At 59.6% G+C, this 115,343-nt stretch carries 97 protein-coding genes, 3 tRNA genes, 1 other RNA gene and 1 pseudogene (1 of these 102 running past the window's edge); 42 read left to right on the top strand and 60 right to left on the bottom strand.

Annotated elements, in window-relative coordinates:
• The 5 genes from rng to mreB form a co-directional block, all read right to left on the bottom strand.
• On the bottom strand, positions 1-823 hold the 5' portion of the coding sequence (gene rng / locus ACP7D9_RS19055; protein WP_016771696.1) for a ribonuclease G. Its footprint begins 635 nt before the window's first position; only the first 823 of its 1,458 coding nucleotides appear in the window; its start codon is at positions 821-823; its stop codon lies beyond the left edge, outside the window.
• 58 nt (positions 824-881) lie between these two features.
• A complete protein-coding gene (locus tag ACP7D9_RS19050; RefSeq protein ID WP_426159117.1) occupies positions 882-1,478 on the bottom strand; it encodes a Maf family protein in 597 nt (198 codons plus the stop codon).
• A 37-nt stretch (positions 1,479-1,515) separates the two neighbouring features.
• Positions 1,516-2,007, bottom strand: coding sequence for a rod shape-determining protein MreD (gene mreD, locus ACP7D9_RS19045; RefSeq protein WP_024011608.1), 492 nt, complete (start codon positions 2,005-2,007; stop codon positions 1,516-1,518).
• Complete coding sequence (gene mreC, locus ACP7D9_RS19040) at positions 2,007-3,110, bottom strand: rod shape-determining protein MreC (RefSeq protein ID WP_101159231.1); 1,104 nt, start codon at positions 3,108-3,110, stop codon at positions 2,007-2,009. Before mreC ends, mreD begins: the two co-directional genes overlap by 1 nt.
• 141 nt (positions 3,111-3,251) lie before the next feature.
• Positions 3,252-4,289 (bottom strand): rod shape-determining protein MreB, encoded by a 1,038-nt coding sequence (gene mreB, locus ACP7D9_RS19035; protein ID WP_426159115.1) that lies wholly within the window; start codon positions 4,287-4,289, stop codon positions 3,252-3,254.
• A gap of 211 nt (positions 4,290-4,500) precedes the next feature.
• On the opposite strand from mreB, the gene gatC reads away from it, so the two are divergent.
• From gatC to ACP7D9_RS19005, 6 genes are all read left to right on the top strand, one after another.
• Positions 4,501-4,788 carry an Asp-tRNA(Asn)/Glu-tRNA(Gln) amidotransferase subunit GatC gene (gatC, locus tag ACP7D9_RS19030; RefSeq protein ID WP_024011606.1) on the top strand — a complete coding sequence of 96 codons (288 nt, stop codon included), beginning with the start codon at positions 4,501-4,503 and terminating at the stop codon, positions 4,786-4,788.
• Positions 4,789-4,804: 16 nt separating this feature from the next.
• On the top strand, positions 4,805-6,256 hold the full coding sequence (gene gatA / locus ACP7D9_RS19025) for an Asp-tRNA(Asn)/Glu-tRNA(Gln) amidotransferase subunit GatA (protein ID WP_101159230.1): 1,452 nt from the start codon (positions 4,805-4,807) through the stop codon (positions 6,254-6,256).
• Positions 6,257-6,266: 10 nt separating this feature from the next.
• On the top strand, positions 6,267-7,712 hold the full coding sequence (gene gatB / locus ACP7D9_RS19020) for an Asp-tRNA(Asn)/Glu-tRNA(Gln) amidotransferase subunit GatB (RefSeq protein ID WP_101159229.1): 1,446 nt from the start codon (positions 6,267-6,269) through the stop codon (positions 7,710-7,712).
• Between the two features lie 144 nt (positions 7,713-7,856).
• Positions 7,857-8,228, top strand: a complete 372-nt coding sequence (locus tag ACP7D9_RS19015; protein ID WP_101159228.1) for a septal ring lytic transglycosylase RlpA family protein — start codon at positions 7,857-7,859, stop codon at positions 8,226-8,228.
• Between the two features lie 31 nt (positions 8,229-8,259).
• Positions 8,260-9,336: a calcium/sodium antiporter gene (locus ACP7D9_RS19010; RefSeq protein ID WP_397480110.1), complete on the top strand. Its 1,077-nt coding sequence runs from the start codon at positions 8,260-8,262 to the stop codon at positions 9,334-9,336.
• On the top strand, positions 9,333-9,710 hold the full coding sequence (locus tag ACP7D9_RS19005; protein ID WP_101159227.1) for a carboxymuconolactone decarboxylase family protein: 378 nt from the start codon (positions 9,333-9,335) through the stop codon (positions 9,708-9,710). The genes ACP7D9_RS19010 and ACP7D9_RS19005 overlap by 4 nt, the downstream gene beginning before the upstream one ends.
• 84 nt (positions 9,711-9,794) lie before the next feature.
• Here ACP7D9_RS19005 and ACP7D9_RS19000 read toward each other — a convergent pair whose 3' ends face one another.
• The 5 genes from ACP7D9_RS19000 to kdgD all read right to left on the bottom strand — a co-directional run bounded on the left by ACP7D9_RS19000 (position 9,795) and on the right by kdgD (position 16,360).
• Positions 9,795-10,736, bottom strand: a complete 942-nt coding sequence (locus tag ACP7D9_RS19000) for an AEC family transporter (protein ID WP_101159226.1) — start codon at positions 10,734-10,736, stop codon at positions 9,795-9,797.
• A 159-nt stretch (positions 10,737-10,895) separates the two neighbouring features.
• Positions 10,896-12,449: a galactarate dehydratase gene (gene garD / locus ACP7D9_RS18995; RefSeq protein WP_312995153.1), complete on the bottom strand. Its 1,554-nt coding sequence runs from the start codon at positions 12,447-12,449 to the stop codon at positions 10,896-10,898.
• 11 nt (positions 12,450-12,460) lie between these two features.
• Positions 12,461-13,822, bottom strand: a complete 1,362-nt coding sequence (locus ACP7D9_RS18990; RefSeq protein ID WP_426159111.1) for an MFS transporter — start codon at positions 13,820-13,822, stop codon at positions 12,461-12,463.
• Between the two features lie 109 nt (positions 13,823-13,931).
• Complete coding sequence (locus ACP7D9_RS18985) at positions 13,932-15,377, bottom strand: aldehyde dehydrogenase family protein (RefSeq protein WP_312995149.1); 1,446 nt, start codon at positions 15,375-15,377, stop codon at positions 13,932-13,934.
• A gap of 71 nt (positions 15,378-15,448) precedes the next feature.
• Positions 15,449-16,360, bottom strand: a complete 912-nt coding sequence (gene kdgD / locus ACP7D9_RS18980) for a 5-dehydro-4-deoxyglucarate dehydratase (protein ID WP_042557640.1) — start codon at positions 16,358-16,360, stop codon at positions 15,449-15,451.
• 124 nt (positions 16,361-16,484) lie between these two features.
• Here kdgD and ACP7D9_RS18975 point away from each other — a divergent pair, with 124 nt between their 5' ends.
• Complete coding sequence (locus ACP7D9_RS18975; protein ID WP_256589837.1) at positions 16,485-17,039, top strand: hypothetical protein; 555 nt, start codon at positions 16,485-16,487, stop codon at positions 17,037-17,039.
• A gap of 3 nt (positions 17,040-17,042) precedes the next feature.
• Here the strand turns inward: ACP7D9_RS18975 and ACP7D9_RS18970 are convergent, their stop codons facing one another.
• The 4 genes from ACP7D9_RS18970 to ACP7D9_RS18955 form a co-directional block, all read right to left on the bottom strand.
• Complete coding sequence (locus ACP7D9_RS18970) at positions 17,043-17,792, bottom strand: FadR/GntR family transcriptional regulator (protein ID WP_178081198.1); 750 nt, start codon at positions 17,790-17,792, stop codon at positions 17,043-17,045.
• 122 nt (positions 17,793-17,914) lie between these two features.
• Positions 17,915-19,642, bottom strand: a complete 1,728-nt coding sequence (locus ACP7D9_RS18965; protein WP_426159104.1) for an ABC transporter ATP-binding protein/permease — start codon at positions 19,640-19,642, stop codon at positions 17,915-17,917.
• A 96-nt stretch (positions 19,643-19,738) separates the two neighbouring features.
• Positions 19,739-20,299 (bottom strand): response regulator transcription factor, encoded by a 561-nt coding sequence (locus ACP7D9_RS18960; RefSeq protein WP_003221630.1) that lies wholly within the window; start codon positions 20,297-20,299, stop codon positions 19,739-19,741.
• Entirely contained in the window at positions 20,296-21,555 is a 1,260-nt protein-coding gene (locus ACP7D9_RS18955; RefSeq protein ID WP_101159220.1) for an ATP-binding protein, read from the bottom strand. Before ACP7D9_RS18955 ends, ACP7D9_RS18960 begins: the two co-directional genes overlap by 4 nt.
• Positions 21,556-21,827: 272 nt before the next feature.
• On the opposite strand from ACP7D9_RS18955, the gene ACP7D9_RS18950 reads away from it, so the two are divergent.
• On the top strand, positions 21,828-22,544 hold the full coding sequence (locus tag ACP7D9_RS18950; RefSeq protein ID WP_101159219.1) for an SIMPL domain-containing protein: 717 nt from the start codon (positions 21,828-21,830) through the stop codon (positions 22,542-22,544).
• An 86-nt stretch (positions 22,545-22,630) separates the two neighbouring features.
• On the opposite strand, the pseudogene ACP7D9_RS18945 reads toward ACP7D9_RS18950, so the two are convergent.
• A pseudogene (locus ACP7D9_RS18945) lies at positions 22,631-22,948 on the bottom strand (DUF6124 family protein); the annotation flags it as partial.
• A 1,177-nt stretch (positions 22,949-24,125) separates the two neighbouring features.
• Here ACP7D9_RS18945 and ACP7D9_RS18940 point away from each other — a divergent pair.
• The 8 genes from ACP7D9_RS18940 (at position 24,126) to ACP7D9_RS18905 (ending at position 34,900) form a co-directional block, all read left to right on the top strand.
• The gene (locus ACP7D9_RS18940) at positions 24,126-25,751 is read left to right on the top strand and encodes an ABC transporter substrate-binding protein (protein ID WP_101157994.1); all 1,626 of its coding nucleotides are present in this window, start codon (positions 24,126-24,128) and stop codon (positions 25,749-25,751) included.
• A 298-nt stretch (positions 25,752-26,049) separates the two neighbouring features.
• A complete protein-coding gene (locus ACP7D9_RS18935) occupies positions 26,050-27,648 on the top strand; it encodes an ABC transporter substrate-binding protein (RefSeq protein WP_426159100.1) in 1,599 nt (532 codons plus the stop codon).
• A 176-nt stretch (positions 27,649-27,824) separates the two neighbouring features.
• Entirely contained in the window at positions 27,825-29,246 is a 1,422-nt protein-coding gene (locus tag ACP7D9_RS18930; RefSeq protein WP_101157998.1) for an OprD family porin, read from the top strand.
• A 77-nt stretch (positions 29,247-29,323) separates the two neighbouring features.
• The gene (locus tag ACP7D9_RS18925) at positions 29,324-30,919 is read left to right on the top strand and encodes an ABC transporter substrate-binding protein (RefSeq protein ID WP_426159098.1); all 1,596 of its coding nucleotides are present in this window, start codon (positions 29,324-29,326) and stop codon (positions 30,917-30,919) included.
• 73 nt (positions 30,920-30,992) lie between these two features.
• Positions 30,993-32,003, top strand: a complete 1,011-nt coding sequence (locus tag ACP7D9_RS18920; protein ID WP_016771720.1) for an ABC transporter permease subunit — start codon at positions 30,993-30,995, stop codon at positions 32,001-32,003.
• A gap of 11 nt (positions 32,004-32,014) precedes the next feature.
• Positions 32,015-32,941, top strand: a complete 927-nt coding sequence (locus ACP7D9_RS18915; protein ID WP_101158002.1) for an ABC transporter permease subunit — start codon at positions 32,015-32,017, stop codon at positions 32,939-32,941.
• Positions 32,942-32,951: 10 nt separating this feature from the next.
• Positions 32,952-33,920, top strand: coding sequence for an ABC transporter ATP-binding protein (locus ACP7D9_RS18910; RefSeq protein ID WP_101158004.1), 969 nt, complete (start codon positions 32,952-32,954; stop codon positions 33,918-33,920).
• Positions 33,920-34,900 carry a peptide ABC transporter ATP-binding protein gene (locus ACP7D9_RS18905; protein ID WP_426159096.1) on the top strand — a complete coding sequence of 327 codons (981 nt, stop codon included), beginning with the start codon at positions 33,920-33,922 and terminating at the stop codon, positions 34,898-34,900. The genes ACP7D9_RS18910 and ACP7D9_RS18905 overlap by 1 nt, the downstream gene beginning before the upstream one ends.
• Before the next feature lie 204 nt (positions 34,901-35,104).
• Here the strand turns inward: ACP7D9_RS18905 and ACP7D9_RS18900 are convergent, their stop codons facing one another.
• The 3 genes from ACP7D9_RS18900 to ACP7D9_RS18890 all read right to left on the bottom strand — a co-directional run bounded on the left by ACP7D9_RS18900 (position 35,105) and on the right by ACP7D9_RS18890 (position 38,908).
• Positions 35,105-35,368 (bottom strand): hypothetical protein, encoded by a 264-nt coding sequence (locus ACP7D9_RS18900; protein WP_426159094.1) that lies wholly within the window; start codon positions 35,366-35,368, stop codon positions 35,105-35,107.
• A gap of 159 nt (positions 35,369-35,527) precedes the next feature.
• A complete protein-coding gene (locus ACP7D9_RS18895; RefSeq protein ID WP_101158010.1) occupies positions 35,528-36,709 on the bottom strand; it encodes an MFS transporter in 1,182 nt (393 codons plus the stop codon).
• A gap of 615 nt (positions 36,710-37,324) precedes the next feature.
• Complete coding sequence (locus ACP7D9_RS18890; RefSeq protein WP_016771727.1) at positions 37,325-38,908, bottom strand: peptide chain release factor 3; 1,584 nt, start codon at positions 38,906-38,908, stop codon at positions 37,325-37,327.
• 449 nt (positions 38,909-39,357) lie between these two features.
• Between ACP7D9_RS18890 and ACP7D9_RS18885 the strand changes: the two genes are divergently transcribed.
• From ACP7D9_RS18885 to ACP7D9_RS18850, 8 genes are all read left to right on the top strand, one after another.
• A complete protein-coding gene (locus ACP7D9_RS18885; protein ID WP_172833351.1) occupies positions 39,358-40,047 on the top strand; it encodes an ABC transporter permease in 690 nt (229 codons plus the stop codon).
• Positions 40,048-40,066: 19 nt separating this feature from the next.
• On the top strand, positions 40,067-40,960 hold the full coding sequence (locus ACP7D9_RS18880; RefSeq protein ID WP_206415507.1) for a glycine betaine ABC transporter substrate-binding protein: 894 nt from the start codon (positions 40,067-40,069) through the stop codon (positions 40,958-40,960).
• Between the two features lie 13 nt (positions 40,961-40,973).
• Positions 40,974-41,627 carry an ABC transporter permease gene (locus ACP7D9_RS18875; protein ID WP_426159091.1) on the top strand — a complete coding sequence of 218 codons (654 nt, stop codon included), beginning with the start codon at positions 40,974-40,976 and terminating at the stop codon, positions 41,625-41,627.
• Positions 41,624-42,781, top strand: coding sequence for a betaine/proline/choline family ABC transporter ATP-binding protein (locus ACP7D9_RS18870; protein WP_426159090.1), 1,158 nt, complete (start codon positions 41,624-41,626; stop codon positions 42,779-42,781). Before ACP7D9_RS18875 ends, ACP7D9_RS18870 begins: the two co-directional genes overlap by 4 nt.
• Before the next feature lie 248 nt (positions 42,782-43,029).
• A complete protein-coding gene (locus tag ACP7D9_RS18865; RefSeq protein WP_426159088.1) occupies positions 43,030-43,386 on the top strand; it encodes a hypothetical protein in 357 nt (118 codons plus the stop codon).
• A gap of 671 nt (positions 43,387-44,057) precedes the next feature.
• The gene (locus tag ACP7D9_RS18860) at positions 44,058-45,221 is read left to right on the top strand and encodes a type III PLP-dependent enzyme (RefSeq protein WP_426159086.1); all 1,164 of its coding nucleotides are present in this window, start codon (positions 44,058-44,060) and stop codon (positions 45,219-45,221) included.
• A gap of 161 nt (positions 45,222-45,382) precedes the next feature.
• Complete coding sequence (locus tag ACP7D9_RS18855; RefSeq protein ID WP_426159084.1) at positions 45,383-46,438, top strand: alpha-xenorhabdolysin family binary toxin subunit A; 1,056 nt, start codon at positions 45,383-45,385, stop codon at positions 46,436-46,438.
• 138 nt (positions 46,439-46,576) lie between these two features.
• A complete protein-coding gene (locus tag ACP7D9_RS18850; RefSeq protein WP_426159082.1) occupies positions 46,577-47,470 on the top strand; it encodes an alpha-xenorhabdolysin family binary toxin subunit B in 894 nt (297 codons plus the stop codon).
• A gap of 17 nt (positions 47,471-47,487) precedes the next feature.
• Here the strand turns inward: ACP7D9_RS18850 and ACP7D9_RS18845 are convergent, their stop codons facing one another.
• Both ACP7D9_RS18845 and ACP7D9_RS18840 read right to left on the bottom strand, forming a co-directional pair.
• A complete protein-coding gene (locus ACP7D9_RS18845) occupies positions 47,488-48,264 on the bottom strand; it encodes a tetratricopeptide repeat protein (protein ID WP_426159080.1) in 777 nt (258 codons plus the stop codon).
• Complete coding sequence (locus ACP7D9_RS18840) at positions 48,261-48,941, bottom strand: Fe2+-dependent dioxygenase (RefSeq protein ID WP_101158023.1); 681 nt, start codon at positions 48,939-48,941, stop codon at positions 48,261-48,263. Before ACP7D9_RS18840 ends, ACP7D9_RS18845 begins: the two co-directional genes overlap by 4 nt.
• Positions 48,942-49,148: 207 nt before the next feature.
• Here ACP7D9_RS18840 and ACP7D9_RS18835 point away from each other — a divergent pair, with 207 nt between their 5' ends.
• Both ACP7D9_RS18835 and ACP7D9_RS18830 read left to right on the top strand, forming a co-directional pair.
• Positions 49,149-51,458: a TonB-dependent receptor gene (locus ACP7D9_RS18835; RefSeq protein WP_426159078.1), complete on the top strand. Its 2,310-nt coding sequence runs from the start codon at positions 49,149-49,151 to the stop codon at positions 51,456-51,458.
• Positions 51,459-51,673: 215 nt separating this feature from the next.
• Positions 51,674-54,202, top strand: coding sequence for a PepSY domain-containing protein (locus tag ACP7D9_RS18830; RefSeq protein ID WP_426159076.1), 2,529 nt, complete (start codon positions 51,674-51,676; stop codon positions 54,200-54,202).
• A gap of 127 nt (positions 54,203-54,329) precedes the next feature.
• Here the strand turns inward: ACP7D9_RS18830 and ACP7D9_RS18825 are convergent, their stop codons facing one another.
• From ACP7D9_RS18825 to ptsP, 4 genes are all read right to left on the bottom strand, one after another.
• Complete coding sequence (locus ACP7D9_RS18825) at positions 54,330-55,871, bottom strand: alkaline phosphatase D family protein (protein ID WP_426159074.1); 1,542 nt, start codon at positions 55,869-55,871, stop codon at positions 54,330-54,332.
• 249 nt (positions 55,872-56,120) lie between these two features.
• Positions 56,121-57,854: a PTS fructose-like transporter subunit IIB gene (locus ACP7D9_RS18820; RefSeq protein ID WP_426159072.1), complete on the bottom strand. Its 1,734-nt coding sequence runs from the start codon at positions 57,852-57,854 to the stop codon at positions 56,121-56,123.
• Positions 57,855-57,865: 11 nt separating this feature from the next.
• The gene (pfkB, locus tag ACP7D9_RS18815) at positions 57,866-58,807 is read right to left on the bottom strand and encodes a 1-phosphofructokinase (RefSeq protein ID WP_426159070.1); all 942 of its coding nucleotides are present in this window, start codon (positions 58,805-58,807) and stop codon (positions 57,866-57,868) included.
• Positions 58,807-61,668, bottom strand: a complete 2,862-nt coding sequence (gene ptsP / locus ACP7D9_RS18810; RefSeq protein WP_426159068.1) for a phosphoenolpyruvate--protein phosphotransferase — start codon at positions 61,666-61,668, stop codon at positions 58,807-58,809. The genes pfkB and ptsP overlap by 1 nt, the downstream gene beginning before the upstream one ends.
• 304 nt (positions 61,669-61,972) lie before the next feature.
• Between ptsP and cra the strand changes: the two genes are divergently transcribed.
• Both cra and ACP7D9_RS18800 read left to right on the top strand, forming a co-directional pair.
• The gene (gene cra, locus ACP7D9_RS18805) at positions 61,973-62,968 is read left to right on the top strand and encodes a catabolite repressor/activator (protein ID WP_101158039.1); all 996 of its coding nucleotides are present in this window, start codon (positions 61,973-61,975) and stop codon (positions 62,966-62,968) included.
• 3 nt (positions 62,969-62,971) lie between these two features.
• Entirely contained in the window at positions 62,972-63,748 is a 777-nt protein-coding gene (locus ACP7D9_RS18800) for a TatD family hydrolase (protein WP_426159065.1), read from the top strand.
• 33 nt (positions 63,749-63,781) lie between these two features.
• Here ACP7D9_RS18800 and ACP7D9_RS18795 read toward each other — a convergent pair whose 3' ends face one another.
• The 4 genes from ACP7D9_RS18795 to ACP7D9_RS18780 all read right to left on the bottom strand — a co-directional run bounded on the left by ACP7D9_RS18795 (position 63,782) and on the right by ACP7D9_RS18780 (position 69,639).
• Complete coding sequence (locus tag ACP7D9_RS18795) at positions 63,782-65,812, bottom strand: methyl-accepting chemotaxis protein (RefSeq protein WP_426159062.1); 2,031 nt, start codon at positions 65,810-65,812, stop codon at positions 63,782-63,784.
• A gap of 185 nt (positions 65,813-65,997) precedes the next feature.
• Entirely contained in the window at positions 65,998-66,837 is an 840-nt protein-coding gene (gene ampE, locus ACP7D9_RS18790; RefSeq protein WP_426159060.1) for a regulatory signaling modulator protein AmpE, read from the bottom strand.
• Positions 66,834-67,394 carry a 1,6-anhydro-N-acetylmuramyl-L-alanine amidase AmpD gene (gene ampD, locus ACP7D9_RS18785; protein WP_426159058.1) on the bottom strand — a complete coding sequence of 187 codons (561 nt, stop codon included), beginning with the start codon at positions 67,392-67,394 and terminating at the stop codon, positions 66,834-66,836. Before ampD ends, ampE begins: the two co-directional genes overlap by 4 nt.
• Positions 67,395-67,458: 64 nt before the next feature.
• Positions 67,459-69,639 (bottom strand): DUF1631 domain-containing protein, encoded by a 2,181-nt coding sequence (locus ACP7D9_RS18780; protein WP_426159056.1) that lies wholly within the window; start codon positions 69,637-69,639, stop codon positions 67,459-67,461.
• Positions 69,640-69,904: 265 nt separating this feature from the next.
• Here ACP7D9_RS18780 and nadC point away from each other — a divergent pair, with 265 nt between their 5' ends.
• Positions 69,905-70,753 carry a carboxylating nicotinate-nucleotide diphosphorylase gene (gene nadC, locus ACP7D9_RS18775; protein WP_397479998.1) on the top strand — a complete coding sequence of 283 codons (849 nt, stop codon included), beginning with the start codon at positions 69,905-69,907 and terminating at the stop codon, positions 70,751-70,753.
• A 48-nt stretch (positions 70,754-70,801) separates the two neighbouring features.
• Here the strand turns inward: nadC and ACP7D9_RS18770 are convergent, their stop codons facing one another.
• The 17 genes from ACP7D9_RS18770 to rlmE all read right to left on the bottom strand — a co-directional run bounded on the left by ACP7D9_RS18770 (position 70,802) and on the right by rlmE (position 86,931).
• Positions 70,802-71,101 (bottom strand): DUF6388 family protein, encoded by a 300-nt coding sequence (locus tag ACP7D9_RS18770; protein ID WP_042608866.1) that lies wholly within the window; start codon positions 71,099-71,101, stop codon positions 70,802-70,804.
• Positions 71,102-71,330: 229 nt separating this feature from the next.
• A tRNA-Thr gene (locus ACP7D9_RS18765) sits at positions 71,331-71,406 on the bottom strand.
• Positions 71,407-71,601: 195 nt separating this feature from the next.
• Entirely contained in the window at positions 71,602-73,707 is a 2,106-nt protein-coding gene (pnp, locus tag ACP7D9_RS18760; protein WP_101158062.1) for a polyribonucleotide nucleotidyltransferase, read from the bottom strand.
• Positions 73,708-73,911: 204 nt separating this feature from the next.
• The gene (gene rpsO / locus ACP7D9_RS18755; RefSeq protein ID WP_016771751.1) at positions 73,912-74,181 is read right to left on the bottom strand and encodes a 30S ribosomal protein S15; all 270 of its coding nucleotides are present in this window, start codon (positions 74,179-74,181) and stop codon (positions 73,912-73,914) included.
• Positions 74,182-74,323: 142 nt separating this feature from the next.
• A complete protein-coding gene (gene truB, locus ACP7D9_RS18750) occupies positions 74,324-75,241 on the bottom strand; it encodes a tRNA pseudouridine(55) synthase TruB (RefSeq protein WP_101158066.1) in 918 nt (305 codons plus the stop codon).
• 4 nt (positions 75,242-75,245) lie between these two features.
• A complete protein-coding gene (gene rbfA / locus ACP7D9_RS18745; protein WP_101158068.1) occupies positions 75,246-75,647 on the bottom strand; it encodes a 30S ribosome-binding factor RbfA in 402 nt (133 codons plus the stop codon).
• A gap of 159 nt (positions 75,648-75,806) precedes the next feature.
• The gene (gene infB / locus ACP7D9_RS18740) at positions 75,807-78,332 is read right to left on the bottom strand and encodes a translation initiation factor IF-2 (protein WP_101158070.1); all 2,526 of its coding nucleotides are present in this window, start codon (positions 78,330-78,332) and stop codon (positions 75,807-75,809) included.
• Between the two features lie 27 nt (positions 78,333-78,359).
• Positions 78,360-79,841 carry a transcription termination factor NusA gene (nusA, locus tag ACP7D9_RS18735; protein WP_101158072.1) on the bottom strand — a complete coding sequence of 494 codons (1,482 nt, stop codon included), beginning with the start codon at positions 79,839-79,841 and terminating at the stop codon, positions 78,360-78,362.
• A gap of 47 nt (positions 79,842-79,888) precedes the next feature.
• On the bottom strand, positions 79,889-80,347 hold the full coding sequence (gene rimP / locus ACP7D9_RS18730; RefSeq protein WP_007973115.1) for a ribosome maturation factor RimP: 459 nt from the start codon (positions 80,345-80,347) through the stop codon (positions 79,889-79,891).
• A gap of 139 nt (positions 80,348-80,486) precedes the next feature.
• Positions 80,487-80,563: transfer RNA gene (locus tag ACP7D9_RS18725), tRNA-Met, on the bottom strand.
• Between the two features lie 97 nt (positions 80,564-80,660).
• Positions 80,661-80,746 (bottom strand) — tRNA-Leu (locus tag ACP7D9_RS18720).
• Positions 80,747-80,768: 22 nt separating this feature from the next.
• Positions 80,769-81,152: a preprotein translocase subunit SecG gene (gene secG, locus ACP7D9_RS18715; RefSeq protein ID WP_016771756.1), complete on the bottom strand. Its 384-nt coding sequence runs from the start codon at positions 81,150-81,152 to the stop codon at positions 80,769-80,771.
• 4 nt (positions 81,153-81,156) lie between these two features.
• Positions 81,157-81,912: a triose-phosphate isomerase gene (gene tpiA / locus ACP7D9_RS18710; protein ID WP_101158074.1), complete on the bottom strand. Its 756-nt coding sequence runs from the start codon at positions 81,910-81,912 to the stop codon at positions 81,157-81,159.
• 65 nt (positions 81,913-81,977) lie between these two features.
• On the bottom strand, positions 81,978-83,315 hold the full coding sequence (gene glmM, locus ACP7D9_RS18705) for a phosphoglucosamine mutase (protein WP_426159050.1): 1,338 nt from the start codon (positions 83,313-83,315) through the stop codon (positions 81,978-81,980).
• A gap of 16 nt (positions 83,316-83,331) precedes the next feature.
• Positions 83,332-84,183 carry a dihydropteroate synthase gene (folP, locus tag ACP7D9_RS18700; RefSeq protein ID WP_397480218.1) on the bottom strand — a complete coding sequence of 284 codons (852 nt, stop codon included), beginning with the start codon at positions 84,181-84,183 and terminating at the stop codon, positions 83,332-83,334.
• 8 nt (positions 84,184-84,191) lie between these two features.
• Positions 84,192-86,099, bottom strand: a complete 1,908-nt coding sequence (gene ftsH / locus ACP7D9_RS18695) for an ATP-dependent zinc metalloprotease FtsH (protein ID WP_101158080.1) — start codon at positions 86,097-86,099, stop codon at positions 84,192-84,194.
• A gap of 202 nt (positions 86,100-86,301) precedes the next feature.
• Positions 86,302-86,931 (bottom strand): 23S rRNA (uridine(2552)-2'-O)-methyltransferase RlmE, encoded by a 630-nt coding sequence (gene rlmE, locus ACP7D9_RS18690; protein ID WP_426159047.1) that lies wholly within the window; start codon positions 86,929-86,931, stop codon positions 86,302-86,304.
• A gap of 101 nt (positions 86,932-87,032) precedes the next feature.
• Here rlmE and ACP7D9_RS18685 point away from each other — a divergent pair, with 101 nt between their 5' ends.
• Positions 87,033-87,341, top strand: coding sequence for a YhbY family RNA-binding protein (locus tag ACP7D9_RS18685; protein ID WP_003221534.1), 309 nt, complete (start codon positions 87,033-87,035; stop codon positions 87,339-87,341).
• Between the two features lie 9 nt (positions 87,342-87,350).
• Here the strand turns inward: ACP7D9_RS18685 and ACP7D9_RS18680 are convergent, their stop codons facing one another.
• The 8 genes from ACP7D9_RS18680 to grpE form a co-directional block, all read right to left on the bottom strand.
• Complete coding sequence (locus tag ACP7D9_RS18680) at positions 87,351-87,755, bottom strand: MFS transporter (RefSeq protein WP_101158084.1); 405 nt, start codon at positions 87,753-87,755, stop codon at positions 87,351-87,353.
• 28 nt (positions 87,756-87,783) lie between these two features.
• Complete coding sequence (gene greA, locus ACP7D9_RS18675) at positions 87,784-88,260, bottom strand: transcription elongation factor GreA (protein ID WP_101158199.1); 477 nt, start codon at positions 88,258-88,260, stop codon at positions 87,784-87,786.
• Between the two features lie 2 nt (positions 88,261-88,262).
• On the bottom strand, positions 88,263-91,484 hold the full coding sequence (gene carB / locus ACP7D9_RS18670; protein ID WP_039759558.1) for a carbamoyl-phosphate synthase large subunit: 3,222 nt from the start codon (positions 91,482-91,484) through the stop codon (positions 88,263-88,265).
• A 124-nt stretch (positions 91,485-91,608) separates the two neighbouring features.
• Positions 91,609-92,745, bottom strand: coding sequence for a glutamine-hydrolyzing carbamoyl-phosphate synthase small subunit (gene carA, locus ACP7D9_RS18665; RefSeq protein ID WP_426159044.1), 1,137 nt, complete (start codon positions 92,743-92,745; stop codon positions 91,609-91,611).
• Between the two features lie 258 nt (positions 92,746-93,003).
• Entirely contained in the window at positions 93,004-93,807 is an 804-nt protein-coding gene (gene dapB, locus ACP7D9_RS18660; protein ID WP_016771766.1) for a 4-hydroxy-tetrahydrodipicolinate reductase, read from the bottom strand.
• Positions 93,808-93,816: 9 nt separating this feature from the next.
• Positions 93,817-94,941, bottom strand: coding sequence for a molecular chaperone DnaJ (gene dnaJ / locus ACP7D9_RS18655; protein ID WP_312995081.1), 1,125 nt, complete (start codon positions 94,939-94,941; stop codon positions 93,817-93,819).
• Positions 94,942-95,238: 297 nt separating this feature from the next.
• Positions 95,239-97,155 (bottom strand): molecular chaperone DnaK, encoded by a 1,917-nt coding sequence (gene dnaK / locus ACP7D9_RS18650; protein ID WP_101158088.1) that lies wholly within the window; start codon positions 97,153-97,155, stop codon positions 95,239-95,241.
• A 102-nt stretch (positions 97,156-97,257) separates the two neighbouring features.
• Complete coding sequence (gene grpE, locus ACP7D9_RS18645) at positions 97,258-97,824, bottom strand: nucleotide exchange factor GrpE (RefSeq protein WP_039759570.1); 567 nt, start codon at positions 97,822-97,824, stop codon at positions 97,258-97,260.
• Between the two features lie 240 nt (positions 97,825-98,064).
• On the opposite strand from grpE, the gene recN reads away from it, so the two are divergent.
• Complete coding sequence (recN, locus tag ACP7D9_RS18640; RefSeq protein WP_101158090.1) at positions 98,065-99,738, top strand: DNA repair protein RecN; 1,674 nt, start codon at positions 98,065-98,067, stop codon at positions 99,736-99,738.
• Positions 99,739-99,814: 76 nt separating this feature from the next.
• Here recN and fur read toward each other — a convergent pair whose 3' ends face one another.
• Positions 99,815-100,219 (bottom strand): ferric iron uptake transcriptional regulator, encoded by a 405-nt coding sequence (fur, locus tag ACP7D9_RS18635; RefSeq protein WP_016771770.1) that lies wholly within the window; start codon positions 100,217-100,219, stop codon positions 99,815-99,817.
• Between the two features lie 97 nt (positions 100,220-100,316).
• Here fur and ACP7D9_RS18630 point away from each other — a divergent pair, with 97 nt between their 5' ends.
• Positions 100,317-100,844, top strand: coding sequence for an outer membrane protein assembly factor BamE (locus ACP7D9_RS18630; protein ID WP_090281698.1), 528 nt, complete (start codon positions 100,317-100,319; stop codon positions 100,842-100,844).
• Between the two features lie 61 nt (positions 100,845-100,905).
• Here the strand turns inward: ACP7D9_RS18630 and ACP7D9_RS18625 are convergent, their stop codons facing one another.
• Genes ACP7D9_RS18625 through ACP7D9_RS18615 form a run of 3 tightly spaced genes read right to left on the bottom strand, consistent with a single transcriptional unit; the run spans position 100,906 to position 103,058 of the window.
• Positions 100,906-101,208, bottom strand: coding sequence for an RnfH family protein (locus ACP7D9_RS18625; RefSeq protein WP_426159040.1), 303 nt, complete (start codon positions 101,206-101,208; stop codon positions 100,906-100,908).
• A 4-nt stretch (positions 101,209-101,212) separates the two neighbouring features.
• A complete protein-coding gene (locus ACP7D9_RS18620; RefSeq protein WP_042608855.1) occupies positions 101,213-101,647 on the bottom strand; it encodes a type II toxin-antitoxin system RatA family toxin in 435 nt (144 codons plus the stop codon).
• A gap of 7 nt (positions 101,648-101,654) precedes the next feature.
• Positions 101,655-103,058 carry a sodium-dependent transporter gene (locus tag ACP7D9_RS18615; RefSeq protein ID WP_426159038.1) on the bottom strand — a complete coding sequence of 468 codons (1,404 nt, stop codon included), beginning with the start codon at positions 103,056-103,058 and terminating at the stop codon, positions 101,655-101,657.
• Between the two features lie 119 nt (positions 103,059-103,177).
• On the opposite strand from ACP7D9_RS18615, the gene smpB reads away from it, so the two are divergent.
• Positions 103,178-103,660 (top strand): SsrA-binding protein SmpB, encoded by a 483-nt coding sequence (gene smpB / locus ACP7D9_RS18610; protein WP_007953781.1) that lies wholly within the window; start codon positions 103,178-103,180, stop codon positions 103,658-103,660.
• Positions 103,661-103,763: 103 nt separating this feature from the next.
• Here smpB and ACP7D9_RS18605 read toward each other — a convergent pair whose 3' ends face one another.
• Positions 103,764-104,531 carry an FCD domain-containing protein gene (locus ACP7D9_RS18605; protein WP_101158096.1) on the bottom strand — a complete coding sequence of 256 codons (768 nt, stop codon included), beginning with the start codon at positions 104,529-104,531 and terminating at the stop codon, positions 103,764-103,766.
• A 263-nt stretch (positions 104,532-104,794) separates the two neighbouring features.
• On the opposite strand from ACP7D9_RS18605, the gene ACP7D9_RS18600 reads away from it, so the two are divergent.
• The 9 genes from ACP7D9_RS18600 (at position 104,795) to ACP7D9_RS18560 (ending at position 114,633) form a co-directional block, all read left to right on the top strand.
• Entirely contained in the window at positions 104,795-106,489 is a 1,695-nt protein-coding gene (locus ACP7D9_RS18600; RefSeq protein ID WP_341639054.1) for a lactate permease LctP family transporter, read from the top strand.
• A gap of 149 nt (positions 106,490-106,638) precedes the next feature.
• Positions 106,639-107,463 carry a (Fe-S)-binding protein gene (locus ACP7D9_RS18595; RefSeq protein WP_426159035.1) on the top strand — a complete coding sequence of 275 codons (825 nt, stop codon included), beginning with the start codon at positions 106,639-106,641 and terminating at the stop codon, positions 107,461-107,463.
• Positions 107,460-108,917 carry a LutB/LldF family L-lactate oxidation iron-sulfur protein gene (locus ACP7D9_RS18590; protein WP_426159033.1) on the top strand — a complete coding sequence of 486 codons (1,458 nt, stop codon included), beginning with the start codon at positions 107,460-107,462 and terminating at the stop codon, positions 108,915-108,917. The genes ACP7D9_RS18595 and ACP7D9_RS18590 overlap by 4 nt, the downstream gene beginning before the upstream one ends.
• Positions 108,914-109,585, top strand: coding sequence for a LutC/YkgG family protein (locus tag ACP7D9_RS18585; protein ID WP_101158104.1), 672 nt, complete (start codon positions 108,914-108,916; stop codon positions 109,583-109,585). The genes ACP7D9_RS18590 and ACP7D9_RS18585 overlap by 4 nt, the downstream gene beginning before the upstream one ends.
• Entirely contained in the window at positions 109,582-112,392 is a 2,811-nt protein-coding gene (locus ACP7D9_RS18580) for an FAD-binding and (Fe-S)-binding domain-containing protein (RefSeq protein WP_426159031.1), read from the top strand. The genes ACP7D9_RS18585 and ACP7D9_RS18580 overlap by 4 nt, the downstream gene beginning before the upstream one ends.
• Positions 112,393-112,504: 112 nt before the next feature.
• Positions 112,505-112,786 carry a hypothetical protein gene (locus ACP7D9_RS18575; RefSeq protein WP_312995067.1) on the top strand — a complete coding sequence of 94 codons (282 nt, stop codon included), beginning with the start codon at positions 112,505-112,507 and terminating at the stop codon, positions 112,784-112,786.
• 206 nt (positions 112,787-112,992) lie between these two features.
• Positions 112,993-113,268 carry a hypothetical protein gene (locus ACP7D9_RS18570; protein WP_426159028.1) on the top strand — a complete coding sequence of 92 codons (276 nt, stop codon included), beginning with the start codon at positions 112,993-112,995 and terminating at the stop codon, positions 113,266-113,268.
• A gap of 95 nt (positions 113,269-113,363) precedes the next feature.
• Positions 113,364-113,752: a transfer-messenger RNA gene (ssrA, locus tag ACP7D9_RS18565) on the top strand.
• Between the two features lie 140 nt (positions 113,753-113,892).
• On the top strand, positions 113,893-114,633 hold the full coding sequence (locus ACP7D9_RS18560; RefSeq protein WP_426159027.1) for a hypothetical protein: 741 nt from the start codon (positions 113,893-113,895) through the stop codon (positions 114,631-114,633).
• Positions 114,634-114,681: 48 nt separating this feature from the next.
• Here the strand turns inward: ACP7D9_RS18560 and ACP7D9_RS18555 are convergent, their stop codons facing one another.
• Together ACP7D9_RS18555 and ACP7D9_RS18550 are read right to left on the bottom strand one after the other, a co-directional pair.
• Complete coding sequence (locus ACP7D9_RS18555) at positions 114,682-115,185, bottom strand: lysis system i-spanin subunit Rz (RefSeq protein WP_426159300.1); 504 nt, start codon at positions 115,183-115,185, stop codon at positions 114,682-114,684.
• The coding region (locus ACP7D9_RS18550) for a cell wall hydrolase (RefSeq protein ID WP_426159298.1) at positions 115,185-115,343 on the bottom strand (159 nt) is incomplete at its 5' end. The genes ACP7D9_RS18550 and ACP7D9_RS18555, both read right to left, overlap by 1 nt.

Raw genomic sequence — 115,343 nt, 5'->3', positions numbered from 1 at the left:
CGCGCTGAATTTCGTCTTCGACGCCGTACAGATCGAAAATCGGCCGTTCGCCTGGGTAGTGCTCCAGACGATCAGCGATTTCCGGCATCAGTTCGGCGACGAACTGTGTGGTTTTCTGGAAAGTCTCCCGGGAGTCGATGCGGATCTTCTCGATCTTCGGATTGACCAGATCACGCAGCGTACGCAGGGCCAGGCCGAGGTCTTCGTAAATCACGCTCGGCGCGGCGATGGTCTTGATTTGTTCGTTGATCTGATCCCAGAGTCGCCGCAGGTAGCGGATGTCCATGAGGATTTCATCAGCGCCCGCCCCTTCAGCGGCTGTGCGCAGAATGAAACCGCCGGCTTCCTTGATGCCTTCTTTGGCCACGCAATCGCTGACCACCTGCTTGAGGCGCTCGCGCTCGGCTTCGTCTTCGATCTTCAGGGAAATGCCAACGTGGGCAGTGCGCGGCATGTACACCAGATACCGCGAAGGGATTGACAGTTGTGTGGTCAGGCGTGCGCCCTTGGAGCCGATCGGGTCTTTGGTGACCTGCACCACCAGGCTCTGGCCTTCGTGCACCAGCGAACTGATGCTTTCCACCGCCGGGCCTTCGCGCAAGGAAATCTCGGCGGCGTGAATGAACGCCGCGCGATCAAGGCCAATGTCGACAAATGCTGCCTGCATGCCAGGCAGGACGCGGACGATCTTGCCTTTATAGATGTTGCCGACGATCCCGCGTTTTTGCGTGCGCTCGACGTGGACTTCTTGCAGCACACCGTTTTCGACCACCGCCACGCGCGACTCCATCGGCGTGATGTTGATCAGAATCTCTTCACTCATGGCAGGATCTCGTTCAGGCATGTTCACGATAGTGGCCGCATCTGGATTCGCACGACGCTCAGGGCGTGTTCGGGTTTTGCCAACAGGGTATGCCGAAATGGCCCAACACCTCGCAGGTTTCGCACAATGGCAAGCCGACCACCGCTGAATAGCTGCCTTCAAGCCCGGCGACAAACACCGCACCCAGGCCCTGAATGCCATAGCCGCCGGCCTTGTCGCGCGGTTCGCCACTGGCCCAGTAGACGGCCGCCTCTTCGAGGCTGATCGGGCGAAAACGCACTAGACTGCGCACCACCCGCGACTCGCAGCGCTCGTCTTCAAGCACGGCGATGGCGGTCAGCACTTCGTGTTCGTTGCCGGACAACATCATCAGCATGGCGCATGCATCGGCTTCGTCCACCGGTTTGCCAAGAATTTTGCCGTCGAGCACCACGGCGGTGTCGGCGCCGAGCACGCAGAACGGCTGCTCAGAGACGACCGAGCGGCGACCGGCCTCAGCCTTGCCACGCGCCAGGCGTTCGACATAGGCCGAAGGGGATTCTTCAGGAAGCGGGGTTTCGTCGATATCCGCGCTGATTGCGGAAAACTGCACGCCGATCTGCGTGAGCAATTCACGGCGACGCGGTGAGCCGGAGGCGAGGTAAAGCAGTTTCATCAAAACATCTCCCTGTTCAGTGCCCTGCTTCACCGGCTCAATAGATTCTGTAGCGTCGGCACATCCCGCGAAGGGCGAAGCTGACCCACGGCCAGAGCAAGGCACTGACCAGCGCCGGCAAGACCAGCGCCAAAGTTGGCTGGCGGTTGCCGGTCAAGGCGCTGAGCCACAGTTGCGCCAGTTGCGCGAGGCCAAAGATCACCAGAATCACCAGGCACTGTTGCCACATCGGGAACATGCGCAGACGCTGCTGCAACGACAATACCAGGAAGGTAATCAGGGTCAGGATCAGCGCGTTCTGCCCAAGCAGGTCGCCCTGCAGAACATCTTCGGCCAACCCCAGACAGAACGCCGTGACCATGCCGACCGTGTGCGGCATGTACAGCGCCCAGAAGGTCACGAGCAAGGCCAGCCACAGCGGGCGAAGGATTTCCATGAAGATTGGCAATGGTGAAACGCTGAGCAGGATGCCGACGAAGAACGTCAGCCAGATCATCCAGCCGTTTCCGGATTTTTTCGCGCCGACCATTATTCTCGTCCCCCGGTAGTCGCTGGCGGTTTCGCCGGTGGTTTGCTGGCGGCCGGTGGTTTGGCAGCGGCCGGAGCGGCAGCGGGCGGCTTGCTCGCGGCGGGCCTGGCGGGTGTGGCGGCAGGCGCTGCAGCTTCGGCGGCCGGCGTTGCGGTAGCGGTCGAAGGCGTGGCGGGCATGATCAACGGTTTCGGCACGCTGGCCGGCAACATCGGGCCGCCGCCGTGGGCATCGAGCAGTTCCTGAGCCTGGGCCGCGTCATTGGCGCGCTCCTCGGCAGTGCGGCTGTCGCTGAACACCAGCAACAGGTAACGGCTGCGGTTCAGGGCGGCGGTCGGCACGGCGCGAACAATGGCAAACGGTTGGCCGGAGTCGTGGATGACTTCTTTTACCGTCGCCACCGGATAACCGGCCGGGAAACGCTGGCCGAGGCCGGAACTGACCAGCAGATCGCCTTCCTTGATGTCCGCCGTGTCGGCGACATGACGCAATTCCAGGCGTTCCGGGTTGCCGGTGCCACTGGCAATCGCGCGCAAACCGTTACGGTTCACCTGCACGGGAATGCTGTGGGTGGTGTCGGTCAGCAGCAGGACGCGCGAGGTGTAGGGCATCAACTCAACCACCTGCCCCATCAACCCGCGTGCATCGAGCACCGGTTGGCCGAGCACCACGCCGTCGCGCTCACCTTTATTGATGATGATGCGATGGGTGAAGGGGTTGGGATCCATGCCGATCAACTCGGCGACTTCGACCTTTTCGTTGACCAGGGCAGAGGAATTGAGCAACTCGCGCAGCCGAACGTTCTGCTCGGTCAAGGCCGCGAGCTTTTGCATGCGCCCCTGCAACAGCAGGTTTTCGGTCTTGAGTTTTTCGTTTTCGGCGACGAGCTCGGTGCGGCTGCCGAACTGACTGGCGACCCCTTCCCACAAGCGTCCGGGCAGGTCAGTGATCCAGTAGGCGTCCATGAGCACCAGCGACGCTTGCTTGCGCGCGGGCTTGAGCAGGTCGAAACGCGCATCGACCACCATCAGCGCGACCGCGAGCACGGCCAGCACCAACAGGCGCACGCCCAACGAAGGGCCCTTGGTGAAAAGCGGTTTAATAAGCCGCTCCTCCCAGGCAAATGTTCTGTTTATTCATACGGCATCAAACCGGCCTGGATGAAGACTGACAGAAGATAAACGCCAACAGGCAGCACTGCAAAGTGCTGCCTGTGCGCTCACCCACGTATTGCAATCGGCGACTTACTCGCTCGAGAGCAGATCCATGGTGTGCTTATCCATCATTTCCAGCGCACGGCCACCGCCGCGAGCCACACAGGTCAACGGATCTTCGGCAACGATCACCGGCAGACCCGTCTCTTGCGCCAGCAGCTTGTCGAGGTCACGCAGCAGCGCGCCACCACCGGTCAGCACCAGACCACGCTCGGCGATGTCGGAAGCCAGTTCCGGCGGCGATTGCTCCAGCGCGCTTTTCACGGCCTGAACGATGGTTGCCAGCGACTCTTGCAGAGCTTCGAGCACTTCGATGGAGTTCAGGGTGAATGCGCGTGGAACGCCTTCGGCCAGGTTGCGGCCGCGAACATCGACTTCGCGAACTTCGCCGCCCGGGTAGGCCGTACCGATTTCCTGTTTGATGCGCTCTGCGGTGGATTCACCGATCAGGCTGCCGTAGTTGCGGCGTACGTAAGTGATGATCGCTTCGTCGAAACGGTCGCCGCCGACACGTACGGATTCGGCATAAACCACACCGTTCAGGGAGATCAGGGCAATTTCAGTGGTACCACCACCGATGTCCACGACCATCGAACCGCGCGCTTCCTCAACCGGCAGACCGGCACCGATCGCAGCAGCCATCGGCTCTTCGATCAGGAACACTTCACGGGCACCGGCGCCAAGGGCCGATTCACGGATGGCACGACGCTCAACCTGGGTGGACTTGCAGGGAACGCAGATCAGCACGCGTGGGCTGGGCTGCAGGAAACTGTTTTCGTGAACCTTGTTGATAAAGTACTGCAGCATCTTTTCGCAGACGCTGAAATCGGCGATCACGCCATCCTTCATCGGACGAATGGCAGCAATGTTGCCCGGCGTACGGCCGAGCATGCGCTTGGCCTCGGTGCCGACAGCGACGACACTTTTCTGGTTACCGTGTGTCCGAATGGCCACAACCGATGGCTCATTCAGGACGATACCGCGCTCGCGCACGTAAATAAGGGTGTTGGCAGTGCCCAGGTCAATGGAAAGATCGCTGGAAAACATGCCACGCAGTTTCTTGAACATGGGAAAGGGACCCTAGGCAACGCGTGGGTAAAAAAGTGCGGCAAACTCTAACAACGACAGGGATTTTGGGCAAGGCGCCAATATGTTAAATTGGCCGCTTTTCTGTGCACCAAGCCCCACAATCGCGGCCTTATGACCGTAGAAGTGCGGTAGTGTTCCGACAATCTAACACACGGACGCCGTCCGTTCTGTTTTCCACTGGAGAATCCCGATGGCGCTAGAACGCTCCGACGTGGAAAAAATCGCGCACCTGGCCTGCCTTGGCCTCAACGATGCCGATCTTCCACACATTACTTCCGCCCTCAACAGCATTCTCGGGCTGGTCGACGAAATGCAGGCCGTTGATACCGACGGTATCGAGCCGCTGGCCCACCCCCTGGAAGCCAGTCAGCGCCTGCGCGCCGACGTGGTGACCGAGACGAATAATCGCGAGGCTTACCAGTCCATCGCACCAGCGGTCGAAAACGGCCTGTATCTGGTTCCGAAAGTCATCGACTAAAGGGAAAGAGCCTGCAATGCATCAAATGACTCTGGCCGAGATCGCCCGCGGTCTCGCCGATAAAAAGTTTTCCTCCGAAGAGCTGACCAAAGTCCTGCTGGCGCGTATCACCCAGCTCGACCCCCAGCTCAACAGTTTCATCAGCCTCACCGAGGATCTGGCCATCGAGCAGGCGAAAGCCGCCGATGCACGCCGGGCCAATGGTGAGAGCGGCGCCCTGCTCGGCGCGCCGATCGCCCACAAAGACCTGTTCTGCACCCAGGGCATCCGCACCAGCTGCGGCTCGAAGATGCTCGACAACTTCAAAGCACCGTATGACGCCACCGTGGTCGCGAAACTGGCCGCTGCCGGTGCAGTGACACTGGGCAAGACCAACATGGACGAATTCGCCATGGGTTCTGCCAACGAGTCGAGCTGGTACGGCGCGGTGAAAAACCCGTGGAATCTGGAACACGTGCCGGGCGGATCGTCCGGTGGTTCGGCCGCCGCTGTCGCTGCTCGCCTGTTGCCTGCCGCGACCGCCACCGACACTGGCGGCTCGATCCGTCAGCCGGCGGCATTCACCAACCTCACCGGCCTGAAACCGACCTACGGTCGCGTGTCGCGCTGGGGCATGATCGCCTACGCTTCCAGCCTCGATCAGGGTGGCCCGCTCGCGCGCACCGCTGAAGACTGCGCAATCCTGCTGCAAGGCATGGCCGGTTTCGATCAGAACGATTCGACCAGCATCGATGAGCCAGTACCGGATTACTCCGCCAGCCTCGGCGATTCCCTGCAAGGCCTGCGCATCGGCGTGCCGAAGGAATACTTCAGCGCCGGTCTCGACCCGCGCATCGCCGAACTGATCCAGAACAGCATCCAGCAGTTGCAGAAGCTCGGTGCGGTCATCAAGGAAATCAGCCTGCCGAACATGCAGCACGCGATTCCCGCGTACTACGTGATCGCCCCGGCAGAGGCTTCTTCGAACCTGTCGCGTTTCGACGGCGTGCGTTTCGGCCACCGCTGCGAGAACCCGGAAAACCTCATCGACCTGTACAAGCGCTCCCGTGGCGAAGGTTTCGGCCCTGAAGTGCAGCGCCGGATCATGGTCGGTGCCTATGCGCTGTCCGCCGGTTACTACGATGCCTACTACCTGAAAGCGCAGAAGATCCGTCGTCTGGTGAAGAACGATTTCATGGCGGCGTTCAATGAAGTCGACATCATCCTCGGCCCGACCACGCCGAACCCGGCCTGGAAACTCGGCGCGAAGAACAGCGACCCGGTCGCTGCCTATCTGGAAGACGTCTACACCATCACCGCCAACCTCGCCGGCCTGCCGGGCCTGTCGATGCCGGCCGGTTTTGTCGACGGTCTGCCGGTGGGCGTGCAGTTGCTCGCGCCGTATTTCCAGGAAGGCCGCCTGTTGAACGTTGCCCACCAGTATCAGCTCAACACTGACTGGCACACCCGCACCCCAACCGGCTTCTGAGGAGACACACATGCAATGGGAAGTCGTGATCGGGCTGGAGATTCACACTCAGCTCACCACCCGGTCGAAAATCTTTTCCGGTAGTTCCACCACGTTCGGCTCCGAGCCTAACACTCAGGCCAGCCTGATCGATCTGGGCATGCCCGGCGTGTTGCCGGTGCTGAACCAGGAAGCGGTGCGCATGGCAGTGATGTTCGGTCTGGCGATTGACGCCGAGATCGGTCAGCACAACGTGTTCGCGCGCAAGAACTACTTCTACCCGGACTTGCCGAAGGGCTACCAGATCAGCCAGATGGAATTGCCGATCGTCGGTAAAGGCCACCTGGACATCGCCCTGGAAGATGGCACGGTCAAACGTGTCGGCATCACCCGTGCGCACCTGGAAGAAGACGCCGGCAAGAGCCTGCACGAAGAATTCAACGGCGCCACCGGCATCGACCTGAACCGTGCCGGCACGCCGCTGCTGGAAATCGTTTCCGAGCCGGACATGCGCAGCGCCAAGGAGGCCGTGGCTTACGTCAAGGCGATCCACGCGCTCGTACGTTACCTCGGCATTTGTGACGGCAACATGGCTGAAGGTTCGCTGCGTTGCGATTGCAACGTGTCGATCCGTCCGAAAGGTCAGGTTGAATTCGGCACGCGCTGCGAGATCAAGAACGTCAACTCGTTCCGCTTCATCGAGAAGGCGATCAACTCCGAGATCCAGCGCCAGATCGAGCTGATCGAAGACGGCGGCAAAGTGATCCAGCAGACCCGTCTGTACGATCCGAACAAGGACGAGACCCGTCCGATGCGTTCGAAAGAGGAAGCCAACGACTACCGTTACTTCCCCGATCCGGACCTGCTGCCGGTGGTCATCGAAGAATCGTTCCTCGGCGAAGTCCGCGCCACCCTGCCGGAACTGCCACCGCAAAAGCGCGAGCGCTTCCAGAGCCAGTTCGGTCTGTCGGCCTATGACGCCAACGTGCTGGCCACCAGCCGTGAGCAAGCGGATTACTTCGAGAAAGTCGCGGCCATCGGTGGCGACGCGAAACTGGCGGCGAACTGGGTGATGGTCGAGTTGGGCAGCCTGCTCAACAAGCAGGGCCTGGACATCGACGAGTCGCCGGTTTCCGCGCAACAGCTGGGCGGCATGCTGCAGCGCATCAAGGACAACACCATCTCCGGCAAGATCGCCAAAGTGGTGTTCGAAGCGATGGCCAACGGAGAAGGCAACGCTGACGAAATCATTGAAAAGCGTGGCCTGAAGCAGGTGACCGATACCGGCGCGATCTCCGCCGTGCTCGACGAAATGCTCGCGGCCAACGCCGAACAGGTCGAACAGTACCGCGCGGCAGACGAAGCCAAACGCGGCAAAATGTTCGGCTTCTTCGTCGGCCAGGCCATGAAAGCCTCCAAAGGCAAGGCCAACCCGCAGCAGGTGAACGAATTGCTGAAAAGCAAGCTCGAAGGCTGATTCCGGCCCCGCGCTCGGGGATCGTTCCCACGCTCTGTGTGGGAATGCCGCCCCGGACGCTCGGCGTCCATGCGGTATGACGCAGAGCGTCACGGGATGCATTCCCACGCCGGAGCGTGGGAACGATCACTTTGGAGTATTTCAATGAAACGTTTGCTCGGCGCCTGCGCCCTGCTCTCCCTGCTGGCCGGTTGCGCCAGTACCGACACCATCGACCCGCACGGTTACGACCAGACCGGCGTCGCCTCCTATTACGGAGCCAGACATCACGGTAAACGCACCGCCAGCGGCGAAGCGTTCAACCAGCATTCTCTGACTGCCGCCCACCGCCAGTTGCCGTTCGGCACGCGGGTGAAGGTCACCAACCTGAAAAACGATGAATCAGTCGTGGTCCGCATCAATGACCGTGGCCCGCACACCCGGGGCCGGCTGATCGATCTGTCGCGCGAGGCCGCCGATGAAATCGGCATGCTGCGCAGCGGCACCGCACGGGTTCGCGTGCAGGCCCTCGACTGATGGAGCACCGACCATTTTCGGACTAGCCGATCTGCCGCTGATCAACGTCATCGAACTGCTCAGCGGCCTGTGTCTTCTGATCATCGGCGCCGAGCTGATGGTGCGCGCCGCCGTACGTCTGGCCGAGCGTCTGCATGTGCGCCCGCTGATCATCGGTCTGACGATCGTCGCCCTCGGCAGCAGCGCGCCGCAAATGACCGTCAGCCTGCAAGCGGCGCTGACAGACAACCCCGACATCGCCGTCGGCAGCGTGGTCGGCAGCGGCATCTTCAACATTCTGGTGACCCTCGGCCTGTCGGCGCTGATCATCCCGCTGCGCGTGTCGCGACAATTGGTGCGCCTGGATATCCCGCTGATGATCGGCGCCAGCCTGCTGGTATTCATCCTGGCCTGGAACAAGGACCTGGGGCGTTTCGACGGCATCCTGCTGCTCGGCGCCTTGGCGCTGTACCTCGGCTTGCTGCTGCGCCAGTCGCGACATTCGACCCGCCCGCATGGCACACGACCGCAGGAGACTCGGCAATCCTGGCTGATCAGTGTGCTGATGATTCTCGCTGGCCTGGCCATGCTGGTTTTCGCCGGTCGTTTGCTGCTCGGCGCCGCTGTGGCCGTGGCCACCGACCTGGGCCTGTCGGAACGGGTCATCGGTCTGACCGTGGTCGCGGTCGGCACCTCGCTGCCGGAACTGGCGACCTCGCTGATCGCCGCGTTGCGCGGGCAGCGCGACATTGCCGTGGGCAACGTGATCGGCGCCAATCTGTTCAACCTGCTCGGGGTGCTCGGGCTGACCGCGTTGCTCGCACCGGCGCCGTTGTCCGTATCGCCCAATGCGCTGGATTTCGACCTGCCGGTGATGCTCGCCGTGGCTGCGCTGTGTCTGCCGGTGTTCTATTCCGGCTATCGCGTGACGCGGGCTGAAGGCTTGCTGCTGCTCGGTTTGTATCTGGTCTACGGGCTGCATGTGGTCTCGTTCACCACCGGCATGCCGCTGGCCGGCAAGCTCGAGCGCTTGATGCTGTTTTATGTCTTGCCGGCGCTGCTGACGTTTCTGCTGTTCACGTCGATCCGCGCCTGGCGTCGCCAACACCACAAGAGAGATGTGCCATGAGCGAATCGAAGCAGTCCGGGATTGAAATCCGTCGTCAGGTCATGGGCGATGCCTTTGTTGATCGCGCGCTGGGCAACGCCACTGAGTTCACCCAGCCGTTGCAGGATTTCGTCAATGAACACGCGTGGGGCGGAGTCTGGAATCGCGAAGGTTTGCCGCTGAAAACCCGCAGCCTGATTACCCTCGCCGCCCTGACCGCATTGAAGTGCCCCCAGGAGTTGAAGGGCCACGTGCGCGGCGCGCTGAACAATGGCTGCAGCGTGGAGGAGATTCGCGAGGCGCTGCTGCATTGCGCGGTGTATGCCGGGGTGCCGGCGGCGATCGATGCGTTTCGCGCGGCGCAGGAAGTGATCGACACTTACCAGAAAAGCTAAAAGATCGCAGCCTTCGGCAGCGCCTACAGGAGACCGCATTTCCATGTAGGAGCTGCCGAAGGCTGCGATCTTTTGATCTTGCCTTTAGATCCATCCACCCCACTGCAACACAAAGATCCCGACATTGGTGGTAATCGCCGCCATCAATGTGGTCAGCACGATGATCGCCGCCGCCAGCTCATGATTGCCCTGCGCTGCCCGGGCCATGACGAAACTTGCCGCCGCCGTCGGGCTGCCAAAGTACAGAAACAGAATCCCCAGCTCTGCCCCACGAAAGCCCCACAACCATGCCCCCAGTGTCGCCAGCACGGGTAAACCGACCATTTTCACCAGACTGGAACTGAGCGCCATCTTGCCGCTCTTGCGCAACGCCGCGAGTGACAGCGTGCCGCCGATACAAATCAGCGCCAACGGCAACGTGGTCTGGGCCAGATACTGGCCGGAGGTTTCCAGCCAGCCCGGCAGTCCGATCTTGAAGTAAGCAAACGGCGCAGCGGAAATCACGCTGATGATCAGCGGGTTGCTGAACACGCTTTTGCAGATGCTCCACGGATCGGACTTGATCACCGGGCTATACACCGCCAGGACGATGGTCGACAGGGTGTTGTAGAACAGGATCACCAGCGCCGCGAGAATCGCTCCGAGGGAAATGCCGTAATCGCCATACATGCTGGCGGCGAGCGCCAGACCGATCACGCCGTTGTTGCCACGAAACGCGCCTTGGGTGTAGATGCCGCGATCTTCACGCGGACACCTGAAAATCGCCCAGCCCCAGGCGACGGCGAAACTCACCAGGGTAGCGAGGGAAAAGTAGATCAGTAGCGACGGTTGCAGCGCGGCGTGCAGGTCCGCGTGGAGGATGCCGAGAAACAGCAGCGCCGGCATGGTGACGTTGAAGACCAGCGACGAGGCGGTGTGGATGAAGTTGTCGTTGATCCAGTCGATGCGCTTGAGCAGCACACCGAGAAACAGCATGGCAAACACCGGCGCGGTGATGTTCAGGGTTTCAAGAAAGATTGCCAGCATGCCGGAGAGCCTTGGGTGAGCGTCGATAGGGGGCTAATGATAAGCCACTGAACTCTATTGAAGATCAAAAGATCGCAGCCTGCGGCAGCTCCTACAGGAAAAAACGCATTCCAAGGTAGGAGCTGCCGCAGGCTGCGATCTTTTCAAGGCAACTCGGTCTCAGGTAATCGGCGCCGGGTTGAACAAGGTGATGTCGTTATGCAGCTTGTGCTTCTCCGCCCAGGTCTGTTGCTTGCCGCTCGCCACGTCAAGATAGTAGTGAAACAGTTCCCAACCCAACTCCTCGATGGTCGCGCGCCCGGTAGCAATGCGCCCGGCATCGATGTCGATCAGATCCGGCCAACGCTGCGCCAGTTCGGTCCGCGTCGACACCTTGACCACCGGCGCCATCGCCAAGCCGTAAGGCGTGCCGCGCCCGGTGGTGAACACATGCAGGTTCATCCCCGCCGCCAGTTGCAAGGTGCCGCAGACAAAATCGCTCGCCGGCGTCGCACAGAAAATCAAACCCTTTTGCTTGAAGCGCTCGCCCGGGCCAAGCACGCCATTGATCGCACTGCTGCCCGACTTGACGATCGAGCCCAGCGATTTTTCGACAATGTTCGACAACCCGCCCTTCTTGTTGCCCGGCGTGGTGTTGGCGCTGCGATCCGCTTCGCCCTTGGCCAGGTAACGGTCGTACCAGTCCATTTCGCGCACCAGCTCTTGCGCGACGGTTTGCGTCTGCGCCCGTGAGGTCAGCAGGTAGATCGCATCGCGCACTTCGGTGACTTCGGAAAACATCACCGTCGCCCCCGCGCGCAACAGCAAATCCGAGGCGTAACCCAGCGCCGGGTTGGCGGTGATGCCGGAAAATGCATCGCTGCCGCCGCATTGCATCCCGAGAATCAGCTCGGACGCCGGCACGGTTTCGCGGCGACGCTGGTCGAGTTTCTTCAGGCGCACTTCGGCCAGCTCCATGATCTGCTCGATCATTTCGGTGAAGCCGTGACTGGAGTCCTGCAGGCGATACAGCCACGGATCGCTGAGATCGACCGACGCATCGTCCTCGTGCATCACCTGCCCGGCCTGCAGTTTCTCGCAACCCAGACTGATCACCAGCGCCTCGCCACCCAGGTTCGGGTTGCGCGCCAGGTTGCGCACGGTCCGAATCGGGATGTAGGCGTCGGTGGCGGTGATCGCCACGCCGCAGCCATAACTGTGGGTCAGCGCCACTACGTCATCGACGTTCGGGTACTTGGGCAGCAGCTCTTCCTTGATGCGCTTGACCGCATGATCGAGCACTCCGGTGACACACTGTACGGTCGTCGTTATGCCGAGAATGTTGCGCGTGCCGACGGTACCGTCGGCGTTGCGATAACCCTCGAAGGTGAACCCTTCCAGCGGTGCCTGCGCGTCCGGCACGTCGGTGGACAGCGGCAGGCTGTCCAGCGGCGGCGCGGTCGGCATGCGCAATTGATCTTCCTTGACCCAACTGCCGCGACGGATCGGCTGCAAGGCGTAACCGATGATCTGCCCGTAACGAATCACCGCGCCGCCTTGGGGAATATCCTCCAAGGTGACCTTGTGGCTCTGCGGTACGAAATCCACGGTGACCAGGCCATCGGCAAACTCGGTACCGGCCGGTACGCCCTGATCGTTGACCACCACTACAACGTTATCCCGCTCGTGCAGGCGGATGTAGCGCGGCGAGTCGGAATGTTCAATCAACTGCATGACGCCGCTCCTCAGGAATGCGCTTGAGACAAATTGCCGGTGACTTCATTGCCACCCTTCGCTGGCGGCTCTTTCAAGACCACACGCTTGATCGGGCCGACGATTACCAGATAGCTGAACACCGCGACCAGTGCGTTGGCGCCGACAAACACCAGCGCCCACTTGAACGAGCCGGTGGAGCTGATGATGTAGCCGATCACGATCGGCGTGGTAATCGAAGCGATGTTGCCGAAGGTGTTGAACAGGCCACCGCTCAGACCTGCGATCTGTTTTGGCGAGGTGTCGGAGACCACCGCCCAGCCCAGTGCGCCAACCCCTTTGCCGAAGAATGCCAGAGCCATGAAGCCCACGACCATCCATTCCACGTCAACATAGTTGCACGCCACGATGCTGCTCGACACCAGCAGACCGGCGATGATCGGCGCCTTGCGGGCGAAGGTCAGCGAGTGGCCTTTGCGCAGCAGGTAATCGGAAATCACCCCGCCGAGCACGCCGCCGATGAAGCCGCAGAGCGCCGGCAACGAAGCGATGAAACCGGCCTTGAGAATGGTCATGCCACGCTCTTGCACCAGATACACCGGGAACCAGGTCAGGAAGAAATAGGTGATGCCGTTGATGCAGTACTGGCCCAGATACACGCCAAGCATCATGCGGTTGGTCAGCAGCTGACGGATGTAATCCCACTTCGGACCGTCGGACTTCTTGCCCTTCTGATCCATGTCGACCATGCCGCCGTTGTCAGCGATGTGTTTGAACTCGGCCTCGTTGACGCGTGGGTGTTCGCGCGGGCTGTAGATGACTTTCAGCCACACCAGCGAGAACACGATACCGAGGATACCCATGACGATGAACACGTGCTCCCAGCCGAAGCTGTAGACGATCCAGCCCATCAGCGGCGCGAACAACACGGTGGCAAAGTATTGCGCCGAGTTAAAGATCGCCGAAGCGGTGCCGCGTTCAGCGGTCGGGAACCACGCCGCAACGATGCGCGCGTTGCCGGGGAACGATGGCGCTTCTGCCAGGCCCACCAGGAAGCGCAGCATGAACAGCGCAACCACTGCTGTGGACATGCCGAACTCACCGACAAAGCCTTGCAGCACGGTGAACAGCGACCAGGTGAAAATGCTCAGGGCATAGACTTTTTTCGAGCCGAAGCGATCGAGCAGCCAGCCACCGGGAATTTGCCCGGCCACGTAGGCCCAACCGAATGCGGAAAAGATATAGCCGAGGGTGACGGCGTCAATGCCCAGATCCTTCTGCAGGCTGGAGCCAGCAATGGCGATCGTGGCACGGTCGGCGTAGTTGATCGTGGTCACCAGAAACAGCATGAGCAGGATCAAATAGCGGACGTGAGTCGGCTTGGAGGATTGCATGCAGATGTACTCCCACTGATTATTTTTATGCGGGGTGAAGCTTCTTTGGTCTTGCATTTATTCCCTGCAGGAGCTGCCGAAGGCTGCTCCTGCAGGGGTATTGCGTGTATCAGGAGCCTACGTAGGCGGTTTTCACCACGGTGTAGAACTCTTGCGCATAGCGGCCCTGCTCACGGGAGCCGTAGGACGAGCCTTTGCGCCCGCCGAACGGTACGTGGTAATCCACACCGGCGGTCGGCAGGTTGACCATCACCATCCCGGCCTGGGAGTGGCGCTTGAAGTGGTTGGCGTACTTCAACGAAGTGGTGGCGATGCCGGCCGACAGACCGAATTCGGTGTCGTTGGCCATCGCCAATGCTGCGTCGTAGTCCGCCACGCGCACGACGTTGGCGACCGGGCCGAAGATCTCTTCGCGGCTGATGCGCATCGACGCTTCGCTGTCGGCAAACAGGGTTGGCGCGAGGAAGTAACCCTCGGTATCGCACGTCACCACACCACCGCCACTGACCAGACGTGCACCTTCGGACTGGCCGATGTCGATGTACTTCATGTCCTGTTCAAGCTGCGCCTGGGAGACCACCGGACCGATGTCGGTGCCGGCTTTCAGCGCGTGGCCGACCTTGATCGACTTCATGCGTTCGGCCATGGCCTCAACGAACTTGTCATGAATGCCGGCAGTCACGATCAGACGGCTCGACGCGGTGCAACGCTGGCCGGTGGAGTAGAACGCGCTCTGCACCGACAGCTCGACCGCTTGCTTGAGGTCGGCGTCGTCGAGAATGATCTGCGGGTTCTTGCCGCCCATTTCCAACTGAACCTTGGCCTGACGCGAAACGCAGTTGACCGCGATCTGGCGACCCACGCCCACCGAACCGGTAAAGCTGATGCCGTCGACTTTCGGGCTCTGCACCAGCGCATCGCCAACCACACGCCCGCTGCCCATTACCAGGTTGAACACACCGGCCGGGAAGCCCGCGCGGGAGATGATTTCCGCCAGCGCCCAGGCGCAGCCCGGCACCAGATCGGCAGGTTTGAGCACGACGCAGTTGCCGTAGGCCAGGGCCGGAGCGATTTTCCACGCCGGGATGGCGATCGGGAAGTTCCACGGGGTGATCAGACCGACCACGCCGAGCGCTTCGCGGGTGACTTCGACGTTGACGCCCGGGCGTACCGACGGCACGTAGTCACCGGACAGGCGCAGGCATTCGCCGGCGAAGAACTTGAAAATGTTGCCGGCGCGGGTCACTTCACCGATCGCCTCCGGCAGGGTCTTGCCTTCTTCACGGGCCAGCAGCGTGCCGAGCTCTTCGCGACGGGCGAGGATCTCGGTGCCGACTTTATCCAGCGAATCGTGACGGGCCTGAATGCCCGAAGTGGAATAGGCCGGGAACGCAGCGCGAGCAGCGTCGATGGCGGCGTTGACCTGGGTGAGGTCAGCCTTGGCGTAGTCGCCGATGGTGTCGCTGAGTTCGGACGGGTTGATGTTGGCCGAGTAATCGGCACCGGCGACCCATTCGCCATTGATGTAGTTGTCGTAGCGTTTTGCAGTTGTCACAGGGCAGCCCTCAACTCTAAAAGCCTTTACGCAAAAAGCCGCTGATTGCTCAGCGGCCTCGCTTTTCTCGTTTACTGCGCGCCTTGCTTGTCGATCAGCGCAGCGAGCATTTCGTACTCTTCGCCGGTCAGGTCGGTCAGCGGCGCACGCACCGGACCTGCGTCATAGCCGGCGATTTTTGCACCTGCCTTGACGATGCTCACCGCGTAACCGGCCTTGCGGTTACGAATGTCCAAGTACGGCAGGAAGAAGTCGTCGATGATCTTGCCAACGGTGGCGTGATCTTCGCGAGCGATCGCGTGGTAGAAGTCCATCGCGGTTTTCGGGATGAAGTTGAACACCGCCGAGGAGTAGACCGGCACGCCCAACGCCTTGTAGGCAGCGGCGTAAACTTCGGCGGTCGGCAGACCACCCAGGTAGCTGAAGCGATCACCGAGGCGGCGACGGATCGACACCATCAACTCGATATCGCCCAGGCCGTCCTTGTAGCCGATCAGGTTCGGGCAGCGCTCGGCCAGACGTTCCAGCAGCGGCGCAGTGAGGCGGCAAACGTTGCGGTTGTAGACGACCACGCCGATCTTCACCGATTTGCACACGGCTTCAACGTGCGCGGCAACACCGTCCTGGCTTGCTTCGGTCAGGTAGTGCGGCAGCAGCAGCAGGCCTTTGGCGCCCAGACGCTCGGCTTCCTGAGCGTATTCGATGGCCTGACGGGTCGAACCACCGACACCGGCCAGAATCGGCACGCTGGTTTCGCAGGTGTCGACGGCAGTCTTGATGATTTCCGAGTATTCGCTGGCCGCCAGGGAGAAGAACTCACCGGTGCCGCCCGCTGCGAACAGAGCCGAAGCGCCATACGGAGCCAGCCATTCCAGGCGCTTGATGTAGCCCGCGCGGTTGAAATCGCCTTGCGCGTTGAAATCGGTTACCGGGAAAGACAGCAGGCCGGCAGAGAGGATGGACTTCAGTTCTTGTGGATTCATTATTCGAACACCCTGGTAGCAACGTTTTATTGTGAGTGGATCGTTCAGCCTTCGCCGAAGTTGTAGGTCATCGTACAACTTAAAAGATAACCGTCAACTGCATTTCATCGTTGGCAGTACTTTTTTGTCGGACAAAGTCGACTTCTGCACGTTGGAAAATCGCTGGAAGGCCCGTCCCGGCAGCATTTGCCGGCGGAAATATCTGGTCTGGATTCGTTTAATCGCCAAGGGACGAGCGGCTCGTAAAGTACGCCCGCTGCCACGAAGGATCGTGGCGGACCACTCAAAGGAAGCCGATATGTTCATGCATTTTGCCGCCCCCAGCCTCACAACCACCGCCACAGCGCAGGACGACTGCGTCACCGTTCAGCTCTCGCAATTGCCCGACATCCTCACCGTACAAATTCCGGATTCCAGCGATTTCGCGGCGAACTGGAGCGTCTACGCGATTCTCGGCAGCGACGCCGAGGAGCCCGAGTGGGAAGGAGATGAAGTGGACACGGGCGCCTGGGACGACGCCGAAGACGAGATGGAAAAACTGTTCGACATCGAGGTTCATCTGCCGAAAGAAGCGCTGCAACCGTACCTGAACCGCGAGGTGGAGCTGCGCTACAAGTTTCGGGACGAGTCGAGTATGGAGCCGTATTCGCTGCCGCTGAGGATGCGCATAGAGGCGTAAGAATCAGCCTCGCTGCGCCTGCGCCTCTTCATGGGCCTGGCGCAGTCTTTCGCGGCTGTTGGTCAGATGCAGGCGCATAGCCGCACGGGCGGCATCGGAATCCTGGCGGGCAATCGCGTCGTAGATTTCTTCATGCTCGCGGCTCAACCGGCCCATGTAGTGCTGCTGATCATCATGGGCCAGGCGCGCCGAGTTCAGCCGCGTACGCGGAATGATGCTGGTGCCAAGGTGGGTCATGATGTCAGTGAAATAGCGGTTGCCGGTGGACAGGGCGATTTCGAGGTGGAAAGCGAAGTCCGACGACACCGCGTCACTGGCATGCGAGGCGCTTTCGTTCAACGCGTCGAGGGCGGCGCGCATGGTTGCCAATTGTTCGGGGCTGCGACGTTGCGCGGCGAGGCCGGCGGATTCGACTTCGAGGCTGATGCGCAATTCGAGAATCGCCAGCACGTCACGCAGGGTGACGACGGTGGCCGGATCGATGCGGAAACCGCTCGGGCTCGGCGTATCGAGAACAAAGGTGCCAATGCCGTGGCGGGTTTCCACCTGGCCGGCGGCCTGCAGACGGGAAATTGCCTCGCGAACCACAGTGCGGCTGACGCCATGGGCTTCCATGATCGCCGATTCGGTGGGCAACTTGTCGCCACGCTTGAGCAGGCCATCGCGGATCTGCTCGCTCAACACCGTCACCAGTTCCTGGGCGAGGCTGCGGCGCTTGCGGGGGAGGCGCGGGGTGTCGATCAGCTTTTCCATGGTTTGTATCTTGTCTCGAAAGTTCGGCTTGGCGCCATCATAGCTCAAGCGGGTTGTACGATCACCGTCAACACGACCTCCATGTATGAGCAGCCGAAGGCTCCTGCAAGGGATGCGTGGGGTCAGGCAGTCACGGGTTGCTCTAGCAAGTGTCCGCTGTCGATCCGCACATGCCTCGGATGGAATCGTTTCAAACTGCTTCGATGACCGACACTGACAATGCTCAACCCGGGAATCTCATCAATCAGCGCCTGATACAACGTCGCCTCATCCTCTTCGTCCATCGCCGAAGTCGCCTCGTCCATGTACAGCCATTGCGGCGCATAGAGAAGCGCACGGGCGAAGGCCAGGCGTTGCTGCTCACCCGGCGAGAGCATGCGCTGCCAGTGATTGGCTTCATCCAGCCGCCCGACCAGGTGTGGCAAACGACAGGTTTCCAGCACTTGTGCATAACGTTGCGGGGCGTAAGTGTCGCCGGGCTGTGGATAACTCAGCGCTTCACGCAACGTGCCGATCGGCAGATAAGGTTTCTGCGGCAGGAACAGATAGCGCGCTGCTGGCAAACGAATATTGCCGTGCCCCGCTGGCCATAAATGCCCCATCGCCCGCAGCAATGTGGATTTGCCGCTCCCGGAACGGCCGCTGAGCATCACCCGCTCACCCGGTTCAACGGTCATGTCGGCGCTGGTCAGCAGGTGACGACCGTCAGCCAGGTCAAGGCCGAGGCCCTTCACTTGCAATTCGCTGCCCTGATTCTGCACATCAATGGCCGGAGTGCGCTGTTCGTTGTCGGACATCGCCTGACGGAAACTCAGCAGACGATCACAGGTGGCGCGCCATGCAGCCAGATCCGAGTAGGCGGTGATGAACCAGCTGAAGTTCTCCTGCACGTTACCGAACGCCGAGTTGATTTGCATCAGCTCGCCCAGCTCGATCTTGCCGGACAGGTAGCGCGGCGCCGCGACAATGAACGGGAAAATAATCGCGATCTGACCATAACCGGACGTGAAGAACGTCAGGCGCTTGGACACGCGCATGATGTCCCAGAAGTTGTGCCAGACCAGCCCGAAACGGCTGCTCAAGCGGCGGTTTTCATTCGGCTCGCCGTTGTACAGCGCAATACTCTCGGCATTCTCACGCACCCGCACCATGGAGAAACGCAGGTCGGCCTCGAAGCGTTGCTGCTGATTGTTCAGGCCGATCAAGCGGCGGCCGATGAGGTGCGTCAGCCAACTGCCGACGGCTGCATAGAGCAGCGCACACCAGAACATGTAGCCGGGAATCTCGATGCCAAACACTTCGATGCTGCCTGACACGCCCCACAAAATGATCGAGAACGAGACCAGGCTGACAATTGTGCGCAGCAGCCCGAGGCCCAGGCTCAGGGTGTTGGCGGTGTAGGTATTGAGGTCTTCGGAAATCCGCTGGTCGGGGTTATCGGTGTAACCGCCCTGCTCCAGCTGGTAATAGTTCTTGTGGTCGAGCCAGCGCTTGAAGTGCTTTTCGGTCAGCCACGCCCGCCAGCGGATGGTCAGCATCTGCGTCAGGTACAGGCGATACACCGCGCCAAGAATCGCTACCGCAGCGATACCGCAGAAATACAGGATCAACTGCCAGAACGCCGCCTCGTCCTTCTTCTGCAAGGCGTTGTAGAAATCCTTGTACCAACTGTTGATCCACACCGAGATCGCCACGCTGAACAACGTCAGCGCAATCACGGCAATCAGCAACGTCCAGGCCTTGCCCTTCTCTTCACTGCGCCAGTAAGGCGTGGTCATCGCCCACACCTTGCGAAAAAACTGCCCGCGCACCGCATCGTTGACCGCGCAATATTCAGCGTTCTGATTCATGGATAAGGCTCGATAAAGATAAGAACAGACACGCACCGATCATAGATGATCGGTGCGTTTTTTCGCGACGGCTAGAGATAGTCGTTCAGCGCAGGTTCAGCGACGAACCGGACGCTTCTGCAGTTTGCGCTGCAGGGTGCGGCGATGCATGCCCAAGGCGCGGGCAGTGGCGGAGATATTGCCTTCGTGTTCGGTGAGCACGCGCTGAATGTGCTCCCACTGCAGGCGATCGACCGACATCGGGTTTTCCGGCACCAGACTGTCCAGGTCGGCATGCTCGGAGAGCAACGCAGCCAGCACGTCGTCAGCGTCGGCCGGCTTGCACAGGTAGTTGCAGGCACCGCGCTTGATCGCCTCGACCGCAGTGGCGATGCTCGAATAACCGGTGAGGATCACCACGCGCATCTCCGGATCCAGTTCCAGCAGCTTGGGCAACAGCACCAGACCGGAGTCGCCGTCCATTTTCAGGTCCAGCGCGGCGTAATCCGGCAGATCGGCCTGGGCGATGGTCAGGCCTTCTTCGGCGGAACCGGCGGTGCTGACGCGAAAGCCACGGCGGGCCATGGCGCGGGCCATGACGCGGGTGAAGGTCGCGTCGTCGTCGACCAGCAGCAGATGCGGCAGTTCTTCGCCTTCGACTTGGATTTCGTCACTCATGTTAGGTCTCCTCGGGCGCCGTGGGGCAGGCGCAGCTCGGTGAGCGTGCCGCCTTCCTCATGACTATAGAGTTTCACTGAGCCGCCGGCGCGTGTCACGCTGGCCTTGCTCAAAAACAGGCCCAGGCCGAAACCTTTGCCCTTGGTGGTAAAAAACGGTTTGCCGATCTGCTCGGCAATGGCCAGCGGCACACCGGCGCCGTGGTCGCGGATGCTGATGGTCAGCGTCTCGGCGTCCCAATCGAGGGTGACCTGAAGGTTTTCCGGGCAGGCGTCGGCGGCATTGTTCAGCAGATTGAGCAGCGCCTGGGTCAGATCCGGGGGCGGCGCCATGCGTGGCACACTGCCTTGGCCAAGACGCTGGAAGCGATAACTGGCCTCCGGGCGCATCAAGTGCCAGCGGTTCAGCGCTTCATCGAGCCAGTCGGTGACGTCCTGCATTTCGACTGCCAGACGCCGGTTGGCCTCGGCGGCACGCACCAGTTGCTGCAAGGTTTCCTTGCACAACTTGACCTGATCCTGCAGCACCTTGAGATCGTCCTGCAACATCGGGTCGGGATGGTCCTGCTGCATTTCCTTGAGCAGCACGCTCATGGTCGCCAGCGGCGTGCCCAACTCATGCGCGGCACCGGCGGCCTGGGTTGCAACGGCGAGTAACTGCTGATCGCGCAGACCCTCTTCACGGCGAATTGCGCGCAATTCTTCTTGCCGGCGCAGCTCTTCAGCCATGCGCGCGGCGAAGAAGGTAATCACCGCAGCAGCCAGCGCAAAGCTCAGCCACATGCCGTAGATCTGCAGATTCTCGCGGGCGACCGGCAAGGTTTCCAGCGGATAGAAACGCGTCAGCATCACGGTGTACAGCGCCAGCGCAATGCCCGAGAGGATCACCGAATAGCGCCACGGCAGCGTCACCGCCGCGATGGTCAGCGGCACCAGATAATAGGAAACGAACGGGTTGGTCGAACCGCCGGAGAAGTACAGCAGCGCACTGTGGATCACCAGATCGCAGGCCAGTTGCAGCGCATATTCAAGCTCGGTCACCGGCCACGACGTGCGCAGGCGCACGGCGGTGAACACGCAGAGCAGAATCGAGCAGCCCAGGGTCATCGCCAGCTGCACCCACGGCAACGGCAACAATTGCAGCCAATACGCCAGGCCCACGGACCCGGCCTGCGCGGCGAGCACCAGGGTGCGGATAAAAGTCAGCCGCCAGAGGTTCTGGCGAGTGGCGGAAGTCAGTTGTACGGGGGCGAGCATGAGCTCTCCTGATGAGCGCTCCAGGCGGATCGCACGGAGTATAACCAAGGCGCGGGCGTGAGAGGCGAAAGTGCGGCAAACGACCACATGGCAAATTCTTCTCCAGCGGCTGATACAACGCATCGTGGGAGCGAGCCTGATCGCGAAGGGCTGCGCAGCTGCCCCGGCAACTGTATAGAAGTTGTAACTGGGCGAACCGGATCGTAGAAGTTAGAGTCTGATGGTTCACGCAGGCCGCGACCCATCACCTGCGCCTCATTCAAGGAGCCTTCATGCACACATTTCGCCGCAGCGCCGCCCTCCTCGCTCTGACCGTCGGCAGCGTCGCCAGCCTTCCGGCGCTGGCCGCCGATGAGCTGCATTACAACCAGATTTCCCTGCGCGCCGAAGTCAGCCAGGAAGTGGCCCGCGACCAGATGATCGTGACCCTCTACACCGAAGAGCAGAACACCGACCCGGCCAAACTCGCCGCCGCCATCAGCACCACCATGAACAAGGCCACCGCCCAGGCCAAACAAGTCAAAGACATCACCCTGCGCACCGGCAGCCGCAACAGCTATCCGATCTACGACACCAAAGGCCAGAAGATCACCGGCTGGCGTGAACGCGCCGAACTGCGCCTGGAAAGCACCGACTTCGCCGCCCTGTCCAAACTCACCGGCGAGTTGCTGACCGACCTGAAAATGGGCGGCATGGACTTCGCCATCGCCGACCCGACCCGCAAGGCCAGCGAAGACCAACTGCTCAAAGAAGCCGTCACCGCCTTCAAGACCCGCGCCCAACTGGCCACCGATGCCCTGGGCGGCAAGGGCTACAAAATCGTCAACCTGAACCTCAACAGCAACGGTTACCCACAACCGTACCTGCGCGCGCCGATGATGATGAAAGCCGCGGCCATGGATTCGGCGCCGGTCACGCCGGAAGTCGAAGCCGGCACCAGTCAGGTCGGCATGACCGCTGATGGCTCGATTGAAGTGTTGATGCAGTGATTTGATTTGGGCTGGATGAAAGCCGCCGATCGGTGAATGATCGGCGGTTTTTTTGTGTCCGGGATTTGTGGTGAATGTTCCACCGCTTTCGCCAGCATGAAGATCTGCTGAATCGCCAGCGCCGTATTGCGCTGCGGACGCCCCAACTGATCGGCGAAATCACTGGCCAGGGTGTTGGCTGAAGCGAGTGATTCACAGGCGTGAGCCAGCAGGCTTTCGGTGTCGATGTCGGGCCGGATCAGAAACATCGTGCTGGGTGAATGCGGTTTGCCGGGTGGCGGGCAGAGGTAGAAATCGAGGGCACGCTTGATGGCTTCGCGGTTCTTCGCGAGATCGTCGGCGCGTAGCGCGGCTTCGAGGGGGGTTGAGGTTTCTTCGGGTGGGTCGGGGACTGGTTTGGTCATGCGCTTCACCTATGAGGTTGAGCCATCTCGATGCCGTTTCTCACACGGCGAAGAGGTGGCAGCTTTGTGCGGGGTGAGAAAACCGGTCATAGGCACCCGGCCGGACATAAGCCCGCCCGCACAGAGCCGCCATAACGCACTTTGCAGGCAGCAGACTTGCTGGCGGCAATTATGCGGATCTGGGCACTGAATGACTATGAATGTCGGGTTCTCACGCCCGATCGCTGAACAACCAGCGACGACCCAAGCCTAGAGAGCGGACGTCCGACGGACAACCTGAAAACCTTGTGGGAAGGTTCGGGTTATTTGGCATCGGAATTAAACAAACTCAAGCCCTCGGGTGCATGGACATGCCTCGTCGCGAGTAGGCTCACTCCCACAGAAAAGCAAAAGCAAAAGCAAAAGATCGCAGCCTTCGGCAGCTCCTACACAATGAGCGCAAGCTCGAGTGCTCTTGATCTTGATCCACCGGCGACGTCGGAAGGCTGAGTGGAGGGATTGATCAGGGCGTGGGAGCGCAGCGACCGTCTGGCGCAGCCAGACACAGCGCAAGGAGGTGCAGCGAAGCAAACCGGAGCCGCTGCGCCCGGATCAGTCCCGGAGCGAAGGAACCCGAGCCTGCGAGGGCCGAACGCAGGAGCAAGCGTTTTGGGTTACCTTTTTGCTGGGCCGGCACTCCGGCGTTTGAAAAAGGTGACTCGCCGTAAGGGCGAAACCGTAATCAGCAACACCCGCAGAAACGGATATACACCCAAACCCCCAAGAGCCTGGTCGGCCCAAAGGCCGCCAAGGTGCCACCAATCGAAACACCCAGTTGCACCAAGTAAAACTCCCCAATCCCTGCCCCAATCCACCCCACCCAAGCCCACCCCAAAAACCCCTCAACCCCGCCCATCCCCGAGGGTATAAATAAGTAACACCAAGCCCCACCCAAGCGCACCCGATACCTCCAACGCACCATTTCAGTGCCCCGTATGCACCGCAAAAACCACTCGCAAACGGTCAAATGCGTCAAAAGTTACACGGATGCGACATTAAGGTACGTTCGTGCCACGGTTTAACGCCGCCGACCGCTCTGGATCTTGCATTGGGTATGGCCCCTGCATAAGTATCCGCAGGCACGACTCACGAGGTCGTACCTCACTACTAAAAAATGACAACAAATCATGAGGCCAACATGCTTAAACACGCGGTCATTCCGTTTTTAGTCGGCGCAGGCTTGTTAGCCTCCGCACCGTTCGCATCCGCTGCGACTAACCTGGTGTTCTGCTCCGAAGGCAGCCCGGCCGGTTTCGACCCAGGCCAGTACACCACCGGAACCGACTTCGACGCCTCAGCCGAAACCATGTTCAATCGCCTGACCCAGTTCGAGCGCGGCGGCACCGCCGTGATTCCTGGCCTGGCGACCAAGTGGGACATTTCCGACGATGGCCTGACTTACACCTTCCACCTGCGCGAAGGCGTCAAGTTCCACACCACCCCGTATTTCAAGCCGACTCGTGAATTCAACGCCGACGACGTGCTGTTTACGTTCAACCGCATGATCAACAAGGACGACCCGTTCCGTAAGGCGTACCCGACCGAATTCCCGTACTTCACCGACATGGGGATGGACACCAACATCACCAAGATCGATAAAGTCGACGACCACACCGTCAAGTTCACCCTGAAAGAAGTCGACGCCGCGTTCATCCAGAACATGGCGATGAGCTTCGCCTCCGTGCAGTCCGCCGAGTACGCGGCCCAACTGCTCAAGGATGGCAAAGCCGCCGATATCAACCAGAAGCCGATCGGCACTGGCCCGTTCGTGTTCAAGAGCTACCAGAAAGACTCGAACATCCGTTACACCGGCAACAAGGATTACTGGAAGCCTGAAGATGTGAAGATCGACAACCTGATCTTCGCCATCACCACTGACCCGTCGGTGCGTATCCAGAAACTGAAAAAGAATGAGTGCCAGGTCACCCTGTTCCCGCGTCCGGCGGATCTGAAAGCGCTCAAAGAAGACAAGTCGCTGAAGATGCCGGATCAGGCCGGCTTCAACCTTGGCTACATCGCCTACAACGTGATGGACAAGGTCAAGGGCAGCAACGAGGCCAACCCGCTGGCTGACCTGCGCGTGCGTCAGGCGCTGGACATGGCCGTGAACAAGCCGCAGATCATCGATTCGGTTTACCAGGGCGCGGGCCAGCTGGCCGTCAACGCCATGCCGCCGACCCAGTGGTCTTACGACACCACGATCAAAGACGCCAAGTACGATCCTGAGAAAGCCAAACAGCTGCTCAAGGAAGCCGGCGTCAAGGAAGGTACCGAGATCGTCCTGTGGGCGATGCCTGTACAGCGTCCATACAACCCGAACGCCAAACTGATGGCTGAAATGCTCCAGTCCGACTGGGCCAAGATCGGCTTGAAAGTGAAGATCACCAGCTACGAGTGGGGCGAGTACATCAAGCGCTCCAAAGGTGGCGAGAACCAGGCCATGATCATTGGCTGGAGCGGTGACAATGGTGATCCGGACAACTGGCTGAACGTGCTGTTCGGCTGCGACTCCCTCAGCGGCAACAACTTCTCCAAGTGGTGCGACAAGAAGTTCGACGGTCTGGTGAAAGAAGCCAAACGCACGACCGATCAGGGCAAGCGCACCGAACTGTACAAACAGGCGCAACACGTCCTCAAAGATGCAGTCCCGATGACACCTATCGCTCACTCGACGGTGTACCAACCCATGCGCGCCAACGTGCAGGATTTCAAGATCAGCCCATTCGGCTTGAATTCTTTCTACGGCGTCAGCGTCAGCAAGTAAGGCATTGCAACGGCGGCGTTTCTGACGTCGCCGTTGTTTTATCTACCGGGTAAACAGGAAAAGGCCTACACCAAAATCCGTAGTAGATGATTGCTTCGGTATTGGCGCGTCGACTTTTCCTACGAGCATTAAGGCAATTACGTATTTACTGCCAGAAGCACGGTGCCTACCGTCGCGTACTGACCAGTTTCTGCGTGGGCCACCGGTTTGCCGTACGTCATGGTTTGAGCTCAATGTTGCCTGAACGTCTGTGGATGAGACGACGGCGCATTGCACAACACTAAAAAGAGGGAGCGTCATGCGCCATACCTTGAAGTTTTCCGCATTGCTGGGGGCCGGCCTGTTGGCCGCGTCGTCCGCCAGTTTCGCCGCACCAAAAAGCCTGGTGTTCTGCTCGGAAGGCAGCCCGGCGGGTTTCGATACCGCGCAATACACGACGGCCACCGATAACGACGCCGCCGAACCGCTGTACAACCGACTGGTCGAGTTCGAAAAAGGCGCGACCAATGTCGTACCTGGCCTGGCAACCACATGGGATATTTCCGAGGATGGGCTGAAATACACCTTTCATCTGCGTGAAGGTGTGAAATTTCATACGACTCCTTATTTCAAGCCAACCCGCGACTTCAACGCCGACGACGTGCTGTTCACGTTCAATCGCATGCTTGATGCGCAACAGCCGTTTCGTAAGGCTTACCCGACCGAATTCCCGTATTTCAACGGGATGAGCCTGAACAAGAACATCGCCAAGGTCGAGAAGACCGGGCCGCTGACCGTGGAGTTCACGCTCAACAGCGTCGACGCCGCGTTCATTCAGAACATCGCCATGAGCTTCGCCGCGATCCTGTCTGCCGAGTACGCCGACAAGCTGCTGGCCGAAGGCAAGCCGAGCGACATCAACCAGAAACCGATCGGCACCGGGCCGTTCGTGTTCAAGAGTTATCAGAAAGATTCGAACATCCGTTACACAGGCAATAAACAGTACTGGGACCCGAGCCGGGTCAAACTCGACAACCTGATCTTCGCGATCAACACCGATGCCTCGGTACGCGTGCAGAAGCTCAAGGCCAACGAGTGCCAGATCACCCTGCACCCACGCCCTGCCGACGTTGAAGCGTTGAAAACCGATCCGAAGCTGCAACTGATTTCCAAGCCGGGCTTCAACCTCGGCTACATCGCCTACAACGTCCGCCACAAGCCTTTCGACCAGCTCGAAGTGCGCCAGGCGCTGGACATGGCGGTTAATAAACAGGGAATTCTCAACGCTGTTTATCAGGGCGCCGGCCAACTGGCCGTCAACGCCATGCCACCGACCCAGTGGTCCTACGATGACACCATCAAAGACGCCGCCTACAACCCGGAAAAAGCCAAAGAGCTGCTCAAGGCTGCCGGCGTGAAAGAAGGCACCGAGATCACCCTGTGGGCGATGCCGGTGCAGCGTCCGTACAACCCGAACGCCAAACTGATGGCCGAAATGCTCCAGTCCGACTGGGCCAAGATCGGTCTGAAAGTGAAGATCGTCAGCTACGAATGGGGCGAGTACATCAAGCGCACCAAGAACGGCGAGCATGATGTCAGCCTGATCGGTTGGACCGGTGACAATGGGGATCCTGACAACTGGCTGGGCACGCTGTACAGCTGTGACGCCATCGGCGGCAACAACTACTCCATGTGGTGCGACCCGGCGTACGACAAGCTGATCAAGCAGGCCAAGGTCGTTACCGACCGCGAACAGCGCACCGTGCTTTATAAACAGGCCCAGCAATTGCTTAAACAGCAAGTGCCGATCACGCCAGTCGCCCACTCGACGGTCAACCAGCCGTTAAGCACCCGGGTCGAAGGGTTCAAAGTCAGCCCGTTCGGCCGCAACGTATTTTCGGGCGTCAGTATCGATTAAACCCACCGATTAGCCGCAATGCTGAGGGGAGCCGTCTACTCCCCTCACGCAAGCGCTTTGCCGAAATTCGCCAATCCGGCTTTTTGCAAACGTTTGCGATGTGTGAACGAGTTCTAAACCAATAACCGGACTACCAAAAAAAGCCGGGATAAAAAGAAAGTAAAGGAGCTTCACCCATGAAACTGAGCAGCACCGCGATACTGGCCCTGGCCATCAGCAGCATCACCGCGACGGCGTATGCCGAACCTGCAAGTCAGGAATTCGTCCCTACCACACTGGCCGGCAGCAGCGCCCAAAGCGAGGCCAAAGGCTTTATCGATGGACAAAGCCTGGGCGGCACAACCCGCAACTGGTATGCCAACGAACTGAAGCGTCGTGATGACCGTTTCAGCTACGTGAAAAACAGCGACAAGAACACGTCGCCATTGGTCAAGACGCCGACTGCGCGTCGCATCAACTGGGTACAGGGCACCATCGTCAACTACACCTCGGGCTTCACCCAAGGCACCGTTGGCGTGAGCACCGAAGTCGCCGCTTACAACGCCATTGTGCTTGACGGTGACCGCAAGAATATCGCCGGCGGCTCCAACCGTACTCTGGCCGATTCCGACGGCGACGCCGTTGACCAGTGGAGCAAACTGGGCCTGGCCAACGTCAAGTTCCGCGTGTCCAACACCACCCTGACTGCCGGTCGCCAGAACTTCAGCACGCCGATCGTGGATGTCATCGGCAACCGTCCGCTGCCTTCGAGCTTTGAAGGTATCAGCCTGCACAGCGAGGAATTCAACAACCTGTCGTTCGACCTGGGCGGGTTTGACCGCGTCTCGCCGCGTACTGAGCAGAGCCTGTCGAAATTCCGCACCGAATATTCGCAAACGGGCGTGGAGACCGACAAGGTCTACACCGCAGGCGTGAACTACCAGCCGCTGAAGAGCCTGAAAACCAGCCTCTATGTCGCCAATGTCGAAGATTTCTGGAACCAGTACTACTTCGGCGGCACCCACGAACTGGGTGATAGCCAGGTGCTGAGCCTGACCACCGGTCTGAACTACTACAAGACCGTCGATGAAGGCAAAAAACTGATGGGCAACATCGACAACGATACCTACTCGCTGTCGCTGGGTCTGACTCACCAGGCTCACAGCCTGACGTTCTCGTACCAGGAAGTTAACGGTAACGAGTACTTCGACTACCTGCACGAAACCAACGGCATCTACCTGGCCAACTCCCTGCTGTCGGACTTCAACGGCCCGAACGAGAAGTCATTCCAGATCGCTTACGGCATCAACATGGCCGAGTACGGTGTACCTGGCCTGAAGTTCAACATCTACCAGGCACGCGGCTGGGGCATCGACGGTACTCACTACCGTGGCACCGCCTACACCGACCCGGGCGCCAAGCGCGGCGACCTGAGCCTGATGGATGGCGAGTCCCACTACGAATACGGTGTCGGGGCTTCCTACGCTGTGCAAAGTGGCCCGCTCAAAGCCACTGCAATTCGCGCGACGTACACCACTCACCGCGCCAGCGAGCATCAGGCTGACGGCAACATCAACGAGTTCCGTCTCGTGACCACCATCCCGTTCAACATTCTGTAAAAACGCCAACCGACGGCTGACTCATGATGAGTCGGCCGTTCGGTTTTCTGTCTTCAACCGATTGCAGAGGGTTATCGATGAAAATGCTTCCCCTACGTGCGGCCATGGCGGCTGCGTTGCTGAGCGTTGCCATTGGCGCCTCGGCCAAACCCTTGGTGGTCTGCACCGAAGCCAGCCCGGAAGGCTTCGATATGGTCCAGTACACGACTGCAGTCACGGCGGATGCTGTGGCCGAAACCATCTTCAACCGCTTGGCCGACTTCAAACCCGGCACCACCGAAGTGATCCCGGCACTCGCCGAGTCCTGGGACATCAGCGAGGACGGCCTGACCTACACGTTCCATCTGCGTAAAGGCGTCAAGTTTCACACCACCGAATACTTCAAGCCGACTCGCGACATGAACGCCGACGACGTGGTCTGGAGCTTCCAGCGTCAGCTGGACCCGAATCACCCGTGGCACAAACTGTCGAGCGTGGGCTTTCCGTACTTTGAAAGCATGGGCTTCAAGGAACTGCTCAAAAGCGTCGAGAAAGTTGACGACAACACGGTCAAGTTCACCCTGACCCGCCGTGAAGCGCCGTTCCTGGCCGACATCGCCATGGCGTTCTCGTCGATCTACCCGGCCGAATACGCCGACCAGTTGCTCAAGGCCAACAAGACCGGCGACTTGAACAACAAGCCAATCGGCACCGGTCCCTTCATCTTCCAGCGTTACGCCAAGGATGCGCAGGTGCGCTTCAAGGCCAACCCGGACTACTTCCGCGGCAAGCCACCGGCCGACGCGCTGATCCTGGCGATCGCTACCGACAACAACGTGCGCCTGCAGAAACTCAAGGCCAACGAGTGCCAGATCGCCCTGTATCCGAAACCGGACGACATCCCGAGCATCAAGAAAGACAGCAACCTGAAAGTCGACGAGCTGGACGCGATGACCGTTTCGTACATCGCCATGAATACCAAGCACAAATACATGAGCGACGTGCGGGTGCGTAAAGCCATCGATATTGCTTTCGACAAGGAAGCCTATGTCAACGCGCTGTTCGGCAAAGGCAACGCGTCGGTTGCAGTCAACCCGTACCCGCCGACCTTGCTGGGCTACAACCATGATCTGAAGAACCCGCCACGCGACCTCGACGCCGCGCGCAAGCTGCTCAAGGAAGCCGGGGTTCCGGAAGGCACCACGTTTACCCTGTTCACCCGCAACGGTGGCGGTCCGACCAACCCCAACCCGATGCTCGGCGCGCAAATGATGCAGGCTGACCTGGCGAAAGTCGGGATCAAGATCGACATCCGCGTGATGGAATGGGGCGAAATGCTCAAGCGCGCCAAGGCCGGCGAGCACGATATGGTGTCGGCCGGATGGGCGGGCGACAACGGCGACCCGGATAACTTCCTGACGCCTATGCTCAGTTGCGAGGCCGCCAGGAACGGCGAAAACTACGCACGCTGGTGCAACGAGAAATTCCAGGCGCTGCTGGATGAAGCGCGGGCTAAAGTAGATCCGGCCGAACGCGCCGCGCTCTACGAACAGGCACAAGTGCTGTTTAATCAGGATCAGCCATGGATCAGCATGGCCCATACTCGGATGTTCACTGCAATGCGCAAAAATGTAGAGGGCTACCACATCAGCCCTCTCACAACCAATAACTTCGCCACCACCCAGGTGAAGTAGATAAGAAACGCCCGGCAGACCTGACCCCAGGCTCGCCGGGCACGCCTAACCGGCTGATGAGGTACCACACAAGATGTTTAGTTTTATTGCCCGCCGACTGGGGCTGTTGATCCCCACGTTTTTCGGCATCACCTTGCTGACTTTCGCGTTGATTCGCATGATTCCGGGCGACCCCGTGGAAGTGATGATGGGCGAACGTCGGGTCGACCCCGAAATGCACGCTCAGGCAATGGAACGCCTGGGGCTGAACAAGCCGCTGTATGCCCAGTATCTGGACTACATCGGCAAACTGGCCCAGGGCGATCTCGGTGAGTCGTTGCGTACCCGTGAAAGCGTGTGGACCGAGTTCACCTCTCTTTTCCCGGCGACCCTGGAACTGTCCATGGCCGCCCTGCTGTTCGCCGGCATCCTCGGGCTTCTGGCCGGGGTGATTGCGGCACTCAAACGAGGATCGCTGTTCGACCATGGGGTGATGGGCATCTCCCTCGCGGGTTATTCGATGCCGATCTTCTGGTGGGGTCTGATCCTGATCATGTTCTTCTCGGTGAGCCTGGGCTGGACGCCGGTATCCGGGCGCATCGACCTGCTGTATGACATCGAGCCGAAAACCGGCTTCATGCTGATCGACACGCTGCTGGCCGATGACGTCGGCGCGTTCTTCGACGCCCTGCATCACTTGATCCTGCCGGCTATCGTCCTCGGCACCATTCCGCTGGCGGTGATCGCGCGGATGACCCGTTCGTCGATGCTCGAAGTGCTGCGTGAAGACTACATCCGCACCGCCAAGGCCAAAGGCCTGTCGCCGTCGCGCGTGGTGTTCGTGCACGGTCTGCGCAACGCACTGATTCCGGTGCTGACCGTGGTCGGCCTGCAGGTCGGCACGCTGCTGGCCGGTGCAGTCCTGACCGAAACCATCTTCTCCTGGCCCGGCATCGGCAAATGGCTGATCGAAGCCATCGGCGCCCGGGACTATCCGGTGGTGCAAAACGGCATCCTGTTAATCGCCTGCCTGGTGATTCTGGTCAACTTCGTGGTGGACATCCTCTACGGCTTTGCCAACCCACGCATCCGTCATCAGCGCTGAGGTCAATACCCATGAGCACTCCAACATCCTCAGTAGCCACCGCCACGTCCGCCGTGGATCAAAGCCTGCTGTACCCGTCGCCGTACAAAGAATTCTGGCAAGCGTTCTCCAAGAACAAGGGCGCCGTTGCCGGCCTGCTGTTCATGCTGCTGATCATCTTCTGCGCGATCTTCGCTCCGTGGGTGGCGCCGCATAACCCGAGCGAGCAATACCGTGACTTCCTGCTGACGCCACCGGCGTGGCTCGAAGGCGGGCAGCTGCAGTTCCTGCTCGGCACCGATGAACTCGGTCGTGACCTGCTCTCGCGTCTGATCCAGGGCTCGCGCCTGTCGCTGTTGATCGGCTTGTCGTCGGTGGTGATGTCGTTGATTCCGGGGATCCTGCTGGGTCTGTTCGCCGGTTTCTTCCCGAAGATGATCGGCCCGACCATCATGCGTCTGATGGACATCATGCTGGCCCTGCCGTCGCTGTTGCTGGCCGTGGCGATCGTCGCCATCCTCGGCCCTGGCCTGATCAACACTGTGATCGCGATTGCCGTGGTTTCGCTGCCGTCCTACGTGCGCCTGACCCGTGCCGCCGTGATGGGCGAACTGAACCGCGACTACGTCACCGCCGCGCGTCTGGCCGGCGCCGGTCTGCCGCGTCTGATGTTCATCACCGTGTTGCCCAACTGCATGGCGCCGCTGATCGTGCAGGCGACCCTGAGCTTCTCGTCGGCGATCCTCGATGCTGCGGCACTGGGCTTCCTCGGCCTCGGCGTGCAACCACCAACCCCTGAGTGGGGCACCATGCTGGCCTCGGCCCGCGACTACATCGAACGCGCCTGGTGGGTAGTCAGCTTGCCTGGTTTGACCATTTTGCTCAGCGTGCTGGCAATCAACTTGATGGGCGACGGCCTGCGCGATGCGCTGGACCCGAAACTCAAGAACGCCGCCTGAGGAGATTCCCATGTCACTGCTAGAAATCAAGAATCTCAACGTCCGCTTCGGCGACAAGAACGCCACGCCGGTGGTCGACGGCCTCGACCTGAAAGTCGACAAAGGCGAAGTACTGGCCATCGTGGGCGAGTCGGGCTCGGGTAAATCCGTGACCATGATGGCGCTGATGGGCCTGATCGAGCATCCCGGCATCGTCACCGCCGATTCGCTCAGCTTCGACGGCAAGGACATGCTCAAGCTGAGCAACCGTCAGCGTCGACAAATCGTTGGCAAAGACCTGTCGATGGTGTTCCAGGACCCGATGACCGCGCTGAACCCGAGCTACACCGTCGGTTTCCAGATCGAAGAAGTGCTGCGCCTGCACCTGAAAATGTCCGGCAAGCAAGCGCGCAAGCGTGCCATCGAACTGCTGGAAAAAGTCGAGATCCCGGGCGCCGCCAGCCGTATGGATGCCTACCCGCATCAACTGTCTGGCGGCATGAGCCAGCGTGTCGCGATCGCCATGGCGATTGCCGGCGAGCCGAAACTGCTGATCGCTGACGAACCGACCACGGCCCTCGACGTGACGATTCAGGCGCAGATCATGGATCTGCTGCTGGCGTTGCAGAAAGAACAGAACATGGGCCTGGTGCTGATCACTCACGATCTCGCGGTCGTGGCGGAAACCGCTCAGCGCGTCTGCGTGATGTATGCAGGCCAGGCCGTTGAAGTCGGCCAGGTGCCGCAACTGTTCGACATCCCCGCACACCCGTACAGCGAAGCGCTGCTCAAGGCGATTCCCGAGCACAGCCTCGGCGCCTCACGCCTGTCGACCCTGCCGGGCATCGTTCCGGGTCGTTACGACCGTCCGCAAGGTTGCCTGCTGTCGCCGCGCTGCCCGTACGTGCAGGACAACTGCCGCGCCCAGCGTCCCGGCCTTGACCCGAAAAGCCACAGCCTCGCCCGCTGCTTCTACCCGCTGAACCAGGAGGTGGCGTAATGGCCGTCGTACTTACCGCCCGCGACCTGACCCGTCACTACGAAGTCTCCCGTGGCCTGTTCAAGGGCCACGCCACCGTGCGCGCGCTCAACGGCGTGTCGTTCGAACTGGAAGCCGGCAAGACCCTCGCCGTAGTGGGTGAGTCGGGCTGCGGCAAATCCACCCTCGCCCGCGCCCTGACACTGATCGAGGAGCCATCGTCCGGCTCGCTGAAAATCGCCGGCCAGGAAGTGCCCGGTGCCGACAAGACGCAACGCAAGCAATTGCGCAAAGACGTGCAAATGGTTTTTCAAAGCCCGTACGCGTCGCTGAACCCACGGCAGAAAATCGGTGATCAACTGGCCGAACCGCTGCTGATCAACACCAAGCTGTCGGCCAGCGAACGTCGCGAGAAAGTCCAGGCGATGATGAAGCAGGTCGGCTTGCGGCCCGAGCACTACCAGCGCTATCCGCACATGTTCTCCGGCGGTCAGCGCCAGCGAATCGCGCTGGCCCGGGCGATGATGCTGCAACCGAAAGTGCTGGTGGCGGATGAACCGACCTCGGCGCTGGACGTGTCGATTCAGGCCCAGGTGCTCAACCTGTTCATGGACCTGCAGCAGGAGTTCAACACCGCGTACGTGTTCATCTCGCACAACCTCGCGGTGGTGCAGCACGTGGCCGATGACGTGATGGTGATGTACCTCGGCCGCCCGGTGGAACTGGGCCCGAAAAACGCCATCTACGAGCGCCCGCTGCACCCTTACACCCAGGCGCTGCTATCGGCGACCCCGACCATTCACCCGGACCCGAACAAGCCGAAAATCAAGATCGTCGGCGAACTGCCCAACCCGCTGAACCCGCCTTCAGGCTGCGCCTTCCACAAGCGCTGCCCGTACGCGACCGAACGTTGCAGCACGGAAGAGCCGCTGCTGCGTGAGCTGGATAACCGGCAGGTGGCTTGCCACTACGCCGAGCAGTTTCTCGACGGCGCGGCATAAGGCCAATGCTGAGACCTGCATAAAACCTGTAGGAGCTGACGAGTGCAACGAGGCTGCGATCTTTTGATTTTCAGAAGCAAGATCAAAAGATCGCAGCGTTCCGCAGCTCCTACAGGGGATTTGCGGTGAATCAGAGTTAACCAAACCCCTTCCACCTCGATTGCGCATCAGTCGAGGCAGAAGGGGTTTTCTTTGCCCGGTGATTTACGTCTGGCTATCGCCTTCGTCATCCGGGTCATCGGTATCCGGCTCGTCAGTGGTCGTATCGTCATCATCGGCGCTGCCACCCTGATTCATATCCCCCGGCTCCGACTCGGACTTGGCGAGCACCAGCCCGCTATGCCCGACCTGGCCGTTGAACGCCTGAGATTCGTGATCCTCGCACTCGGCCCACGCCGTTGCGGTACCGAGGGACAGCATCACCGCCACTTTCAATAACATCAGAATCCGTAACAATCTGCTTTTCATGGCCGACTCCATCCTGTTGCGCTAAGACATGCTTGCCGGACTGGCTCCGAGTGAAATCTAGTTGCGATCGGCCCGGCTCACCACTTAGGACGCGGCCATGCAGGCATAAATGCCATCGACGGCCAGATTGCTTTCGAATAACTGCCATAACTGAAACAGCTAAGCGGCGCGTGTTGCCTGCCACGTCAGCGGGATGGAGATCAGCACCAGCAGCGCACTCATCAGCCAGACGCTGTGCCCGCCAAACTCGCCATAAAGCTGACCGCTGAGCACCGGCGACAACAACGCGCTGACGCTCCAGCTCATGAAGAACAGCCCGAAGTACTGACCGCTTTTGCCACTCTGGGCGAACTGCATCGCCAGTACATTGAGCGGCGGCATGAACAACGCCTCGCCCAGCGTCCAGATAACCGTCGACAAACACACAAAAGCCAACCCGGACCCGAACGGCAACATGCCCAGCCCACAGGCCAACAGCACGCTGCCGACGAGCATTTGCCAGCGCGAGCCCCAACGCTCGACCGAATGCGACAGCGGAATCTGCAACGCGATCACCAACAGCGCATTGAGCCCGAACTGCCAACCGATCGCTTCGGTGCTCAGGTGGTAGTGATCGCGCAGATAATTGCCCAGCGTGCTGTAAACGGTGTCGAACGCAATACCGAGCGCGGCCGTCGCTGCCAATAGCCAGAGGAACGGCTTGTCGCGATACGGCGAGCCGGCAGTGGCATCCAGCGCCAGCTCCTGCTGCAGAATCGGCCGCCGCCACGTTGTTCGTACAAACCACAGCAACGCCAGCATCGTCATCGCCGCACTGGCAAAAAACACCCAACGAAAATCCGCCTGCGCCAACACCCCACCGGCCACCCCGGCGGCGGCCATGCCCAGATTGCGCGCGACCCGACTTAAGGCCTGCGCCCGCGAGCGCTGCGCAACTTCGCAGTACTCCATGATCAGCCGCTGATGCAACGTCCGAATCGCCCCGTCGATGACACCGCTGAGCAACAGCAAACCGGCGAGCCACGGCACCTGGGTCACCAGTCCCAACAGCACCAGCACCCACACCGACACGAAAAACAGCGCCGCCGTTAGCCGCGCCGTGCGCACGTGATCACTGAGCCAGCCACCCAGCATCGAACCGACCAGCAACCCCGCCCCATAGGCCGAGAGCAACCAGCCGACGGTTTCAATCGCCAGGCCCAATTCCTGACGCAGGTACAACGCCATGAACAACTTGACCATGGCGCTGAGGCGATTGATGAACAAAAGCGCGGCGAGGACCCAGGCCATGGGGGTGAAATAGCCGTTGGGGCGCAGCAGATGATTCAGTCGACTTGTCACTCCGTTGGTCTCTTCGAACGACTGGCAGGAATGAAACACTAACGGCCGCACGGCGGTTTTCGCACCGCAAGACACTCAAACCACGAAAAAAGGATTCGCCCTACAAACCACTGTAGGAGATGCCGCAGGCTGAGAACTATTGACCTTACTTTTCAGGATCGCAGTCTTCTACAACCGAATTGGATTGAGTGCATCAAACAGAAAATCGTCGGCCCGCAGATCGCCTTCGCGAGCAAGCTCGCTCCACAGAGCAGCAAAAGCAAAAGATCGCAGCCTTCGGCAGCTCCTACACACGATGAGCGTAAGCTCGGGTGCTCTTGACCTTGCCTAACCAGCGACATCGGAAGGCTGAGTGGAGGGATCGATCCGGGCGTGGGAGGCCGAACGCAGGAGCAAAGCCTTTTGGTTCCTTTTTGCTGGGCCGGCACTCCGGCGTTTGAAAAAGGGACTCGCCGTAAGGGCGAAACCGCCAGCCGCAGCACCCGAAGCAACGGATATTCACCCAGAACCCCAAGAGCCTGGTCGGCCCAAAGGCCGCCAAGACCAAAACCGGCAGCCCATAAAAAAGCCCCCAAGGCCTACACCTCCGGGGGCTTCAGAACAACAACTCAAAGCTTAATGATGCTCTCGCGTCGCGCGGAATTTCACATCCGGCCAGCGCTCTTCCATCAACGCCAGATTCACCCGCGTAGGCGCCAGATAGGTCAAATGCCCACCGCCATCGAGCGCCAGGTTCTCCACCGCCTTGTTGGAAAACTCCTCAAGCTTCTTCTTGTCGTCGCACTCGATCCAGCGCGCCGAGTACACAGTGATGGGCTCATACGAGCACTCAACTTTGTATTCTTCTTTCAACCGGCTCGCGACCACATCGAACTGCAGCACACCGACGGCACCAAGAATGATGTCGTTGCTGCGTTCCGGGAAGAACACCTGCGTCGCGCCCTCTTCCGCCAACTGCTGCAAGCCCTGACGCAGTTGCTTGGATTTCAGCGGATCACGCAGACGCACGCGACGGAACAGTTCCGGGGCGAAGTGCGGTATACCGGTGAAACCGAGGACTTCGCCTTCGCTGAAGGTGTCGCCGATCTGGATCGTGCCGTGGTTGTGCAGGCCGATGATGTCGCCGGCGTAGGCCTCTTCCAGCTGTTCACGCTCGGAGGAGAAGAACGTCAGGGCGTCGCCGATGCGCACGTCCTTGCCGGTGCGCACATGGCGCATCTTCATGCCTTTTTCGTACTTGCCGGAGCAGATACGCATGAAGGCGATGCGGTCGCGGTGTTTCGGGTCCATGTTCGCCTGGATCTTGAAGATGAAGCCCGAGAACTTCTCTTCGACCGGTTCGACAGTGCGCTCGTTGGCGACACGGGCCAGCGGACGCGGCGCCCAGTCAACGACAGCATCAAGCACATGGTCGACACCGAAGTTGCCCAGCGCGGTACCGAAGAACACCGGGGTCAGTTGACCGTCGAGGAATTCCTGCTGGTTGAATTCGTGGCAGGCGCCCTGCACCAGTTCCAGCTGTTCGATAAAGCGCTCGTACTCATCGCCCAGGTGCGCGCGCGCCTCGTCGGAGTCGAGTTTCTCGATGATCTTGGTCTCGGTGCGCTCGTGGCCATGACCGGCGGTGTAAACGATGATGTAGTCATCAGCCAGGTGGTACACGCCCTTGAAGTCGCGGTAGCAACCGATCGGCCAGGTGATCGGCGCCGCCTTGATCTTCAGAACAGCTTCGATTTCGTCGAGCAGTTCGATCGGGTCGCGGATGTCACGGTCGAGTTTGTTGATGAAGCTGACGATCGGCGTGTCACGCAGTCGGCAAACGTCCATCAGCGCGATGGTACGCGGCTCGACACCTTTACCGCCGTCGAGCACCATCAAGGCCGAGTCCACCGCAGTCAGGGTGCGGTAGGTGTCTTCGGAGAAGTCTTCGTGGCCCGGGGTGTCGAGCAGGTTGATCATGTGTTCTCGATAGGGGAACTGCATGACCGACGTGGTAATGGAAATACCCCGCTGCTTCTCCATCTCCATCCAGTCGGAGGTCGCATGGCGATCGGATTTACGGGATTTCACCGTACCGGCCACCGCAATCGCCTTGCCCATCAACAGGAGCTTTTCGGTGATCGTGGTTTTACCGGCATCGGGGTGGGAAATAATGGCGAAAGTGCGGCGTTTCGCGACTTCGGCGGCCTGTTGGGTCATGGGAAATCGCCTGGCGGTGATTCAAAAAAGGGCGGCGAGTATAGCTTAAAAAGTGATCGCCGAACCACCGTCCCTCGGCCGCGCAAAACCCCGTAGGAGCTACCGAAGGCTGCGATCTTTGATCCTGTTTTTTAGAGGCCAGATCAAAAGATCGCAGCCTGCGGCAGCTCCAACAGGTGGCCAGATGGCATCCAATGTGGGAACCTTTTAAAGCACGGAGACGTCCATCCCCTGTTACGAATTGTCGTCAGGGGCTGAAAAATCAGCAAGTTAGCCTGACGAGGCTGCGCTCATGGCTCGCTTTCACACCGCTTGGCCGGTGCTGGAAAACGGCTACTTTTCGCGAACGCTGACTCCGGCAGCCAGGAATGGTTTTGCCACGCGGAGCAGCGCTCGCCGACTACAAAAAAAGGAGTCCGCCTGTGGCTATCCGCTATGGCAAAGGGCTGATGGGAGGTGCGGTGGTGATCGCGCTCCTGGCCCTGCTGGTCCACTGGATCGGCATCAACACGATCGAACACTACCGCGACGATTTGTTGTTTTACCTGCAAGCTCATCTGGTTCTCGTCCTCGCTTCCATGCTGGCCGCCCTTGTCGTGGGCATCCCCGCCGGTATCTTCCTCAGCCGCCCGAACATGGTCGGCCGCGCCGAACGCTTCATGCAGATCTTCAATATCGGCAACACCGTGCCACCGTTGGCCGTGCTCGCGATTGCGTTGGGCATACTCGGCATCGGCAGCGGCCCGGCGATCTTCGCGTTGTTCCTCGCCTCCCTGTTGCCGATCGTGCGCAACACCTACGAAGGCCTGAAAAATGTCCAGGGCTCGCTGAAAGAAGCCGCCGTCGGCATCGGCATGACGCCGCGCCAGGTGCTGTGGAAAGTCGAATTGCCCAACGCCGTGCCGATCATTGTCGGCGGCGTGCGTGTCGCACTGGCCATCAACGTCGGCACTGCGCCACTGGCCTTTCTGATCGGCGCCAACAGCCTTGGCAGCCTGATCTTCCCCGGCATCGCCCTGAACAATCAGCCGCAACTGCTGCTCGGCGCCGCGTGCACCGCGCTGCTGGCGTTGTTGCTCGATGGCGTGGTCACCCTTGCCAGCCGTCTCTGGCTGGAACGCGGTTTGCGCCCGTCTTAAGGCGTTTGAAGGAATATTTATGAAACGACTCAGCTTGATCCTAGGCTGCTTCCTGCTGTTCGCAGGAATCGCACAAGCCGCTGAAAAACCGGTGATTCGCCTCGGCGCCCGGGTCTTCACCGAGCAGACCCTGCTCGCCGAAATCACCGCGCAATACCTGCGCAGCAAAGGCTACGACGCGCAGATCACCGGCGGTCTGGGCAGCAACCTCGCCCGCAGCGCCCACGAAAGCGGACAACTGGACATGCTCTGGGAGTACACCGGCGTATCGCTGGTGGCCTACAACCATGTCACAGAAAAACTCGACAGCGCGCAGTCCTACGCCCGGGTCAAGGAACTCGACGCGAAGAAAGGCCTGATCTGGCTGACGCCGTCGAAGTTCAGCAACACCTACGCCCTCGCCCTGCCGAAAAAAATCGCTGAGGAATATCCACAGATCAGCAACATCAGCCAGCTCAACGACGTGCTGCGCGCCGAAGCCAAGAGCAATCATCTGGTGGCGCTGGATACCGAGTTCGCCAACCGCTCCGACGGTCTGGACGGCATGGTCAAGCTCTACGACATGAACCTGACCCGCAAGAACATCCGCCAGATGGACGCGGGCCTGGTCTACACCGCACTGCGCAACGGCCAGGTGTTTGCCGGTCTGGTCTACACCACCGACGGCCGCCTCAACGCTTTCGGCCTGAAGTTGCTGGCCGACGACAAGCATTACTTCCCCGACTACACCGCCGCGCCCGTGGTGCGTCAGGCCACGCTGGATGCCAACCCGAAACTGGCCGAGCAACTCAAGCCGCTGGCCGAACTGTTCGACGATGAAACCATGCGCCAGCTCAACGCGCGGGTCGACGTCAATCATGAAAGCCCATCGTCCGTTGCCGCCGATTTCCTGCGTCAGCACCCACTGAATTAAGAGAGGAAAAGTCATGGAATTTCTGAACGCCTTTTCCCATCTCGACTGGCAGCAGGTGATGCACCTGACCTGGCAGCACATCACTTTGGTCGGCATCGCCGTGAGCCTGGCGATCGTTATCGGTGTGCCGCTGGGCATTCTGATGACGCGCTTTCCAGCCCTCGCCGGCCCGTTGCAGGCCAGCGCCACGGTGCTGCTGACTGTGCCGTCGATTGCCCTGTTCGGCCTGCTGCTGCCGTTCTATTCCAAGTTCGGCCAGGGCCTTGGCCCGCTGCCGGCGATCACTGCGGTGTTTTTGTATTCACTGCTGCCGATCATGCGCAACACCTACCTCGCCCTCACCGGCGTCGAGCCGGGCATTCGCGAAGCCGCGCGCGGCATCGGCATGACCTTCGGTCAGCGCCTGCGCATGGTTGAACTGCCCATCGCGGTGCCAGTGATCCTCGCTGGCGTGCGCACCGCCGTGGTGATGAACATCGGCGTGATGACCATCGCCGCCACCATCGGCGCTGGCGGTCTCGGTGTGCTGATCCTCGCCTCCATCAGCCGCAGCGACATGTCGATGCTCATCGTCGGCGCGCTGCTGGTCAGTCTTCTGGCGATCTTCGCCGACCTCTTCCTGCAGTGGCTGCAACGCTCGCTGACTCCAAAAGGACTCCTCAAATGATCGAACTTCAAAACCTCAGCAAGACCTTCCAAAGCAACGGCAAAGATGTCAAAGCCGTGGACTCGGTGAGCCTGACCGTCAATGAAGGCGAGATCTGCGTGTTCCTCGGGCCATCGGGTTGCGGCAAAAGCACCACGCTGAAAATGATCAATCGCCTGATCAAACCGACCTCGGGCAAGATCCTGATCAATGGCGAAGACACCACCGATCTCGACGAGGTGACCCTGCGCCGCAACATCGGCTATGTGATCCAGCAGATCGGTCTGTTCCCCAACATGACCATCGAAGAAAACATCGTCGTGGTGCCGAAGCTGCTCGGCTGGGACAAACAGAAATGCCACGACCGCGCCCGCGAGCTGATGAGCATGATCAAGCTCGAGCCCAAGCAGTATCTGCATCGCTACCCGCGTGAATTGTCCGGTGGTCAGCAGCAGCGCATCGGTGTAATCCGTGCACTCGCAGCCGACGCCCCGCTGTTGCTGATGGACGAGCCGTTCGGTGCGGTCGACCCGATCAACCGCGAGATGATCCAGAACGAATTCTTCGAGATGCAGCGCGCGCTGAACAAGACCGTGATCATGGTCAGCCATGACATCGATGAGGCGATCAAGCTCGGCGACAAGATTGCGATCTTCCGCGCCGGCAAACTGCTGCAGATCGATCATCCGGACACCCTGCTCGCGCACCCGGCGGATGATTTCGTCAGCAACTTCGTCGGTCAGGACAGCACGCTCAAGCGCCTGCTGTTGGTGAAAGCCGAAGACGCGGCGGACAACGCGCCATCGGTGAGCCCGGAAACGCCCGTAGCCGATGCGCTGGAATTGATGGACGAACATGACCGTCGCTACGTCGTAGTCACCTGCGCGGAGAACAAGGCGCTGGGCTATGTGCGTCGTCGCGACCTGCATCGCCAGACCGGCACCTGCGCGCAGTTCCTGCGCGAGTTCAACGCCACGGCGGCTTACGACGAGCACTTGCGTATCCTGCTGTCACGCATGTACGAGTTCAACCGCGCCTGGCTGCCGGTGATGGATGCCGAACGGGTTTTCCTTGGCGAGGTGACGCAGGAGTCGATTGCCGAGTACCTGAGTTCCGGTAAATCCCGTGGCGGCAAAACCAGCATTGTTTCGCCTGCTGAAACGGCGGCTTCCTGATCTGACAATTCCGCCGCTGAGTTTAAATTCAGTGGCGGCCTTGTTCAATCAATCCATTATGATTACACCCAACAACATAACTACCAAATGAAACTTTGTTTTCAACCCAGAAATAAAAACTATTAAATCCGAACGTTCATTTTCGGCAAAACTCCTTTAAAAGTAATGACTCACCAATCAATTCAACTTGATCAAAAAAGTCATCGACCAAGCAATTAAATTGCTGTTGTTCGTATAAGGAGTTTGTAATGAGCGATATGAATGCAACATTCGACACAGATGCAGCTATCACCGCCGGGCCGGCCGTGAGCCTTCGATTCTCCGGCGCTGGTAATCCGAACAAAGTACGCCGCGGAAACAGCCTTGAAAAACTTCCGGCAGGTGACGCACTGGACGCACAAGGAAACATCGTCCCGGGCATATCGGGAAGTTTTAGACTGGAAACTCCCCTCCCAGGCGTTTCGGTGTTTTCCCGAGGGGGTCTGAACGGAAGAGTCGCGGTAACTAACGTACAACAAAACATGACCATTCGTGTCGTCGTTACCACGCAGACTAGTCCGCCGGTTACAGGATTTTATACCGTGATTGTTGAAGTTATTGGTTGAGACACAGGCAAATAAAACCAACTGAAATATCCGCACTACTGCGCCATTTCTCTTCTCCCGGATATCAAGCTTCCCCCTTCGGGGGGAACATCAATTCGTCATGACTGTCAGCTACACAGGTACCTGTCCAAGACCGCACGACGGAACCTTGCAAAAACGCGACATTTTTTGTTGATCTCGAGCCCCTCACGCCCTAAAGTTCGCGCCGAACGTCCATGCTGGAAACGATCCATCCGGCTCAAGTACTGACGACGAGACAGCAAGGCCAAGGGAACGCAGCACATCTCCCATGGCCTTTTTGCTTTCGGCGACATGCCTTGGGAAGTAGGCGAACCAAAGTGGGGATACGGAGGGCGTTCAGGAGGGTGTGTCATCAATGAATTCACGAGTGCGCCGGAGTCCGCTTTTGCGCAGGGCAAGGCGCGAGGTCCGCAGTTTGGTTGTTCCAGATAAGGGACGAGCAACGCAGCCCTGCACAAAAGCGGGCCCGGCCCTTCGGGTTGAGCCTGAGCGCGCGCCATGCTGCGTTGCAGGCTTCGCGAAGAGAGTGACCATTAGCGGCGGCCTGCGCCTTGCCTGGCACGCGCTCAGGTTCAACGCACTCGCGAATTCATTGATGACACACCCTCTCACCCATTGTTTTTACGAGTTTGCCCATAGGAGCACCCAGCATGTCGATCCAGGTCGAAGACTATTTCGCGCGCACTACATTCGACAAAATGAAGGCGTTCGCCGACAAACAGGAAACCCCGTTCGTGGTGATCGACACCGCGATGATCGCCCAGGCCTACGATGACCTGCGCGCCGGTTTCGAATTTGCCAAGGTCTACTACGCGGTCAAGGCGAACCCGGCCGTCGAGATCATCGACCTGCTCAAGGACAAGGGTTCGAGCTTCGACATCGCCTCGATCTACGAGCTGGACAAGGTGATGGATCGTGGCGTCAGCGCCGACCGTATCAGCTACGGCAACACCATCAAGAAATCCAAGGACATCCGCTACTTCTACGAGAAGGGCGTGCGCCTGTTCTCCACCGACTCCGAAGCCGACCTGCGCAACATCGCCAAGGCGGCACCGGGTTCGAAAGTTTATGTGCGCATCCTGACTGAAGGCTCGACCACCGCCGACTGGCCGTTGTCGCGCAAATTCGGCTGCCAGACCGACATGGCCATGGACCTGCTGATCCTCGCCCGCGACCTGGGCCTGGTGCCGTACGGCATCTCGTTCCACGTCGGCTCGCAACAACGCGACATCAGCGTCTGGGACGCAGCGATCGCCAAGGTCAAAGTCATCTTCGAACGTTTGAAGGAAGAAGACGGCATCCACCTCAAGCTGATCAACATGGGCGGTGGCTTCCCGGCCAACTACATCACCCGCACCAACAGCCTGGAGACCTATGCCGAGGAGATCATCCGTTTCCTCAAGGAAGACTTCGGTGATGAGCTGCCGGAAATCATTCTCGAGCCAGGCCGTTCGCTGATTGCCAACGCCGGCATTCTGGTCAGCGAAGTTGTGCTGGTTGCACGCAAGTCGCGCACTGCCGTCGAGCGCTGGGTTTATACCGATGTGGGCAAGTTCTCCGGCCTGATCGAAACCATGGACGAAGCGATCAAGTTTCCGATCTGGACCGAGAAGAAAGGCGAGATGGAAGAAGTCGTGATCGCCGGCCCTACCTGCGACAGCGCCGACATCATGTATGAGAACTACAAGTATGGCTTGCCGCTGAACCTGGCAATTGGTGACCGTTTGTACTGGTTGTCGACCGGTGCGTACACCACCAGTTACAGCGCGGTAGAGTTCAATGGGTTTCCGCCGTTGAAGTCATATTACGTATAAATAGTTGGTAATATCGAAGAACCCGTGCCCAGGCACGGGTTTTTTATTTAGAGATTGAAACATTGATACCCCACCAATAACCCGTTACATAGAAAAGCTATACCCGCCGCAGAAAACAACTCTAACCTGAGAACTCCAGCATATTTAAAAAGGATTTAAAAATGCAAACGAGTTCAAGCAAGTTAGTCACAAAAAACGATATAAAAAAAATCAAGGACTACATCTCGACCGCGCAATCGCTACCCCGCACGATCGAGGATGTAGAAACGCAGTTAAAGGCAAAAAATACCGGCATCGTCGGGCTTGAGCCATTTGATATCGTCGAACTGAACCATAAGGTCATTAACAACGCGAGCTCGTGGAATGATATCGAATACTCCATGAAGCGCGTCGGTGGCAGCCTCGCAACCTTCTCGGAGGACTTGGAACATTTTGGACAGGAAATCATCGACGCCATCTCGACCATGCCCAGTTACCTGAATTACCTCGGTACCATCAGCACGCTAACCGAGGATGAAATAAACAGTCTGCTGCCATTGGAGATAGGCAAGGCGGAGAAAAACCGATTTGGCTCCATTCAGGATTCACTGGTGTTTATCGCCAATTCCATAGATGAGAAGAAGCTGAACAGTCAGGATCTGATAATGCGCCTGCAGCACTTCAAGGCCGAACTCCACCATACCGTCGCTCCAGGCATCGGCAGCAAGATGAAACTGGCTAACAATAACGAAATCAATCGACAGATCACCGATTTGAACCTGGCGATTGATAAAGCTCAAGCGCGCCTTGATGAGAAGATTCGAGAGACCGAACCAAATTTCTTCCAGCACATCCTGGCTTTTATGAGCCCATACCCGAAGGGTGCTTATCAGGCCTTTGAATTATTCGAGATCAAGAATCTTGCTCCATTGCGTGAGCAACGGGACCAACTGGTAGAACAGGTTAAACAAAAAGATATTCTCGCCGGCACTCTTCTGCAGTTACACACTGACCTTGACAGCCTCTTAATCTTTATCGACGGCGCCATCCAGAGCACTTCGCAACTTGAAACGGTCTGGGTATCAATCTCCGAATATATCAACTCCTCAAAAAACAAAGTAATGGGCATGCATGACTTCCTCACTCTCAGAAGCTTTGTTTCAAGTTTGCGTGTTGTCTTGAAGAACTGGAAGACCATTCAAACCAATTCGAATGCATTGGTCGCTGCGTTCGACTGACTCACACAAAACAACGAAAAGGACATTCTTATGGAACTTGCGAGTTATGTACTACCCGATCTAGCCACTGTTCACGAAAGTCGTGAAGCCATCCGATATCAGGCGATTGTTGGCTCCGCCAATTTGTACATCAAAGCCTTGGGCAACGAACTGCTCGGCCTCAATGCAGCGATTGGCCACGCTGACCAACTGGCCGCCAATGCCATTAGCAGCGCGATCATTGCACTGGAAACCGGCGATCTACGCGAGAACCTGCAAGCGCTGACAGCGTTGAAGACGCGTGAAACAGACACCCAGACTCTGAATGCCATAAAAGTCTACTCGACAATCTCCAGCCAACTGATGGACCTGTGCACTGACCAGATTTCGCAGTTGCACGAAAAACTCGGAGAGGGCGTCTTCAACGTTCAGAGCGTAACCATCACTAACAATCACTTCAGGCTCGCTGAGCTTGCCGCTGTCAGAGTCGGCCTGGAACAACAACTCAGTGCCGAGCAAGAGCCGCTGGCCGAAATGAACGCCGGTTTGACCGTGCTGAACATCGCGATCGCTGAATTCGAGAAACTCACAATCATCGACCGTCTCAAACCACTGCTGGATCAATTGAAGACGTTGGCTGGCAACAAACCGGCAACGCCTGAAAGCGCGGCATTGGAGGCGGGCATAATTGTTGCCAGCAAGTTTCTGGACGAGGCGAACGAGCTGATCAAATACCAGAGCCTGACCGAGGCCCGGAACATCATTCAAACCCGCATAGCGCAGCGCGAGGAACGCTTATCGGCTTTAACTGGCCAGCTGCGTGAGAACGACAGCAGAACCCTGCAACTGAACGATACGCAGAAAGTCATTCCCCACCGACAGGCCTATATCGGTGAAACCAACAAACTGATCGACGCGCTGTATCGCTTTCTCGATACGGTTATGTATGCGCCCCGCGATGATGTTCAGGCCCGCGGCGAGCTCATGCTCAAAAACAGCCAGGCACTGCGCAGCTACATGACAAACCTTAAGGGACGCTGGTTACGCGGCTGACCGCTAACTGTGGCTCCTCATTGCAGCTGAGGGGCCACAGTACGGGCTCTCACTAATGTCATTCGCTCGCGGTAGGCCTGAGCCATGCTGCGGATGGCTGGATGGGGGGAGGCCAGCAGCGATTCACTGCTGACATGAAGAAAAGACAGATTACCTTTGTCCAACGCTGCATCGAGCCAACTGATGGCCTCTTCAATCCTCCCCTCATCGGCCAACACCGCCGCATAACTGAACTGACCACGAAAATCCCCAGCTTCAGCCGAACGCCGATACCAGTCACGCGCCGCTAACGGATCCGCCGCTGATGCCAGCCCTTCTTCCAGATAGCGCCCCGCCAAATTCATCGACTTGGCGTGCCCCGACTCAGCGGCTTGACGATAAAGCGCAAAAGCTTGCGGCTGATCCACAGCTACGCCGCGACCGGTGGCGAGAAGGTTGGCGAGGTTGTACATCGACCAATCCAGACCCGCTTCGGCAGCGATCCGATAATGCTGCGCCGCCACCGAGGCATCCGCCGCACAACCCCAACCATGCTCATGGCAACGTCCGAGCATGTTGCGCGCCATCAGGTGCCCTTGCCCGGCGGCGATACCGAACCAGCGCAGCGCCAGCGGTTGATCCTGGGCAATGCCTTGGCCATCGAGCAGAATCTGTCCAAGCAACGCCTGCGCTTCAATCTCGCCCGCACCCGCTGCGACGAGAATCGCCTGCGCCGCTCGGGCCGGGCTTTCTTCAAGCATTGCCGCCAACCCGGCCGCATCGAGGACTTCCTTGCGGCGCACCTGCAAATTCATACCTCCGCCCAACGCCGCAGCAGGTTGTGATAAGTGCCAGTGAGGCGGATCAGCGAGGGATGATCGGGGACGTCTTGTGTCAGTTGCTGAATCGCTCCGTCCATTTCGAACAGCAAGGCGCGCTGGCTGTCTTCGCGCACCAGACTTTGTGTCCAGAAGAACGAGGCATAACGTGCGCCGCGAGTGACGGCGTTGACCTTGTGCAAACTGCTGCCTGGATACAACACCATGTCGCCGGCCGGCAGTTTCACTCGCTGGGTGCCAAAGGTGTCCTGAATCTCCAGTTCGCCGCCGTCGTAATCGTCCGGCTCGCTGAAAAACAGCGTTGCCGACAAATCAGTGCGCACACGTTCGATACTGCCCTTGGGCTGGCGCACGGCGTTGTCGATGTGAAAGTCGAAACTGCCGCCAGCCGTGTAGCAGTTCAGCAACGGTGGGAAGACTTTGTGCGGCAACGCGGCGGACATGAACAGCGGATTTTTCCACAGCCGCTCGAGCATCGCCGCGCCGATTTCCTTGGCCAGCGGGTGACCCTCGGGCAGTTGCAGATTGTGCTTGGCCTTGGCCGACTGGAAGCCGGCGGTGATTTTGCCATCGGCCCAATCCGCCTGCTCCAGGGCCTGGCGGATGCGCTGCACTTCGTCTTTTGCGAACAGCCCGGGGATGTGCAGCAGCATGGCGATGTCACCTGATGGCAAGAAGACGGCAATGGTATTGATTCTTATTGAGCGTGTAAAACCCGCAAGACGAATGAATGGGCAAAAACCATAAGGGCAAATTGTAAAGAATGTAAATTCAATGCGAATAACAATGTTTCGCAATTGATACGAATACCCGTTTACCCTATATTCCGCCGCCTCAAATCCTTGGGGAGGGGAATAAAAATGGCACGTCAATACGCACAATTACCGGTCAGTTCACCACGTCTGCTCGCCTCGGCAATCGGTGTCGCGATCACCGCCGGCTCCGCTGGGCAGATGGTTTTCGCGGCGGAAAAAACCGACAGCAAAGTTTCCGGCAATGCCATCTCCCTGGACGCCACCGCCATCACGGGCGAAGCCCAGGACTCGACCTCCTATCAGGTCGAAAAAGCCTCCTCGCCCAAGTACACCGCGCCGCTGGTCGACACGCCGCGCTCGGTTACCGTCATCCCGCAACAAGTGCTCAAGGATACCGGCGCGCTGAACATGCAGGACGCCTTGCGTACCGTGCCGGGCATCACTTTCGGCGCCGGTGAAGGCGGCAACCCCCAAGGCGATCGACCGTTCATTCGCGGCTTCGACGCCCAGGGCGACACCTACCTGGACGGCGTGCGCGACACCGGTTCGCAGAGCCGCGAAATCTTCGCCGTTGAAAACATCGAAGTCAGCAAAGGCCCGAACTCGGCGATTGGCGGTCGCGGCGCCGCCGGCGGCAGCATCAATCTGGTCAGCAAGAAAGCTCATCTGGGCGACTCGTTTGACGGTGGTTTCACCTACGGCTCCGACCAGACCCAGCGCTACACCCTCGACGGTAACTACCAGTTCAGCGACAGCGCGGCCGGCCGTCTCAACCTGATGAGCCACGAGAGCAACGTTGCCGGGCGCGACAAGGTCGATTACGACCGTTGGGGCATCGCCCCGTCCTTGGCGTTTGGCTTGGGCACCGATACCCGCGTCAACCTCGACTACTACCATCTGGAAAGCAACGACACACCGGACTCGGGCATCCCGTACAGCCTGTCGAACCCGCGCACCAAGTCCAATCCGGACAAGCCGTACGCCGGTGGCGATGACAGCAACTTCTACGGTCTGGACCGCGACTTCCGCAAGGGCCGCACCGACACCGCGACCTTCGCCATCGAGCACGACCTCAACGACTCGTTGACCCTCAAGAACACCCTGCGTCACGGCAGCAGCATGCAGGATTACATTCTCACCCAGCCGGACGACAGCAAGGGCAACGTCAACAACGGCACCGTCTGGCGTCGCGCCAACACGCGGGTCAGCAACACCGAAACCACCACCAACCAGACCGACCTGTTCGGCACCTTCTACGTGGCCGGTTTCAAGAACAGCTTCTCCACCGGGGTCGAATACACCCGCGAGCAGAGCGAAAAATCTTCGTACAACGTCAACACCGACACCACGCCGCGCACCACCAACGTGCCTTCGAGCAGCAACTGCACGCCGGCCATGCTCGGGGCTCCGAGCAATTACAACTGCACCTCGCTGTCGAACCCGAATCCGAACGATCCGTGGAACGGCGCAATCTCGCGCAACTACGCCGGCACCGACACCCAGGCCGACACCTACGCGCTGTACGTGTTCGACACGCTGGAGTTGTCCGAGCAATGGCTGGTGAACATGGGCCTGCGTTACGACCATTTCGACACCGACTACAAAACCTACAACGCCGCTGGCACCACGACTTCCAAGGGCGATGACACCAGCGAGTTCGTCACCGGCCAGTTCGGCGTGGTCTACAAGCCAGCGGAAAACGGCAGCATCTACGCCTCTTATGCAACCTCGGCGACACCGCCGGGCAACACCTTGGGCGAAGGTCAGGAAGGCAACCCGCTGGGCGGCACGCCGGATCGCAGCGGCAACCTGCTGAGCAGCGACATGGAGCCGGAAACCACCAAGAACTACGAAATCGGCACCAAGTGGGATCTGCTCAATGATCGCCTGTCGCTGACCGCCGACATCTTTCGCACCGAGAAGGAAAACGCGCGCGTGCAGGTCGACACCAGCTCCTACGAGAACGCCGGCAAGACCCGCGTGCAAGGCTTCGAACTGTCGGCCAGCGGCAAGATCACCGACAAGTGGCAGGTGTTCGCCGGTTACGCCTTCATGGACAGCGAACAGGTTGACGGTGGCCCGCTGGGTCGCGCCAACGACGGCAACGACTTGCCGAACACACCGAAAAACAGCGCCAGCCTGTGGACCACGTATCAGGTCACGCCGAAGCTGACGATCGGTGGTGGCGCGTTCTACGTCGACGACGTCTACGGCAGTGTCGCCAACACCACGATGGTCGATTCCTATGTACGTTACGACGCGATGGCGGCCTACAAGCTGACCAGGAATGTGGATCTGCAACTCAACGTGCAGAACCTGACCGACGAAACCTATTACGACAAAGCTTTCTCGACCCACTTCGCCAATCAGGCGGCGGGCCGGACGGCGCTGTTGAGCACCAATTTCCACTTCTGACCCTGTAGGAGCTGCGGCACGCTGCGATCTTTTGATCTTGCTTTTGATTCTGCAAAAAAATCAAAAGATCGCAGCCTTCGGCAGCTCCTACAAAGAACAATCCGCCCCGTTCATTCAATTGAACGGGGCTTTTGTGTGTTACGCAAAACGCTTCTTGATAACCCACGGCATAATGCGCGCCGTGATGACAAATTTCCGAACGGACGGCGAGTGACGTGTTGAAGAAAACCCTGTTCCAGTTGCACTGGTTTTTTGGCATCACCGCAGGGCTGGTGCTGGCTCTGATGGGCATCACCGGCGCGGCCTATTCGTTTCAGGACGAAATCCTGCGCGCGCTGAATCCGTCCGTGTTGCAGGTGGAAAAACAGGTTGCCGGGGTGTTGCCACCAGTGGAACTGGTGGAGCGCATCGAAGCCGCGTCCGGCAAGAAAGTCGCGATGCTCTGGGTCGAGACCGACAGCGGTCACGCCGCACGGGTGTTCTTCACCCCGCCCAAGGGCGAACGGCGAGGCGAGATGCGCTACTTCGATCCGTACACCGCGGAGTTCAAGGGCAACGCCACCGGCCAGGACTTCTTCGGCCTGATGCTGCAACTGCACCGCTTCCTCGCCATGGGCGACACCGGGCGCAACATCACCGGCGCCTGCACTTTGATGCTGTTGTTCTTCTGTCTCTCCGGCCTTTATCTGCGCTGGCCACGCCAGTGGAACAGCTGGCGCGTGTGGCTGACACTGGACTGGAAAAAGAAAGGGCGCGCCTTCAATTGGGATTTGCACTCGGTGGCCGGCACCTGGTGCCTGTTGGTCTATCTGCTGTTGGCATTGACCGGGTTGTCGTGGTCGTACGAGTGGTACAACAAAGGCCTGACCCGACTGCTTTCCGACGCGCCGCAAAACGAACGTGTACGCGGCGGTCGCGGCCCGGCGCCGGAAGGCCCGGCACCAACGGCCGACTACGCGGCGATGTGGAGCAGCATCTACAGCGCCGCCGGCCCGGGCCTGGCCGCGTACAACATCCGCATGCCAGCGGTGGCCGGCCAACCGGCGACCGTGTTCTACCTGCTCGATAGCTCGCCCCATGACCGTGCGCTAAACCAGATCACTCTCAATCCGGCCACCGGCGTGGTCAAACGCGTCGACCGCTATGCCGACAAAAGCTTCAAGGCACAACTGCTGACCAGCATTTATGCGCTGCACGTCGGCAGCTACTTCGGCCTCGTCGGGCGCATCATCGTGACGATTGCCGCGGTGTGCATGCCGCTGTTTTTTATCACCGGCTGGCTGCTGTACCTCGATCGGCGGCGCAAGAAAAAGCAGATCAAGGATGCCCGCCAAGGCCTCGCGCAACCGTCAGCCGATGCTTCGGCATGGCTGGTCGGCTTCGCCAGCCAGAGCGGTTTCGCCGAACAATTGGCGTGGCAGACCGCCGGACAATTGCAGGCCGCCGGGCTGCCAGTCAACGTGCAGCCGCTGGCCAATCTCAGCGAACAGGATCTGCGTGAGTCGAACAACGCATTGTTCGTAGTCAGCACCTTCGGCGACGGCGAAGCGCCCGACAGCGCCCGAGGTTTCGAACGCAAAGTGCTGGCCAAGGCCTCGACACTCGACAGCCTCAACTACGCCGTGCTCGGCCTCGGCGATCGGCAGTACGCGCACTTCTGCGGCTTCGCCAAGCGCCTGCATCAATGGCTCGGCGAACACGGCGGCAAAACGCTGTTCGCCCCGGTGGAAGTCGACAGCGGCGATCCCTACGCGCTGCGTCACTGGCAAACCCAACTCGGCCAGCTCACCGGACAGGCGCCGAGCGAAACCTGGCAAGCACCCAGCTACGACAACTGGACGCTTATCCGTCGCGAACTGATGAACCCCGACAGCAGCGGCGCGCCGGTTTACCTGCTCGGCCTCAAAGCCCCGGACACCCGCAGCTGGCTGGCCGGTGATCTGGTCGAAGTGCTGCCGCGCAACTGCCCGTGGGCCATCGAACATTTCCTCGACGGCCTCGGCATTCGTGGCGAAACTCAAGTAAAGGTCAACGGCATCGACGAGCCGCTGGAAGTCGCCCTCGCCTCACGCCAGCTGCCCGAACACCGCGCGCATCTGGTCGGCCTGCATGCGCAATCGCTGGTCGACGCCATGGTGCCACTGGCGATGCGCGAATACTCGATCGCCTCGATTGCCGCTGACGGCGTGCTGGAACTGATCGTGCGCCAGGAACAGCACAACGACGGCAACCTCGGCATCGGCTCCGGCTGGCTCACCGAGCATGCGCCAGTGGGTGGCAGCATCAGCCTGCGGGTGCGGCGCAACAGCGCTTTCCATCTGCCAAACGAGCCGGTGCCGATGATCCTGCTGGGCAACGGCACCGGCCTCGCCGGCCTGCGCAGTTTGCTCAAGGCACGCATTGCCGATGGTCAGCAACGGCAGTGGCTGCTGTTCGGCGAGCGCAATCGCGAGCACGACTTCCTCTGCCGCGCCGAGCTGGAGGAATGGCTGGTCAACGGTGATCTGGCGCGATTGGATCTGGCCTTCTCGCGGGATCAGGCCGAGAAGATTTATGTGCAGGATCGCCTGCGGGATTCGGCCGATGAGCTGAAGCGATGGCTGGCTGATGGCGCCGTCATCTATATCTGCGGCAGCCTTCAAGGCATGGCCTCAGGCGTGGATCAGGCCCTCAACGATATCCTCGGCAGCGACGAAGTCGAACGTCTGATCGAACAGGGCCGCTATCGCCGGGACGTTTACTGACCCACCTCATGCCTCCTGTGGGAGCGGGCTTGCTCGCGAAGGCGTGGTGTCAGCACATATTTACTTGTCTGACCCACCGCCTTCGCGAGCAAGCCCGCTCCCACAAGGGGTTGCACTGCCGGTGAAGTCAGACCGGTTGTAGTTTCTGTTCGAAAACCGCTATGCCATCCAGATCCCGCAACACCACGCTCATCTCCCCGCTCTGCCCTTCGATATTCACCTCGCCAAAAAACTGAAAACCGGCAAACGGCGAGGTGTTCTGCGCCGGCGGTGCCTTCTCGAAAACCACTTCTGGCCCAAACGTCTTGTCCAGCGGATTCGGCCCGAAACTGCCGGCGTTCAACGGCCCGGCGACGAATTCCCAGAACGGTTGGAAATCCTGAAACGCCGCGCGATCCGGGTGGTAGTGATGCGCCGCGCAGTAATGCACGTCCGCCGTCAGAAATACGAAATTACGCACCTGCTGAGCGCGCAGAAAGCCGAGCAATTCGGCGATTTCCAGTTCGCGTCCCTGCGCCGGTCCGGGGTCGCCGTTAGCCACCGCTTCCCAACGCGCTACGCCCGGACTGACTTCGCCATCCGGAACGCCAAGGCCGATGGGCATGTCGGCGGCGATGACTTTCCACTGCGCCTTCGACGCCTGCAATTCACGCTTGAGCCAGTCCAGTTGCTCGCGCCCGAGAAACGGTTTTGCCCCGCCAAGGTTGTCGTCATTGGCCTCGCGATAACTGCGCATATCCAGCACAAATACATCGAGCATCGGCCCGTAACTGAGCTTGCGATAAATGCGCCCGCCGCCGTCCGCCGCTTGCAAACGCATCGGCGCATATTCCAGCCACGCCTGCCGCGCGCGACCGACCAGTTTGTGGATATCTTTCTCCTGATAGCGCTCATCCAGCTGCTTGCCCGGCGACCAGTTGTTGACCACTTCGTGATCGTCCCACTGCCAGATCTGCGGCACTTCGGCGTTGAAGCGCCGGATGTTTTCGTCCATCAGGTTGTAGCGGTAGTTGCCGCGATAATCGTCGAGGGTCTGCGCGACTTTGCTCTTGGCTTGCGTGGTGAGGTTGCGCCAGATGCGCCCGCTTTCGGTGGTCAGTTGCGCGGGCACCGGGCCGTCGGCGTAGATGGTGTCGCCGCTGTGGATAAAGAAGTCGGGCAGGCGCAGGCGCATGGCTTCGTAGATGCGCATGCCGCCGATGTCCGGGTTGATGCCGAAGCCCTGGCCGACGGTGTCACCGCTCCAGACAAAACGGATGTCACGCCTGGCCGTCGGCACGCTGCGCAGGTGACCGAACCACGGCTCGCTGGCGACGCCGCTCTGGGCATCTTCGAAGTGCACACGATAGAAAATCGCCTGGTTCGCCGGCAGGCCGGTGAGTTCGACGCGAGCGGTGAAATCGCTGCGCGCATCGGCCAGTGGCGAGACGAATTTGCGCGGGTTGCCGAACAGGCTGCCAGTGTCCCACTCGACCACCATGCGCGCCGGACGATCGCTGCGGCTCCAGATCATCGCGCGGTCGCCGAGCAGGTCGCCGGACTGCACGCCGTCGGTGAGCTGCGGACGATCCTTGACCGAAGCAATCACCGCCGGCGCCAGCCCTGGCAACAAGAGTCCGGCACCGACCGCTTGCATGACGCGACGCCGGCCGAGGTTGAAATCGCTCATGGTGTTCCCCTTGCAAAAGGGAAAACTTAAGCATGCCTATATGAACTCGCCATGACACCCGACACCCCGTAGTTCCAATGTGGCAGCGGGCTCGCTTGCTCCCACCACTGATCGCGGTCCGTCTGAGGAAATGCGATTGAATGTGGGCGCGGGCTTGCTCGCGAAGGCGTCGTGTCAGGCGATACTTTTTTATCTGACACTCCGCTTTTCGCGAGCAAGCCCGCTCCCACAGGGATTGGGTGTCGTCGGTCAGGCCTTGGCGGGCTCCAGCGCCAATTCGACAGCCTCAGGCCGTTTCAGCAGCGCATACACCACTGCCGTCACCAGACTCCCCGCCACAATCGCCAGCAGATAAAGCAGCGCATGGTTGATCGCATTCGGGATCGCCAGCACAAACAAGCCACCGTGCGGCGCCATCAGCTTGCAGCCGAAGTACATCGACAGCGCGCCGGTCAGCGCGCCGCCGGCGATGGCCGCCGGGATCACCCGCAGCGGGTCTTTGGCGGCAAACGGAATGGCCCCTTCAGAGATAAAGCACAGGCCCAGCACGAAAGCCGCTTTGCCGGCTTCGCGTTCAGTCTGGGCAAACTTGCGCCGCGCAATGAACGTCGCAATGCCCAGGCCAATCGGCGGCACCATGCCGGCGGCCATGGTCGCGGCCATCGGTGCGTAACTCTGCGAGGCCAGCAGCCCGACGGAGAATGCATACGCGGCTTTATTGATCGGCCCGCCGAGGTCGACGCACATCATGCCGCCGAGCAACACGCCGAGCAGAATCGCGTTGGTGGTGCCCATGCTGTCGAGGAACTGCGTAAGCGCGGCGAGCATGCCGGCGACCGGTTTGCCGACCACGTAAATCATCACCAGACCGGTGACCAGACTGGCCAGCAACGGGATGATCAGAATCGGCTTCAGCGCTTCCAGGCTCTGCGGCAATTTCACATAGCGGGCGATGGCTTTGGCGGCGTAACCCGCGATGAAACCGGCAATGATCCCGCCGATGAATCCAGCGCCCAAGGTGCCTGCGAGCAAGCCGCCGATCATCCCCGGCGCGAGACCCGGACGGTCGGCAATCGAGTAGGCAATGTAACCGGCGAGCAGCGGCACCATCAGCTTGAACGCGGTTTCGCCGCCGATCTGCATCAGCGCCGCCGCCAGCGTACCTTCTTCCTTGTACGCGGTGATGCCGAACACGAAGGACAGCGCAATCAGCAAACCACCCGCCACCACCATCGGCAGCATGTACGAAACGCCAGTCAGCAAGTGTTTGTAGACGCCGGTTTTCTCCGACTTGGCGGGGGCCTTGGCGTCGCTTGCCGCGCTTTCCACAGCGCCTTCGGCCAGGGCTTTTTTCAGAGTCGCTTCGGATTGCTTGAGCGCAACGCCAGTGCCGCAGCGATAGATCTTCTTGCCGGCGAAACGCTCGGTGGCGACGTCGATATCCGCCGCCAGCAGCACCACGTCTGCCTCGGCGATGGCCGTGGCGCTGAGCGGGGTTTTCGCGCCGACCGAGCCTTGGGTTTCGACCTGCAATTCATAGCCCAGGCGCTTGGCAGTCTGCTGCAACGCTTCGGCGGCCATGAAGGTGTGGGCGACGCCGGTCGGGCAGGCAGTGATGGCGACGATGCGCGGCGCACGTGGCGTGTCAGCAGCCGGCTCGACTGCGCTGGCCACGTAGACTTCGGCCTCTTCAGCGCCGCGACGCAGCACCGTTTCGACATCCTGCAATGCCTGCGCCGGGGCGATCTGAAAAACCCGCTTACCGACAAAACGATGCATGTCGACCGGGCCGGTAGTCACCAGCAGAATCCACTCCGCCGCTTCAATGGTTGCCGCCGACAACTCGCGTTCCGGGTGCGCCGGATCGACCACCTCCACGCTGGTGCTCCAGCCCTGACGCTGGGCCGCGGCATCAAGCAGACGCGCGCACAAGACGCTGGTGACCATGCCGTTCGGGCAAGCCGTAACAATGGCTAACTTCATGACAAACCCTCTTATTGTTCTGTCAGGGGGCGCACGCGCACGCCCTGTTCGAGCTGCGCCAGTTGCGCGGCGTCGTTGATGCCGAAACCGATCTGGGTCACCGCCATCGCCGCAATCGCGGTGGCGGTGCGCAGGGTTTGCTCGGGCGTATCGGCGCTGAGCAGACCGTGGAGCATGCCGGCCAGCAACGAGTCACCGGCACCGACCGTACTGGCGACGCTGACCTTAGGCGGCGTGGCGTGCAGGGCCGAGCCGACACTGAACCAGTTCACGCCGTCGGCACCGTGGGAAATCACCACATGCTCGATGCCTTTCCCGTGCAGGCGTGCAGCCGCTTGCACCTCGGCAATCGACGAAACCACTTCGCAGCCGAGCGCATGGGCCAGTTCTTCGGTGTTCGGTTTGATCAGCCAAGGCCCGGCCTGCAATGCCGCACGCAACGCTTCGCCGCTGGAGTCAAGGGCGACTTTCAGGCCGAGCGCATTGAGTTTTTCGATCAGCTCACGCAGCCACTGCGCAGTGACGCCGCGCGGCAGACTGCCGGCGACCACCACCGCATCGTGCCCCGGTGCGATTTGCAGCAGACGGTCGAGCAACGCTTGCTGCGCCGTTGCATCGACCACCGGGCCGGGGCCGTTGATATCGGTGATGCGCCCGTCCTGTTCGGCGACCTTGATATTGCTGCGCGTCTCGCCCGGCACGCGGATGAACGCGTCGACGAAGCCGCGCTTGGCGAACAGGGTTTCGAACGCTTGCAGATTGTCTTCGCCGAGAAAGCCGCTGACGGTGACCTGATGGCCAAGATCCGCCAGCACCTGAGCGACGTTGACGCCTTTGCCCGCAGCGTGGGTATGCATCTCATCGCTGCGATTGACCTGACCGGCTTCCAGCTGCGGCAACTCGACGGTGAGGTCGAGCGCCGGGTTGAGGGTCAGGGTGAGAATTTTGGCCATTACAGGGCCTCCACTAATGCGCGCACTTCGTTGGCGCTGCCCACGGCCAGGGCCTGTTGAGCAAGGGTGTGCGCCTGGGTCAGGCTGAGTTCGCGGATGCGCGCCTTGACTTCGGCAATGCTGCGACCGGACACGCTGAGCTCGTCAACACCGAGGCCGACCAGCACCGGCACCGCCAGCGGATCAGCCGCCAGTTCGCCGCAGACACCGACCCATTTGCCATGCGCATGGGCGGCGCGCACGGTGATGTCGATCAGTTGCAGAACCGCCGGGTGCAAGCCGTCCGCTTGTGCAGACAGCGTCGGGTGACCACGGTCGATGGCCAGGGTGTATTGCGTAAGGTCGTTGGTGCCGACGCTGAAGAAATCGACTTCCTTGGCCAGCACTGGCGCAAGCAGTGCCGCGGACGGCACCTCGATCATGATCCCCAGTTGCAGGTCGGCGACCGGAATCTCCAGACGCAGACGCTCGGTCATGTCGCGGGCCTGGCGCCATTCTTCGACGCTGCCGACCATGGGGAACATGATCCGCAGCGGACGGTTGTCAGCCGAGCGCAGCAAGGCGCGCAGTTGCGCTTCCATGATCTGCGGACGCTGCAAGGTCAGGCGAATGCCGCGCACGCCGAGGAACGGGTTTTCTTCCTTGGCGATCGGCCAATACGGCAGCGGTTTGTCGCCACCGACATCGAGCGTGCGCACCACCAGCGGGCGCCCGGCCAGACCATCGAGCACGCGACGGTATTCGGCTTCCTGGGTCGCCTCGTCCGGCGCCTGCGGATGAGCCATGAAAATCAGTTCGGTGCGCAGCAGACCGATGCCTTCGGCGCCCTGCTCCACCGCGCTGGTCACGCCTGCGCTTTCGCCGATGTTGGCGAATACTTCAACGGCATGGCCGTCAGTGGTGTGCGCCGGTTGATGGCGTTGTTCGGCGGCAATTTTCAGGCGTTGCTCGCGGGTGTCGCGTTCTTCGGCGGCACGTTTGAGGGTCGCGGCATCGGCGTCGACATGCAGGCGCCCGCGCTGGCCGTCGAGCAGCAACGGCGTGCCCGGCTCCAGTAGCAACACCGCTGCTCCTGCGCCAACCAGCGCCGGAATGCCGAGGGCACGAGCAACGATTGCGCTGTGTGCGGTGGCACCGCCGCGCGCGGTGAGAATTCCCGCGACGCGCACCGGATCCAGACGCGCGACATCGGACGGGCCAACTTCGTCCATCACCAGAATGTACGGCTGCTCCGGCTCGTTCGCGGTTTGCACGCCACACAATTGCGCCAGCACCCGACGCCCGATATCGCGTAGATCCGCCGCACGCTCGGCAAGCAAAGCGTCTTGCAGCGCTTCCTGTTGTTTAGCGGCGGCTTCGATCACCGCCATCCACGCCGCTTCGGCGCTCTCGCCTTGCTTGAGACGAGTAGCGACTTCATCGGTGAGATCCGGGTCGTCGAGCATTTCCTGATGAGTAATGAAAATCTCGCGAATGGCCTTGGCCTTGCTGCGTTCGATCAGGCCCTGAATGTCTGTGCGCACGTCGCTCAGCGCTTGCGTGAGACGCTCACGCTCGATGGCGGCAGACTCGCCGCGCAACGGGTAATCAATGTGTTGCTGAACCTGAACGTGGGCCGGGCCGATGGCAATGCCCGGCGCTGCCGGAATCGCTTGCAGCAGGCTGCCTGATGCCGGGGCGACCAGCACCTCAGCAATATCGGCAATCACTTCACGCTGCTGACTGACCGCGGGCAGCGGCTCGACTTCTTCGCCGAGGCCTTCTTCGATGGCGGCGAGCAGTGCTGGCAAGGCATCGGCGGCGATGCCTGGCTCGGCGATCAACTCCAGCACCTGACCACGCCGGGCGCCGAGGCTGAGCAGTTTGCTCAAACTTTTGACCGACACCGCGCTGTCCTGGCTGTCGACGATGCGCACACGAATTTCGCCGTCAAAACTCTTCGCCAGTTGCGCGAGAATCTTCGCCGGACGCGCATGCAAACCGTGGGCGTTGGCCAAGGCAATGCGCGCACTTGGCCAGTCGGCCGGCAGTTCACCGCCGAGCACTTCAAGGACTTTGCGGCTGCTGGTGGCGCGACCCAATTCATGACCGCGACCTTCGATCAGCAGCGCACACAAACGCTCGAGCAACGCCTGATGCGCTTCGCCAAGGCTGGCCAGACAAAACAGACCGCTGAGCGGCTGGCCGAGGTAACGCATCGGTTTGTCCGGAGTAACGAACGCCAGGCCCGGACGTTTCACGGTCTGCTCGCTGTGCAGCCACCACAGGCCATCGCCCAGCGGCAGCGCTTCGACTTGCTGCAACACACCGGCAAAGCCGTTGCTCACACAATCGGCCTGACGCAGCAGACGCGCGCCGCGCCAGACCAATTCTTCGAAATCGTCGGCCGAGACGCCGAGACCGATCATCTGCGCGTCCAGCGCCAATTCCTGCGGCGCGCCTTGCAGCAGTTTCAGCAGCGCCTCGGGGGAGCTGGCGCGACGCAGGGCCTGGCCCAGATCGGTCTCGCCGAGGGCGCGGGTCAGCAGCTGTAGCAGGCGCAGGTGTTCGTCGGATTTTGCCGCAATGCCGATGGCCAGATAAACGATCTGGCCATCGCCCCAGTCGACGCCGTCGGGAAACTGCATCAGGCGCACGCCGGTGGCGAATACCTGATCGCGGGTTTGCGGGGTGCCGTGGGGAATGGCGATGCCTTGACCGAGAAAGGTCGAGCCCTGGGCTTCCCGGGCCTGCAGGCCGGCGAGGTAACCGTCGGCCACCAGACCGTCGGCGACCAGATGACTGGCCAGCAATTGCAGGGCAGCGGGTTTATCCACGGCCGATTGGCCCATGGATATCTGCTCTATAGTGAGCTCGAGCATGCGATCTCCTTTTTGGCGCAGTACAACGCCAGGTATTGTTTTGAATGGTTCACAGCTTAGGCGCTCTGCCGCGCTTTTCAGCGGCAGTTTTGGCGGTTTCACGGCAGAACCGGACAAAGGCGTCCAAAACGTAGAAAATACGCTTGCTGAAACGTTTAATCTAGATTGATCGGCACGTTACTCGATAATGTCTCATCCTTGAAGTCCAACTGGTCGGATCTGCCTAGGCAATAAGTCGGCTGCCCTTATCGGGTAGGATTGGCGAAAATGTCGCGGCATGCTCGAAAAACAAGGAAATACCGGGTTGAAACTCAGTGATATCGCGCGGTTGGCCGGCGTCTCCGTCACCACCGCCAGCTACGTCATCAACGGCAAGGCCGAACAGCAACGCATCAGCAGCGCGACCGTCGAGCGCGTGCGCGCGGTGGTCGATCTGCACGGCTTCACGCCTAATCCGCAAGCGGCCGGCCTGCGCAGTCGGCACACGCGCACCCTGGGGTTTATCCTGCCGGATCTGGAAAACCCCAGTTACGCGCGCATCGCCAAGTTGCTCGAACAAGGTGCGCGGGCTCGCGGCTATCAACTGTTGATTGCCAGCTCCGACGATGCGCCAGACAGCGAGCGCCAGTTGCTGCAACTGTTCCGCGCCCGTCGCTGTGATGCGCTGATCGTCGCCAGTTGCCTGCCCGCCGGTGACGACAGCTACCGCCAGTTGCAGGCCAAGGGTCTGCCGATCATCGCCATCGACCGGGTCATGGAGCCGGAGCATTTCTGCTCGGTGATCAGCGACGACCGCGAGGCCAGCCTGCACCTGACCCAGAGCCTGCTCGATCCGCAGCCAAAGCAGATCGTGCTGCTCGGCGCACGCCCGGAGCTGAGCATCAGCCAGGAACGTGCCGCCGGTTTCCGCGCAGCGCTCAACGATTTCAAAGGTGAGGTGCTGGTCGAGCACGCCGAGTCGTTCAGCCGCGAGTGCGGCAAGCAATTGATGGAAGAACTCCTGCAGCGTCTGGGGCATTTGCCCGACGCGCTGGTGACCACCTCCTACGTGCTGCTGCAGGGCGTGTTCGATGCGCTGCATGATTTCCCGCTGAAGTCGCGGCCGCTGCGCCTCGGCACTTTCGGCGACACGCAGTTGCTGGATTTCCTGCCGCTGCCGGTCAATGCCATGTCCCAGCAACACCAGTTGATCGCCGACAAGGCCCTGGAACTGGCGCTGGCCGCCGTGGAGCAGGACGACTACCAACCGGGCGTGCAAGCCATTGCGCGGACCTTCAAGCAGCGTATTCATCGGGACTGAATCGTGGAGCTGACCGACAGCCACACCCACCTCGACTTCCCCGACTTCGACGCCGATCGCGCCGAGTTGCTGGCCGAAAGCCGCGCCCTCGGCGTGCGGCGCATCGTCGTACTGGGTGTGCATCAGGGCAACTGGCAACGGGTGTGGGATCTGGTGCAAAGTGACGCCGACCTTTATGCGGCGTTCGGTTTGCACCCGGTGTTTCTCGATCAGCACCGCCCGGAGGATTTGCACGCGCTGGGTGACTGGCTGACGCGCTTGCGGGGGCATCGGCAGCTGTGTGCGGTGGGCGAGATTGGTCTGGATTATTTCATCGAAACTCTGGATCGCGAGCGACAACAGGCGTTGTTCGACGCGCAACTGCAATTGGCGGCGGACTTCGAACTGCCGGCGCTGATCCACGTGCGCCGCAGCCACGCCGCGGTGATCGCCACGCTCAAGCGCTTCAAGCTCAAACGCGCCGGCATCATCCACGCGTTCGCCGGCAGCCGCGAGGAAGCCCGGGAATACATCAAGCTCGGTTTCAAACTGGGCCTTGGCGGCGCACCGACCTGGCCGCAGGCATTGCGCATGCATCGGGTCTTGCCCGAACTGCCGCTGCAATCGGTGGTGCTGGAAACCGACTCACCGGACATGGCTCCCGCGATGTTCGCCGGCCAGCGCAACAGCCCGGCGCATTTGCCGGCGATCTGCGCGGCGTTGGCCGAATTGATGAATATCAGCCCAGAACACCTGGCCGCCGCCAGCACCGCCAACTGCTGCGAAGTCTTCGACTGGTAACACGTCAGCTCCTACATTGGAATTGTGAGAGGTTCAGACGCGGAAGGCGCTGATCAGTTGTTTCAGTTCCACGACCTGGGCAGACAACGCCCGGCTGGCATCTTCGGTCTGGTGTGCGCCCTGCGCCGTGCGCTCGCCGGCGCGGTTGATCTCGATGATGTTCTGATCGATGTCGTGGGCTACAGCGGTTTGCTGTTCGACGGCGGCGGCAATCTGCTGGTTCTGGTCGACGATCATGCCCACCGCGCCAAGAATGTTTTCCAGCGCTTGCTGGACCTTCTCCGACTGGTCCACCGTGCCATTGGCCATCTGATGGCTGACGCCCATCGCCCTCACCGCCGCGCCGACGCCGCCATGCAGCTTGGCAATCATCTGCTCGATCTCTTCGGTCGACTGCTGGGTGCGTTTGGCCAACGTGCGTACTTCATCGGCCACCACCGCAAACCCGCGCCCCTGCTCGCCGGCCCGGGCCGCTTCAATGGCGGCGTTGAGCGCCAGCAGATTGGTCTGTTCGGCGATGCTCTTGATCACCTCAAGCACACGGCTGATCGACTGGCTGTCGCTTGCCAGTTGATTGATCACCAGCACCGACTGATCGATTTCGCTGGCGAGCGCGGCGATGCTGCCCTGCTGCGATTCCACCAGACCGCGCCCGCTCAGTGTTTCGTCGTTGACGCTGTGGGCGCTGCTCACCGCTGCCGCAGCGCTGCGGGCAACTTCCATTGAAGTCGCCGACATCTGGTTCATTGCCGTTGCCACTTGTTCGATCTGCGTACGTTGCCCGGCGACCGCCTGATTGCTCTGCGCCGACACGTTTTCAACCTGACAGGCCTGGCGCTCGACCTCGCCGACGGTGTGGCCTACGCGTTCGATCAAGTCGTGGATCTTCTTCACCGTGCCGTTGAACACCTCGCCCAACTCGCCCAGTTCATCGCGGCTGCTGGCCTTGAAGTTGACGGTCATGTCACCGGCCGCGACCTTGTCCATCATCGCGCCCAGGCTTTTCAGGGTGGTGCGGGTCGAGGCGTAGAAACCGCCGTAGAGATAAAAGATCAGCACGAACACCACCGACAGCGCAGAGGCTTGCAGAATCATGTGCGTGCGGTTTTGCGCCAGGCGTTGCTGCAACTGGCTGTCGAGAAATTTCAGCGTGGCCTGATTGAGCTGGTAGGTGTTTTCCATCAGCCCGGTGACCTGATCGTAAAACGCCTGCCACGGCGCATCGAGGGTGTCGGCCATCACCACGTGTTCTTCAAACAGCTCGCTCGCCTGCTTGAGCGAGGCCTTGCTGCTGTCGGCCTGAGCACTGAGCGATTCGCGCGCGGCGTGGCTGGAGCCGAGGGCGTCTTGCAGTTTCAGGGCGTACTCGGCCTGGAGTTTTTCGATCTGCACCAGCAACTCGTCAAAACGCGTGCTGGAGGAACTGTTGAGAAAACCCTGACCCAACGAATACGAACCCATCGCCCGGCCTTCGCCGAGCGTCTGCGTCACACTCGGGGTGATCAGCGTCACTAGCTCACTGAGCTGACGAATATCGCTCTGATTATCGCGACTGAGGCCTGCCTGACTGGTGATGATCTGGCTGAAAATCTGCGCACTGGCCAGCAACTTGCCGATCAACGCGCTTTTGCTTTGCAGCGAGCTTTCCGCTTGCTGGGCCTTGAACGCGGCGATCATTTCATCGCGCTTGGCCTCGAACTGCTTGATCTGCTCGGGATCCTCGGTCATCGCTGCCAGCCCTTCGAGGCGCGTGAGCACGGCCTGCTCCAGCGTCTGGATCTGCGCTTCGACGTTGCCGGCCTTGCCGGACTGGCCGAGAGTGACGTCGATCTGCACCAGATTGTTCAGGGTTTCCAGATCCCGGCGCAGGGTCAAGCTGCTACCTAACAGGTCGAGGCTCTGCAGCTCAACGCGGGTGCCCTGAAATTCGCGGTAGGAGTCGCGCACCAGATAGAAATTGGTCACCAGCATCGGCACCAGGAACAGCACGCTGATCAGGCTGAACTTCATGCCGAAGCTCAGACGGTTCATCAGCGAGACGGCGGGATAGAGCAAGCTCTTCACTGGAAGTCTCCCTTGGTTTTTCTTGTTTTTATTGGCAGGCGCGAGGCGACAGCAGATAGCCACTATCGGGCGCTGTCTCTGTATAGCGCAAATCGGCGGGAGGTTTTGTAACTTAAGGTTAACAACGAAAAGATCGCAGCCTGTGTAGGAGCTGTCGAAGGCTGCGATCTTTTGATCTTCTCTAATTAGTGAACCAGAACAGTCCACAAGGCAAACCCGGCATACCACAGCACCGCCGCGCGCAGCAGCAGTTCCCACAGGCAGTCGAGGGTATTGATGCCGTCCGGACCGACTGCTGGCGGCGGGATTTCCCCAGCTGCCAGGCCGACCTTGTTGATCAACTGCGCAGCGCTGATGTTCCAGTTGAGCAGCTCGTGCAGCATCACTCGGCTGACCGCGACGAAGTTGCCGACCAACGCAAGACTCGCCGCCAGCAAACGCACCGGTACCCAATCGAAGGCATGACGCAGTTGTGCCGCGCGCTCGACCAGCGCCGGATTGCTTCCATGCTCTTCGGCCAGCGCCAGCAAGCGATAAGCCAATGCCGCCACAGGACCGAGGAGGAAATACCAGAAGATCACTGCGAAGAAACTCTGATAGGCCTGCCACAACAGATGACCTTGCACCCGCTCAAGCAATTGCTCGCCGCTGTCGGCGCAGATGTTCAGATCGCGCTTGGCCACGTGCGCCGCCGCTTGCAGATCCTCACGGCGCCAGGCATCGCGAAACGGCCCGAGGCCGCCCAGCAAGTCGCCACGGCCCAGGCTGTAAATCACCACCAGCAAATGCACCGGCAGCGCCAGCAAACCGTAAGCCACCGGTTCCAGCACCAGCAACAACAGCGCCAGTAACGCCACCGGGAACAGCACCAGAATCGTCAGCACCAGCCAGGGTTGCCTGGCCAGCCGTTCGCTGCTTTCGAGTTTGTGCAGCTCGCGGATCCATCCGCCGTCGCGTTGAAGCCGATGGCGCAGGGCCGAAAACTTCTCGATCCACAGCGCCAGCAGTAACACCAGAAAACTCATTGTCCTTCCTCTTTTGCCAGGGCGGCGCGGTAGCGTGCCCAGTCGAATGCCGGTCCCGGATCGGTCTTGCGCCCCGGAGCGATATAGCTGTGGCCGCAGATACGCTGATCGGTGATCGCCGGAAAACGTTGCTGCAACTGCCGGGTCAGCGCCGTCAGCGCGCGATATTGTTCGTCGGTGAACGGCAGATCATCGGTGCCTTCCAGCTCGATGCCCACGGAAAAATCGTTACAGGTTTCGCGGCCTTCGAACATCGAGATGCCGGCATGCCACGCTCGCGCAAGACAGGAGACAAACTGGGTGACCTTGCCGTCACGTTCGATCAGAAAATGCGCGGAGACGCGCAGGTCAGCGATGCCTGCAAAGTACGGGTGTTCGGTGACATCCAGACGATTCTGGAAAAACTCCTGAACCTTGCCCGTGGCGAATTGCGCCGGCGGCAGGCTGATGTTGTGAATGACCAACAGGGACACTTCGCCCGCCGGGCGCTCATTGAAGTTGGGCGACGGGCAGATCTGCACGCCATGACACCACCCGCTCGCGGGATCCAACTGCATACCGATTCCTTCAACGCCGACCATGTGGGCGCCCAGTATGCCGCGATCCGCCCCCGGCGCGCGATCACTTGCCGCGATTGAGTCGCCGCAGGTCGCCCAGCACCGATTCCAGTGCACGGTCGAACAACAAGGTGTCGTCAAGCGCACGCACGCCGCCACGACTGAACGCCAGCGCCAGATCGGTGCGGCTGCGCTCCAGCACTTTCATGCCCGTGCGGTCGACAAAAACGTATTTGCCGGTCTCATCGATGATCGCCGCGAGTTTGCAACGCAAGGTCTGTTCGTCATCATCGTCGAACACCACCCAACTGCCCACACGCAACTGCTCGACCTGAGACAAACCGGCATCGTCTTGCGCCCGGCGCGGCGCAGGCATGGCTGCAGCTTGATCGGCGCTGAGCTGCAAGACCTGCGGCGTGACTTCGATCAGCGGCGTGGCGCTGTGATCGGCTTCATCGGAGCGCTCCAGCACGCGCACGTGCAGCGCCTCCAGTGCACTGAAGAATTCGCTGGTGGCAAACGGGTCGAACGCGGTGCTGCTCAGGCCATCGCGCAGCGATTTCAGCAAACCCGGTACCAGAGCCAACAGGCGCAGGCTGGATTCGCCATCGTCGTGGCGCTGCACGCTCCAGATCAACTGTTCCATCGTCTGCACGTCGGCGTGCCATTCGGCGGACTGATCGCCATGCTTGAGGCAGGTCAGCAGCAACACCTTACTCCAGGCCTGCCGGACGAAGCTGACCACGGTCGCCGGCAGCACTTTGCCCAGCAATGCCTGCTGCAGCGCCTGCGCGACGCGCCGCTGAGCCAGCTCGGCTTTCGCTCGGCCCTCCTCGGCATCACGCAAGCGTTGCTCAAGCAGTTCGGTGCGGCGGCGCTCTTCCTGAGTAAAGGCAAGGAAATCCGCGAGCAGCTCGGAGAAGATCGCCGGGTCGTCGACAAATTCGCTCAGCAAGCGCTGCACCACTTGTTCGATGCGCACGTAGAGGCTATCGCGCTCTGCGCCGTCGCAGTCGCTCCAGCCCATCGCGGCCTCGGCGATTTCGTTGAGCAGGCGCCGCGCCGGATGGGTGCTACGGCTGAAGAAGCTTTTATCCAGCACGGCGACTTTGAGCATCGGAATCTGCAATCGGGCGATCAGCGCCTTGAGCGCGTCGGGCAGATTGCGATCCTCGAGGATGCAATCGAAAACCATGGCGATCAGGTTGATCACATCTTCGTCGGCGGTCGCGACAACGCGGGATCGGCCGCTTCTGACGCTGACCCGGGTCAGCAGCTGCTCGAGCTGATGGCGCAGATCGAAATCTTCCTGAGCCTCCAGCGCCGGTACGTATTGCTGCAAGTGCGACAACAAACGCAGCAGGTCGCGGGTGTTGATCGGATGCGCCGGGGCGCCGGGCTCCAGTGTCGGTGTGACGCGGCCACGCACATGGGCGAGCAATTGCTGCAACGCCGCGAACACTTCCTCTACGGCTTCGTCCGCTGCTGGCGGTGCATCGAGATCATCAATGAATGTGTCGCTATCGGCAGGCTCGACCACGCGACGAGCCATGGCAGGTTTCAGATGCGGCAGCACGCCGGTGGCGAGCAACAACTGATTGGCCTCTGCATACAGTTGCTCGGTGTCGGCCAGCACATAGCGCTCGAACAACTTGAGCAGGATCAGCTTGACCTTGATCTCGACGCCAAGGTTACGCCCGGCCTGCAGGAAATATTCGCAAAGCATCACCGGGCTCAGCGGATTGTGCTGATCGTCCAGACGCTTGCCGAGCATTGAACTGAACCGCGCGGTCAGTTGATCAAGGGCAAAGCCGTCACGCTTGAGCACACGGCTGACCATGGTCTGAACGGCCACGGTGCGCTCCATGGCATCGGTACGCGGGGTGGATTCTTCGACCACCAGCGTGCGTGGCAAGGTAATGGCGGCTGGGTCGTATTGAGTAAGGCCGGCAAAAGCTTCGAAAAACAGCTCGAGAAAGACGCGCTCGATGTTCTTGCGCTTGAGGCGCAGGTCGCGCATGGCTTCGAAAAAGATGTTCTGGTCGACATCATTGCGCGCCCGGTCGGCCATTTCGAACAGCGTGTCATCCGCGTTATCGAACAACTCCTGCAGATCGTGGCGCAGCTGCTGCGCAGCCTTGTCGCGGACCTGCAACAGAATCACCGGCAAGCGGGCAAGCGGCGAGTGGTCCGCCAGATCGGCAGTCGCCCGGTGCAAAGGCACCACTTTCCCGTCGTTGCGCATCCAAGCCTCCTGGAACGGTGATTCGGTTCGTCGCTTTGACACTGCCCCAGCGGAGTCGTTCGTCAAAGCCATGACGTCAAATACAAGGCGGATTATCTTGCAAAAGATGTCTGCGATCTATAGGCCTCAGGGTTTCCCCTACACGCCATGAACCGGGCGCCGGCTCAGGAAAATCGACCAGATGCAGTCAGGCACTCGCGTTCTCGCCTTGGGTTGGCTTGCGCCCTGCCCCTATAATCGAACCACTTTGTTTGTGGAGTCCGTTATGCCGAATCTACGTCTCGCCGATCTGACCGCCGAAATCGAAAACAACGTGCGTCGTGCGTTGCTCGAAGACGTCGGCAGCGGCGACATCACCGCGCAACTGATCCCGGCCGAACGCCTGGCCAAAGCCACCATCATCACCCGTGACGACGCGGTCATCTGCGGCACCGCGTGGGTCGATGCGGTGTTTCGCCAGCTCGATCCGCGCGTGGCGGTGCATTGGCAAGTGGTCGACGGCCAGCGGGTCAAAGCCAATCAGCCACTGTTCCATCTGGAAGGCCCGGCTCGCTCACTGTTGACGGGTGAACGCAGCGCATTGAATTTCCTGCAGTTGCTGTCCGGTGTGGCAACACGCGCGCAGTACCTGGCGGATTTCGTCGGCGAGACTCAGGTCAGATTACTCGACACTCGCAAAACTCTGCCCGGCCTGCGTCTGGCGCAGAAATACGCAGTGACCTGCGGCGGCTGTCACAACCATCGCATCGGTCTGTACGACGCCTTCCTGATCAAGGAAAACCACATCGCCGCCAGCGGTGGCATTACCGAAGCCGTGGCCGCCGCCCACAAGATCGCCCCGGGCAAACCGGTGGAGATCGAAGTGGAAAGTCTTGAAGAGTTGCAGCAAGCGCTGGAAGCCGGCGCCGATATCATCATGCTCGACGAACTGAGCCTGGATGACATGCGCGAAGCAGTACGTCTGACCGCCGGCAAAGCGAAACTCGAAGCCAGCGGCGGCATCAACGAAAGCACGCTGCTGCCGATCGCCGAAACGGGCGTGGATTACATCTCGATTGGCGCGATGACCAAGGATGTCAAAGCGGTGGATCTGTCGATGCGACTGAGCCTCTGAGCATTCGCGCAATAGAAAACGCCAGCCTGTTGAGGCTGGCGTTTTTGTTCAGACCACCAGATTGTTCATCTCGCAATACTCATCCCACTCGACACCCAGTACCTCAGCCGCTTCCTTATGCAGTACGAGGCGCTGCGCTTCGAACTCCTCCGGCGTGCTGGTGTATTTGAGGGTCAGCTCCCACGGCTGCAGGCCCTGCGCTTCGGCTTCGTCTTCGAAGGCCCACTGGATCTGGTCTTTCTGATCATCGGGACTCAGGTCCTTGATCTCTTCCTTCAGGTCCGGCACATCCAGAAGGTATTTTTCCAGCGCTTGTTCGTGGCGTTGCTCTTGGGTCAATTCAGTCATGGGGTTCTCGCTGATCTTAAGAATGGAGGATGGATCTGGATCATCAAGGATCTCTCTGACGCGGACAGGCCGGCCTTCGGAACCATTCGGGATCATCTGAAAACTGCTAAGCGATGCTCATGCAGGCACCGAATATAGGACGTTTGCATGACGAATTACACGGCTCTTTACATCTCTCGCACAAAAAGCTGACCTGCGGAACATGCGTCGACGTGGCGCGCCGGGAATCTGGTGCCCGAGACAGGAATCGAACCTGCGACCTTCGCGTTACGAGTGCGCTGCTCTACCGGCTGAGCTACACGGGCGGTGGGCTAAACCTAGCACCGGTTTTCACAAAAGCAAAGATCGCAGCCTGCGGCAGCTCCCACATGATCGGGTTATCACAGCGCTTTGCAGGAGCTGCCGCAGGCTGCGATCTTTGGATCTTTATTCAAGGCAAAAAAATGCCCCCGCCGTTTGCACGGCGGGGGCATCTTCATTGCGCTAAAGCCTTGGGCTGATTAAACGCCCGAAGCCTTGGCAGCTGCCACGTCTTTGATGGACAGCTTGATACGGCCGCGGTTGTCCACGTCCAGTACCAGCACTTCCACTTCCTGGCCTTCCTTCAGGATGTCGGTCACTTTCTCTACACGAGCGTCGCTCAGCATCGAGATATGCACCAGACCGTCCTTGCCCGGCAGGATGTTGACGAATGCGCCGAAGTCGACAATGCGCTCAACCTTGCCGACGTAGATCTTGCCGATCTCGGCTTCTGCCGTGATGCTCAGAACGCGCTGACGGGCAGCTTCCGCAGCATCCTTGGTTTCGCCGAAGATCTTGATCGAACCGTCGTCTTCGATGTCGATCGAAGCCTTGGTTTCTTCGCAGATCGCACGGATGGTCGCGCCACCTTTACCGATGACGTCACGGATCTTGTCGGTGTCGATCTTCATCGCGATCATGGTCGGAGCGTTGGCCGACAGTTCGGTACGCGACTGGCCAATGATCTGGTTCATCTGACCGAGGATGTTCAGGCGCGCTTCAAGGGCCTGGCCCAGAGCGATTTCCATGATCTCTTCGGTGATGCCCTTGATCTTGATGTCCATCTGCAGTGCGGTAACGCCTTTGGCGGTACCGGCAACCTTGAAGTCCATGTCGCCCAGGTGATCTTCGTCACCGAGGATGTCGGTCAGGACGGCGAATTTCTCGCCTTCCTTAACCAGACCCATGGCGATACCGGCAACCGGTGCCTTCATCGGTACACCGGCGTCCATCAGGGCCAGGGAAGCGCCGCACACGGAAGCCATCGAGCTCGAACCGTTGGATTCGGTGATTTCCGACACCACGCGGATGGTGTACGGGAACACGTCAGCGGCTGGCAGCATGGCCGAAACCGAACGACGGGCCAGACGGCCGTGACCGATTTCGCGACGACCCGCGCCACCCATGCGACCACACTCGCCCACCGAGAACGGCGGGAAGTTGTAGTGCAGCATGAACGGGTCTTTCTTTTCGCCTTCCAGGGTGTCCAGCAGTTGTGCGTCACGGGCGGTGCCCAGTGTTGCAACAACCAGTGCCTGGGTTTCACCACGGGTGAACAGTGCCGAACCGTGGGTCTTCGGCAGTACGCCGACTTCGATGTTCAGCGGACGTACGGTGCGGGTGTCGCGGCCGTCGATACGTGGCTTGCCGTTGACGATGTTTTCGCGAACGGTGCGGTATTCGATTTCGCCGAAAGCAGCTTTGACTTCAGCAGCCGAAGGCTGGCCTTCTTCACCGGACAGCTTGGCAACCACCTGGTCACGCAACTCGCCCAGACGCGCGTAGCGGTCGGCCTTGATGGTGATGGTGTAAGCCTGGGAGATCGCCTCGCCGAACTCGGCACGGATAGCGCCCAGCAGTTCAGTGGCTTCTGGAGCCGGAGCCCAGTTCCAGGTTGGCTTGGCAGCTTCAGCGGCCAGTTCTTTAACAGCGTTGATCACAACCTGAAATTCGTCGTGAGCGAACAGTACCGCGCCCAGCATCTGGTCTTCGGTCAGCTCTTTGGCTTCCGACTCAACCATCAGCACGGCGTCGGAAGTACCGGCAACAACCATGTCCAGGCTCGAAGCGGCTTGCTGTTCGTAAGTCGGATTCAACAGGTAGCCGGTGCTTTCGTGGAAAGCCACACGAGCGGCGCCGATCGGGCCGTCGAACGGAATGCCGGAAATGGCCAGGGCAGCCGAGGTACCGATCATCGCAGCGATGTCCGGATCGGTCTTCTTGCTGGTGGAAACGACGGTGCAGACAACCTGCACTTCGTTCATGAAGCCTTCAGGAAACAGCGGACGGATCGGACGGTCGATCAGTCGGGAAGTCAGGGTTTCTTTCTCGGAAGGACGGCCTTCACGCTTGAAGAAACCGCCAGGGATCTTACCGGCAGCGTAAGTCTTTTCCTGGTAGTGCACGGACAGAGGGAAGAAGCCCTTGCCCGGATCGGCTTGCTTTGCACCGACAACAGTCACCAACACGCTGACATCGTCGTCAACGGTGACCAATACTGCGCCGGAGGCCTGACGGGCGATACGGCCTGTCTCGAGGGTAACGGTCGATTGACCGAACTGGAATTTTTTGATTACCGGGTTCACGGTGTCCTACCTTCTTTGTGGCTCTTGGGGGAAACGGTTTCTTGCGAATTCTTGGGCAATTTCGGGAATCGGCCCGATGGCAATTGTCCGGGTGCTACGGGTAAAGCCATGCTGCAGATAAAACTTGAGGCTGGGAGCCTGCAAGGCGCCAGCGGAAAACCGCTGACGCCCGACAGACCACCAACCTCATAGCGCAATCGCTGATTAGCGACGCAGACCCAGGCGAGCGATCAGCGCGGCGTACCGGCTTACGTCCTTGCCTTTCAGGTAGTCCAGCAGCTTGCGACGCTGGTTAACCATGCGGATCAGACCACGACGGGAGTGGTGATCTTTACCGTTGGCCTTGAAGTGACCTTGCAGTTTGTTGATGTTGGCGGTCAGCAGTGCAACTTGCACTTCTGGCGAACCAGTGTCACCAACAGCTTGCTGGTAGTCAGCAACGATTTGAGCTTTTTCTTGAACGTCGAGAGCCATGAGGCAATCCTTCCTTATCAGGAAACTGTTTCAGGGAAACAGCTTCAACAGGCCAGGGACAAATCCCTGTATCTATAAATGAGTAGTGACCATGCCTGTTAACAGCCACACTCGCCGGCCCGCTTGCGCAGACCGGTTCCGGTCATTCTGACCGAATCAAGCGACGCGGCGCGATGCGCCCGTCTTCGCTCACTTCACCGATACCGATGAAGCGACCATTGTGATCCTGAACCCGCACCATGCCGAACTTCGGTGCATCCGGGGCACGTACCGGCTGGCCGTTGAGCCAGTAGAACGCGCTCGCTTCCGAGAAGTGCAGCAGCGGCCAATCCTGCAGGCCACTGTCCGAGGGCATCAGAAAGCGATCAACCGCTTCGTTGCCACCTTCGGCATGTACCGCTTCCAGCTCTTCGAGGGTCACCGTCTGCGCGAGAGTGAAAGGCCCGGCCTGGGTCCGACGCAATTCTGCGACGTACGCACCACAACCGAGTTGCTCACCGATATCCTCCACCAGGGTACGAATATAGGTGCCCTTGCTGCAGTCCACCGCAAGCCGCGCAGTATCGCCTTCGAAGGCCAGCAATTCCAAGCGCGCAATAGTAACAGAACGCGGTTCGCGCTCCACTACTTCGCCTGCACGTGCCAGTTTGTACAGCGGCTGGCCATCACGCTTGAGAGCCGAGTACATCGGTGGTATCTGACTGATTTGCCCACGAAAATTGGGCAAAACCGCTTCAACGTCGACGCGACCAACGGTCACCGGGCGCTCCTGCAAAACTTCACCCTCGGCATCGGCCGTGGTGGTGGTTTTGCCCAGTTGCGCCAGGGTTTCATAGCCTTTGTCGGAATCAAGCAGATACTGCGAGAACTTGGTCGCCTCGCCGAAGCACAGCGGCAACACGCCGGTGGCTAACGGGTCGAGGCTGCCGGTGTGCCCGGCCTTCTCGGCATTGAGCAGCCAGCGCACCTTCTGCAACGCGGCGTTGGAAGTGAACCCCAACGGCTTATCGAGCAGGATGATGCCGCTGACGTTACGACGGATACGTTTGACCTGAGCCACCGAATTACTCCTTGGTGTCTTCAGGTGCAGGAGCGGCAGCGTGCTGATTGTCTTCAGCGACGGCGCGCTCGATCAGCGCCGACAGGTGCGCGCCACGCACGACGGATTCGTCGTAGTGGAAGTGCAATTGCGGCACGCTGCGCAGCTTCATCTCACGGGCCAGTTGCATGCGCAGGAAGCCTGCGGCGGCATTGAGCACCTTGATGCTTTGCGCGATGTCTTCAGCGTTGTCCTGCCCCATCACGGTGATGAAAATCTTCGCGTGACCGACGTCACGGGACACTTCCACAGCGGTGATGGTGACCAGGCCGACGCGCGGATCTTTGACTTCGCGACGGATCAGTTGCGCCAGCTCGCGCTGCATCTGATCGCCGATACGTTGGGTACGGCTGTATTCTTTTGCCATGATTTGTTACCTGTTACTGCCCAGCGGTGAAACCCGCAAGGTCTGAAAGCGGCAAACGCCCGGCCTGACAAAAGCCAGACCGGGCGTTGCGTTTAGAGTCCGGACGCTGTGCCGTGCATTTGCATGCTACGGCCCATCGTGGCCCTTGAAGTGCGCGAGTCAGAGGCTGCGAGCAACCTGAACCTTCTCGAAGACTTCGATCTTGTCGCCGACTTTGACGTCGTTGTAGCTCTTCACGCCGATACCGCATTCCATGCCGGCACGTACTTCGGAAGCGTCATCCTTGAAGCGGCGCAGGGATTCCAGCTCGCCTTCGAAGATAACGATGTCTTCACGCAGTACACGGATCGGACGGTTACGGTGCACGACACCTTCGATCACCATGCAACCGGCGATCGCGCCAAACTTCGGCGAACGGAACACGTCACGCACTTCAGCCACACCCAGGATGTTTTCGCGAACATCGCTGCCGAGCATGCCGGTGAGGGCTTTCTTGACGTCTTCGATGATGTCGTAGATCACGTTGTAGTAACGCATGTCCAGACCTTCCTGCTCGACGATCTTGCGAGCGCCAGCATCGGCACGCACGTTGAAGCCGAACAGTACAGCGTTGGAAGCCAGTGCCAGGTTGGCATCGGATTCGGTGATACCACCGACGCCGCCGCCCACTACGCGCACTTGAACTTCGTCGTTGCCCAGGCCATTCAAGGCACCGTTCAACGCTTCCAGCGAACCACGGACGTCAGACTTGAGGACGATGTTGAGCGTCTTCTTCTCGGCCTGACCCATGTTTTCGAAGATGTTTTCCAGCTTGCCGGCGTGAGCGCGAGCCAGTTTGACTTCGCGGAACTTGCCTTGACGGAACAGAGCCACTTCACGGGCTTTCTTCTCGTCGGCAACCACGCTCATCTCGTCGCCAGCGTCCGGGGTACCGTCCAGGCCGAGGATCTCGACAGGGATGGATGGACCGGCTTCCTTGATCGGCTTGCCGTTCTCGTCGAGCATGGCACGTACGCGGCCATAGTTCGAACCGACCAGAACCATGTCGCCTTGACGCAGAGTACCGTCCTGAACCAGCACGGTTGCCACCGGGCCACGACCTTTGTCGAGACGCGATTCAACCACTACACCACGGCCAGGAGCCGATGGAGTCGCTTTCAGTTCAAGCACTTCGGCCTGCAGCAGAACGGCTTCAAGCAGCTCGTCGACGCCAGTACCCATCTTCGCCGAAACCGGTACGAATGGAGTGTCGCCACCCCAGTCTTCGGAGGTCACGCCGTGAACCGACAGCTCGCTGCGGATGCGATCGAGATCGGCGCCCGGCTTGTCGATCTTGTTCACTGCAACCACCAGCGGCACGCCAGCTGCCTGAGCATGCTGAACGGCTTCGATGGTTTGCGGCATCACGCCGTCGTCCGCTGCAACCACGAGGATCACGATGTCGGTCGCCTTGGCACCACGGGCTCGCATTGCGGTAAACGCGGCGTGACCCGGGGTGTCGAGGAAGGTGACCATGCCGCGATCAGTCTCAACGTGGTATGCACCGATGTGCTGGGTGATACCGCCGGCTTCGCCAGCAGCTACCTTGGCACGACGGATGTAGTCGAGCAGGGATGTTTTACCGTGGTCAACGTGGCCCATTACGGTCACGACTGGCGCACGGGAGAACGACTCACCTTCAAACTTCAGGGACTCGGCCAGGGAATCTTCCAGGGCAGTGTCGCTGACCAGGGTCACTTTGTGGCCCAGTTCTTCGGCTACCAGTTGAGCAGTTTCCTGATCAAGCACCTGGTTGATGGTCGCTGGGGTACCCAGTTTGAACATGAACTTGATGATTTCAGCCGCTTTGACCGACATCTGATTGGCGAGATCGCCAACCGTGATGGTCTCGCCGATCTGCACATCACGCACGACAGGGCCGGTCGGGCTCTGGAAACCGTGGGCGTTGCGCTTCTTCAGCTTGGCCTTGCCGCGACCACCACGACGGAAGCCATCGCTTTCTTCGTCGGTAGTGCGTGGCGCCACGCGTGGAGCCGGGGCTTTTTCCTTGACCGATGCGCGATGCGGAGCGTTTTTGCGCTCGCCATCACCGCCACCGCTGCGACGATTGTTATCGTCGGCACGTGGCTTGTCCGGACGGCGCTGTTCGTTCTGCTTGTTGCGAACGTCAGCCGATGGAGCAGGAGCAGCAGCCACCGGTGCGCTTTCGCGAACAGGTTCGGCAGCAGCCGGAGCCGCAACGGCGTCGCTGGCAGCGGTTTGCGCAGCAGCAGGCTGGTTACGCGCTGTTTCTTCGGCGCGTTGCTTGGCTTCTTCTTCAGCCTTCTGGCGAGCAGCATTTTCTACTGCGCGACGCTCATCCAGTTCACGCTTGCGCTCGGCTTCGATTTCTTCCGGGCTGCGCTGTACGAAAACTTTCTTCTTGCGAACTTCTACGCTGATGCTCTTGCTACCAGCCACACGCAGGGTGCTGGTGGTTTTACGCTGCAGCGTGATCTTGCGTGGTTCTTCCACTTTCGCCTTGTGACTGCTCTTCAAGTGAGTCAGCAGGGATTGCTTCTCACTGTCAGTCACATTTTCGTCGGCGGCGGTGTGCGGCAGACCTGCCTCACGCATCTGCTGCAACAGGCGCTCTACCGGTGTTTTGACCTCATCGGCCAGTTGTTTCACCGTGACTTGCGTCATGCACTTCTCTCCTCAGGCCGCGCCTAATTACTCGAACCAGTGGGCTCGGGCGGCCATGATCAACTTGCCGGCACGATCATCGTCAATGCCGTCGATGTCGAGCAGGTCGTCAATAGACTGCTCGGCCAGGTCTTCGCGGGTAATTACGCCGCGCACCGCCAGTTCCATCGCCAAATCCTTGTCCATACCCTCAAGCGAGAGCAGGTCTTCGGCCGGATGGGCGTCTGCCAGCTTTTCCTCAGTAGCGATGGCTTTGGTCAACAAGCGATCCTTGGCGCGAGCACGAAGCTCGTTGACGATGTCCTCGTCAAAGCCGTCGATGTTGAGCATCTCCTCCACCGGTACGTAGGCAATCTCTTCCAGGCTGGTGAAGCCTTCATCTACCAGCACCTGAGCCAGTTCTTCGTCGACTTCCAGCTCGTCGATGAAGTTGCGCAGGATGTCGCCGGTTTCTGCTTGCTGCTTAGCCTGGATGTCCGATTCGGTCATCACGTTCAGGGTCCAGCCAGTCAACTGGCTGGCCAGACGCACGTTCTGACCACCGCGACCGATGGCCTGAGCCAGATTGTCTGCGCCGACGGCGATGTCCATGGCATGGGCATCTTCGTCAACGATAATTGCCGCAACCTCGGCCGGGGACATGGCGTTGATCACGAACTGGGCAGGGTTGTCGTCCCACAGCACGATATCAACACGCTCACCACCCAACTCACCCGATACCGCCTGGACGCGCGAACCGCGCATACCGATGCAGGCACCTTGCGGGTCAATGCGCTTGTCCTTGGAGCGGACGGCGATCTTGGCACGCGAACCCGGATCACGGGAGGCGGCCATGACCTCGATGAGGCCTTCGGCGATTTCCGGCACTTCGATACGGAACAGCTCGATCAGCATTTCCGGCGCGGTACGCGACAGGATCAACTGCGGGCCGCGATTCTCGGTGCGGATTTCCTTGAGCAGTGCACGCAGACGCACGCCGACACGGAAGGTTTCGCGAGAAATGATGTCTTCACGGGCCAGCAACGCTTCAGCGTTGTTGCCCAGATCGACGATCACGTTGTCGCGGGTAACTTTTTTCACGGTGCCGGAGATGATTTCTCCCAGGCGCTCGCGATAGGCGTCAACCACTTGAGCGCGCTCGGCTTCGCGAACCTTCTGCACGATGACCTGCTTGGCAGTCTGTGCAGCGATGCGGCCGAACTCGATGGATTCGATTTTCTCTTCGACGACGTCACCGACCTTGGCGCCAGGATGCGTTTCGGCAACCTTGCTTGGCCAGGTTTCGATGGCCGGATCGTCGAGATCATCCTCTTCAACGACCGTCCAGCGACGGAAGGTTTCGTAGGAACCGGTGTGGCGATTAATTTCCACACGCAGGTCCACTTCGTCTTCAAAGCGCTTTTTGGTAGCAGTGGCCAGAGCCAGCTCCAGCGCTTCAAAAATTACGCTTGCCGGTACACCCTTTTCATTGGATACCGACTCAACAACCAGCAGTACTTCTTTGCTCATCGTACGCCTCGCCTTTCGCAAGCCATTGGATCCGCGGGATCCGCGTCTCAGTCAAAACTGGGAATAATGTTGGCCTTGTCGATCATATCGATCGGCAACAGGAACTCATGGTCTTCAACCTGCACCACGACATCCTGCTCTTCTACACCGCGCAGAAGGCCCTGAAAGTTGCGTCGTCCCTCGAAAGGCGAGCGCAGCTTGATCTTCACTTGTTCACCGGCAAATTTGGCAAACTGCTCAAGAGTGAACAGCGGGCGCTCCATGCCAGGCGAGGACACTTCAAGGGTGTATTCAACGGAGATCGGATCTTCAACATCCAGAACACCGCTGATCTGACGGCTGACAATGGCGCAATCGTCCACCAGCACGCCACCTTCTTTATCAATATAAACGCGCAACATCGAGTGCCGACCCTGAGCCGAAAACTCGATACCCCAGCATTCATAGCCCAGGGCCACGACCACCGGGGCCAGCAAGGCCTGCAACTCTTCTAGCTTGCTCGACACCTGAACCCCCTAGTGCATGATATGTGCATGCTTTGCAAAATAAAAAAATGGGCATAACGCCCATCCTTGAAACGCCGTCGAACAGCGGCGTTGAAAGTATCCAGCTAACAAAAAGCCCCTTAAAAGGGGCTCCTTAAACTGGTTGCGGGGGCCGGATTTGAACCGACGACCTTCGGGTTATGAGCCCGACGAGCTACCAGACTGCTCCACCCCGCGACAAAGCTGGGGCGGAAGTATACGACCGATCCCTTTTAGGGTCAATGTAACCTTCCACCTGCAAGAAAGCCCGCAACAGCGGGCTCTCCTGACTAATTGGTACCGAGAAGGGGACTCGAACCCCTACACCCTATGGGCACAACCACCTCAAGGTTGCGTGTCTACCAATTCCACCACCTCGGCAATACTACGCTTGAAACCCTTCTTACTTCTGCTCTTGAGCTGGAGGCACGTCAGTCGCTGGAGTAGCCGACTTTTGCTCTTGAAGCACCGGAACATCATCAGAAGCCGGTTGTTGCTTAGGTACTTCCAACACTGCTGGATCTGGCAAACCCGCTTGAGTCAGCTGATGAGCTTTCTCTTTAGCAAAGTAACCTAACCCCAAGCTGGTTATGAAGAAACCGGCGGCAAGTATAGCAGTAAACTTACTAAGAAAGGTAGAGGAACCTTGGCTTCCGAACACAGTATTTGAAGCACCTGCTCCGAAAGATGCGCCAGCGTCCGCACCCTTACCCTGCTGCAGCAAAACCAGAGCAACTACGCCCAATGCACCCAGCAGATGAAAAACGACTACGACTGTTTCCAGCATTTTCTCAGTTTCCCGCGGCGCGACAGATCGCACCGAACTCATCTGCATTCAGGGAAGCTCCACCAATGAGCCCCCCATCGATATCCGGCATGCCGAACAGTTCGACCGCATTGGCCGCCTTCACGCTGCCGCCGTATAGAAGCCGCACTCCTCGTGCGACTTCAGAATTCTCTGCCGCCAACTGGTCACGGATGGCCTTATGCACATCCTGAGCCTGTTGCGGCGTTGCAGTCAGCCCGGTACCAATGGCCCAGACCGGCTCGTAAGCAATGACCGCCTTGGCAAAGGCACCGACACCCAGCTCCTCGATGATGCTGCCCAGCTGACGCCCGACAACATCAAGAGTCTTCCCGGCTTCGCGCTGCTCGAGGGTTTCACCTACGCACAACACCGGAATCAAGCCACACGCCTGTGCCGCTGCGAACTTGCGATTCAGCATTCCGTCTCGCTCGCCCATAATCTGGCGACGCTCGGAGTGCCCAACAAGCACCAGGGAACAACCTGCATCCACCAACTGACTGGGAGCAATTTCACCGGTCAGTGCACCTTGCATGGCTTCCACCGCAGAGTTCTGCGCGCCGACTGAAATCGACTTGCCTTTCAAGCCATCAATCACTTGATTGATATACAAGCAAGGCGGAAACACCGCGACATCAATACCGCTCGGCAAGGCCAGATGACGAAGGCCGTTGATCAGCTCAGCGACGCTGGCGCGGGTACCGTGCATCTTCCAGTTACCAGCTACCATAGGGCGACGCATGCTGTACCTCGTCGGTCAAAGTGGGCGCAGATGTTACCCAACACAATCATGGCTTGCAAGCCGTATCAGGCAGAAACTTCGGTTATCAGTTTTGCCAGCTCCTCGGCGTAGCCGCGGACCTGGTTTTCATCTTCGCCTTCAACCATGACGCGCACCAAAGGCTCTGTACCGGACTTGCGCAGAAGCACACGACCGCGCCCCGCCATTGCGTGCGTTACACGAGCACTGGCTTCCTTGACAGCCGGATGCTCCAGCGGGCTTTCCCCGCCGCCAAAGCGCACATTGATCAGCACTTGAGGGCACTTGCGCAACGCCTGCCGGGTTTGTGCCAAACCTTCATTGCGGGATTTCAGAGCCATCAACACTTGCAAGGCCGCGATGATCGCGTCGCCCGTGGTGGTGTGATTGAAGCAAACCACATGCCCGGAGTTTTCCCCACCTACCAGCCAATTGCGCTCCTGCAGCTCGGCGATCACGTAGCGGTCACCGACATTGGCGCGAACGAACGGGATCGACAGCTCCGCCAGTGCCAGCTCAAGACCAAGATTGCTCATCAACGTACCGACGACGCCACCCTGCAACTTGCCGCGCTCATGCAGATCCCGGGCGATGATAAACAGCAAATCGTCACCATCGACGATGGTGCCGGTGTGATCAACCATCAATACCCGGTCGCCATCACCATCGAATGCGATACCGAGGTCGGCATGCTCGGCAAGTACCGCAGCCTGCAACGGCCCCATATGCGTGGAACCACAGTTATCATTGATGTTCAACCCGTTCGGCTGAGCAGACAGCACGACAACTTCAGCCCCCAACTCACGGAAGACGCTCGGCGCTACCTTATAGGTCGCACCGTGCGCACAGTCGATGACGATTTTCAGCCCAGCAAAATTGGTCCCAGTAGGCACGCTGCTTTTGCAGAACTCGATGTAGCGACCCGATGCGTCGTTGATTCGCGAGACCTTGCCGATTTTGCTCGACTCGACGACGGTCATCGGCGTATCCAGCAACTCTTCGATCATCAACTCCAACTCGTCCGGCAGCTTGGTGCCCTTACCGGAGAAGAACTTGATGCCGTTATCGTCATGAGGGTTGTGCGATGCACTGATCACAATGCCTGCTTCAGCCTGGAACGTGCGCGACAGATAGGCGATCGCGGGGGTCGGCATCGGGCCGAGCAGCATCACATCGGCGCCCGCCGAGGTCAGCCCGGCCTCGAGTGCCGACTCAAACATATAACCGGAGATCCGCGTGTCCTTGCCGACCAGCACCTTGCAGGCACCCATCTTGCGGAAGGCCATGCCGGCCGCCCAGCCAAGCTTGAGCATGAAGTCAGGCGTGATCGGGTACTCACCAACGCGACCGCGAATGCCGTCGGTACCAAAATATTTCTTGCTCATAAGTGCTCCATCATTCTTATTCGGCTGATTCCACGGCCGCGATCATTCGCACGACATCGACGGTTTCCGCCACATCGTGAACCCGCAATATAGACGCGCCCTTGACTGAAGCAAGCGCCGCCAGTGCCAGCCCGCCATGCAGACGCTCGCCCACGGGACGATTCAAGGCGTGGCCAATCATACTCTTGCGCGAAACACCTACCAGCAGAGGTCGACCCAGAGCATGCAGGGCCTCCATGTGCTTGAACAAGCTTAGATTGTGCTGCAGGGTTTTGGCGAAGCCGAAGCCGGGGTCAAGAATGATCCGCTCAGCGGGAATGCCAGCCTGGGCACACCGATCCATGCGCTCGGCGAGAAACTCACCGACCTCGCGAGTGACATCCTGATACTGCGGATTGTCCTGCATATCGCCCGGCTCGCCGAGCATGTGCATGAGGCAGACCGGTAATCCGGTCGCGGCCGCCGCGTCCAGCGCACCGTCGCGACGCAACGAACGCACGTCATTGATCAGCCCGGCACCGAGCCGTGCGGTTTCACGCATGACTGCCGGGGTGGAAGTATCGACCGAGATAACGACATCCAGCTCGCGATTGATCAGCTCGACAATTGGTGCGACGCGCTCAAGCTCCTCCAACGGAGAAACCGCTCGCGCACCGGGCCGAGTCGATTCGCCGCCGACATCGATAAGCGTCGCACCAGCCAGCACCATGGCTTCGGCATGGCGCAGAGCCGCATCGAGCTGGCTGTAATGGCCGCCGTCGGAGAAGGAATCAGGGGTGACGTTGAGAATGCCCATGACATGCGTCTGGGCCAAATCAAGAACCCGGTTGCCGCAAGGCAACCGGGTCAGGGACTGAACAGAAGTCATTTCAAACCTTAAACGTCAGCAGCCGGACCGCCAATCGGTTTTTCCGGACGCTCGTCCTGCACGACAGGCGGCGGAGGCGTACCGGTGCCGCCAGACCAGTCACGAGGCTCACGAGGTGTACGACCTGCCATGATGTCGTCGATCTGCTCGGCATCAATGGTTTCATACTTCATCAGCGCATCAGCCATGGCATCCAGCTTGTCACGATTATCCGTGAGGATCTGCTTGGCCGTACCGTAGCAGTGATCGATGATGCTGCGCACCTCGGAGTCGATCAGCTTGGCAGTCTCGCCGGAGAAGCTGGCAGCCTGACCACCGCCGCCGCGACCGAGGAACACTTCGCCCTCTTCTTCGGCGTACATCAACGGACCCAGTTTTTCCGACAGTCCCCACTTCGTCACCATGTTCCGCGCGATCTGACTTGCCCGCATAATGTCGTTGGACGCACCGGTGGTAACCCCATCGAAGCCCAAGGTCATTTCTTCAGCAATACGACCACCGTACAGCGAGCAGATCTGGCTGATCAGCGCACGCTTGGACAGGCTGTAGCGATCTTCTTCCGGAAGGAACATGGTCACACCCAGCGCGCGACCGCGCGGAATGATCGAGACCTTGTAAACCGGATCATGCTCAGGCACTACCCGACCAACAATGGCGTGGCCAGCTTCGTGATAAGCAGTGTTCTGTTTTTCTTTCTCGGACATGACCATTGATTTGCGCTCGGCGCCCATCATGATCTTGTCCTTGGCCAGTTCGAACTCTTTCATCTCGACGATACGCTTGCCGCTACGCGCAGCGAACAGCGACGCTTCGTTGACCAGGTTGGCCAGGTCAGCACCGGAGAAACCCGGAGTACCACGTGCGATCACTGCCGGAGCAACGTCGTCGCCCATTGGCACTTTGCGCATGTGGACCTTGAGAATCTGCTCGCGGCCACGAATGTCCGGCAAGCCAACCACCACCTGACGATCGAAACGGCCCGGACGCAGCAGTGCCGGGTCGAGTACGTCTGGACGGTTGGTTGCAGCGATGACAATGATGCCATCGTTCATTTCGAAGCCGTCCATCTCCACCAGCAACTGGTTGAGAGTCTGCTCACGCTCGTCGTGACCGCCGCCCATGCCGGCGCCACGGTGACGACCGACGGCGTCGATTTCATCGATGAAGATGATGCACGGCGCGTGCTTCTTGGCCTGTTCAAACATGTCGCGGACGCGGCTTGCGCCGACACCGACGAACATCTCGACGAAGTCGGAACCGGAAATGGTGAAGAACGGCACCTTCGCTTCACCGGCAATCGCCTTGGCCAGCAAGGTTTTACCAGTACCCGGCGGACCAACCATCAGCACACCGCGAGGAATGCGACCGCCCAGACGCTGGAATTTGCCCGGATCACGCAGGAACTCGACAAGCTCGCCGACTTCTTCCTTGGCCTCGTCGCAACCGGCGACGTCAGCCAGTGTGGTTTTGACCTGATCTTCGGAGAGCAAGCGTGCCTTGCTCTTGCCGAAGCTCATCGGGCCGCCCTTGCCACCAGCGCCACCCTGCATCTGGCGCATGAAGAACATGAACACCGCGATGATCACCAGAATCGGGAAGCTGGCCACCAGAAGCTGGGTCCAGATGCTTTGCTGCTCAGGCTGTTTGCCTTCAACCACTACATGGTTGTCGACCAGGTCTCCGATAAGACCATTGTCCTGAATTGCCGGACGAATGGTCTTGAAACTGTCGCCATCGGTACGCTTGCCGGTAATCACATAACCATCAACGGCGACGCGCTCGACCTTGCCATCCTTGACCTGCTGGATGAAGTCGGAATAGTTGAGGGTTTGCGGCTCGTTAGGGCTGGAGAAGTTGTTCATCACCGTCACCAGGACAGCCGCGATGATCAACCACAGGATCAGATTCTTTGCCATATCGTTCAATTAACTACCCTCTGAAGCAAGCTCCGCTACTGGCGCGCGCTTCGCATGATATTCACCGGCCTAACTTACTACATTACCTACGACTCTGGCAGGCGCCGTCTGTAACCCTTTGTGAAACACTTTCTACACAATATTCGCTTATGCACGCGGAGCGAAATACGAAAAACCTATCGCCCTGGCGAAAAACCTCGCTTTACGCATCACCGCCGCGGTAACCCCATGCCAGCATGTATTGCTCACGAGAGCTGCCACGGGAAGAGTCTGGCTTGATCATCTGGATCTTGTCGAATTTCTTCCGAGCATCCTTCAGATAAACATCGAAACCTTCGCCCTGAAAAATCTTGATGACGAAATTGCCACCCGGCTTGAGTATCCGCTCCGCCAGATCCAGAGCCAGTTCGCAAAGGAACATGGCCTTGGGCATATCCACTTCCGGCGTACCACTCATATTGGGGGCCATATCGGAAATCACAAGGTCTACCTGCGAATTACCCACAGCCTCAAGGATCTGAGCGAGAACCACGTCCTCAGTGAAGTCGCCCTGGATAAACTGCACGTCAGGGATGCTGTCCATTTCCAGGATGTCCGAGGCGATCAGACGCCCCTGCCCACCAATCAGCCGACTGGTGACCTGCGACCAGCCGCCCGGCGCAGCGCCCAGGTCGACCACGCTCATGCCCGGGCGGATCAGTTTGTATTTTTCCTGGATTTCCAGAAGCTTGTAACTTGCACGCGAGCGGTAACCATCCTTCTGCGCCTGCTTCACATAAGGATCGTTGACATGTCTTTTCAGCCAACCAAGGCTTGTCTTGGAACGCGCCATTGGGCACCTCGATGATTAGGGTCGTGATTAGTTGGGCGGATCCACGAACCCTCGGGTAAAATGGCCGCCATTTTACAGAATCCAGACGAAAGGGTCAGATTATGCCGCTCACTCCAGAGCAGAAGAAACAGTACAAATCCATTGGCCACCACCTGAAACCAGTTCTGACGGTGGCTGACAACGGTCTGACTGAAGGTGTGCTAGCCGAACTTGAACGCGCCCTGGCGGATCACGAGCTGATCAAGATCAAGCTCAACATCCTCGATCGCGAGTCGCGCCTGGCGCACATCGCAGAACTGTGCAAGGTCGGCAAAGCGGACCTGGTACAGGTCATCGGCAAGATGGCACTGGTGTATCGCAAGAACTTCAGCGTCAACAAGCAGCTGTCGAACGTTCATCGCTTCAAGTGATGACAAGAGTCAAGGGTGTGCTTCGCGCACCCTGCCACTCCAGCCCGGCACCGGCTGCATGACCAGCACCAGCCCGGAAAATCCGAGTACCAGATAACTGAACAACTGCCAGCGCTGCGCCTCCGGCCAGCCAACACGCACGGCGACATACATCGCACATGCGTACAACGCCATCATCAGCACCTGCCCGCGAAAATCCCGCCATAGACTGCCAGGGCCCTCGGCCTGTACCAGCACCAAAGCCTGAAAAATCACGCAAACCGCAGCGAAACCCACCACCAGCACTTCAAAGGCACTGGCGACTTCGTCGATCAGCAGCGGCGCCAGGCCAATCTGACCCAACGCCGGCTGCAAACCGAGATGAATCAACCATAGCCCGCCGACCCAAAGCATCTGGGCCAGCTGCCAAAGCATGGCGCCCGCATGCAGCGGGCGCCTTCTTTCAGATGTGACGTACTTCGACAATCTCGTACTCGATCACGCCACTTGGCGTTTTGACGGCGACGACGTCACCCTCTTCCTTGCCAATCAAGGCACGGGCCAACGGTGAGCCGACGGAGATCTTGCCGAGTTTGAAGTCAGCCTCATCCTCACCCACGATGTGGTAAGTGACGCTTTCATCAGTCTCGACGTTCGCGATTTCGACAGTTGTACCGAAGATCACCTTACCGGTGTGAGGAATGGCCGTAACATCGATGATGACCTGATTCTGAATCCGGCCTTCGATATCACGGATCCGCGCCTCGACCATGCCCTGCTGCTCGCGGGCAGCATGGTATTCAGCGTTTTCCTTCAAGTCACCCAACTCGCGGGCCGTACCGATGTCCTGGCTGAGCTTCGGACGGACGACCTTGGTCAGGTGAGCGTGTTCTTCTTCCAGGGCTTTTGCGCCCTGAACGGTCATTGGGTACTTGGTTATGCTCATGCCTTCAATCCTGCGTGTAGATCCTGCAAGCGGCGCACGGTCTTTTCCGGACCGAACTTCAGCGCTTCGCAGATCGCTTCGCCCGCAGCGATAGTGGTGGTGCAGTAGATCTTGTGCTGCAGGGCATTGCGACGAATGGAGTACGAATCGGCGATCGACTGACGACCCTCGGTGGTGTTGATGATCAGCGTGACTTCGTCATTCTTGATCATGTCGACCACGTGTGGACGACCCTCGGTCACCTTGTTCACGCGGCGCACTTTCAGGCCTGCGGCTTCGATCAGCTTCGCAGTGCCGGCAGTGGCGACCACTTCGAAGCCCAAGTTGATCAGATCACGGGCCACGCCTGCAACCAGTGGCTTGTCGTCATCGCGCACGCTGATGAACGCAGTACCGCCGGTCGGCAGCACTTCGCTGGCGCCCATCTGCGCCTTGGCGAATGCTTCACCGAAGGTGTCGCCGACGCCCATCACTTCACCGGTCGACTTCATCTCCGGACCGAGGATTGGGTCAACGCCAGGGAATTTGGCGAACGGAAACACCGCCTCTTTCACGCTGTAGAAGTTCGGGATGATTTCCTTGGTGAAACCGATCTCTTTCAGGGTCTTACCGGCCATCACGCGTGCTGCGATCATCGCCAGGGAAACACCGATGCACTTGGAAACGAACGGCACGGTACGCGAGGCGCGCGGGTTGACCTCGATGACGTAGATGTCTTCGCCCTGCAAAGCCAACTGCACGTTCATCAGGCCGACAACACCCAGTTCCAGGGCCATTTTCTTGACCTGTTCGCGCATCTCGTCCTGGATGTGTGCCGGCAGCGAGTACGGCGGCAGCGAGCACGCGGAGTCACCGGAGTGAACGCCCGCCTGTTCGATGTGCTGCATGATCGCGCCGATGACGACATCTTTACCGTCGCAAACCGCATCCACGTCCATTTCGATGGCGCAGTTGAGGAAGTGGTCGAGCAGTACCGGGCTGTCGTTGGATACTTGCACCGCGTCACGCAGGTAACGCTTGAGCTCGTCTTCCTTGTAAACGATTTCCATCGCACGGCCGCCCAGTACGTAGGACGGACGCACGACCAGCGGGTAACCGATTTTCGCGGCAGCACGAACCGCCTCGTCTTCGCTGCGCACGGTGGCGTTTGGCGGCTGACGCAGGTTCAGACGCTCAACCATTTGCTGGAAGCGCTCGCGGTCTTCGGCGCGGTCGATGGCGTCAGGGCTGGTGCCGATGATCGGCACGCCAGCAGCTTCCAGAGCGCGCGCCAGTTTCAGCGGAGTCTGCCCGCCGTACTGGACGATCACGCCTTTCGGCTTCTCGACGCGGCAGATTTCCAGCACGTCTTCCAGGGTTACCGGCTCGAAGTACAGACGGTCGGAAGTGTCGTAGTCGGTGGAAACGGTTTCCGGGTTGCAGTTGACCATAATGGTTTCGTAGCCGTCTTCGCGCAGGGCGAGAGCAGCGTGAACGCAGCAGTAGTCGAACTCGATGCCCTGGCCGATACGGTTCGGACCGCCACCCAGAATCATGATCTTGTCGCGACCCGACGGCGCGGCTTCGCACTCTTCCTCGTAGGTCGAGTAGAGGTAAGCAGTGTCGGTAGCGAATTCGGCAGCGCAGGTGTCAACGCGCTTGTAGACCGGGAATACTTCGAGTTTCTGACGGTGCGTGCGCAGGTTTTTCTCGGTCACGCCCAGCAGCTTGGCCAGACGCTGGTCGGAGAAGCCTTTGCGCTTGAGCTTGAACATCAGGTCGCGGTCGATCGAAGACAGACCGAGGGTCTTGACCTTCTCTTCGTCCTTGATCAGGTCTTCGATCTGCACCAGGAACCAGGGGTCGATCATGTTCATGCCGAAGATGTCTTCGACCGACAAACCAGCGCGGAATGCGTCAGCCACGTACCAGATACGCTCGGCGCCCGGCACGGTCAGCTCGCGCTTGAGCACGCTCATGCTTTCCGGATTGCTCAGGTCGAGTTTCTCGTCCAGACCACACACGCCGACTTCGAGACCGCGCAGGGCTTTCTGCAGGGATTCCTGGAAAGTCCGGCCGATGGCCATGACTTCACCCACCGACTTCATCTGCGTGGTCAGGCGCGCGTCAGCCTTGGCGAATTTCTCGAAGGCGAAGCGTGGCAGCTTGGTCACGACGTAGTCGATCGACGGCTCGAAGGACGCCGGAGTCTTACCGCCGGTGATGTCGTTCGACAGTTCGTCGAGGGTGTAACCCACAGCCAGTTTGGCCGCGACTTTGGCGATCGGGAAACCGGTGGCTTTCGAAGCCAGCGCCGAGGAACGCGATACGCGCGGGTTCATTTCGATCACGACCATACGGCCAGTGTTCGGGCAGATACCGAACTGCACGTTGGAACCGCCAGTCTCGACGCCGATCTCGCGCAGTACCGCCAGCGAGGCGTTACGCAGGATCTGGTATTCCTTGTCGGTCAGGGTTTGTGCCGGCGCAACGGTGATCGAGTCACCGGTGTGCACGCCCATCGGGTCGAAGTTTTCGATCGAGCAGACGATGATGCAGTTGTCCTTTTTGTCGCGGACAACTTCCATTTCATATTCTTTCCAGCCGATCAGCGATTCGTCGATCAGCAGCTCTTTGGTCGGCGACAGGTCCAGACCACGGGCGCAGATTTCTTCGAATTCTTCACGGTTGTACGCGATACCGCCACCGGTGCCGCCCATGGTGAAGGACGGACGGATGATGCACGGGAAGCCCAGCGTCTCGAGGACGGCGTTGGCTTCTTCCATGCTGTGCGCGATGCCGGAGCGCGGGCACGCCAGGCCGATGGATTTCATCGCCTTGTCGAAACGCGAACGGTCTTCAGCCTTGTCGATGGTGTCGGCGTTGGCACCGATCATCTCTACGCCGAACTTCTCCAGAACGCCTTCGCGCTCCAGGTCCAGGGCGCAGTTCAGAGCGGTCTGGCCACCCATGGTTGGCAGTACGGCGTCCGGACGCTCTTTTTCGATGATCTTGGCCACGGTCTGCCATTTGATCGGTTCGATGTAAGTGGCGTCGGCCATGTCCGGGTCGGTCATGATCGTGGCCGGGTTGGAGTTCACCAGGATGACGCGGTAACCCTCTTCGCGCAGGGCTTTGCAGGCCTGGGCGCCGGAGTAGTCGAATTCGCAGGCCTGGCCGATAACGATCGGGCCAGCGCCGAGAATCAGGATGCTTTTAATGTCTGTACGTTTTGGCATGGGTTGTCACTCAAATCCGCAGGTCAGTCGGCAAGCCGTCTTGATCGATTTCTGAAGTCCCGAAGGGGCCACCGGTGCCGGGGCCGCCCTCGAGGGCTTCTCTCTACAGTCTCAAGGCGAACGCTTAGCGTCGCTTGGCCATCTCGTTGATGAAGCGGTCGAACAGTGGCGCGACGTCGTTCGGGCCCGGGCTCGCTTCAGGGTGGCCCTGGAAGCTGAACGCGCTCTTGTCGGTGCGCTCGATGCCTTGCAGGGTGCCGTCGAACAGCGATTTGTGGATCGCGCGCACGTTGCCCGGCAGGGTGGCTTCGTCGACCGCAAAACCGTGGTTCTGGCTGGTGATCATCACAACGCCAGTGTCCAGATCCTGCACCGGGTGGTTGGCACCGTGGTGGCCATGGCCCATTTTCAGGGTCTTGGCGCCGGAGGCCAGTGCCAGCAACTGGTGGCCGAGGCAGATGCCGAATACCGGCGTCTCGGTTTCCAGCACTTCCTTGATTGCCTGAATTGCGTAGTCGCATGGCTCCGGATCGCCAGGGCCGTTGGACAGGAACACGCCGTCCGGCTTCAGCGCCAGGACATCGGCAGCCGGAGTCTGCGCAGGCACTACGGTGACGCGGCAGCCGCGCTCGACCAGCATGCGCAGGATGTTGACCTTGACGCCATAGTCGAAGGCCACCACGTGATACGGCAGCTCGGACGCTTCGATGGTCGCGTGGCAGTCGGTTTTCAGATCCCAGACAGTCGAGCGCCATTCGTACTGAGTCTTGGTGCTGACGACTTTCGCCAGATCCATGCCCTTCAGGCCCGGGAAGCCTTGCGCAGCGGCGATGGCCGCTTCTTCGGAGATGTTGTCGCCGGCCATGATGCAGCCGTTCTGAGCGCCTTTTTCACGCAGGATGCGGGTCAGGCGACGGGTGTCGATACCGGCGATTGCCACTACATTGCTGGCTTTCAGGTAATCGGACAGGGACATTGTGTTACGCCAGTTGCTCGCTACCAGCGGCAGGTCACGGATGACCAGGCCAGCGGACCAGACGCGGTCGGACTCGGCATCTTCCGGCGTGGTACCGGTGTTGCCGATGTGCGGGTAAGTCAGGGTAACGATCTGTTGGGCGTAGGAAGGATCGGTAAGGATTTCCTGATAGCCGGTCATTGCGGTGTTGAACACCACCTCACCAACGGTCTGACCGTCGGCTCCAATGGCTTCGCCGCGAAAAATGCTGCCATCAGCAAGGGCGAGTATGGCTGGCTTAGTCAAGAAGACCTCCCGTAAATAACGCATGAAAGGGCAATCGCAGGTTGTAAAAAAGCGGAGTGACGTATGGACACGTCACCCCGCTTCTTCACTGAAATTATTCTGCGCGCTTTTAGTGGACACACTAAAGCTGTAGCTTACAGAAAAGGCCGTTTTTGGTCCACCGCTAAAGAGCCTTAAAGGCCAGAGAATGCGACAGGTCGTCGCCAAGCGGTAAAAACCGGCGCAAAACGAGACGTTTGCGCCGGGTTCAGCAGCAACTCAACGCAGGTCGAGCACGTCTTGCATGTCGTACAGGCCCGGCTCGCGACCGTCCAGCCACAGCGCCGCACGCACCGCGCCTTTGGCGAAGGTCATGCGGCTCGACGCCTTGTGGGTGATCTCGACACGCTCGCCATCGGCGGCGAACAGGACGGTGTGATCACCAACGATGTCGCCAGCGCGCACGGTGGCGAAACCAATGGTTTCACGCTCACGCGCACCGGTCTGACCTTCACGACCATAGACCGCGACCTTCTTCAGATCACGCCCCAGGGCATCGGCAATCACTTCACCCATGCGCACCGCCGTTCCGGACGGAGCATCGACCTTGTGCCGGTGATGGGCTTCCATGATCTCGATATCGACATCGTCACCCAGCACGCGCGCAGCGGTGTCGAGCAACTTCAGGCATAGATTGACGCCAACGCTGAAGTTGGCAGCGAAGACGATCGGAATGTCCTTGCCCGCCTCGGCCAGCAATTGCTTCTCTTCAACACTGAAACCGGTGGTGCCGATGATCATCGCTTTGCCGTGTTTGCGGCAGAACGCGAGATTTTTCAGGGTCACGGTCGGGTGAGTGAAGTCGATCAGCACATCGAACTCTTCAACCACACGATCCAGGTCACCGGACAGCGGCACGCCGATACGGCCCAGCGCTGCCAGCTCACCGGCATCCGCACCGACCAGCGTGCTGTCGGGACGATCAACCGCCGCCGTCAGACCGGCGCCCGGCGTCTGCTGCACCGCTTCAATCAGGGTTTTGCCCATGCGCCCGGCGGCGCCCATCACTGCAATACGTCGCATGCCGACTCCTTACAAATCGCCGAAGAAACGCTTCACACCGTCGAACCAACCGGTGGTTTTCGGCGAGTGGCTGTTGTCGTCGGCCAGGGAGCTGCGGAATTCTTCCAGCAGTTCACGCTGACGACGGTTGAGGTTGACCGGCGTTTCGACAGCCACACGACACATCAGGTCACCGGCACCGCCGCCACGCACTGGCGCGACGCCTTTGCCGCGCACGCGGAACTGCTTGCCGGTCTGCGTGCCTTCAGGGATTTTCAGTTTGACGCGACCGTCGAGGGTCGGGATTTCCAGCTCGCCGCCCAGCGCTGCGTCGACGAAGCTGATCGGCACTTCGCAAAACAGATGCTTGCCGTCACGCTGGAAGATGTCGTGCTCGCGCACGTTGATCACAACGTACAGGTCGCCAGTCGGCCCGCCCTGGGTACCCGCCTCGCCTTCGCCGGACAGACGAATGCGGTCGCCCGTATCGACACCGGCCGGTACTTTGACCGACAGCGTTTTGTACTCTTCGACGCGACCGTCGCCGTGGCAGGAATCGCACGGATCGGAAATGATCTTGCCCTGGCCATGGCAGCGCGGGCAGGTCTGCTGCACCGAGAAGAAACCTTGCTGCATACGCACCTGGCCAATGCCGCCACAGGTCGGGCACGTCGAAGGCGAAGAGCCTTTCTTGGCACCGGAACCATCGCAGGGCTTGCAGTTGACCAGTGTCGGAACGCGGATATTCACCGACGTGCCGCGCACCGCTTCTTCCAGATTCAGCTCCAGGGTGTAGCGCAGATCGCTGCCACGCTGGGCGCCGCCACGGGCACCGCCGCGACCGCCGCCGAAGAAATCACTGAAGACATCGCCAAAGATGTCCGAGAAGTTCTGACCACCGAACCCGGCACCGCCGCCGCCCATGCTTGGATCAACGCCGGCATGACCATACTGGTCGTACGCCGCGCGCTTGCTGGCGTCGGACAACACTTCATAGGCCTCGTTGGCCTCTTTGAATGCTTCTTCCGAAGCTTTGTCGCCGGGATTACGGTCGGGGTGGTGCTTCATGGCCAGGCGGCGATAGGCCTTCTTCAGGTCCGCTTCGCTCGTGCCCCGCTCAACACCCAATACTTCGTAATAGTCACGCTTTGCCATAAGTTCTTTGCACTCTTAAGGACGTTCGGCAAACCCCTCCTGAGCCTCGCCAAACTCGTTGAGCCCCCATGAAGGCCCGGACCCAACTCACGTCAATTCAACGATCCTGGTCTTGATTGATGCGGTATTTGCGGCGCGAAAAGCAGGAGCATTCCCGGCCATACCACCAACACGCGAGCGCTGTCGCATGCTGTAAAAATTCGCGTATTCCAGATACGCCAACGCGGGAGGCAAGCTCCCGCGCGGCGACATCCTACCAGTCACCGCCGCAAGGCAGTCAACCGGGCGACCAACAACTTACTTGTGGTCTTTTACTTCTTCGAACTCGGCATCGACAACGTCGTCAGCCTTCTCAGCCGATTCGCCTTGCGGGGCTGCGCCATCAGCTGGCTGAGCCTGTTCGGCGTACATCTTCTGAGCAACCGGAGCGGAGACTTTCGACAGCTCTTCAACCTTGGCTTCGATGGCAGCCTTGTCGTCGCCTTTGACAGCGGCTTCCAGGGCAACCACAGCAGCTTCGATTGCAGTCTTCTCTTCGGCGGTGACCTTGTCACCGGCGTCAGCGATCATCTTGCGAGTCGAGTGAACCAGTGCATCACCCTGGTTACGGGCAGCGGCCAGCTCTTCGAACTTGCGGTCTTCCTCGGCATTCGCCTCGGCATCACGCACCATGCGCTCGATTTCTTCGTCGGACAGACCGGAGTTGGCCTTGATCACGATCGACTGAGTCTTGCCGGTGGCCTTGTCTTTCGCACCAACGTGCAGAATGCCGTTAGCGTCGATGTCGAAGGTCACTTCGATCTGCGGTACGCCACGTGGAGCTGGTGGAATATCGGCCAGATCGAACTTGCCCAGCGATTTGTTCTGTGCGGCTTGCTTGCGCTCGCCCTGCAGAACGTGAATGGTCACAGCGCCTTGGTTGTCGTCGGCAGTCGAGAACACTTGCGATTTCTTGGTAGGAATCGTGGTGTTTTTCTCGATCAGCGCGGTCATCACGCCACCCATGGTTTCGATACCCAGGGTCAGCGGGCTGACGTCGAGCAGCAACACGTCTTTCACGTCGCCGGCCAGAACAGCACCCTGAATTGCAGCACCCATGGCAACAGCTTCGTCCGGGTTCACATCTTTACGCGCTTCTTTACCGAAGAAATCGGTAACCAGCTTCTGCACCAGCGGCATACGAGTCTGACCACCGACCAGAATCACGTCGTTGATCGCGCTGACGTCGATACCGGCGTCTTTCATGGCAATGCGGCAAGGTTCGATGGTGCGCTGAACCAGGTCTTCAACCAGCGCTTCGAGCTTGGCACGCGAGATTTTCACGTTCAGGTGCTTAGGACCGGTCGCGTCTGCAGTGATGTACGGCAGGTTGACGTCGGTCGACTGAGCGGACGACAGCTCAATCTTGGCTTTCTCAGCGGCTTCTTTCAGACGCTGCATGGCCAGCGGGTCACCCTTAAGGTTCATGCCGCTTTCTTTCTTGAATTCGTCAACGAGGTAGTCGATCAGACGAATGTCGAAGTCTTCACCGCCCAGGAACGTGTCACCGTTGGTGGCCAACACTTCGAACTGGTGCTCGCCATCAACTTCAGCGATCTCGATCACGGAAACGTCGAAAGTACCGCCACCCAGGTCGTAAACGATCACGGTGTGATCGCCCTTGGCCTTGTCCATACCGTAAGCCAGAGCGGCTGCGGTTGGTTCGTTGATGATACGTTTTACGTCCAGACCCGCGATGCGGCCGGCGTCTTTGGTCGCCTGACGCTGACTGTCGTTGAAGTAGGCCGGAACAGTGATCACCGCTTCGGTCACTGCTTCGCCGAGGTAGTCTTCGGCGGTCTTCTTCATCTTTTTCAGGATTTCAGCCGAGATTTGAGGCGGGGCCATTTTCTGGCCGTTCACTTCAACCCAGGCGTCGCTGTTATCAGCCTTGACGATCTTGTAAGGGACCATCTGGATGTCTTTCTGCACAACTTCTTCGTCGAAACGACGACCGATCAGACGCTTTACTGCGTACAGGGTGTTGTGCGGGTTTGTGACAGCCTGACGCTTGGCCGACTGACCTACCAGAATTTCGCCATCATTGGCGTACGCGATGATCGACGGCGTGGTACGCGCGCCTTCAGCGTTTTCAATCACTTTGGCTTTGCCGTTTTCCAGCACGGAGACGCAGGAGTTGGTAGTCCCCAGGTCGATACCGATAATTTTGCCCATGTTCACTCTCCCGAAACTTTGGATTTTTTTGCCGCAGCAGTGGTGGCTGACTGCGGTAATACTTAAACGCTTGACTTCTAAATGGGGGCCTTGCGGCTAATTTCAAGCCTGCTCGTCAATCGACGGCGAAACCGGCGCCGGTGCCTTGCTGACCACGACCATCGCCGGGCGCAACAGGCGACCATTGAGCTGGTAGCCCTTCTGGAAAACCTTCAGCACGCTGTTCGGCTCAACGTCGGCGCTTTCCTGCATGGCCATCGCCTGATGGTGAACGGCGTTGAACGGTTCGCCATGCGGATCGATCGCTTCAAGCTGGTAGCGCTTGAGGGTGTCGTGGAACATTTTCAGGGTCAGTTCGATGCCTTCGCGCATCGGACGGATGCTTTCATCGTCCGGACTCGACAGCTCAAGGCCGCGCTCCAGGCTGTCCACGATCGGCAGCAAGTCGCTGGCAAATTTTTCCAACGCAAACTTGTGCGCCTTCTCGACGTCCTGCTCGGCACGGCGGCGAACGTTCTGCAGATCGGCAGCAACACGCAGAGACTGATCCTGCGCGGCGGCCAATTGCTCTTCGAGCACTTGCACACGGGTCGCCAGGTCGTCACCCGAACCTTCGGGCGCCTGATTGGCATCTGGATTTTGCGTATCTACTGTCTGTTCGTCAGCCATGGAATTCTCCTTTCAATTTCGTCCGCGAGCCTGACTCGCGCTTCTGCCCCGATATATGGGGCCGCAAAATCAGGCTTCAAGGGCTGCAAGCGATTGTCCCTACAAAAAAGTGCTGATTAATCATTCTGGAATGCACTAAGAAAACTTTCTGATCAAGCAAATCGAGCTAAGCAGGGGCATTGTCAGGCCAGAACAAAACACTGTATAAATAACCAGACCTCAAGCCTGGGAGCGGCCTTTATGCTGGTGCACCTGTCCGTACACAACTACGCCATCGTTGAACATCTCGATCTCGAGCTCGATCGCGGGATGAGCGTGATCACAGGAGAAACCGGCGCCGGCAAGTCGATCATGCTCGACGCCCTGGGCCTCACTCTGGGCGATCGCGCCGACAGCGGCGTGGTTCGTCCAGGCGCCGACAAAGCAGACATTCTCGCTACCTTCGATCTGGCTGATATCCCCGAAGCGAGCGCCTGGCTGGCCGAGCGCGACCTGGAAAACGACGGGCCATGCATCCTGCGCCGAGTCATCACTTCGGAAGGTCGTTCGCGCGGCTACATCAACGGCACGCCTTGCCCGCTCGGCGATCTCAAAGCCCTCGGCGAGTTGCTGATCGACATCCACAGCCAGCACGAACATCAATCGCTGCTGAAAACAGACACCCATCGTCGTCTGCTCGACGAGTACGCCGGCGCCACCGATCTGGCGCGCCAGGTGCAACTGGCCGCGCAGCGCTGGCGTCAGACCCGCCAGGAACTGGAGCGCCTCTCCAACTCCGGCGACGAACAACGCGCACGCCATCAACTGCTCAGCTATCAACTCGAAGAACTGGAAAACCTCGGGCTCGGCGAAAACGAACTCGAACAGCTTGAGCAGGAACACAAGAACCTGACGAACGCCGAAACGCTGTTGGGGATTTGCCGGCAAGTGGTCGAGCAGTGCAGCGAAAGCGATTCCGGCAATGTGCTGAATGCGCTGACCGCCAGCCTCAATCGCCTGTCCAGCGTGAACAATTCGGTGGGTGCGCTGGGTGAGGCCAGCAGCCTGTTGACGAGCGCGCAAATTCAGGTGGAAGAAGCGGTCGGCGAACTCAACCGCTTCCTCGACAACTTCGATGCCGACCCGGCTCGCCTGCAATATCTGGAAGAGCGCCTTGATGCGATCTACACCCTGGCGCGCAAACACCGGATTCAACCGACCGAAGTCGGCGAGATGCAGCAGAAACTGCTGGATGAAATCGAAACCCTCAACGCCAATGACGAATCCATCGAGCGCCTGGGCGAAGAACTGGCCTCTTACGCCCGCCACTATCAAGAGAAAGCCCGCGAGCTCAGCGATCTTCGCCATCAGGCCGCTGGCAGCCTCGCCAGCGCTGTCGAGCAGGAAATTCAGCGCTTGGGCATGCCCGGAGGCCGGTTCACCATTGAACTGAACGCCAACAGCAGCGACGAATTGCTGCCGAACGGGCTGGAACAGGTCGAACTGCTGGTCAGCGCCAACCCCGGCCAACCGCTCAAGGCGCTGGCCAAAGTTGCTTCCGGCGGTGAGTTATCGCGAATCAGTCTGGCGATCCAGGTAATCACCGCACAAACATCGCGTGTGCCGACGCTGGTATTTGATGAAGTTGACGTGGGTATTGGCGGACCGACTGCCGAGATCGTCGGTCAGCTACTGCGACGCCTCGGTGATCGCGGACAGGTATTGACCGTGACCCACTTGCCACAAGTCGCGGCGCAGGGGCATCAACATCTGTTCGTGCACAAGGTCCGCGACGAGAAGGCGACTCACACCGCTGTCGCGAAGCTGAGCAAGAATGAACGCATCGAAGAAGTTGCGCGCATGCTCGGCGGCATCGATCTGACCAAGGAATCGCTGGCCCACGCGAAAAAAATGGTGGTGACCGCCAAGGCGTAACGGATAGTAGAAAGCACGAAGGCGACCCTTGGGTCGCCTTCGTTCGTTTCGCGAATGTGAAATTCGCGCGACATGCTTACTTTTTCTTGCGTACGTACAGCACGAGATTGTGATCAACCATCTCGAAGCCGTGCTTCTCAACGATCGACTTCTGAAGCTTTTCGATTTCTTCGTCGAAGAATTCGATCACTTCACCCGACTCCACGTTGACCATATGGTCGTGGTGGCCACCGTCAGCCAGTTCGAAGACCGCGTGGCCGCCGTCGAAGTTGTGGCGGACCACGAGGCCGGCCGCTTCGAACTGGGTCAGAACACGGTAAACCGTGGCCAGACCGACGTCCTCGCCAGCTTCCATCAACGCCTTGTAGACGTCCTCGGCACTCATGTGGCGCTGCTCGGTAGAGTCGAGCATTTGCAGGATCTTGACCCGTGGCAGGGTCACTTTGAGGCCGGCTTTGCGTAGTTCGCTATTTTCAACCATGGTCAGCTTTCTCGCGATGCTGCTTCGCAGCTTCTCTTAATGCGGGTATGATCGGCGTTTACGTTGTCCCAGCCAAGATAGTGGAAGTCGCCCACCGATGCAAAACACCAAGCTCTTGCTAACCAGTTTCACCTTTGTGGGACTGCTCGCACTCGCCGGTTGTTCATTCCCCGGGGTTTACAAAATCGACATCCAGCAGGGCAATGTCGTCACGCAGGACATGATAGACCAGTTACGCCCGGGAATGACCCGGCCGCAAGTACGGTTTATCATGGGCAACCCTCTGCTTGCCGACACGTTCCATGCCGATCGCTGGGATTATCTGTACAGCCTGCAACCGGGTGGCGGTGAACGCCAGCAGGAACGAATCAGCGTTATCTTCAATTCCAACGACCAGCTAGTCAGCCTGTCCGGTGACTTCATGCCCGGCGTGAGCCGTGACGAAGCCATTCTCGGCAAGGACAGCGGTACGACCGTGACCGCGCCTGCTGAAAACGCCGAGAAGCCAGAAGCTGAAAAACCAGCCAAGCCAGGCTCCTTGCTGGATCAGATCCAGAAGGACGTCGATGGTGTGGAAACCGTACCGGTTCCGACACCAGAGCCGCTCGACACCTCGCCGCAGTAATAGGCGAGGCAATAAAAAACCCGGACATTCCGGGTTTTTTATTGCCTGCCGTTTAGCCTGATCAAATATTCCGTGCTTTTGCCTCGGCAGCCTTGGCCGCACGCAAACGTCGAACTTCTTTGGGGTCAGCCAGCAGCGGTCGATATATTTCGATCCGGTCACCCACCTGCACAGCGCGAGAATCCGCGTCAGTCACGACCTTGCCAAAAATCCCCAGCGGACACTCCGCCAGATTCAGTTCAGGAAATTCGGCCGCGATGCCCGATTCGTGCACGGCCGCCCGGACGGTGACGCCTTCAGCCACGCTGATCGCACGCAAAACCTGCCGATCAACTGCCGCGTACACAACTTCTATGTCGATCACCGGCTCAACCGTGCATCTGCTTGGCGCGCTGGCAGAAAGCGTCCACCAATTGATTGGCCGCCTGATTGAACAATGGCCCCAACGTAGCGCGTACCAGCGGACCGGCGTAATCGAACGACAGATCCAGACTGATCTTGCAGGCCTTTTCGTTCAGCGCCTTGAATACCCAGATGCCGTGCAACTGAGTGAACGGGCCTTCTTCAAGATTCATCTCGATCGACTGCCCTGGCACCAGCGTATTGCGCGTGACGAAATGCTGGCTGAGGCCGCCTTTGGCCACACCGACACTGGCGCGCATTTGCTCCGGCGAGCTTTCCAGCACTTCTGCCTCCGAGCACCACGGCAAAAACTCCGGGTACCGCGCGACATCGTTGACCAGGTCGTAGAGAAATTGCGCCGGGTACGGCAGGAGCGCGGATCGTTGGATATGTGTCGTCATGTAAGCGTTACTTCCAGAGCTGAGCGGCAAAGACTACAAGAATGCCGATAGGCGCCACGTAGCGCATCAGGAACAGGGACAGGGCAAACAGAACCGGGTTGCGAATGGACAGTTCATCCCGCACCGCTTCACGCCCCATCACCCATCCCGCGAACAGCACGAAACACAAGCCACCGAGGGGCAACATGATCCGCGAGGTGAAGAAATCGATCACGCCGAAGAAATCCAGACCGCTCTTCGCGCCCCATTGGTAGAGGCTGAACATTCCGCCTTCGTTCACGAAAAACTTGGCTTCCTTCCATATATTGAAAGAAAACACCGTGCCCAGACCGACGAACCAGCAGGTAAAGGCCAGGCAGAACGTGACCCAGGCGCGACTGATTTTCGTGCGCTCGACCAGGTAAGCGACCATCGGCTCAAGCAGCGAAATCGCCGAACTCCACGCTGCCACCGCGACCAGTACAAAAAATACCACGCCCATCAACTGGCCGAAAACCACGTTGCCAAAGGCAAAGGGCAGACTGACAAACATCAGCCCCGGCCCCTCACTCGGGTTCAGGCCGGCTGCAAACACAATCGGAAACAATGCCAGACCAGCAACCAGCGACACGAACGTATCAAGCAACGCGACACCTACGACGGTACGCGACAGCGAGGTGTTCTTCGGCATGTAGGCGCCGTAGATCATGATCGAGCCGACACCGACGCTCAGCGAGAAGAAAGCGTGGCCCATCGCCGGCAGCAAGCCATCCAGAACCTTCTCCGGATGGAAGTCGAACATGAAATGCACGCCCTCCATGAAATGCCCGGTGGTCATGCTGTAGCCCAGCAGCACCAGAATCATTACGAACAACAGCGGCATCATGATCCGCAGGCTGCGTTCCAGGCCGGCAACCACGCCCCTGGCGATGACGAACGCCGACAGCAGCATGAAAATCGTGTGCCAAAGTGTCAGCCGCCATGGATCGGCAATGACATTGCCGAAATACGCGCCAACCTGATCAGGTGTCGCGCCCTGGAAATCACCGCGCCCCATGTCGACGATGTAATCCAGCGACCAGCCGCCGACCACACTATAGAAAGACAGAATCAGCAACGCCGTGATCATCCCGGCGAAGGCGCCCCACGACCACTTGGGCGAATGCCCGGCTTCCAGCGCCAGCACCTTCAAGGCGTTCGCCGGACTTTGCCGGGCGCGCCGGCCGATCAGGGTTTCAGCGAGCATCACCGGCACGCCGATCAGCGCGATACACGCCAGAAACATCAGCACGAAGGCACCGCCACCGTAGACCCCGACCATGTAGGGGAATTTCCAGATACTACCCAGTCCCACGGCCGAACCGGTCGCGGCGAGTATGAATACCCAGCGGCTAGCCCAACTGCCGTGGACAGAAACCTTGTCTGTCGACATCGTTTATCACGCCCAAGCGTTAGAAAAAGAGGCCGCATTGTCCGGGATTCACTCAACCTGCTCAAGCACGCAGCAACACCGTAGCCGACAGCCGAACAACTCCATATAATGCCGCCCCTATGGCTAAACAGAAGAAACACCCAACAGGGACCATCGCGCAGAACAAAAAGGCGCGACACGATTACTTCATCGAGCACAAGTTCGAGGCCGGTCTGGTCCTGGCCGGCTGGGAAGTAAAAAGTCTGCGGGCGAGCAAGCTGCAACTGGTCGACAGCTATGTGCTGCTCAAGGACGGCGAAGCTTGGTTGCTCGGCAGCCACATCACGCCGCTGATGACCGCGAGCACTCACGTCATCGCCGACCCGGTGCGCACACGTAAACTGCTGCTCAACCGCCGCGAGCTGGACAAGCTTGCCGCCGCCGTGCAGCAGAAGGGTTACGCCTGCGTCTGCCTGTCCTGGTACTGGAGCAAGCACATGGTCAAGTGCGAGATCGCTCTGGGCAAGGGCAAGAAGGAATACGACAAGCGTGACACCGAGCGCGAGCGCGACGCCGGTCGTGAGTTGCAGCGCGCGGTGCGCAACAAGGGCAAGGAAGACTGACTTTCCCCCCCTTGAAAGCAAAGATCGCAGCCTGTGGCACCTCCTGCAGGGAAATATTCCCGTGCAGGAGCTGCCGCAGGCTGCGATCTTTTGCTTTATAAAATCACATCCCCTTGCGCCGCTCCGCCCGCGCCATCCGCTGAACCTCCTGACGCACCTCTTCCAGCACTTCCTGCACATACAGAATGTGTCGGCTGGACACTTCCCGCGCCTGCTCGGCACGCCCTTCGATAATCGCCAGATACAATTCCCGATGCTGTGAGATCAGCATGTCGCGGGTTTCCGCACGCTGTTTGTACATGCCGCCAATGTTGGTCACGACGTTACGCTTGAGCAGATCGAACAACCCGCGAATGGTATGCAGCAGTACGGCGTTGTGGCTCGCCTCGGCAATCGCCAGATGAAATTTTGCATCGGCGGCGCCCTCCTCCGCTCGACTGACTTCCTCGTGCCGCGAATAGCAATCCTGCAGCTCCTCGAACGCGGCGGTCAGGCGCTCGCGATCCACATCGGTGGCGCGCAATGCAGCGTAATAAGCGCACGATGCTTCCAAAGTGTGCCGAAACTCCAACAAATCCCGCTGCGCCTCGGGGTTACTTTCGAGCAGTTGCAACAGCGGATCGCTGAACGTCGACCCCAGGCTTTCGACCACATAGTTGCCGCCGCCCTGACGGCTGACCAACAAGCCCTTGGCTGCGAGTTTCTGGATCGCTTCGCGCAGCGACGGACGTGATACGCCAAATTGCTCGGCCAGCGTACGCTCCGCCGGCAGCCGCTCGCCGGACTTCAGCGTGCCCTCGAGAATCATCCCCTCAAGCCGCTCGACGATGTCATCAGACAAACGGCGCGAACGTATCTGATCAAACCCCATAACTCATTTCTCCACGAACCCGACCGCTCGCCGGGCTCTCTATTCTGGCCTATCGGCGCCCTGCCGGCACCTGGCAGACATCATTTGCCGAAAGCGGAACAGATGACCTCAGCACTGCATGTTCGACAAAAGTTTTAGAGCGGCAAATTGACACACCGTCATCAAGGCTTTTACCCTAGCCAACAGCGATTGTAATTTGGTCTTACCAATTATCCAAGAACGCTGACAGTGCCTGACCAACAACAATTAGGGGCCACCCCACTATGCAAACCTGGCAACAGCTCTACAGCCCGCTCGGCAGTCTCGGCGTCTCCGCACTCGCGGCCGTCATTCCTATCGTGTTCTTCTTTCTCGCCCTGGCGGTGTTTCGCCTCAAAGGCCATGTCGCGGGCAGCATCACGCTGGCACTGTCGATTGCCGTGGCGATCTTCGCCTTCCAGATGCCGGTCGACATGGCGTTCGCCGCGGCCGGGTATGGCTTCGCCTACGGTCTGTGGCCGATTGCCTGGATCATTGTCGCGGCGGTGTTCCTCTACAAATTGACGGTCAAAAGTGGCCAGTTCGAGGTCATCCGCAGTTCGGTGCTGTCGATCACCGATGACCAGCGCCTGCAGGTGTTGCTGATCGGTTTCTGCTTCGGCGCATTTCTGGAAGGTGCCGCCGGTTTCGGCGCGCCGGTGGCAATTACTGCCGCACTGCTGGTAGGACTGGGCTTCAATCCGCTGTACGCCGCCGGCCTGTGCCTGATCGCCAACACTGCACCGGTAGCCTTCGGCGCCCTGGGGATTCCGATCATCGTCGCCGGCCAGGTCACCGGCATCGACGCCTTCAAGATCGGCGCCATGACCGGTCGGCAATTGCCGCTGCTGTCGCTGTTCGTGCCGTTCTGGCTGGTGTTCATGATGGACGGCTTGCGTGGTGTTCGCGAAACCTGGCCAGCCGCGCTGGTGGCAGGTTTGAGCTTCGCCATCACGCAATACTTCACCTCGAATTTCATCGGCCCGGAACTGCCGGACATCACCTCGGCACTGGCCAGCCTGATTTCCCTGACCCTGTTCCTCAAGGTCTGGCAACCACGCCGCGCCGCCGGCCAGCACATCGTCGGCGCCGTATCCGCCTCGGTGGTCAGCGCCAGCGTCGGCGGTTTCGGTCAGAAGCGCACTACTGTGGCTTCGCCTTACAGCCTCGGGGAAATTTTCAAGGCCTGGTCGCCCTTCCTGATCCTCACCGTACTGGTGACGATCTGGACGCTGAAGCCTTTCAAAGCGATGTTTGCTAGCGGTGGCTCGATGTACAGCTGGGTGTTCAACTTCGCGATTCCGCACCTTGATCAACTGGTGATCAAGACTGCGCCTATCGTGGCCAACCCCACCGCCATTCCGGCGGTGTTCAAACTCGACCCGATTTCCGCCACCGGCACGGCGATTTTCTTCTCCGCGCTGATTTCGATGCTGGTACTGAAGATCAATTTCAAAACTGGTCTGACCACTTTAAAAGAGACCTTCTACGAGCTGCGCTGGCCAATCCTGTCGATCGGCATGGTGCTGGCGTTCGCCTTCGTCACCAACTACTCGGGCATGTCGTCGACCATGGCCCTGGTGCTGGCGGGTACTGGCGCGGCGTTCCCGTTCTTCTCGCCGTTCCTCGGTTGGCTGGGCGTGTTCCTCACAGGTTCCGATACTTCGTCGAACGCGCTGTTCAGTTCGTTGCAAGCGACCACTGCGCACCAGATCGGCGTCAACGACACCCTGCTGGTGGCGGCCAATACCAGTGGCGGCGTGACCGGCAAGATGATCTCGCCGCAATCGATCGCCGTGGCCTGCGCCGCGACCGGTCTGGTCGGCAAGGAATCGGATCTGTTCCGCTTCACCCTCAAGCACAGCCTATTCTTTGCAACGATTGTCGGCTTGATAACCTTGGCTCAGGCCTACTGGTTCACCGGCATGCTGGTGCATTAAGCCTACAAGCAACACAGCAATAACCGACGCCGGCCCGTGATCCGGCGTCAGCCATTCACCACCGGGTCTGTAAGGCTGTTGAAAGCAATGCGCTTTATATTCAGCAGCCGCAGCAGACGGATAACCGGGCCCACCCGGAGACACGCCTGATGAGCGAGCTTTTTTACAACGCTGTGCCGAACGCGACCCGCGTGGCGCCGCCACTGCCCGAACCTCGGCAATATCCCAGCGAGAAACCGTCGCAGGTCTACCTGTTCGGCACGTGTGTGGTCGATTTGTTCTACCCCGAAGCCGGGATGGACGCGATACACCTGCTAGAGCGCGAAGGGATCCGGGTCGAGTATCCGCAAGGGCAGAGTTGCTGCGGCCAACCGGCCTACACCTCGGGTTACACCGAGCAGGCGCGGACGGTAGCGCGCTCGCAACTGGTGCTGTTTGCCGGGGATTATCCGGTGGTGGTGCCATCAGGTTCCTGCGCCGGCATGCTGCGTGAGCATTACGCCGACTTGTTCAAGGACGAGCCGGAAACGTTGAAACAGGTGCAAGCCCTTGCGGCGCGCACTTATGAATTGGCCGAGTTTCTGCTGTTCGTCTGCAAGGTGCAGCTCAAGGACAGCGGCGAACCGGTGAAGGTCGCGCTGCACACCTCTTGTTCGGCACGCCGCGAAATGAACACCCACCTGCACGGCCGCGAGTTGTTGGCGCAGTTGAGCAATGTGGAACGGGTCAATCACGACCACGAAAGCGAATGCTGTGGCTTCGGCGGGACATTCAGCGTCCGTATGCCAGACATTTCCGGCGCGATGGTGGCTGACAAGACCCGGGCCTTGAAGCAGTCCGGCGCGCACAAGGTGTTGAGTGCCGACTGTGGCTGTTTGATGAACATCAACGGCGCACTGGAGAAACAAAAAGAAGCGCTGCGCGGGCAACATCTCGCCAGCTTTCTTTGGCAACGAAGCGGAGGTGCGCAATGAGCACTTCCGCGATTATTCCTACGGTCGCCGTAGAAGAAGATTTCCGCACCCGGGCACACAACGCCCTGGGTGATCAGCAGCTGCGGAACAACTTCCGCACTGCCATGGATTCACTGATGACCAAGCGGGCAGCGGCTTTCAGCGATGCCCACGAAAGAGAACACTTGCGCGCACTGGGCAATTCGATCAAGGCCCGCGCGCTGTCCAAGTTGCCCGACCTGCTCGAGCAACTGGAACAGAACCTGACCCGCAACGGTGTGACAGTGCACTGGGCGGAAACGGTGGACGAGGCCAATGGCATCGTCTTATCGATCATCCGCGCTCACGAGGCGCGGCAAGTGATCAAGGGCAAATCGATGGTCAGCGAAGAGATGGAGATGAACCATTTCCTCGAGGCTCGGGACATTGAATGTCTGGAGTCCGATATGGGGGAATACATCGTCCAGCTCGACCACGAGAAGCCTTCACACATCATTATGCCGGCGATCCACAAGAATGCCGGTCAGGTCGCGTCCTTGTTCCACGACAAACTTGGCGTGGAATACACCAAGGACGTTGACCAACTCATTCAGATCGGTCGCCGGGTCCTGCGGCAGAAATTCTTCGAAGCCGACATTGGCGTTTCCGGCGTCAACTTCGCCGTGGCCGAAACCGGCACCCTGCTGCTGGTGGAAAACGAAGGCAACGGGCGCATGACCACCACCGTACCGCCGGTGCATATCGCCGTCACCGGCATCGAAAAAGTCGTGGAAAACCTGCGCGACGTGGTGCCGCTGTTGTCACTGCTGACGCGCTCGGCGCTGGGCATTCCGATCACCACTTACGTCAACATGATCTCCGGCCCGCGCAAGGAACATGAACTCGACGGCCCGCAGGACGTGCATCTGGTGCTGCTCGACAACGGTCGCAGCCAGGCCTTCGCCGACAGTGAATTGCGCCAGACCCTGAACTGCATCCGCTGCGGCGCCTGTATGAATCATTGCCCGGTGTACACCCGCGTCGGGGGCCACACCTATGGCGAGGTCTATCCGGGCCCGATCGGCAAAATCATCACCCCGCACATGGTCGGTCTGGCGAAAGTCCCCGATCACCCGAGCGCTTCGTCACTGTGCGGCGCCTGCGGTGAAGTGTGCCCGGTGAAGATCCCGATCCCCGCGATCCTGCGGCGATTACGCGAAGAAAACGTCAAAGCTCCAGACGCACCGAATCAGGTAATGCGCGGCCAGGGCAGCAAGTATTCGCGCAAGGAACGCTTGATCTGGAACGCCTGGGCGAAACTCAACAGCTCGCCGACGCTGTACCGCTTGTTCGCTTTTTTCGCCACCCGGCTGCGTGCCCTCACGCCGAGCAAGGTCGGCCCGTGGACGCAAAATCACAGCGCCCCAAAACCGGCCGCGCGTTCGTTGCATGACATGGCCCGCGAGCATTTGGGCAAACAGGGAGATCATCGATGAGCGCCAAGCAAAATATCCTCGGCAAACTGCGGAAAAGTCTGACCGGCACTACGCCAATCGCCGACAACTTCGATGTCGATCTGGTCACCCAGCCCTACACCTACAGCCCCGAGCAACGCATCCCGCAACTGCGCAAACTGATGGAAGCGGTACACACCGAAATCCACCTGACCTCGGGCGCCGAGTGGCCGGGTTTACTTGCGCAACTGCTGCGTGACCGCCAGTTGCCGAGCCTGCTGATCGCACCGGCCACGCCGCATGGGCAGCGCATCACACAACACTGGGCGAATAATCCCGACCTGCCAGCACTGAAATCCTACGACCGACCGATGGAAGAGTGGAAAGCCGAGCTGTTCAACGACACCCCCGCCAGTCTCACCGGCACTCTCGGTGCGATCGCCGCCACCGGCAGCCTGATTATCTGGCCCACTCGCGAAGAGCCACGCTTGATGAGCCTGGTGCCGCCGGTGCATTTCGCCCTGCTCAAGGCCAGCGAAATCCGCGACAACTTCTATCAGGTGCAACAGGAATTCGAATGGGCGCAAGGCATGCCGACCAATGCACTGCTGGTCTCCGGCCCGTCGAAAACTGCCGATATTGAACAGGTCCTTGCCTATGGCGCGCATGGCCCGAAAGATCTGGTCGTGCTGATTCTGGAGGATCAATGAGTCTTCCTGCCGCTTTCCTGCGTGATGCTGAGCAACTGATCCCGACAAACCGGCGCTTCGACGATCCGCTGTCGACCCTGGCCTTTGGCACCGACGCCAGTTTCTATCGGCTTATTCCGAAACTGGTGATCCGCGTCGAGTCCGAAGATGAAGTGGTGGCGCTGCTGCAACTGGCCCAGCGCGACAAGGTGCCGGTGACCTTCCGCGCCGCTGGCACCAGCCTGTCCGGGCAGGCGATCAGCGATTCGGTATTGATTGTGCTGGGTGACAACTGGAACGCCCGCGAGATTCGTGGCCTAGGCACGCAGATCCGCCTGCAACCGGGCGTGATCGGCGCGCAGGCCAATGCCTGGCTGGCGCCGTTCGGACGCAAGATCGGCCCGGACCCGGCGTCGATCAACGCCTGCAAGATCGGCGGCATTGTCGCCAACAACGCCAGCGGCATGTGCTGCGGCACGGCGCAAAACACCTATCACACGCTGGCCGGGATTCGTCTGGTGCTGGCCGACGGCACGGCCCTCGATACCGAAGACGCAGCCAGTGTCACGGCGTTCCGCTCAAGCCATGGCGACTTGCTCGAACGCTTGACGATATTGGGCCGCGAGACCCGCGCCAATGCCGAGCTCGCTGCGAGAATTCGTCATAAATACCGTCTGAAAAATACCACCGGCCTGTCGCTCAACGCCCTGGTGGATTTCGACGAGCCTGTGGATATCCTGAGCCACCTGCTGGTCGGCTCCGAAGGCACGCTCGGCTTTATCAGCGCGGTGACTTACGACACCGTCATCGATCACCCGAACAAGGCCTCGGCGCTGATCGTGTTCCCCGATGTCGAGACCTGCTGCAACGCGGTGACCGTGCTGAAAAGCCAACCGGTGTCAGCGGTGGAGTTGCTTGACCGACGCAGTCTGCGCTCGGTGCAGGACAAAAAAGGCATGCCCGCTTTCGTACAGCTGCTGTCGGAAAATGCCTGCGCGCTGCTCATCGAATCCCGCGCCGCTTCGTCGACATTGCTGCAGGAACAACTGGCGCAAATCATGGCGTCCCTGCGCGATTTCCCCGTAGAGAAGCAGGTCGACTTCACCGAAGACCCGGTGGAAAACGCCCGCCTCTGGGCCATCCGCAAGGACACCTTCCCCGCCGTCGGCGCCGTGCGTAAAACCGGTACGACAGTCATCATCGAAGACGTGACCTTTCCGGTCGAGCAACTGGCCATCGGCGTCAATCGCCTGATCGAGCTGTTCGATAAACATGCCTACGACGAAGCGATCCTTTTCGGACACGCGCTGGAAGGCAATCTGCACTTCGTATTCACCCAGGGCTTCAACAATCCGGAAGAAGTCGCACGCTACCAGGCGTTCATGGACGACGTCGCGCAACTGGTCGCGGTCGAGTTTGGCGGTTCGCTGAAGGCCGAACACGGCACAGGGCGTAACATGGCGCCGTTCGTTGAGCTGGAGTGGGGCAGCGACGCTTATCAACTGATGTGGCAGCTCAAACGCCTGCTCGACCCTAACGGCATCCTCAATCCGGACGTGGTGCTGAGCGAAGATCCGCAGATCCACCTCAAGCACCTGAAACCGCTGCCGGCCGCTGACGAGATTGTGGATAAGTGCATCGAGTGCGGTTTCTGCGAACCGGTTTGCCCGTCGAAAGGACTGACCCTGAGCCCGCGCCAGCGCATCGTCATCTGGCGCGATATCCAGGCGAAAAAACGCGCCGGCGTCGACACCACCGAACTGGAAAAAGCCTACGACTACCAAGGCATCGACACCTGCGCCGCGACCGGCCTGTGTGCGCAACGCTGCCCTGTAGGCATTAACACCGGCGAGTTGGTGAAAAAACTCCGCGGCCGACACGCCACACACCAGAAAACCGCAGACTGGATTGAAGGCAATTTCGCCAAGACCCTGCAAGGCGCGCGCTTTACCCTACACGTTGCCAACGGCGCGCGAATGATGCTCGGTGCGCCGCGTCTGACGAAGTTGTCGGCGACCCTGACGCGCTTGTCCAAAGGCCAAGTGCCTTTATGGACGAACGCCATGCCACAACCGGAAAAAGCCATTCGCTTCAGCCCGAGCGTAGCGGACGAGCGTCCGCGCGTGGTCTATCTGGCGGCTTGCGTGTCGCGGGTCATGGGCCCGGCGGCAGGCGACAAAGAACAGATGTCGCTATACGACAAAACCCGTGGCCTGCTGGAAAAAGCCGGCTATCAAGTAGTCTTTCCCGACAATCAGGACAACCTCTGCTGCGGTCAGCCGTTCGCCTCAAAAGGCTACGCCGAACAGGCCGAGCACAAACGCCAGGAGCTGATCAGCGCTCTGCTCCACGCCAGCCGCGGCGGCCTCGATCCGATCTATTGCGACACCAGCCCGTGTACGCTGCGGCTGGTTCAGGACATCGGCGAAACGCGCCTGGATCTGTACGATCCGGTGCGTTTCATCCGTACGCATCTGCTGGATCGTCTGGACTTCACACCCCAGGAAGCGCCGATTGCCGTGCACGTGACCTGCAGCACTCAGCACTTGGGCGAGAGCCAGGCACTGATCGATCTGGCACGCAAATGCAGCAACACCGTGGTGATTCCCGAAGGCATACATTGCTGCGGCTTTGCCGGCGATAAGGGCTTCACCACGCCGGAGCTGAACCGCCATTCGCTGCGTACGCTCAAGGACGCCGTGCAGCACTGCAGCGAGGGAATTTCCACCAGTCGCACGTGCGAAATCGGCCTGACCCAGCACGGTGGAATTGACTATCACGGGCTGGTTTATCTGGTGGATCGGGTGACACAGGCGAAAGCCTGCTGAAGAAAAAATCAGAACCCTTGAGCGAGACGGCAGTCCACTGAACACGCCCCGGCCCACTCGGGGCCTGGTCAATGGTCAGCGAAGTCTGAATCCTCAGTTCAAGGAGATACACATGAACCGCTCTGTAATGTTAGGTCTGTTTGTCACTGCCTCGATGATGGCGTCGGCTTCGTTCGCCGCTGAAAAACCTGCCGATTTGTGCGATGCCAATCTGCAGAGAATCGACAATGCCAAGTCGCAATATCAGACGTCGACCGACCTGAATGCGCGCGTCTCGGCCAGTGTCAGCAAGGCCCGCGCATTGAAGGCTCAAGGCAAAATTGATGACTGTCTCGCTGAAACCCAGCAAACGTTGCTGGACATTCAAAATGCTACGGGTGACACCAAAAAATGATGCATGAGCCGATCTTTTACAGGTCGGCTGCATCGGCACCTGGCCGACCGATCTGGCCATTTGGCATTCATTGCAAATAAAACCGAATTCCTGCGCAGCGAAGCGGTCAACCAGACAGGTCCTACACTGACCTCGCTTGTCTTGATCTCGGCATCGCCGCCAGACCGTCCGGCAGCACCGAGCCCCCATCGTTCAAGGAGATACCCATGAAGCATTCTGCAATTGCTGGATTGTTTATCACTGGTGCACTTCTGGCCTCGCCGGTGTTCGCGGCGGACAAAGACCTCTGTGCCGGGAATCTTCAAAGCATCAAAGACTTCGTCACCAGCCAGCCGTCCCTACCTGAAAGCTCCATGAGCAACATCAAGGACGCCCAGGAAAAAGCCACTGCGGCCCAAGCGTCCGGCAACGACAAGGATTGCATCGAGATCACCAACGGCATCATCAGCAAGATGCAGATCCGTAACCCGACGCGTAACTGATGTGCTGAAGGCCAACCTGCGGGTTGGCCTGTAACCCTTTTTGACGTATACTGTGCACGCTTGTTGCCCGAACAGATTCACCGGGCAATGAGTTCGGGGCCGTTTAGGATTCGACGCCGGTTGCGAAACTCTAGGTGCATGCCGACTTGGTAACAGAAGTCGTAAATCCACTGTTGCAACTACTTATAGTTGCCAATGACGACCAATACGGTGTTGCTCTCGCTGCTTAATTGCAGCTGACAATGCTCCTGGTACCTTCGGGTCCAGCAATCATCAGGGGATGTCTGTAAACCCGAAATGATTGTCATATAGAACAGAATCGCCGTGCAGTACGTTGTGGACGAAGCGGCTAAAACTTACACAACTCGCCCAAAGCACCCTGCCCGTCGGGTCGCTGAGGGTTAACTTAATAGACACGGCTACGCATGTAGTACCGACAGCGGAGTACTGGCGGACGGGGGTTCAAATCCCCCCGGCTCCACCAAATAAGCATTACAAATCAGGCACTTAGCGGTTCTCGCAAGTGCCTTTTTTGTGCCTGAATGGCTGGTTTTGGCTCGGTTATGCCAGCTTAATGACAGCACCCGTCTAGCTGCTACGTTGGTGAATGGGAAAAGAAAACGTATGGAAAACAAAAACAATCCTGTCAGCAGGCTCCGTGAAAACTTGCTCATTTTCAAAACGGGTGCCCGTAACGACGCCCAAATCTCGGAGCTATGGGCCAAGGTCTTCGACTGTAAGGTTACCGATACCATAACTATTTTTAACGGCATTGGCTTGATGCACCGCCTGAATGCTGAAGCGAGGGAAGCCACGGAGACTTTCTCTCCAGGAAGTCCCGATTTTTTCTTCAAGCCTTTTGGGCAGATCGAGCATTTGCTTTCAAAAATGGCGCTGCATACTCAATGGGCAAATATCTCTTCCCTCCTGAATCAGGAGACGATGACAGCGCTCGAGTTTATAGAGCACTTCATCGACGCCAACTACTCTAAACCCCGGCCAGACAGCGGACAGAAGATTGTGGATCTACTCAATCAGGTCGATGCTCTGATCGAAAGCTGCGTAGTCTCAAATTTGGACGAAGAATTAAAAAAGCTGTTCGTCAAGCAGTTGCAGGCGCTTAGATCTGCGCTCCTAAGCTTCAGAATTTCCGGTCCTACTGGCTTAGAAGATGCTATGTCACAAGTCACCGGAGCGCTGATGCGAAACCAATCTGTCATAAAAGACAGGCTTGATAAAAATGATCCTTTTTCCACCAAGTTTTTCGACATTCTCAGCAAAGCTAACGACCTTACGGCGGGTTATCAAACAGCAGTCATAGCGTTGGCTCCGATCGGCACAATGCTTTTAGACGTTGTCAGGTGACGCATTATTCTTTGTACGCTTGTGACGTTCCAATTGGGTGCGAGCGATTTACCTTGCCAGTTCTTTGACATATGCCTGACAGGCCTGCAACGCGATCAGTCCACGGTCGCCGGTGTCGGTGATGGCGATAATTCGTTGAGCATGCGCCGGGTCAAGTCGGGCGCGTACGGCTGCATGATCCACGCCGCCGGCGCCGGCGGCTTTTGGCACGTCACAGCCACTGGCTGAATCCGCGTCGATGAGGACTGACAGCCGGAGATCAGCAGTGGCAAGGCGATCGCGCAGGCGATCCTGGTCACGTTGGGCATCGCTCAATTTCCTGTAATGGGTTTGCTCACTGGCCGCCAGCTTCTGTTCGAGTGCCAGACGTTTGTCCTGCTCGGCCTTCTGCGCATCAGCGCCGGCCGTGGCGAGTTGGTTCAGCGTCTCGCCGTGCAACCTGGCTTGCTCCGCGAGCTGCCGGTCGTAGCGCCAGTCCTGAAACTGCCAGGCGCTACCGGCACCGATCAGAACCAGCGCCAGCATGCCCACCGCTTGCCCCGGCACGACCATCACGGCACATCCTTGAAGAAGACGTGGTGCCCGAGCTTCAGTGTCTGCTTGGCCTTTGCCGCCCATGCCGGCGCCTTGATGCTGGTAGCGTAGTAGTGGGTGGCGCCGCCGGTGGGATCCGGCACCTTGCCGTCGATCACTTGGTCAGCCGCTACCCG

Origin of the sequence: Pseudomonas sp. TSRC2-2 (assembly GCF_049897785.1) — a bacterium.
Classification (GTDB): Bacteria; Pseudomonadota; Gammaproteobacteria; order Pseudomonadales; family Pseudomonadaceae; genus Aquipseudomonas.
Note: the sequence above shows the minus strand (reverse complement) of the source record. Positions and strands in the feature narration are given on the sequence as shown.

What these genes read in the sequence shown, in the direction of transcription:
- ACP7D9_RS19050 (WP_426159117.1), bottom strand. Translation starts at nt 1,478, where the DNA reads ATGAAACTGCTTTACCTCGCCTCCGGCTCACCGCGTCGCCGTGAATTG.
- mreD (WP_024011608.1), bottom strand. Translation starts at nt 2,007, where the DNA reads ATGGTCGGCGCGAAAAAATCCGGAAACGGCTGGATGATCTGGCTGACG.
- mreB (WP_426159115.1), bottom strand. Translation starts at nt 4,289, where the DNA reads ATGTTCAAGAAACTGCGTGGCATGTTTTCCAGCGATCTTTCCATTGAC.
- gatC (WP_024011606.1), top strand. Translation starts at nt 4,501, where the DNA reads ATGGCGCTAGAACGCTCCGACGTGGAAAAAATCGCGCACCTGGCCTGC.
- gatA (WP_101159230.1), top strand. Translation starts at nt 4,805, where the DNA reads ATGCATCAAATGACTCTGGCCGAGATCGCCCGCGGTCTCGCCGATAAA.
- gatB (WP_101159229.1), top strand. Translation starts at nt 6,267, where the DNA reads ATGCAATGGGAAGTCGTGATCGGGCTGGAGATTCACACTCAGCTCACC.
- ACP7D9_RS19015 (WP_101159228.1), top strand. Translation starts at nt 7,857, where the DNA reads ATGAAACGTTTGCTCGGCGCCTGCGCCCTGCTCTCCCTGCTGGCCGGT.
- ACP7D9_RS19005 (WP_101159227.1), top strand. Translation starts at nt 9,333, where the DNA reads ATGAGCGAATCGAAGCAGTCCGGGATTGAAATCCGTCGTCAGGTCATG.
- ACP7D9_RS19000 (WP_101159226.1), bottom strand. Translation starts at nt 10,736, where the DNA reads ATGCTGGCAATCTTTCTTGAAACCCTGAACATCACCGCGCCGGTGTTT.
- garD (WP_312995153.1), bottom strand. Translation starts at nt 12,449, where the DNA reads ATGCAGTTGATTGAACATTCCGACTCGCCGCGCTACATCCGCCTGCAC.
- ACP7D9_RS18990 (WP_426159111.1), bottom strand. Translation starts at nt 13,822, where the DNA reads ATGCAATCCTCCAAGCCGACTCACGTCCGCTATTTGATCCTGCTCATG.
- kdgD (WP_042557640.1), bottom strand. Translation starts at nt 16,360, where the DNA reads ATGAATCCACAAGAACTGAAGTCCATCCTCTCTGCCGGCCTGCTGTCT.
- ACP7D9_RS18970 (WP_178081198.1), bottom strand. Translation starts at nt 17,792, where the DNA reads ATGGAAAAGCTGATCGACACCCCGCGCCTCCCCCGCAAGCGCCGCAGC.
- ACP7D9_RS18965 (WP_426159104.1), bottom strand. Translation starts at nt 19,642, where the DNA reads ATGAATCAGAACGCTGAATATTGCGCGGTCAACGATGCGGTGCGCGGG.
- ACP7D9_RS18960 (WP_003221630.1), bottom strand. Translation starts at nt 20,299, where the DNA reads ATGAGTGACGAAATCCAAGTCGAAGGCGAAGAACTGCCGCATCTGCTG.
- ACP7D9_RS18955 (WP_101159220.1), bottom strand. Translation starts at nt 21,555, where the DNA reads ATGCTCGCCCCCGTACAACTGACTTCCGCCACTCGCCAGAACCTCTGG.
- ACP7D9_RS18950 (WP_101159219.1), top strand. Translation starts at nt 21,828, where the DNA reads ATGCACACATTTCGCCGCAGCGCCGCCCTCCTCGCTCTGACCGTCGGC.
- ACP7D9_RS18940 (WP_101157994.1), top strand. Translation starts at nt 24,126, where the DNA reads ATGCTTAAACACGCGGTCATTCCGTTTTTAGTCGGCGCAGGCTTGTTA.
- ACP7D9_RS18935 (WP_426159100.1), top strand. Translation starts at nt 26,050, where the DNA reads ATGCGCCATACCTTGAAGTTTTCCGCATTGCTGGGGGCCGGCCTGTTG.
- ACP7D9_RS18930 (WP_101157998.1), top strand. Translation starts at nt 27,825, where the DNA reads ATGAAACTGAGCAGCACCGCGATACTGGCCCTGGCCATCAGCAGCATC.
- ACP7D9_RS18925 (WP_426159098.1), top strand. Translation starts at nt 29,324, where the DNA reads ATGAAAATGCTTCCCCTACGTGCGGCCATGGCGGCTGCGTTGCTGAGC.
- ACP7D9_RS18920 (WP_016771720.1), top strand. Translation starts at nt 30,993, where the DNA reads ATGTTTAGTTTTATTGCCCGCCGACTGGGGCTGTTGATCCCCACGTTT.
- ACP7D9_RS18915 (WP_101158002.1), top strand. Translation starts at nt 32,015, where the DNA reads ATGAGCACTCCAACATCCTCAGTAGCCACCGCCACGTCCGCCGTGGAT.
- ACP7D9_RS18910 (WP_101158004.1), top strand. Translation starts at nt 32,952, where the DNA reads ATGTCACTGCTAGAAATCAAGAATCTCAACGTCCGCTTCGGCGACAAG.
- ACP7D9_RS18905 (WP_426159096.1), top strand. Translation starts at nt 33,920, where the DNA reads ATGGCCGTCGTACTTACCGCCCGCGACCTGACCCGTCACTACGAAGTC.
- ACP7D9_RS18900 (WP_426159094.1), bottom strand. Translation starts at nt 35,368, where the DNA reads ATGAAAAGCAGATTGTTACGGATTCTGATGTTATTGAAAGTGGCGGTG.
- ACP7D9_RS18890 (WP_016771727.1), bottom strand. Translation starts at nt 38,908, where the DNA reads ATGACCCAACAGGCCGCCGAAGTCGCGAAACGCCGCACTTTCGCCATT.
- ACP7D9_RS18885 (WP_172833351.1), top strand. Translation starts at nt 39,358, where the DNA reads ATGGGAGGTGCGGTGGTGATCGCGCTCCTGGCCCTGCTGGTCCACTGG.
- ACP7D9_RS18880 (WP_206415507.1), top strand. Translation starts at nt 40,067, where the DNA reads ATGAAACGACTCAGCTTGATCCTAGGCTGCTTCCTGCTGTTCGCAGGA.
- ACP7D9_RS18875 (WP_426159091.1), top strand. Translation starts at nt 40,974, where the DNA reads ATGGAATTTCTGAACGCCTTTTCCCATCTCGACTGGCAGCAGGTGATG.
- ACP7D9_RS18870 (WP_426159090.1), top strand. Translation starts at nt 41,624, where the DNA reads ATGATCGAACTTCAAAACCTCAGCAAGACCTTCCAAAGCAACGGCAAA.
- ACP7D9_RS18865 (WP_426159088.1), top strand. Translation starts at nt 43,030, where the DNA reads ATGAGCGATATGAATGCAACATTCGACACAGATGCAGCTATCACCGCC.
- ACP7D9_RS18860 (WP_426159086.1), top strand. Translation starts at nt 44,058, where the DNA reads ATGTCGATCCAGGTCGAAGACTATTTCGCGCGCACTACATTCGACAAA.
- ACP7D9_RS18855 (WP_426159084.1), top strand. Translation starts at nt 45,383, where the DNA reads ATGCAAACGAGTTCAAGCAAGTTAGTCACAAAAAACGATATAAAAAAA.
- ACP7D9_RS18845 (WP_426159080.1), bottom strand. Translation starts at nt 48,264, where the DNA reads ATGAATTTGCAGGTGCGCCGCAAGGAAGTCCTCGATGCGGCCGGGTTG.
- ACP7D9_RS18840 (WP_101158023.1), bottom strand. Translation starts at nt 48,941, where the DNA reads ATGCTGCTGCACATCCCCGGGCTGTTCGCAAAAGACGAAGTGCAGCGC.
- ACP7D9_RS18835 (WP_426159078.1), top strand. Translation starts at nt 49,149, where the DNA reads ATGGCACGTCAATACGCACAATTACCGGTCAGTTCACCACGTCTGCTC.
- ACP7D9_RS18825 (WP_426159074.1), bottom strand. Translation starts at nt 55,871, where the DNA reads ATGAGCGATTTCAACCTCGGCCGGCGTCGCGTCATGCAAGCGGTCGGT.
- ACP7D9_RS18820 (WP_426159072.1), bottom strand. Translation starts at nt 57,854, where the DNA reads ATGAAGTTAGCCATTGTTACGGCTTGCCCGAACGGCATGGTCACCAGC.
- pfkB (WP_426159070.1), bottom strand. Translation starts at nt 58,807, where the DNA reads ATGGCCAAAATTCTCACCCTGACCCTCAACCCGGCGCTCGACCTCACC.
- ptsP (WP_426159068.1), bottom strand. Translation starts at nt 61,668, where the DNA reads ATGCTCGAGCTCACTATAGAGCAGATATCCATGGGCCAATCGGCCGTG.
- ampE (WP_426159060.1), bottom strand. Translation starts at nt 66,837, where the DNA reads ATGAGTTTTCTGGTGTTACTGCTGGCGCTGTGGATCGAGAAGTTTTCG.
- ampD (WP_426159058.1), bottom strand. Translation starts at nt 67,394, where the DNA reads ATGCAGTTGGATCCCGCGAGCGGGTGGTGTCATGGCGTGCAGATCTGC.
- ACP7D9_RS18780 (WP_426159056.1), bottom strand. Translation starts at nt 69,639, where the DNA reads ATGCGCAACGACGGGAAAGTGGTGCCTTTGCACCGGGCGACTGCCGAT.
- nadC (WP_397479998.1), top strand. Translation starts at nt 69,905, where the DNA reads ATGCCGAATCTACGTCTCGCCGATCTGACCGCCGAAATCGAAAACAAC.
- ACP7D9_RS18770 (WP_042608866.1), bottom strand. Translation starts at nt 71,101, where the DNA reads ATGACTGAATTGACCCAAGAGCAACGCCACGAACAAGCGCTGGAAAAA.
- rpsO (WP_016771751.1), bottom strand. Translation starts at nt 74,181, where the DNA reads ATGGCTCTCGACGTTCAAGAAAAAGCTCAAATCGTTGCTGACTACCAG.
- rbfA (WP_101158068.1), bottom strand. Translation starts at nt 75,647, where the DNA reads ATGGCAAAAGAATACAGCCGTACCCAACGTATCGGCGATCAGATGCAG.
- infB (WP_101158070.1), bottom strand. Translation starts at nt 78,332, where the DNA reads ATGACGCAAGTCACGGTGAAACAACTGGCCGATGAGGTCAAAACACCG.
- nusA (WP_101158072.1), bottom strand. Translation starts at nt 79,841, where the DNA reads ATGAGCAAAGAAGTACTGCTGGTTGTTGAGTCGGTATCCAATGAAAAG.
- secG (WP_016771756.1), bottom strand. Translation starts at nt 81,152, where the DNA reads ATGCTGGAAACAGTCGTAGTCGTTTTTCATCTGCTGGGTGCATTGGGC.
- tpiA (WP_101158074.1), bottom strand. Translation starts at nt 81,912, where the DNA reads ATGCGTCGCCCTATGGTAGCTGGTAACTGGAAGATGCACGGTACCCGC.
- glmM (WP_426159050.1), bottom strand. Translation starts at nt 83,315, where the DNA reads ATGAGCAAGAAATATTTTGGTACCGACGGCATTCGCGGTCGCGTTGGT.
- folP (WP_397480218.1), bottom strand. Translation starts at nt 84,183, where the DNA reads ATGACTTCTGTTCAGTCCCTGACCCGGTTGCCTTGCGGCAACCGGGTT.
- ftsH (WP_101158080.1), bottom strand. Translation starts at nt 86,099, where the DNA reads ATGGCAAAGAATCTGATCCTGTGGTTGATCATCGCGGCTGTCCTGGTG.
- rlmE (WP_426159047.1), bottom strand. Translation starts at nt 86,931, where the DNA reads ATGGCGCGTTCCAAGACAAGCCTTGGTTGGCTGAAAAGACATGTCAAC.
- ACP7D9_RS18685 (WP_003221534.1), top strand. Translation starts at nt 87,033, where the DNA reads ATGCCGCTCACTCCAGAGCAGAAGAAACAGTACAAATCCATTGGCCAC.
- ACP7D9_RS18680 (WP_101158084.1), bottom strand. Translation starts at nt 87,755, where the DNA reads ATGCTTTGGCAGCTGGCCCAGATGCTTTGGGTCGGCGGGCTATGGTTG.
- carB (WP_039759558.1), bottom strand. Translation starts at nt 91,484, where the DNA reads ATGCCAAAACGTACAGACATTAAAAGCATCCTGATTCTCGGCGCTGGC.
- dapB (WP_016771766.1), bottom strand. Translation starts at nt 93,807, where the DNA reads ATGCGACGTATTGCAGTGATGGGCGCCGCCGGGCGCATGGGCAAAACC.
- dnaJ (WP_312995081.1), bottom strand. Translation starts at nt 94,941, where the DNA reads ATGGCAAAGCGTGACTATTACGAAGTATTGGGTGTTGAGCGGGGCACG.
- dnaK (WP_101158088.1), bottom strand. Translation starts at nt 97,155, where the DNA reads ATGGGCAAAATTATCGGTATCGACCTGGGGACTACCAACTCCTGCGTC.
- grpE (WP_039759570.1), bottom strand. Translation starts at nt 97,824, where the DNA reads ATGGCTGACGAACAGACAGTAGATACGCAAAATCCAGATGCCAATCAG.
- recN (WP_101158090.1), top strand. Translation starts at nt 98,065, where the DNA reads ATGCTGGTGCACCTGTCCGTACACAACTACGCCATCGTTGAACATCTC.
- fur (WP_016771770.1), bottom strand. Translation starts at nt 100,219, where the DNA reads ATGGTTGAAAATAGCGAACTACGCAAAGCCGGCCTCAAAGTGACCCTG.
- ACP7D9_RS18630 (WP_090281698.1), top strand. Translation starts at nt 100,317, where the DNA reads ATGCAAAACACCAAGCTCTTGCTAACCAGTTTCACCTTTGTGGGACTG.
- ACP7D9_RS18620 (WP_042608855.1), bottom strand. Translation starts at nt 101,647, where the DNA reads ATGACGACACATATCCAACGATCCGCGCTCCTGCCGTACCCGGCGCAA.
- ACP7D9_RS18615 (WP_426159038.1), bottom strand. Translation starts at nt 103,058, where the DNA reads ATGTCGACAGACAAGGTTTCTGTCCACGGCAGTTGGGCTAGCCGCTGG.
- smpB (WP_007953781.1), top strand. Translation starts at nt 103,178, where the DNA reads ATGGCTAAACAGAAGAAACACCCAACAGGGACCATCGCGCAGAACAAA.
- ACP7D9_RS18605 (WP_101158096.1), bottom strand. Translation starts at nt 104,531, where the DNA reads ATGGGGTTTGATCAGATACGTTCGCGCCGTTTGTCTGATGACATCGTC.
- ACP7D9_RS18600 (WP_341639054.1), top strand. Translation starts at nt 104,795, where the DNA reads ATGCAAACCTGGCAACAGCTCTACAGCCCGCTCGGCAGTCTCGGCGTC.
- ACP7D9_RS18595 (WP_426159035.1), top strand. Translation starts at nt 106,639, where the DNA reads ATGAGCGAGCTTTTTTACAACGCTGTGCCGAACGCGACCCGCGTGGCG.
- ACP7D9_RS18590 (WP_426159033.1), top strand. Translation starts at nt 107,460, where the DNA reads ATGAGCACTTCCGCGATTATTCCTACGGTCGCCGTAGAAGAAGATTTC.
- ACP7D9_RS18585 (WP_101158104.1), top strand. Translation starts at nt 108,914, where the DNA reads ATGAGCGCCAAGCAAAATATCCTCGGCAAACTGCGGAAAAGTCTGACC.
- ACP7D9_RS18580 (WP_426159031.1), top strand. Translation starts at nt 109,582, where the DNA reads ATGAGTCTTCCTGCCGCTTTCCTGCGTGATGCTGAGCAACTGATCCCG.
- ACP7D9_RS18575 (WP_312995067.1), top strand. Translation starts at nt 112,505, where the DNA reads ATGAACCGCTCTGTAATGTTAGGTCTGTTTGTCACTGCCTCGATGATG.
- ACP7D9_RS18570 (WP_426159028.1), top strand. Translation starts at nt 112,993, where the DNA reads ATGAAGCATTCTGCAATTGCTGGATTGTTTATCACTGGTGCACTTCTG.
- ACP7D9_RS18560 (WP_426159027.1), top strand. Translation starts at nt 113,893, where the DNA reads ATGGAAAACAAAAACAATCCTGTCAGCAGGCTCCGTGAAAACTTGCTC.
- ACP7D9_RS18555 (WP_426159300.1), bottom strand. Translation starts at nt 115,185, where the DNA reads ATGGTCGTGCCGGGGCAAGCGGTGGGCATGCTGGCGCTGGTTCTGATC.